Origin of the sequence: Aquimarina amphilecti (genome assembly GCF_900109375.1) — a bacterium.
Taxonomy (GTDB): Bacteria; Bacteroidota; Bacteroidia; order Flavobacteriales; family Flavobacteriaceae; genus Aquimarina; species Aquimarina amphilecti.
This window is the reverse complement of record NZ_FOAB01000003.1, coordinates 148,830-264,172: the sequence shown is the minus strand read 5'-3', so window position 1 is coordinate 264,172 and position 115,343 is coordinate 148,830. Positions and strand designations below refer to the sequence as shown.

The 115,343-nt window shown below is 32.0% G+C and carries 104 protein-coding genes and 1 tRNA gene (1 of these 105 only partly in view); 82 read left to right on the top strand and 23 right to left on the bottom strand.

The genetic code is table 11. The annotated features are described in order from the left end of the window. The 7 genes from metH to BMY33_RS08850 form a co-directional block, all read left to right on the top strand. Window positions 1-1,566: the 3' portion of a methionine synthase gene (gene metH, locus BMY33_RS08880; protein WP_091407637.1), read on the top strand. The gene continues 1,128 nt to the left of window position 1, outside the view; only the last 1,566 of its 2,694 coding nucleotides appear in the window; the start codon falls outside the window, past its left edge; it ends in the stop codon at window positions 1,564-1,566. Between the two features lie 33 nt (window positions 1,567-1,599). Then, window positions 1,600-2,553, top strand: a complete 954-nt coding sequence (metF, locus tag BMY33_RS08875; protein WP_091407635.1) for a methylenetetrahydrofolate reductase [NAD(P)H] — start codon at window positions 1,600-1,602, stop codon at window positions 2,551-2,553. A 51-nt stretch (window positions 2,554-2,604) separates the two neighbouring features. Beyond that, on the top strand, window positions 2,605-3,699 hold the full coding sequence (locus tag BMY33_RS08870) for an acyloxyacyl hydrolase (RefSeq protein ID WP_091407633.1): 1,095 nt from the start codon (window positions 2,605-2,607) through the stop codon (window positions 3,697-3,699). Beyond that, window positions 3,696-4,445 (top strand): head GIN domain-containing protein, encoded by a 750-nt coding sequence (locus tag BMY33_RS08865; protein WP_091407631.1) that lies wholly within the window; start codon window positions 3,696-3,698, stop codon window positions 4,443-4,445. Before BMY33_RS08870 ends, BMY33_RS08865 begins: the two co-directional genes overlap by 4 nt. 313 nt (window positions 4,446-4,758) lie before the next feature. Continuing rightward, the gene (locus BMY33_RS08860; RefSeq protein ID WP_091407630.1) at window positions 4,759-7,434 is read left to right on the top strand and encodes a PAS domain-containing protein; all 2,676 of its coding nucleotides are present in this window, start codon (window positions 4,759-4,761) and stop codon (window positions 7,432-7,434) included. 189 nt (window positions 7,435-7,623) lie between these two features. Then, the gene (locus BMY33_RS08855) at window positions 7,624-9,549 is read left to right on the top strand and encodes a PAS domain-containing sensor histidine kinase (protein ID WP_170837045.1); all 1,926 of its coding nucleotides are present in this window, start codon (window positions 7,624-7,626) and stop codon (window positions 9,547-9,549) included. After that, entirely contained in the window at window positions 9,536-9,943 is a 408-nt protein-coding gene (locus BMY33_RS08850; RefSeq protein ID WP_091407627.1) for a response regulator, read from the top strand. Before BMY33_RS08855 ends, BMY33_RS08850 begins: the two co-directional genes overlap by 14 nt. Window positions 9,944-9,955: 12 nt before the next feature. On the opposite strand, the gene gldA is transcribed toward BMY33_RS08850, so the two are convergent. Further along, a complete protein-coding gene (gene gldA, locus BMY33_RS08845) occupies window positions 9,956-10,849 on the bottom strand; it encodes a gliding motility-associated ABC transporter ATP-binding subunit GldA (protein WP_091407625.1) in 894 nt (297 codons plus the stop codon). Between the two features lie 320 nt (window positions 10,850-11,169). Between gldA and BMY33_RS08840 the strand changes: the two genes are divergently transcribed. Further along, window positions 11,170-12,486: a glycoside hydrolase family 1 protein gene (locus BMY33_RS08840; RefSeq protein ID WP_091407623.1), complete on the top strand. Its 1,317-nt coding sequence runs from the start codon at window positions 11,170-11,172 to the stop codon at window positions 12,484-12,486. Here the strand turns inward: BMY33_RS08840 and BMY33_RS08835 are convergent. Continuing rightward, the gene (locus BMY33_RS08835; protein WP_091407622.1) at window positions 12,483-12,944 is read right to left on the bottom strand and encodes an Lrp/AsnC family transcriptional regulator; all 462 of its coding nucleotides are present in this window, start codon (window positions 12,942-12,944) and stop codon (window positions 12,483-12,485) included. The genes BMY33_RS08840 and BMY33_RS08835 overlap by 4 nt on opposite strands. A 184-nt stretch (window positions 12,945-13,128) precedes the next feature. Between BMY33_RS08835 and BMY33_RS08830 the strand changes: the two genes are divergently transcribed. The 23 genes from BMY33_RS08830 to dnaG all read left to right on the top strand — a co-directional run bounded on the left by BMY33_RS08830 (window position 13,129) and on the right by dnaG (window position 41,907). Further along, a complete protein-coding gene (locus tag BMY33_RS08830; RefSeq protein WP_091407619.1) occupies window positions 13,129-14,103 on the top strand; it encodes an NAD-dependent epimerase/dehydratase family protein in 975 nt (324 codons plus the stop codon). A 65-nt stretch (window positions 14,104-14,168) separates the two neighbouring features. Next, entirely contained in the window at window positions 14,169-15,356 is a 1,188-nt protein-coding gene (gene kbl, locus BMY33_RS08825; protein ID WP_091407618.1) for a glycine C-acetyltransferase, read from the top strand. A gap of 348 nt (window positions 15,357-15,704) precedes the next feature. Then, window positions 15,705-16,535, top strand: a complete 831-nt coding sequence (locus BMY33_RS08820; RefSeq protein ID WP_091407616.1) for a prephenate dehydratase — start codon at window positions 15,705-15,707, stop codon at window positions 16,533-16,535. Beyond that, window positions 16,532-17,689, top strand: a complete 1,158-nt coding sequence (locus tag BMY33_RS08815) for a pyridoxal phosphate-dependent aminotransferase (protein WP_091407615.1) — start codon at window positions 16,532-16,534, stop codon at window positions 17,687-17,689. Before BMY33_RS08820 ends, BMY33_RS08815 begins: the two co-directional genes overlap by 4 nt. After that, a complete protein-coding gene (locus tag BMY33_RS08810; protein ID WP_091407613.1) occupies window positions 17,686-18,534 on the top strand; it encodes a prephenate dehydrogenase in 849 nt (282 codons plus the stop codon). Before BMY33_RS08815 ends, BMY33_RS08810 begins: the two co-directional genes overlap by 4 nt. Before the next feature lie 46 nt (window positions 18,535-18,580). After that, entirely contained in the window at window positions 18,581-19,663 is a 1,083-nt protein-coding gene (locus BMY33_RS08805) for a bifunctional 3-deoxy-7-phosphoheptulonate synthase/chorismate mutase type II (RefSeq protein ID WP_091407612.1), read from the top strand. A 50-nt stretch (window positions 19,664-19,713) separates the two neighbouring features. Then, window positions 19,714-20,664 (top strand): ribosome small subunit-dependent GTPase A, encoded by a 951-nt coding sequence (gene rsgA, locus BMY33_RS08800; protein ID WP_091407610.1) that lies wholly within the window; start codon window positions 19,714-19,716, stop codon window positions 20,662-20,664. Between the two features lie 48 nt (window positions 20,665-20,712). Beyond that, the gene (dtd, locus tag BMY33_RS08795) at window positions 20,713-21,165 is read left to right on the top strand and encodes a D-aminoacyl-tRNA deacylase (RefSeq protein ID WP_091407608.1); all 453 of its coding nucleotides are present in this window, start codon (window positions 20,713-20,715) and stop codon (window positions 21,163-21,165) included. A gap of 28 nt (window positions 21,166-21,193) precedes the next feature. Next, window positions 21,194-23,110 carry a DUF3857 domain-containing protein gene (locus tag BMY33_RS08790; RefSeq protein ID WP_091407606.1) on the top strand — a complete coding sequence of 639 codons (1,917 nt, stop codon included), beginning with the start codon at window positions 21,194-21,196 and terminating at the stop codon, window positions 23,108-23,110. Between the two features lie 20 nt (window positions 23,111-23,130). Next, window positions 23,131-25,155: a DUF3857 domain-containing protein gene (locus tag BMY33_RS08785; RefSeq protein WP_091407604.1), complete on the top strand. Its 2,025-nt coding sequence runs from the start codon at window positions 23,131-23,133 to the stop codon at window positions 25,153-25,155. Window positions 25,156-25,158: 3 nt separating this feature from the next. Next, the gene (locus BMY33_RS08780) at window positions 25,159-25,485 is read left to right on the top strand and encodes a nucleotide pyrophosphohydrolase (RefSeq protein ID WP_091407602.1); all 327 of its coding nucleotides are present in this window, start codon (window positions 25,159-25,161) and stop codon (window positions 25,483-25,485) included. Beyond that, on the top strand, window positions 25,485-25,739 hold the full coding sequence (locus BMY33_RS08775) for a hypothetical protein (protein ID WP_091407600.1): 255 nt from the start codon (window positions 25,485-25,487) through the stop codon (window positions 25,737-25,739). Before BMY33_RS08780 ends, BMY33_RS08775 begins: the two co-directional genes overlap by 1 nt. Before the next feature lies 1 nt (window position 25,740). Beyond that, window positions 25,741-26,961, top strand: coding sequence for a 3-phosphoshikimate 1-carboxyvinyltransferase (locus BMY33_RS08770; RefSeq protein ID WP_091407599.1), 1,221 nt, complete (start codon window positions 25,741-25,743; stop codon window positions 26,959-26,961). A gap of 79 nt (window positions 26,962-27,040) precedes the next feature. Next, window positions 27,041-28,090, top strand: a complete 1,050-nt coding sequence (gene queA / locus BMY33_RS08765; RefSeq protein ID WP_091407597.1) for a tRNA preQ1(34) S-adenosylmethionine ribosyltransferase-isomerase QueA — start codon at window positions 27,041-27,043, stop codon at window positions 28,088-28,090. Between the two features lie 360 nt (window positions 28,091-28,450). Next, window positions 28,451-29,422, top strand: coding sequence for a chalcone isomerase family protein (locus BMY33_RS08760; protein WP_091407596.1), 972 nt, complete (start codon window positions 28,451-28,453; stop codon window positions 29,420-29,422). An 81-nt stretch (window positions 29,423-29,503) separates the two neighbouring features. After that, window positions 29,504-30,544 (top strand): dual-specificity RNA methyltransferase RlmN, encoded by a 1,041-nt coding sequence (rlmN, locus tag BMY33_RS08755; protein ID WP_091407594.1) that lies wholly within the window; start codon window positions 29,504-29,506, stop codon window positions 30,542-30,544. Window positions 30,545-30,644: 100 nt separating this feature from the next. Then, window positions 30,645-31,622: a polyprenyl synthetase family protein gene (locus tag BMY33_RS08750; RefSeq protein WP_091407593.1), complete on the top strand. Its 978-nt coding sequence runs from the start codon at window positions 30,645-30,647 to the stop codon at window positions 31,620-31,622. Window positions 31,623-31,811: 189 nt separating this feature from the next. Beyond that, on the top strand, window positions 31,812-33,386 hold the full coding sequence (locus BMY33_RS08745) for a S41 family peptidase (protein WP_091407591.1): 1,575 nt from the start codon (window positions 31,812-31,814) through the stop codon (window positions 33,384-33,386). Between the two features lie 82 nt (window positions 33,387-33,468). After that, window positions 33,469-34,038 (top strand): RNA polymerase sigma factor, encoded by a 570-nt coding sequence (locus tag BMY33_RS08740; protein ID WP_091407590.1) that lies wholly within the window; start codon window positions 33,469-33,471, stop codon window positions 34,036-34,038. Continuing rightward, window positions 34,019-34,849: a hypothetical protein gene (locus BMY33_RS08735; RefSeq protein WP_091407588.1), complete on the top strand. Its 831-nt coding sequence runs from the start codon at window positions 34,019-34,021 to the stop codon at window positions 34,847-34,849. Before BMY33_RS08740 ends, BMY33_RS08735 begins: the two co-directional genes overlap by 20 nt. A gap of 75 nt (window positions 34,850-34,924) precedes the next feature. Continuing rightward, window positions 34,925-35,992, top strand: a complete 1,068-nt coding sequence (locus BMY33_RS08730) for a hypothetical protein (RefSeq protein WP_091407587.1) — start codon at window positions 34,925-34,927, stop codon at window positions 35,990-35,992. Between the two features lie 527 nt (window positions 35,993-36,519). Further along, complete coding sequence (locus BMY33_RS08725; RefSeq protein ID WP_139195616.1) at window positions 36,520-39,810, top strand: fibronectin type III domain-containing protein; 3,291 nt, start codon at window positions 36,520-36,522, stop codon at window positions 39,808-39,810. Window positions 39,811-39,945: 135 nt separating this feature from the next. Then, the gene (dnaG, locus tag BMY33_RS08720) at window positions 39,946-41,907 is read left to right on the top strand and encodes a DNA primase (RefSeq protein ID WP_091407584.1); all 1,962 of its coding nucleotides are present in this window, start codon (window positions 39,946-39,948) and stop codon (window positions 41,905-41,907) included. On the opposite strand, the gene BMY33_RS08715 is transcribed toward dnaG, so the two are convergent. Beyond that, window positions 41,904-42,536, bottom strand: a complete 633-nt coding sequence (locus BMY33_RS08715) for a response regulator (protein ID WP_091407582.1) — start codon at window positions 42,534-42,536, stop codon at window positions 41,904-41,906. The two genes, dnaG and BMY33_RS08715, sit on opposite strands and share 4 nt — an antisense overlap. A gap of 144 nt (window positions 42,537-42,680) precedes the next feature. Further along, entirely contained in the window at window positions 42,681-43,469 is a 789-nt protein-coding gene (gene nadE / locus BMY33_RS08710) for an NAD(+) synthase (RefSeq protein ID WP_091407581.1), read from the bottom strand. 162 nt (window positions 43,470-43,631) lie between these two features. Here nadE and gldB point away from each other — a divergent pair, with 162 nt between their 5' ends. The 3 genes from gldB (at window position 43,632) to BMY33_RS08695 (ending at window position 45,373) form a co-directional block, all read left to right on the top strand. Then, window positions 43,632-44,600, top strand: a complete 969-nt coding sequence (gene gldB / locus BMY33_RS08705; protein ID WP_091407579.1) for a gliding motility lipoprotein GldB — start codon at window positions 43,632-43,634, stop codon at window positions 44,598-44,600. Continuing rightward, window positions 44,600-44,938 (top strand): gliding motility protein GldC, encoded by a 339-nt coding sequence (gene gldC, locus BMY33_RS08700; protein ID WP_091407577.1) that lies wholly within the window; start codon window positions 44,600-44,602, stop codon window positions 44,936-44,938. Before gldB ends, gldC begins: the two co-directional genes overlap by 1 nt. 69 nt (window positions 44,939-45,007) lie before the next feature. Further along, the gene (locus BMY33_RS08695) at window positions 45,008-45,373 is read left to right on the top strand and encodes a GTPase (RefSeq protein WP_170837044.1); all 366 of its coding nucleotides are present in this window, start codon (window positions 45,008-45,010) and stop codon (window positions 45,371-45,373) included. Between the two features lies 1 nt (window position 45,374). Here the strand turns inward: BMY33_RS08695 and yihA are convergent, their stop codons facing one another. Both yihA and BMY33_RS08685 read right to left on the bottom strand, forming a co-directional pair. After that, window positions 45,375-45,980, bottom strand: coding sequence for a ribosome biogenesis GTP-binding protein YihA/YsxC (yihA, locus tag BMY33_RS08690; RefSeq protein ID WP_091407576.1), 606 nt, complete (start codon window positions 45,978-45,980; stop codon window positions 45,375-45,377). A gap of 13 nt (window positions 45,981-45,993) precedes the next feature. Continuing rightward, window positions 45,994-46,758: an alpha/beta fold hydrolase gene (locus BMY33_RS08685; RefSeq protein ID WP_027393111.1), complete on the bottom strand. Its 765-nt coding sequence runs from the start codon at window positions 46,756-46,758 to the stop codon at window positions 45,994-45,996. 304 nt (window positions 46,759-47,062) lie between these two features. Between BMY33_RS08685 and mraZ the strand changes: the two genes are divergently transcribed. The 32 genes from mraZ (at window position 47,063) to BMY33_RS08525 (ending at window position 86,657) form a co-directional block, all read left to right on the top strand. Continuing rightward, entirely contained in the window at window positions 47,063-47,533 is a 471-nt protein-coding gene (gene mraZ, locus BMY33_RS08680) for a division/cell wall cluster transcriptional repressor MraZ (RefSeq protein WP_091408171.1), read from the top strand. Then, window positions 47,520-48,416, top strand: coding sequence for a 16S rRNA (cytosine(1402)-N(4))-methyltransferase RsmH (rsmH, locus tag BMY33_RS08675; protein WP_091407575.1), 897 nt, complete (start codon window positions 47,520-47,522; stop codon window positions 48,414-48,416). Before mraZ ends, rsmH begins: the two co-directional genes overlap by 14 nt. Next, window positions 48,413-48,724, top strand: coding sequence for an FtsL-like putative cell division protein (locus BMY33_RS08670; protein WP_091407573.1), 312 nt, complete (start codon window positions 48,413-48,415; stop codon window positions 48,722-48,724). Before rsmH ends, BMY33_RS08670 begins: the two co-directional genes overlap by 4 nt. Before the next feature lie 60 nt (window positions 48,725-48,784). Then, window positions 48,785-50,725 (top strand): penicillin-binding protein, encoded by a 1,941-nt coding sequence (locus BMY33_RS08665; RefSeq protein ID WP_091407572.1) that lies wholly within the window; start codon window positions 48,785-48,787, stop codon window positions 50,723-50,725. Then, the gene (locus BMY33_RS08660; protein ID WP_091407570.1) at window positions 50,722-52,185 is read left to right on the top strand and encodes a UDP-N-acetylmuramoyl-L-alanyl-D-glutamate--2,6-diaminopimelate ligase; all 1,464 of its coding nucleotides are present in this window, start codon (window positions 50,722-50,724) and stop codon (window positions 52,183-52,185) included. The genes BMY33_RS08665 and BMY33_RS08660 overlap by 4 nt, the downstream gene beginning before the upstream one ends. Before the next feature lie 54 nt (window positions 52,186-52,239). Further along, entirely contained in the window at window positions 52,240-53,475 is a 1,236-nt protein-coding gene (gene mraY / locus BMY33_RS08655) for a phospho-N-acetylmuramoyl-pentapeptide-transferase (protein WP_091407569.1), read from the top strand. Window position 53,476: 1 nt separating this feature from the next. Further along, the gene (gene murD, locus BMY33_RS08650) at window positions 53,477-54,811 is read left to right on the top strand and encodes a UDP-N-acetylmuramoyl-L-alanine--D-glutamate ligase (protein WP_091407567.1); all 1,335 of its coding nucleotides are present in this window, start codon (window positions 53,477-53,479) and stop codon (window positions 54,809-54,811) included. 17 nt (window positions 54,812-54,828) lie between these two features. After that, entirely contained in the window at window positions 54,829-56,049 is a 1,221-nt protein-coding gene (locus tag BMY33_RS08645; protein ID WP_091407566.1) for an FtsW/RodA/SpoVE family cell cycle protein, read from the top strand. Then, a complete protein-coding gene (gene murG, locus BMY33_RS08640) occupies window positions 56,046-57,164 on the top strand; it encodes an undecaprenyldiphospho-muramoylpentapeptide beta-N-acetylglucosaminyltransferase (RefSeq protein WP_091407564.1) in 1,119 nt (372 codons plus the stop codon). Before BMY33_RS08645 ends, murG begins: the two co-directional genes overlap by 4 nt. Continuing rightward, window positions 57,161-58,510: a UDP-N-acetylmuramate--L-alanine ligase gene (gene murC, locus BMY33_RS08635; RefSeq protein ID WP_091407562.1), complete on the top strand. Its 1,350-nt coding sequence runs from the start codon at window positions 57,161-57,163 to the stop codon at window positions 58,508-58,510. The genes murG and murC overlap by 4 nt, the downstream gene beginning before the upstream one ends. After that, window positions 58,507-59,223 carry a cell division protein FtsQ/DivIB gene (locus BMY33_RS08630; protein ID WP_091407560.1) on the top strand — a complete coding sequence of 239 codons (717 nt, stop codon included), beginning with the start codon at window positions 58,507-58,509 and terminating at the stop codon, window positions 59,221-59,223. The genes murC and BMY33_RS08630 overlap by 4 nt, the downstream gene beginning before the upstream one ends. 7 nt (window positions 59,224-59,230) lie before the next feature. Next, complete coding sequence (ftsA, locus tag BMY33_RS08625; RefSeq protein ID WP_091407558.1) at window positions 59,231-60,583, top strand: cell division protein FtsA; 1,353 nt, start codon at window positions 59,231-59,233, stop codon at window positions 60,581-60,583. Window positions 60,584-60,664: 81 nt separating this feature from the next. Beyond that, a complete protein-coding gene (ftsZ, locus tag BMY33_RS08620) occupies window positions 60,665-62,674 on the top strand; it encodes a cell division protein FtsZ (RefSeq protein WP_091407556.1) in 2,010 nt (669 codons plus the stop codon). Between the two features lie 97 nt (window positions 62,675-62,771). Then, window positions 62,772-63,221: a GatB/YqeY domain-containing protein gene (locus BMY33_RS08615; RefSeq protein ID WP_091407554.1), complete on the top strand. Its 450-nt coding sequence runs from the start codon at window positions 62,772-62,774 to the stop codon at window positions 63,219-63,221. A gap of 12 nt (window positions 63,222-63,233) precedes the next feature. Further along, window positions 63,234-63,307, top strand: a tRNA-Arg gene (locus BMY33_RS08610). Window positions 63,308-63,534: 227 nt separating this feature from the next. Beyond that, the gene (locus tag BMY33_RS08605; protein WP_091407553.1) at window positions 63,535-65,274 is read left to right on the top strand and encodes a DUF4397 domain-containing protein; all 1,740 of its coding nucleotides are present in this window, start codon (window positions 63,535-63,537) and stop codon (window positions 65,272-65,274) included. 406 nt (window positions 65,275-65,680) lie between these two features. Further along, entirely contained in the window at window positions 65,681-66,244 is a 564-nt protein-coding gene (locus tag BMY33_RS08600; protein WP_091407551.1) for a hypothetical protein, read from the top strand. 7 nt (window positions 66,245-66,251) lie between these two features. Beyond that, window positions 66,252-66,833 (top strand): acyltransferase, encoded by a 582-nt coding sequence (locus BMY33_RS08595; protein WP_091407549.1) that lies wholly within the window; start codon window positions 66,252-66,254, stop codon window positions 66,831-66,833. Then, complete coding sequence (locus BMY33_RS08590) at window positions 66,830-67,804, top strand: Gfo/Idh/MocA family protein (protein WP_027395894.1); 975 nt, start codon at window positions 66,830-66,832, stop codon at window positions 67,802-67,804. The genes BMY33_RS08595 and BMY33_RS08590 overlap by 4 nt, the downstream gene beginning before the upstream one ends. A 34-nt stretch (window positions 67,805-67,838) precedes the next feature. Next, entirely contained in the window at window positions 67,839-69,284 is a 1,446-nt protein-coding gene (locus tag BMY33_RS08585; protein ID WP_091407548.1) for a lipopolysaccharide biosynthesis protein, read from the top strand. Continuing rightward, window positions 69,281-70,357: a glycosyltransferase gene (locus tag BMY33_RS08580; RefSeq protein WP_091407546.1), complete on the top strand. Its 1,077-nt coding sequence runs from the start codon at window positions 69,281-69,283 to the stop codon at window positions 70,355-70,357. Before BMY33_RS08585 ends, BMY33_RS08580 begins: the two co-directional genes overlap by 4 nt. Continuing rightward, a complete protein-coding gene (locus tag BMY33_RS08575) occupies window positions 70,354-71,763 on the top strand; it encodes a glycosyltransferase family 39 protein (protein ID WP_091407545.1) in 1,410 nt (469 codons plus the stop codon). Before BMY33_RS08580 ends, BMY33_RS08575 begins: the two co-directional genes overlap by 4 nt. A gap of 3 nt (window positions 71,764-71,766) precedes the next feature. Further along, complete coding sequence (locus BMY33_RS08570; protein WP_170837042.1) at window positions 71,767-73,506, top strand: hypothetical protein; 1,740 nt, start codon at window positions 71,767-71,769, stop codon at window positions 73,504-73,506. Then, entirely contained in the window at window positions 73,499-74,521 is a 1,023-nt protein-coding gene (locus BMY33_RS08565; protein WP_091407541.1) for an ATP-grasp domain-containing protein, read from the top strand. Before BMY33_RS08570 ends, BMY33_RS08565 begins: the two co-directional genes overlap by 8 nt. Before the next feature lie 8 nt (window positions 74,522-74,529). Next, complete coding sequence (locus BMY33_RS08560) at window positions 74,530-75,450, top strand: glycosyltransferase family 4 protein (RefSeq protein WP_091407539.1); 921 nt, start codon at window positions 74,530-74,532, stop codon at window positions 75,448-75,450. A gap of 10 nt (window positions 75,451-75,460) precedes the next feature. Continuing rightward, on the top strand, window positions 75,461-76,447 hold the full coding sequence (locus tag BMY33_RS08555) for a lipid II:glycine glycyltransferase FemX (RefSeq protein ID WP_170837041.1): 987 nt from the start codon (window positions 75,461-75,463) through the stop codon (window positions 76,445-76,447). Continuing rightward, window positions 76,448-77,515: a DUF354 domain-containing protein gene (locus tag BMY33_RS08550; RefSeq protein ID WP_091407536.1), complete on the top strand. Its 1,068-nt coding sequence runs from the start codon at window positions 76,448-76,450 to the stop codon at window positions 77,513-77,515. It abuts the gene before it with no gap. After that, a complete protein-coding gene (locus BMY33_RS08545; RefSeq protein ID WP_091407534.1) occupies window positions 77,515-78,264 on the top strand; it encodes a polysaccharide deacetylase family protein in 750 nt (249 codons plus the stop codon). Before BMY33_RS08550 ends, BMY33_RS08545 begins: the two co-directional genes overlap by 1 nt. Before the next feature lie 434 nt (window positions 78,265-78,698). Then, entirely contained in the window at window positions 78,699-79,841 is a 1,143-nt protein-coding gene (locus tag BMY33_RS08540) for a sugar transferase (RefSeq protein ID WP_091407532.1), read from the top strand. Window positions 79,842-79,875: 34 nt separating this feature from the next. After that, the gene (locus BMY33_RS08535) at window positions 79,876-80,655 is read left to right on the top strand and encodes a polysaccharide biosynthesis/export family protein (RefSeq protein WP_091407530.1); all 780 of its coding nucleotides are present in this window, start codon (window positions 79,876-79,878) and stop codon (window positions 80,653-80,655) included. 28 nt (window positions 80,656-80,683) lie between these two features. Continuing rightward, window positions 80,684-83,032 (top strand): GumC family protein, encoded by a 2,349-nt coding sequence (locus BMY33_RS08530; RefSeq protein ID WP_091407529.1) that lies wholly within the window; start codon window positions 80,684-80,686, stop codon window positions 83,030-83,032. Window positions 83,033-83,303: 271 nt separating this feature from the next. Further along, the gene (locus BMY33_RS08525; RefSeq protein WP_091407527.1) at window positions 83,304-86,657 is read left to right on the top strand and encodes a T9SS type A sorting domain-containing protein; all 3,354 of its coding nucleotides are present in this window, start codon (window positions 83,304-83,306) and stop codon (window positions 86,655-86,657) included. A gap of 130 nt (window positions 86,658-86,787) precedes the next feature. Here BMY33_RS08525 and BMY33_RS08520 read toward each other — a convergent pair whose 3' ends face one another. Continuing rightward, on the bottom strand, window positions 86,788-87,078 hold the full coding sequence (locus BMY33_RS08520; RefSeq protein ID WP_091407525.1) for a hypothetical protein: 291 nt from the start codon (window positions 87,076-87,078) through the stop codon (window positions 86,788-86,790). 521 nt (window positions 87,079-87,599) lie between these two features. Between BMY33_RS08520 and BMY33_RS08515 the strand changes: the two genes are divergently transcribed. Further along, window positions 87,600-89,426 carry a Xaa-Pro dipeptidyl-peptidase gene (locus BMY33_RS08515; protein ID WP_091407524.1) on the top strand — a complete coding sequence of 609 codons (1,827 nt, stop codon included), beginning with the start codon at window positions 87,600-87,602 and terminating at the stop codon, window positions 89,424-89,426. Window positions 89,427-89,799: 373 nt separating this feature from the next. Here BMY33_RS08515 and BMY33_RS08510 read toward each other — a convergent pair whose 3' ends face one another. Together BMY33_RS08510 and corA are read right to left on the bottom strand one after the other, a co-directional pair. Continuing rightward, the gene (locus BMY33_RS08510; RefSeq protein WP_091407522.1) at window positions 89,800-90,306 is read right to left on the bottom strand and encodes a mechanosensitive ion channel domain-containing protein; all 507 of its coding nucleotides are present in this window, start codon (window positions 90,304-90,306) and stop codon (window positions 89,800-89,802) included. Window positions 90,307-90,331: 25 nt separating this feature from the next. Further along, the gene (corA, locus tag BMY33_RS08505) at window positions 90,332-91,399 is read right to left on the bottom strand and encodes a magnesium/cobalt transporter CorA (RefSeq protein WP_091407520.1); all 1,068 of its coding nucleotides are present in this window, start codon (window positions 91,397-91,399) and stop codon (window positions 90,332-90,334) included. Window positions 91,400-91,694: 295 nt separating this feature from the next. On the opposite strand from corA, the gene BMY33_RS08500 reads away from it, so the two are divergent. Then, window positions 91,695-92,975 (top strand): FAD-dependent oxidoreductase, encoded by a 1,281-nt coding sequence (locus BMY33_RS08500; RefSeq protein WP_091407519.1) that lies wholly within the window; start codon window positions 91,695-91,697, stop codon window positions 92,973-92,975. Between the two features lies 1 nt (window position 92,976). Here BMY33_RS08500 and BMY33_RS08495 read toward each other — a convergent pair whose 3' ends face one another. From BMY33_RS08495 to BMY33_RS08485, 3 genes are read right to left on the bottom strand one after another with little or no spacing between them, the layout of a single operon-like run. After that, window positions 92,977-93,354: a DUF2237 family protein gene (locus BMY33_RS08495; RefSeq protein ID WP_091407517.1), complete on the bottom strand. Its 378-nt coding sequence runs from the start codon at window positions 93,352-93,354 to the stop codon at window positions 92,977-92,979. 24 nt (window positions 93,355-93,378) lie between these two features. Beyond that, window positions 93,379-93,810 carry a hypothetical protein gene (locus tag BMY33_RS08490; protein WP_091407515.1) on the bottom strand — a complete coding sequence of 144 codons (432 nt, stop codon included), beginning with the start codon at window positions 93,808-93,810 and terminating at the stop codon, window positions 93,379-93,381. Window positions 93,811-93,841: 31 nt separating this feature from the next. Then, complete coding sequence (locus BMY33_RS08485; RefSeq protein WP_091407514.1) at window positions 93,842-94,021, bottom strand: hypothetical protein; 180 nt, start codon at window positions 94,019-94,021, stop codon at window positions 93,842-93,844. Between the two features lie 189 nt (window positions 94,022-94,210). Between BMY33_RS08485 and BMY33_RS08480 the strand changes: the two genes are divergently transcribed. The 8 genes from BMY33_RS08480 (at window position 94,211) to BMY33_RS08445 (ending at window position 101,417) form a co-directional block, all read left to right on the top strand. After that, window positions 94,211-95,047 carry a universal stress protein gene (locus BMY33_RS08480; protein WP_091407512.1) on the top strand — a complete coding sequence of 279 codons (837 nt, stop codon included), beginning with the start codon at window positions 94,211-94,213 and terminating at the stop codon, window positions 95,045-95,047. Between the two features lie 20 nt (window positions 95,048-95,067). Further along, window positions 95,068-96,489: a cardiolipin synthase gene (gene cls, locus BMY33_RS08475; RefSeq protein WP_091407510.1), complete on the top strand. Its 1,422-nt coding sequence runs from the start codon at window positions 95,068-95,070 to the stop codon at window positions 96,487-96,489. 11 nt (window positions 96,490-96,500) lie between these two features. Next, on the top strand, window positions 96,501-97,277 hold the full coding sequence (locus BMY33_RS08470; RefSeq protein ID WP_091407509.1) for a patatin-like phospholipase family protein: 777 nt from the start codon (window positions 96,501-96,503) through the stop codon (window positions 97,275-97,277). Window positions 97,278-97,288: 11 nt separating this feature from the next. Next, window positions 97,289-97,921 (top strand): Crp/Fnr family transcriptional regulator, encoded by a 633-nt coding sequence (locus BMY33_RS08465; RefSeq protein WP_091407507.1) that lies wholly within the window; start codon window positions 97,289-97,291, stop codon window positions 97,919-97,921. A 63-nt stretch (window positions 97,922-97,984) separates the two neighbouring features. Beyond that, on the top strand, window positions 97,985-98,782 hold the full coding sequence (locus BMY33_RS08460; protein ID WP_091407505.1) for a sulfite exporter TauE/SafE family protein: 798 nt from the start codon (window positions 97,985-97,987) through the stop codon (window positions 98,780-98,782). A gap of 86 nt (window positions 98,783-98,868) precedes the next feature. Beyond that, window positions 98,869-100,281: an MBL fold metallo-hydrolase gene (locus tag BMY33_RS08455; protein ID WP_091407503.1), complete on the top strand. Its 1,413-nt coding sequence runs from the start codon at window positions 98,869-98,871 to the stop codon at window positions 100,279-100,281. Window positions 100,282-100,284: 3 nt separating this feature from the next. Then, the gene (locus tag BMY33_RS08450; RefSeq protein ID WP_091407501.1) at window positions 100,285-100,725 is read left to right on the top strand and encodes a rhodanese-like domain-containing protein; all 441 of its coding nucleotides are present in this window, start codon (window positions 100,285-100,287) and stop codon (window positions 100,723-100,725) included. 92 nt (window positions 100,726-100,817) lie between these two features. Further along, window positions 100,818-101,417 carry a Crp/Fnr family transcriptional regulator gene (locus BMY33_RS08445; protein WP_091408170.1) on the top strand — a complete coding sequence of 200 codons (600 nt, stop codon included), beginning with the start codon at window positions 100,818-100,820 and terminating at the stop codon, window positions 101,415-101,417. Here BMY33_RS08445 and BMY33_RS08440 read toward each other — a convergent pair. Continuing rightward, the gene (locus BMY33_RS08440; protein ID WP_244543000.1) at window positions 101,414-102,016 is read right to left on the bottom strand and encodes a class I SAM-dependent methyltransferase; all 603 of its coding nucleotides are present in this window, start codon (window positions 102,014-102,016) and stop codon (window positions 101,414-101,416) included. The genes BMY33_RS08445 and BMY33_RS08440 overlap by 4 nt on opposite strands. 200 nt (window positions 102,017-102,216) lie before the next feature. On the opposite strand from BMY33_RS08440, the gene BMY33_RS08435 reads away from it, so the two are divergent. The 4 genes from BMY33_RS08435 to BMY33_RS08420 all read left to right on the top strand — a co-directional run bounded on the left by BMY33_RS08435 (window position 102,217) and on the right by BMY33_RS08420 (window position 104,026). After that, complete coding sequence (locus BMY33_RS08435; protein ID WP_091407498.1) at window positions 102,217-102,423, top strand: YgaP family membrane protein; 207 nt, start codon at window positions 102,217-102,219, stop codon at window positions 102,421-102,423. A 79-nt stretch (window positions 102,424-102,502) separates the two neighbouring features. After that, a complete protein-coding gene (locus BMY33_RS08430; protein WP_091407496.1) occupies window positions 102,503-102,958 on the top strand; it encodes a methyltransferase family protein in 456 nt (151 codons plus the stop codon). Between the two features lie 92 nt (window positions 102,959-103,050). After that, window positions 103,051-103,608: a YeeE/YedE family protein gene (locus tag BMY33_RS08425; RefSeq protein WP_091407495.1), complete on the top strand. Its 558-nt coding sequence runs from the start codon at window positions 103,051-103,053 to the stop codon at window positions 103,606-103,608. A gap of 4 nt (window positions 103,609-103,612) precedes the next feature. Continuing rightward, window positions 103,613-104,026 carry a DUF6691 family protein gene (locus BMY33_RS08420; RefSeq protein ID WP_091407493.1) on the top strand — a complete coding sequence of 138 codons (414 nt, stop codon included), beginning with the start codon at window positions 103,613-103,615 and terminating at the stop codon, window positions 104,024-104,026. On the opposite strand, the gene BMY33_RS08415 is transcribed toward BMY33_RS08420, so the two are convergent. From BMY33_RS08415 to BMY33_RS08375, 9 genes are all read right to left on the bottom strand, one after another. Beyond that, entirely contained in the window at window positions 104,027-105,019 is a 993-nt protein-coding gene (locus tag BMY33_RS08415) for a 2-hydroxyacid dehydrogenase (protein ID WP_091407491.1), read from the bottom strand. Continuing rightward, window positions 105,000-105,671 (bottom strand): hypothetical protein, encoded by a 672-nt coding sequence (locus BMY33_RS08410; RefSeq protein ID WP_091407489.1) that lies wholly within the window; start codon window positions 105,669-105,671, stop codon window positions 105,000-105,002. The genes BMY33_RS08415 and BMY33_RS08410 overlap by 20 nt, the downstream gene beginning before the upstream one ends. A 33-nt stretch (window positions 105,672-105,704) precedes the next feature. Continuing rightward, window positions 105,705-106,142 carry a hypothetical protein gene (locus BMY33_RS08405; protein ID WP_091407488.1) on the bottom strand — a complete coding sequence of 146 codons (438 nt, stop codon included), beginning with the start codon at window positions 106,140-106,142 and terminating at the stop codon, window positions 105,705-105,707. 12 nt (window positions 106,143-106,154) lie between these two features. Further along, window positions 106,155-107,006 (bottom strand): universal stress protein, encoded by an 852-nt coding sequence (locus BMY33_RS08400; RefSeq protein WP_091407486.1) that lies wholly within the window; start codon window positions 107,004-107,006, stop codon window positions 106,155-106,157. Window positions 107,007-107,073: 67 nt separating this feature from the next. Next, window positions 107,074-107,922: a universal stress protein gene (locus tag BMY33_RS08395; RefSeq protein WP_091407485.1), complete on the bottom strand. Its 849-nt coding sequence runs from the start codon at window positions 107,920-107,922 to the stop codon at window positions 107,074-107,076. A gap of 129 nt (window positions 107,923-108,051) precedes the next feature. Next, window positions 108,052-108,903: a universal stress protein gene (locus tag BMY33_RS08390; protein ID WP_091407483.1), complete on the bottom strand. Its 852-nt coding sequence runs from the start codon at window positions 108,901-108,903 to the stop codon at window positions 108,052-108,054. A 44-nt stretch (window positions 108,904-108,947) separates the two neighbouring features. Further along, window positions 108,948-109,865: a universal stress protein gene (locus BMY33_RS08385; protein ID WP_091407481.1), complete on the bottom strand. Its 918-nt coding sequence runs from the start codon at window positions 109,863-109,865 to the stop codon at window positions 108,948-108,950. Between the two features lie 12 nt (window positions 109,866-109,877). After that, a complete protein-coding gene (locus BMY33_RS08380; protein ID WP_091407480.1) occupies window positions 109,878-110,726 on the bottom strand; it encodes a universal stress protein in 849 nt (282 codons plus the stop codon). 210 nt (window positions 110,727-110,936) lie between these two features. Then, the gene (locus BMY33_RS08375) at window positions 110,937-111,845 is read right to left on the bottom strand and encodes a universal stress protein (protein ID WP_091407478.1); all 909 of its coding nucleotides are present in this window, start codon (window positions 111,843-111,845) and stop codon (window positions 110,937-110,939) included. A 117-nt stretch (window positions 111,846-111,962) separates the two neighbouring features. Here BMY33_RS08375 and BMY33_RS08370 point away from each other — a divergent pair, with 117 nt between their 5' ends. Both BMY33_RS08370 and pdxH read left to right on the top strand, forming a co-directional pair. Beyond that, window positions 111,963-114,362, top strand: a complete 2,400-nt coding sequence (locus tag BMY33_RS08370) for a heavy metal translocating P-type ATPase (RefSeq protein ID WP_091407476.1) — start codon at window positions 111,963-111,965, stop codon at window positions 114,360-114,362. After that, on the top strand, window positions 114,362-114,970 hold the full coding sequence (gene pdxH / locus BMY33_RS08365; protein ID WP_091407475.1) for a pyridoxamine 5'-phosphate oxidase: 609 nt from the start codon (window positions 114,362-114,364) through the stop codon (window positions 114,968-114,970). The genes BMY33_RS08370 and pdxH overlap by 1 nt, the downstream gene beginning before the upstream one ends. A 63-nt stretch (window positions 114,971-115,033) precedes the next feature. Here pdxH and BMY33_RS23445 read toward each other — a convergent pair whose 3' ends face one another. After that, window positions 115,034-115,183, bottom strand: a complete 150-nt coding sequence (locus BMY33_RS23445) for a hypothetical protein (protein ID WP_155839795.1) — start codon at window positions 115,181-115,183, stop codon at window positions 115,034-115,036. Window positions 115,184-115,343 lie beyond the last annotated feature (160 nt).

Here is a 115,343-nt window from a genome sequence, read left to right as displayed (position 1 = left end):
TCAGGTAAAATGTTTTTGCCTCAAGTAGTTAAATCTGCAAGGGTAATGAAAAAAGCTGTTGCCTATTTATTGCCATATATTGAAGAAGAAAAGAAAAAAAATCCAAACGCTGCAGAAGGAAATGGTTCAAATGGACGTATTCTGATGGCTACAGTCAAGGGAGATGTCCATGATATAGGTAAAAATATTGTCTCCGTAGTATTAGGGTGCAATAATTATGATATTGTGGATATGGGAGTAATGGTCCCTCCAGAAAAAATTATTCAGACTGCTATTGATGAGCAAGTAGATATCATTGGATTAAGTGGTTTGATTACACCATCATTAGATGAAATGGTGTTTTTAGCTAAAGAAATGGAACGTAGAAATTTTAAAGTTCCTTTGTTAATTGGTGGAGCAACAACATCCAAAGCGCATACTGCGGTCAAGATTGATCCACAATATAAGAATGCAGTAGTGCATGTTAATGATGCATCTAGAGCAGTAACTGTTGTTGGAGATTTGCTTAATAAAAGAAGTAATCAAAAATATGTCGGAGATCTGAAGGAAGATTATGAAAAGTTTAGAGAAGGGTTCCTTAAAAGAACAAAACAAAAAGAGTATTTAGCAATTGAAGAAGCTAGAAAGAATAAATATTCGATTGATTGGAATTCATCTGACATAATAGCGCCGAATAAGTTGGGAATTCAGATTATTGAAGATCTTGATTTGCAAAAACTAGAACCTTTTATTGATTGGACACCATTCTTTAGGTCTTGGGATCTACATGGTAAATACCCTGCTATTTTAACCGATGAGGTAGTTGGTGAACAAGCTACTTCTTTGTTTAAGGATGCAAAAGAGCTATTGCAAAAGGTATTTGATGAAAAATTATTGGGAGCAAAAGCAATTTATGGTCTGTTCAAAGCGACTACCATAAATGATGATGACATTGAGATTACTTCGGGTGTTGATACTTTTAAATTTAGAACACTTCGACAACAGCTAAAGAAACATGCTGGCAAACCTAATTTTGCATTAGCAGATTTTATAGCACCAAAAGAATCAAGGATACAGGATTATATGGGGTGTTTTTGTGTAGCCACAGGGTTCGGAACAAAAGAATTGGCAGAAGCTTTTGAAGCAGATCTTGATGATTATAATTCGATTATGATTAAGGCATTGGCAGATCGTTTAGCAGAAGCTTTTGCTGAGTATTTACATGAGAAAGTACGTAAGGAAGATTGGGGATATGCAAGTAAAGAAGAATTAACAAATGAAGAGTTAATTAAGGAATCATACAAAGGAATCAGACCAGCGCCAGGATATCCAGCTTGCCCTGATCATTTGGAAAAACTGACCATTTGGGAGCTGTTGCAAGTAAAGGAAAAAATAGGAGTTGAGCTTACAGAAGGATTGGCAATGTGGCCTGCAGCTTCCGTATCAGGATATTATTTTGCAAACCCTGAAGCAAGATATTTTGGATTAGGTAAAATAAAGGAGGATCAGGTGAAAGATTTTGCTAAGAGAAAGAATATTGATTTCGAATATGCAAAAAAATGGTTGAGTCCCAATATTGCGGATTAAAATAGAAATTACCAACTAAGAACTATAAAATAAATGAAGGTTACAGATCATATAAAAAATGCAAAAGGAAAAACATTATTTTCTTTTGAACTAATACCACCACAAAAAGGTAAAAGCATTCAGGAACTCTATAATAATATTGATCCATTAATGGAATTTAAACCTCCATTTATTGATGTGACGACTTCTAGAGAAGAATTTATTTATATCGATAAAGAAGGACTGTTGGATAAAAAATTAACTCGAATGCGTCCTGGAACTGTTGGAATTTGTGCTTCGATTACACATAAGTATAGTGTGGATACTATTCCGCATGTATTGTGTGGTGGTTTTACAAAAGAAGAAACTGAATATCTCTTGGTCGATTGTCATTATTTGGGAATAGATAATGTTATGGCATTACGTGGAGATGCAATGAAAGAGGAAAAATATTTTAATCCTACAAAAGGTGGTCATTGTTACGCCAATGAGTTGGTAGAACAAATTGTGAATATGAATAATGGTAGGTTTCTTCATGAGGTTATAGAGGGTGATAATCAATCTGATTTTTGTGTTGGAGTTGCGGGGTATCCCGAAAAACATTTGGAAGCTCCTTCTATGGATTCGGACATAAGAAGGTTAAAGGATAAAGTTGATGCAGGTGCAGATTATGTTGTAACGCAAATGTTTTTTGATAATAAGAGATATTTTGATTTTGTGGAAAAGGCAAGAGAAGCGGGTATTAATGTGCCTATTATTCCAGGAATTAAACCAGTTGCTGTAAAAAGACATTTGCAATTACTTCCGCAGGTATTTAAACTGGATATGCCAGATGAACTAGTTAGGGCTGTTGAGAGTTGTAAAACTAATAAGGAAGTACGTGAAGTTGGTATTGAGTTTGCTATACAGCAATCTAAGGAGCTAATGGAATACGGAGTGCCCGTTTTACACTATTATTCAATGGGTAAATCTGATAATATTAGAAAAATAGCCGCGAATGTGTTTTAAAAACTAAATAAGGTTTTGGAAACCTACTGATGCTATCTTACATTTGCCAGAATGGTAAAACGTCTTTGTTTAGTGCTTTTTCTTCTTGGTTATATAGTACAATCTCAGGAAGACAAACGATATTATAGTTTTGATGTCAGTAATTTTTATGGAACAATCCTTAAACATAATCCAGATATCTCTCATTTAATAACGGGACATCCCTCCGGAGTTCTTTTTTCTATAAATCGAAAAACTTTTGGTAATAAAGAGTGGCAACGCTTGTATAATTCTCCGGATTATGGAGTTTCGTTTATTTATCAAAACATGGATAATGAATTTTTAGGAGAAAACTTTGGAGTCTATGCACATTATAATTTTTATTTTTTCAAACGAATTTTAATGCTTAGACTCGGACAAGGATTAGCATATAATACAAATCCTTATAATGAAGATGATAATTTTAGAAATGTAGCATACGGATCTCATTTTATGAGCTCTACGTTTGCAATGTTAAACCTAAAAAAAGAAAATTTAATAGGTGGCCTTGGAGTGCAATTGGGCTTGGGAGTGATTCATTACTCTAATGCTAATTTTAAAGCACCGAATAAAAGTACAAATACATTAGTTTTTAATGCAGGTTTTAATTATGTCTTAGATAATGAATATCCAGATTATGAAGAAAAAGAGAAAGGTGATGTTAAAGGCTCAGAACCGATTAGTTACGGTTTTATGTTCCGCAGTGGTATTAATGAAAGTGATGTTGTAGGATCTGGTCAATATCCTTTTTATACGATTGCAGCATTTGCAGATAAGAGATTTAATAAGAAGAGTAGTGTTCATTTAGGAGCAGAACTGTTTTTTTCAGAAGCTTTAGAAAAGTTTATTGATTTTAGATCTACAGGTAATTTCGAAGATGGAACTAAAGGTGATGAAGATTCAAAGCGAGTTGGGATATTTTTTGGACATGAATTACGAATTAACAAGATATCAATTTTGACACAGTTAGGATATTATATTTATTATCCATATGATTTCGAAGGACAAGTATATAATCGTTTCGGAGCTCGATATTATTTTAATAAAAATATATTCGGATCGATTACCGTAAGATCACATGCTGCTAAGGCCGAAGCTGTAGAATTTTCAATAGGATATAGATTATGAAAAAAGCTATTATAATAATATTAGGCCTATGTATGATCACTTGTGATTCAGAAAATGCCATAGATTGTTTTCAGAGGACTGGTGATATAGTAAGAAAAGAAGTTGAGGTTACGGATTTTAAAAGAATTTTGGTCAATCCAGGTGTTGAGTTAATCCTTAAAGAAGGTCCTGATGTTTTGGTTGTCATAGAGACTGGAGATAATTTGTTGGATGAAGTTTCGGCTATTGTAGAAGGAGATCGTTTGATTTTAAGTAATACTAACGATTGTAATTTTGTTCGAGATTTTAATCAGACTAAAATTTTTGTTACCTCCCCTAATATTACCGAAATCCGCAGCGAAACACAGTTTGATATTTCTTCAGAAGGGGTTTTGACATATCCATCATTAAGGTTATTATCTGAAGATTTTAATGAAGACAATGGAGGAAATATAACAGGTACTTTTACTATGCAAGTAAATATTGAAGAATTAGCTGTTGTGGGAAATAATATAGCCTCATTCTTTATTAGTGGTGAGGTTGTAAATCTATATGTTGGTTTCTTTTCTGGTACTGGAAGATTTGAGGGGGCTGAGCTCGTTGCACAAAATATAGATATTTTCCATCGAGGGACTAATAAGATAATTGTAAACCCTCAACAATTGATCGAAGGTGCAATAAGAAGTACAGGTGATGTGATTTCTATTAATAAGCCTCCGGTCATACAAGTTGATGAATTTTTTACAGGACGACTTATATTTAATTGATTTCTGATTCTTATTCTTACTTCTTTTTGATTTGATTTAGGGATTTTTCCCTTTTTTGTAATTACTGCCCTATTAGCTTTTTTTGAGTTAGTGTTAGTTTTTTTAGTATACGTATTGCTGTTTTTATTGTTTTTAATAAATTGATAATCAATGCTTTATTGTTTTTGAGTAATAGTAAAACATTGATTTTTGCGTGTAAAAAAATTATGGTTAAACCATTGAAAATAAAAGGTTTAATTATCGTAAAAAGTTAATGATATTGCGTAAATTTAAGTACCCCGCTGATCAAACATTTTAATCTTAACAAAATTGTATGGCCTATAGCGAGGAAACTACGTCTAGAGATTTTATTCCCTTAAATGAAAATTATCTAAAAGAAAAGCTTTATCAGCTTGTTAAAAAAGATGAGAAAATCTTTGATTTTATTCAAGATTCGGTCTTGGATGGTCTTTGGTTTTGGGATTTGGAAAATCCTGAAAATGAATGGATGAATAAAAAGTTTCGGACTACGTTAGGGTATGACCCTAAGGAAACATCAGAAAAAGGTTCTTCTTGGCAAGACATTATAAATCAAGATGATTTGAAAAATGCTTTAGATAATCTTGAAAAACATTTACAAAACCCTTCTCATCCTTATGATCAGGTTGTGCGCTATACCCATAAAATGGGCCATACTATTTGGGTTCAATGCAGAGGTTTGGCGATAAGAGATCATAATGGGAAACCGGTTCAAATGATCGGGATGCATACTGATATTACTAAATTAAAAAGAACCGAAGATGAATTACAAAAATTAGTTGAGAAGTACGAAGATGCTCTCGAAGGTCCTAATCTTGGATCTTGGGAATGGAATTTAAGAACAGGAGAAGTTTTGTTTGATGAGAAGTGGGCTAATATTATGGGGTATTCGCTTTCAGAGTTACAACCAGTTTCTCTAGATACTTGGGTGAATTTGATGCATCCATCTGACCATATTAAAACAACTAAAGTGTTGCAAGAGCATTATGAAAAACGTGCGCCATATTATGAATGTGAAATTCGTTTAAAGCATAAAAGCGGAGAATGGATATGGGTTATGGTCAAAGGAAAAATAATTAGTTGGGACCAAGAGGATAATCCAGAATGGTTAGTAGGTTCCCAAGTAGATATTACAGATAATAAGAAAACATTAGAGAAAAATAGGTTGTTTGTTAGCCAGGCTCCAAGTGCAATAGCAATGTTTGATACAAATATGAAGTATTTAGCTGCATCTAGAAGATGGTTTGAGGACTATAATATCGTAGGTCAAAATATAATAGGAAAAACTCAATATGAAGTTTTTCCGGAAATGGAAGAAAAATGGAGTAAATATTATAAAGATTGCCTAGGAGGGAACGTCCTAAGAAAAGACGAGGATTGTCTTAAGGGGAATGAAGGTTGTTTACAATGGATTTCATGGGAACTTAGACCTTGGTATAATAAAGAAGGTAGAATTGCAGGAGTTTTAATGCATACTTCAGATATTTCTAAGCTGAAAAAGGCAGAAGCTATTAATGAAGAGCGCAAGGTGTTTTTGGAAGCTATTTTAGATAGTGTTGATGTAGGAATAGTTTCTTGTGATAAGAATGGTAATTTAACTTTATTAAATAAGACAGCAAAGCGGTGGCATGGTCTTCAAGTAAAACCAGTTTCTCCTTCTGATTTATCTAAGTATTATGGATTATACAAGTCAGATGGTGTGACACCGCTTAAAGAAGAAGAGGTTCCTTTGTTAAGTGTGCTTAGAGGTAATCGAGTGCAAGATGAAGAAATAGTTATTATGTCGAACACAAAAGTTGCTAGAGAAGTTATAACTAACGGCTCACAATTAATAGGAAAAGATGGAGAGGTTAAAGGAGCAGTTGTGGCTATGCACGACGTTACTGATAGAAAAATAACCGAAGAAAAACTTAAGATAAGCGAAGAAGCATTTAGAGGTAATTTTGAAAATGCTGCAATTGGTATGGCTATTATAGGTTTAGATGGAAGATGGGTTGAAGTTAATAATGCAGTTTGTAATATGATCGGATATTCCAAAGAGAAGTTGACAAAAATGACATTTCAGGATATAACCCATCCTGAGGATTTGAAAAAAGATTTAGGGTTACTCAACAAGCTTTTGAAAGGTGAAATTCCCTATTATCACTTAGAAAAAAGATATCTTCATAAAAATGGCCAAGAGGTTTATACATTGTTATCAGTTTCTTTAGTAAAAGACAAAGATCAGAAGCCACTTTATTTCATTTCTCAAATAACGGACACTACACAGAATATAAGTACCAGAAAGAAATTACATAGGGCCTTAGCAAAATTAGAAGATATTTTGGAGTCAAGCACTAGAGTAGCTATTATTGGGACAAACATTTCAGGTGTCATTAATATATTTAATAGAGGAGCAGAAAATTTATTAGGATATTCTAGAGACGAACTTTTGTTAAAAGAAACCCCAGTGGTTATTCATTTAAAAGAAGAAATAAAGGCTGCCGAAATTGAGTTGTCAAGAGAATTAGGGGAATATAAAGAAGGGTTTAAAGTTTTTATTGAATTAGCTAATAAAGAAAAACATTATACGAGAGAGTGGACTTATGTCAAAAAAGATGGAACACAATTTCCTGTACAATTAACTATTACAGCTATTAAGGAAAAAGGGAGTATTGTTGGTTATTTAGGTGTAGCCACTGATATTAGTGATATAAAAAAGGCAGAGAAAGAGCTCAAGTCTATTTTAGAAGTAACAGAGGATCAAAATACGCGTTTAAAAGATTTCGCTCATATAGTATCACATAAGTTACAATTACATTCGGGTAATTTCGAAACACTCATAAAAAGATATTTACAAGAAAACCCTGATGCGAAAGAATCCGAAATCATTAAAATGTTTAAAATTACATCATCTAAACTTTCAGATACTATTAAAGATTTAAATGAAGTAGTTCAGATAAATAATTCGATAGCGACTAATTTAGACTAGCCGTTATTCTGTAATTTTTAATTAAAATAATTCTAAAGATGTGTTTTAAATGTTTTGCAGTGATTATTGGGTTGGAGCCATATTATTATTGAGGTTTATTAACATATTTTTGTGGGGAATTTTCCTTAATTTTAAGTAAATTCCTATCTAAATACCCCCTCTTTCTATTATTATAAAATGAATAAGACAATGAAACTTAAAAAAACAATAGATTTAGATCCAGTTTTGGATGATAGGGAACATTATTTAAAGAAACAATTGTACAGTCTAGTTAAAACAGATAGTTCAATATTTGATTTCTTACAAGTTGGAGCACTTGATGGATTATGGTTTTGGGATCTGTTAGACCCTGAAAATGTATGGATGAACTCTAGTTATTGGACTACATTTGGATATGATCCAGAAAAGATGCCGCATAAAGTAGATTCTTGGCAAGATATTGTGTTTAAGGAAGATCTAAAAAATGTATATGCTAATTTCGCAAGTCATTCAAAAGACCCTAGTTGTCCTTATGATCAAGTGGTTAGGTTTAAACATAAATTAGGTCATACTGTGTGGGTTCGTTGTAGGGGAATGATGTTAAGAGATGAAAAAGGGAAGCCTATTAAAATGTTAGGCGCACACACGGATATTACAGATATTAAAAATAAAGAAGAGGAACTAAGACTTCAGTCAGCTTTCTTTGAACATATTATAGATGGTACAGGTTTAGGAACCTGGCAGTGGAATGTTAAAACAGGTGAAACGATTCTTAATGAACGTTGGGCAGAAATGATTGGATATTCACTTGCTGAGTTAGAACCAATTTCATTAGGTACTTGGTTGGAATATTCTACTAAAGAAGATCAAGATAGATCGAATAAGCTTTTGAAAGATCATTTCAATAAAAAAACTCCTTTTTATGAATGTGAGTTTAGAATGAAACATAAAAACGGTGAGTGGATATGGGTTTTGGATAGAGGAAAAGTAGTAAGCTGGGATCAAGACGGAAATCCCGAATGGATGGTTGGATCACATCAGGAAATAACCAAAAAGAAAAAAGATTTTGAGAGAAATAGACTTTTTATAGAGCAAACACCTAGTGCCATTGCTATGTTCGATAACAAAATGGACTATTTAGCGGCTTCTCAGAAATGGTTTGAGATTTATGAAATTGAAGATAAAGAAATCTTAGGAAAATCATATTATGAAATCTTTTCTAAAATCAGTGAAAGAAGAAAGAAGAATATTGTCAATTGTCTGAAAGGAAAAGTAATAAAGAACTACGAGGAAAAAGTAAAAACGAAAAGCGGTAAATTTAGATGGTTATCATGGGAATTGCGCACTTGGTACTCTAATGATCAAGAAATTGGAGGTTTGATAATTCATGTTTCAGATATTACTACAATTAAAAAAGAAGAAGAATTAAAGTCTTTGTTAAGAGTAGCAGAAGATCAGAATAGAAGATTAAAAAACTTTGCTCATATCGTATCTCATAACTTAAAGTCTCATTCTGGAAATTTTGAAATGTTGTTGGATTTATTCTTACAAGAGAATCCAGAAATAGAAGATAACGAAATTATAAAGCTTTTTAAAACAGCTTCTAGTAATCTTTCTGATACGATTGCTCATCTAAATGAAGTAGTCTTAATAAATACTTCTTTAGATAAAAGTCTGGTATCTATGGAATTGAAAGATGTTATTGACGAAGTGGTAAGAGGTGTTTCTGCAATAGCATTAGAATCCAAGGTAGAAATTAATAACTTAGTTAGTGATGAAATAGATGTATTGGCCATTCCTGCATATTTGGATAGTATACTACTTAACTTTATAACAAATGGGATAAAGTATAGATCAAAGAAAAGAAAGAGTCATATAACTCTTAGTGCTGTCAAAACTAAGAACTATGTAGTATTGTCTATTGAGGATAATGGATTAGGTATAGATTTAACCAAACATCGATCTAAGTTATTTGGGATGTATAAAACCTTTCATTCCAATATTAAGAATTCAAGAGGTATAGGATTGTTTATTACTAAGAATCAGGTAGAAGCAATTGGAGGTAAAATAGAGGTAACTAGTAAAGTTAATCAAGGAACAACTTTTAAAATTTACATGAAATATGAGAAGAATTGATATTGCTTGTGTTATAGATGATGATCCCATTTTTGTTTTTGGGATCAAAAAGGTTATGCAGTTAATTGACTTTTGTGAAGGAATCATGGTTTTTAAAAACGGCCAAGAGGCATTAAATAATTTAGGAGCAATTATTTCTGCAAAAGAAAAATTACCAGATATTATTTTATTGGATTTAAATATGCCAATATTGGATGGATGGCAGTTTTTGGATGAATTTATTAAGATACCTTGCGAAAAAGAAATTCTTATTTATGTTGTTTCTTCATCTGTTGATCCAGAAGATGTTTTAAAAGCGAAGTCCTATGAGGGAGTTAGTGATTATATTGTAAAACCTATATCTGTTTCAAAACTAAAAGAGGTTTTGTACGATTTTGAAAATGCTCTAAACTAAATTTTGAAAGTATTATTTAGTTAATTCTCTAAATAAACTTTCTAAATCTTTATTTTTTCTGGAAAGTTGAAGGATTTTTAATTCGTTATCATGGGCAAAATCAAAAACCGCGGATCTCATATCGGTGGTGGTATCAAATGTAAGTTGATAAATAAAACCGTGAATGTTCTTCACATCTTTGATGTGATCAAATTTCAATAAAAATGCTTCCTCGACTCTATAATCAAATTCAACTTCTATAAGTTGATCCATTTGATCAGTCATTTCGTTTAAATTTTTATCAGCTACTATTTCTCCTTGATCAATAATGATTACTCTATCACACATCGCTTCAACTTCTTGCATGATGTGTGTGGATAGAAAGACTGTTTTTTCTCTTCCAACAGATTTGATGAGTTCTCTTATTTCTACTAATTGATTAGGATCAAGACCTGTTGTTGGTTCATCGAGTATCAAAACTTTTGGATCATGTAATAAAGCACAAGCCAATCCAACACGTTGCCGGTACCCTTTAGATAATTGACTAATTTTTTTATTTGATTCAGGTAGAAGGCCTGTCAATATAATTACTTCTTCTATTCTAGATTTAGGAATTTTATATACTTGTGCATTAAATAATAAATATTCTCTAACATACATTTCTAAATATAACGGATTATGTTCGGGAAGATATCCAACACTTCGCTGTACTTCTATAGATTGTGTCTGTATGTTATAACCATTAACCAACGCTTCTCCTTCTGTAGGATCCAAATAGGTAGTTAAGATTTTCATCATCGTAGATTTTCCTGCACCATTGGGGCCTAAAAACCCAACAATTTCACCTTGATTTACCTTAAAAGAAACTTCTTTTAGGGCGTTTTGATTATCATATATCTTCGTAATATTTGAAACTGAAATTGACATAAATATGTATTATAACTACCTGTTATGTTCAAAAGTACATAAAACGATATTTATTGTGTACACAACCAATAAAAAAATGAAAAACTGATCAATAACATTAAGATAATATTTAAGTAAAACTATGCGTAATGTATTTCTTTAAATTTATAAACTAAAGCTAGTTAATATGTTAATTGATAAATTAAGTAATAGCATAGTGCGTTTTTTTACCAAGTTGGTATGTGGTATGCAGCAAGCTGTTTTTTTTGTGATATTCCTTTTTATTAAGAAGGGTTTGTTCAAACATTAATGATTATTTTCTCATAGTATTCTACTTGTCGATGGATAGTAATACCGATCATCTTGTTTGGGGTGTCACAATTGCCGCGGCTCAAACTGAAGGAGCCCATGACCGAGATGGTAGAGGCCCTTCCATATGGGATACATTTACGAAGAAGTCTCATAAAATTAAAGATAAATCCAATAACCAGATAGCGACAAATTTTTACGATCGTTATAAAGAAGATATTGACCTGTCAATTGATATAGGTCTAAAAATTTTTCGTTTTTCTATTTCATGGTCAAGAGTTTTACCTAAAGGTACGGGGTCAATAAATAAAAAAGGGATAGCATTTTATAACAAGGTAATCGATTATTGCTTAGAAGTTGGTATTGAACCTTGGATTACTACATATCATTGGGATTTACCACAAAATTTACAAGATAAAGGTGGTTGGAGGAATAGAGAAATAATTATTGATTATGAAAATTATATTACACTCCTTAAAGATCATTTTTCGGATCGTGTAAAAAAATGGATACTTCTTAATGAAGCTATTGTTTGTGTTGGAGCAGGTTATTTTTTAGGAATACATGCTCCCGGAAAACGTGGGATTAAAAACTTTAGCGCTAGTATTCATCATATGTTATTAGCTCAAGCCAAAGGTCATAGGATTTTAAAAGAAAGAAAAGGATTAGAAGTAGGAACTGCTGTTAGCTGTACGAAAATTGACTCCTACTCTAATCAAAGAAAAGATCTAAAGGCCGCTAAGAGGATTGATGCATTAATGAATCGTCTATGCATAGAACCATATATTGGTTTAGGATATCCTGAAAAAGAACTACCTCTTGTAAAAAGATTTAAGAAATTTATAAAAGATGGTGATATGGAGGAAATGAAAGTTGATTTTGACTTTTGGGGAATCCAAACGTATGCAAGAGAGGTTGTCAGAAGTGCTTGGTATATTCCTTATTTGGGAAGTGTTTTGGTCACGCCAAAAAAAAGAAAAGTTCCTGTTTCTGTTATGGGATGGGAAACATATCCAGAAGGAGTTCAATATTTTTTAGAAAGATTTTCGAATTATGATCCGAAAAAACCTTTGTGGCTTTCAGAATGTGGAATAGCATTATCAGAAAAAGAAGATGATTCTGAACGAATTGAATATTATAAAAAGATTATTAATGGTATGAACAAGGTTGTTGATAAAGGAATTAATCTAAAAGGAATTTTGCTCTGGACTCTAGTTGATAATTTTGAATGGGCAGAAGGTTATGTTCCAAGGTTCGGAATAGTAAGCATGGATAAAAAGACATTAAATCGAAAAATGAAAAAAACAGCATTCTGGCTCAAAGATTATCTGTCAAGCAATTCAGTTTAGATATAAAACTCAGATGAATGCTTGATTTCTTTTAAAACAAATGTGCTATTTAAAACTCCAATATTTTCAATTTTAGAAAGTTTGGTCTTTACAAAATCGTGATATTCTTCTAAGCTTTTAGTATGAATTTTTAAAACGAAATCTACCTGACCAGCCATATGATAACACTCCTGAACTTCATCTAGATTTTGAATTTGTTCTTCGAATTTTTCAATAAATGCCTCATTGTGATATCTCATTGATACCTGACAAATAGTAGTTATTGATCTATCTATGAGCTTTTTGTCTAAAATTGCTACATATTTTTTTATAAAACCTTGCTTTTCTAGTCTTCTAACTCTTTCATAAACGGGAGAAGGTGTTAAGTTCAAGATAGTAGCAATCTCTTTAGCTGTTTTTTTAGAATCTTTTTGCAAAATTCTAAGGATTGTGATATCGGTTTGATCTAATTGGTCCATTAATGTCGATTAAAAATTACTTCAAAATTGCTAGTCATGTTAGTGATAAAAGTAAATAAAACTTAATAATATTAAATATAAAGGAATAATTACTTAAATATTAATTAAAATCGGATATAAAAGTTGCTATTAGTAATTTAGTAAGTGAATAATGCTTGTTAAGTGTTAAAATTTTAAGAGGGATATGGATACAAAAGTTTTAGTGATTGGAGCAAATGGACAACTTGGTTCTGTTTTGACAAAAGAACTTCAAAAAAAATATACTATAGAAAATGTAATAGCTTCAGACCTTAGACAAAATGAGGAATATAAGGGGATATTCGAGATCATTGATGCTACTAATAAGAATAGGATTCAGGAAGTTGTAGAGAGATACAAGATTACCCAAATTTATCATTTGGCTGCAATTTTATCGGCTAAAGGAGAAGAAACACCTCTGGCTACTTGGGATATTAATATGAAAACTCTGTTTAATGTTCTAGAGGTATCAAGAGAAAATAATATAGATAAAGTATTTTTTCCTAGTTCAATTGCTGTATTTGGGGAAGGAGCACCTTTAGATAATACACCTGATAATGCATACCTTAATCCGGCAACAGTGTATGGTATTAGTAAGGCAGCTGGAGAAAACTGGGCACAATATTATTTTCTAAGATATGGCTTAGATGTTAGATCAATTCGATATCCAGGTGTAATAGGCTATCAATCATTACCTGGAGGCGGAACTACAGATTATGCAGTGGATATATACCACAAAGCGGTATTAGAAGAAGAGTTTGAATGTTTTTTGAAACAAGACACAATGCTTCCTATGATTTTTATGGATGATGCTATAAGAGCTACTATTGAACTAATGGAAGCTCCTAAAGATAGTATTACAGTAAGAACTTCATATAATATAGCTGGAATTAGTTTTTCTCCTGAAGAAGTTGTTTCCGAAATTCGTAAATTATATCCAGATTTTAAAGTAAACTATAAACCTGATTTCAGACAAGAAATAGCTTCTAGATGGCCAAAATCAATTGATGATGCATCTGCTAAAAAAGAATGGGGATGGCAACCTCGTTATGATCTTAAAGATATTACTGAGATAATGATCGAAAAACTTCAGAAGAAGTATAAGAAAGGTTCTAAAAGTAAAGAGCTTTTGATATTTTAGTAGTCTTGTTTAATAGACTTACAATTTGAATTTAATTAGTAAATAATAAAATAAAGAATACCATAATGTTTTCAAATATTAAAGACGATTTACAAAAAGAGCTAGACGAGATTAAATCGGCAGGTTTATATAAATCAGAAAGAATAATAACTACCCCACAAGGAGCGGAAATAGATACTACAAATACAAAACATGTTTTAAATTTTTGTGCAAACAATTATCTAGGGCTTTCATCTCATCCAGATGTTATAAAAGCAGGTAAGGATGCTATTGATTCTCATGGGTATGGATTATCTTCTGTTCGATTTATTTGCGGTACGCAAGATATCCATAAAGAATTAGAACGAAAAACTGCAGAATTTTTAGGAATGGAAGATTGTATTCTATATGCGGCAGCTTTTGATGCTAATGGAGGTGTTTTTGAACCTATCCTTACAGCAGAAGATGCGATTATTTCAGACTCACTTAATCATGCATCTATAATTGATGGGATTCGATTATGTAAAGCAAAACGTTTTAGATATGAGCATAATAATATGGTTGACCTCGAAAAACAATTACAGTCAGCAAAAGGATCTAGAAGGATATTAATTGTAACCGATGGTTCCTTTTCTATGGATGGTACCATTGCACAATTAGATAAAATTTGTGATTTGGCAGATACGTATGAAGCTATGGTAATGATAGATGAATGTCATTCTACAGGTTTTCTGGGAAAAACAGGTCGTGGTACTCATGAGTATCGAAATGTAATGGGTAGAATTGATATTATCACGGGAACCTATGGTAAAGCACTTGGTGGAGCTTCTGGTGGTTTTACAGCTGCAAGAAAAGAAATCGTAGATATGTTAAGACAACGATCTAGACCTTATTTGTTTTCTAATACAGTAGCTCCTTCGATTGTAGGAGCTTCAATTAAAGTGTTGGATTTATTAAGTTCTTCAACTGTTCTAAGAGATAAACTAGAGGAAAATACTAAATATTTTAGATCAGAAATGACTGCAGCAGGGTTTGATATAGTTTCTGGTGATCACCCAATAGTTCCGGTAATGCTATATGAAGCTACATTAGCGCAAGAGTTCGCTGCCAAATTATTAGATGAAGGAATTTATGTTATTGGGTTTTTCTATCCAGTGGTTCCAAAAGGCAAAGCCCGAATTAGAGTGCAATTGTCTGCTGGACATGATCGACAACATCTGGAAAAGGCAGTGAAAGCATTTACTAAAGTAGGTAAAGAGCTGGGAGTAATATAATTACTAACGTTTGTTAGTGTTGTAAAACTTAAAAGATTCTTACTATACGGGTTAGTTTATTTAAAATATTTCATTGATTCTTGTTAGAAATTTGATATTTGATGATAATAGCTTGGAATCAATGAAAAAAACAAAAAAATATTTTGTATGGTAATAGTTTTATCTAATTTAGCAACGTATTAAAGAAACAACAATGAGCAATTTGTTTACTTGGAACCGATTTTATTTTTTCTTCTTTTATTTTAAAAGCAAGATCGGGATCGCTATGTAAATAAATAAGCAAAATTTATAAAATTAGAATCCCGATGAAAAATCGGGATTTTTTTTTGAAATCAAAATTTAAAACGTTTGAGAAAAAAAGTTGCCATACAAGGAATAAAAGGATCGTATCATCATGGGGTTGCCCAAGCATATTTTGGTGATCAAATAGATATTGATGAATGTATGTCTTTTCAGGAACTGGTTCATAGTTTAGAGAAAAAAGAGAGTACTGATGCGGTTATGGCAATAGAGAATTCTATTGCAGGTTCAATTATACCTAATTATGCATATATTGATGAGCACGATTTGACAATATGTGGAGAGTATTTTCAACCAATCCATCATTGTTTGATGGCTTTAAATGGACAGGAAATTTCAGATATAAAAGAGGTGTATTCTCATCCAATGGCTTTGCTCCAATGCAAAGAGTTTTTTAGAGACCAACCACATATTAAATTGGTAGAGGATTCGGATACAGCAGATGTAGCAAAAAGGATTAAAGAACAAGGATTAAAAGGGGTAGCTGCAGTAGCAGGAGAAACTGCAGCGAACATATATCAATTAAATATTTTGGCAAAGGAAATCCAGACAATTAAATCAAATTGTACAAGGTTTTTTATACTCACGACTAGAGAAGATTCTGGAGTGGATAGTAAAGAAATTAACAAGGCATCCTTAAAATTTCTAACAGATCATAAAAGAGGGAGTTTAGCTACTGTTCTCAATGTGATGAGTGATTGTGGGTTGAATCTCACTAAGATTCAATCATTGCCCGTTATTGATATGCCTTGGAAATACTCTTTTTTTGTAGATGTAACGTTTACGAAATATGAGGATTATCAAAAAGCGGTTTCAGTATTAAAAATAATGGCATTAGAACTTAAAATTTTAGGAGAATATAAAAATCAAAACGGATGAGTATTCAAACTGCAAAAAGACTAGAAACAGTTGAAGAGTATTATTTCTCTAAAAAATTAAGAGAAGTAAGAGCTCTTGCAGCTTCAGGAAAACCAATTCTAAATATGGCGATAGGTAGCCCTGATTTAGATCCGCCTAAAGAAGTTGTAGAAGCTATACAAGGAGCTGTCGTTTTAGATGGCGCTCATAAATATCAGAGTTATCAAGGGATTCCTGAATTGAGGAGTGCTATTTCGGATTTTTACAAAATTAAATACAATGTAATTTTAAATCCAGAAAATGAAATTTTGCCTTTAATGGGATCCAAAGAAGGTATTATGCACATTTCATTAGCATATCTTAATGAAGGAGATGAGGTTTTGATTCCTAATCCTGGATATCCGACCTATACATCAGTTACTAATTTGGTTGGTGCCAAGCCTATATACTATGATTTGGTAGCTGGTAATGGATGGGAACCTAATTTTGAAATTTTGTCAAAGAAAGATCTTAGTAAGGTGAAAATTATGTGGGTTAATTATCCTCACATGCCTACTGGAGCTAATGGTAATATTGATTTGTTTAAAAAGTTAATAGATTTTGCAACCGATCATGATATTTTATTGATTAATGATAACCCATATAGTTTTATCCTAAATGATAATCCATTAAGTATTTTGTCGATTCCTGGAGCTAAAAAAGTTGCATTAGAGTTAAATTCATTAAGTAAGACATTTAATATGGCTGGCTGGCGAGTAGGAATGGTTAGTGGAAGCGATGATAAAATAGAAGCTATTCTAAAAGTGAAAAGTAATATGGATAGTGGGATGTTTCAAGGTATTCAAAAAGGAGCTATTGCGGCATTAAATATTTCAGAGAGTTGGTATTCAGAAATGAATACTATATATAATAAAAGAAGAGAACGAATTTGGGAACTAGCATCAATTTTAGGATGTACGTATGATAAAACAGCAACGGGGATGTTTGTCTGGGCGAAACTACCAGAGGGTATTAATGCAGTAGAGTTTATTGATAGTATATTGTATGAAAATAGTGTTTTTATAACTCCAGGTGATATTTTTGGGAGTAATGGAAAAGGATATATTCGTTTTTCGTTGTGTGTAACTAAAAATAATATTAATGAAGCAATCAAAAGATTACAAGTAGAGGCATGAAAGTATTTGTTATAGGTGTTGGATTAATCGGAGGGTCATTTGCTATTGATATCAAAGCAGCTTTTAATGAGGCCGAAATTTATGGTGTTGATAAAAATGAAGAACATCTAGATAAAGCTCTTTCATTAGGGTTTGTAGATAAAAAATCAAGTTTTGAAGAATTAGATAAGGCAGATGTTGTAATCACATCAATCCCTGTAGATATTACTGTAAAGTTGTTACCAGAGATTCTAGATAAGATTAATGATGAATGTTTGGTTTTTGATGTAGGATCTACTAAAAAGAAGTTGTGTAATTCTGTAAATGATCATCCTAAAAGAAGAAATTATTTAGCAGCACACCCTATTGCGGGGACTGAGTTTTCAGGGCCACAAGCGGCTATAGCAAATTTATATCGTGGTAAAACTAATATCATTTGCGAAGTAGAAAAGACGGCTTTTAAACTGCAAGAACGTGGAATGGAAATTTTCACAAGATTAGGGATGAGGATACGATATATGGATCCTGCTTCTCACGATAAACATATCGCATATGTATCACACTTATCACATATTAGCTCTTTTATGCTAGGGAAAACGGTAATTGAAAAAGAAAAAAATGAGCGTGATATTTTTGATATGGCAGGTAGTGGATTTGCATCTACAGTAAGGTTAGCAAAAAGTTCCCCCGAAATGTGGGCCCCTATTTTTAAGCATAATAAAGAAAATGTAGTCGAAACTTTAACTGAATATATAGCGAATCTTACACAGTTTAAAGAGTTGATGGAGGAGGATAACTTTGTAGAAATTTATAAAGAAATGGAAGACACCAATCATATAAAAACAATTTTGAAAGGAATTTCATAAAATAACCACTTAAAAACAGATTATTAATAGAGAATAAAAAATAAAAATGGAGAATAAGAAAGAACTAAGAAACTGGTTAGACGAATATAACCTAAATCACCCATTGGTGATTGGGGGACCTTGTAGCGCAGAAACCGAAGAACAAGTAGTCAAGATAGCACATCAACTTAAAGATTCTGACGCAACAGTACTTCGTGCAGGAATTTGGAAGCCAAGAACTAGACCGGGTAATTTCGAAGGTGTAGGGGCTTTAGGGCTAAAATGGTTGCAACGAGCTAAAGAAGAAACAGGAATGAAAATAGCTACTGAGGTAGCAAACCCACATCACGTAGAATTAGCACTTGAACATGGTGTCGATGTATTATGGATTGGAGCTAGAAGTACAGTTTCTCCTTTTATTGTTCAAGATATTGCTGAAGCTTGTAGAGGTATTGATAATCCAGTATTAATCAAAAATCCAATTAATCCGGATTTATCACTTTGGTTAGGAGCTGTTGAGCGTTTTTATACGTGTGATGTTAAAAACTTAGGTGTGATACACAGAGGATTTTCTACATATGAAAAAACGAAGTACCGTAATATTCCAGAATGGCAAATACCAATTGATTTACAAAATCGTTTTCCGGATTTACCTCTGATTTTAGACCCTTCACATATTGCAGGGAGAAGAGATCTTATTTTTGATCTTTCACAGACCGCTTTGGATCTTAATTTTGATGGTTTAATTGTAGAGACTCATTATGATCCAGATAATGCTTGGAGTGATGCTGCGCAACAGATTACACCAGAAACTTTAGTACAACATATGAAAGATTTAAAAATTCGTAAAGAAATAGGAGTAGATGAGGCATACCAGCGAACTTTAAATGAATTACGAGCAAAAATTGATGTAGCTGATAATCAATTACTAGATGTTTTGTCTAAAAGAATGAAAATTTCTGATGAGATAGGTAAGGCTAAAGCAAAACAGAATGTAGCTATATTACAATCTAAGCGTTGGAATGAAATTTTAGGAAAAATGATTCTTGAAGGAGAAGAAAAGGGGTTAAGTGAAGAGTTTATGTTAAGAATATATAAGGCAATTCATCAAGAATCTATAAATCATCAGAAGAAGGTTGCTAAGTCTTAATTATGTACAATATTCATTAGGTATAGAGATTTATTTGCATCTTTGCGTTTATGACAGGAATAGTATATAAATCTACCGGAAGTTGGTATACCGTTAAAACCGATAACGGCACTGTGTATGAGTGCCGTATAAAAGGTAAATTTAGAATAAAAGGTATAAAAAGTACAAATCCTGTGTCAGTTGGTGACCAAGTGGATTTTAAACTAGAAACTAATAATGATAGAGAAACTGGCGTTATCGAAAACATAAGAGAACGCCGGAATTATATCATCAGAAAATCAGTGAATCTTTCAAAGCAAACCCACATCATTGCTTCAAACATTGATGTGGTTTTTTTATTGATTACACTCAATAATCCACCAACATTTACTGCGTTTATAGATCGTTTTTTGGTTACAGCGGAAGCTTATGATATAAAAGCTGTGCTGCTATTTAATAAAATAGACACATATGATGAAGAAGAACTTCTAGAAATAAAATATCTAGCTGCTTTATACAGAGAGATAGGATATGAGTGTATTGGTATATCTGCAAAAACGGGAAAAAATATAGGCAAGGTTAAGTCCTTAATGGAAGAACAAGTAAGTATGTTTTCCGGACATAGTGGTGTGGGTAAATCTACTTTGGTAAATTTAATAGAACCCAATCTATCTCTTAAAACTGCCGAAATAAGTGGTCAACACCAACAAGGACAACATACAACTACTTTTGCTGAAATGTATGATCTTAGTTTTGGTGCTAAAATTATTGATACGCCAGGTATCAAAGGTTTTGGAATTGTCGATATGGAAAAAGAAGAAGTGGGGGATTATTTCCCTGAATTTTTCGAATTAAAACAACAATGTAAGTTTAATAACTGTTTACATATAAATGAACCTAAATGTGCTGTAAAAGAAGCACTAGATAATGAAGAGATCGCTTGGTCTCGTTATAAAAGTTACTTGCAAATTCTAGAAGGAGAAGAAGAGCATTACCGTAAAAATAATTATGATGAAGAATAAAACTTTATTTTTCAAGGTAACATTTTCTATATAAAAGACACATACATAATGAGAGCTGTAATTCAAAGAGTTTCTGAAGCATCTGTGAAAGTAAAAGAGGACAAAGTTTCAGAGATCAATTTAGGTCTTTTGATTTTACTAGGAGTTGAAGAAGAGGATACTGAGGATGATGTATTATGGTTATCGGGAAAAATAAGCAGGCTAAGGATTTTTAGTGATGAGAATGGTATGATGAATAAAAGTATTCTTGATGTCGATGGAGATGCAATAGTGGTGAGTCAATTTACATTGCACGCTAGCACTAAAAAAGGAAATAGGCCTAGCTTTATTAAGGCTGCAAAACCAGAAAAAGCAATCCCATTGTATGAAGAGTTTATAAAACAACTAGAAAAAAGTTTCGGAAGAAAAGTGGGGACAGGAATTTTTGGTGCTGATATGAAAGTATCGTTGATTAATGACGGTCCAGTAACTATAATTTTTGACACCAAAAATAAAGAATAATTAACCGCACCCTAGAATAAAATTTGATATGCTAAAAAGAATACAACTTGTTTTAGTTGCCCTTTTCCTTTGTGTTTATACAAGAATAAGTGGTCAAGAAGATTTTAGTTTACAGTCAATACTTATAGATTCTTTACTTACTGAGAATGCGAATGCTATAGTAAGGTCAGAAGATATTGTAATACAGATTAATTCTATAAATTCTGTTACAATCAAAACTAAGCGCGTGGTTACAGTACTCAATAAATATGGGAATCGTCACGCAGATTCTTATGAACCATATGATCCTCAGACAAATATAAAAAGAGTACGTGCAACAGTTTTTGATGTTTTGGGGAAAGAAGTTAAAGAGTTTAGAAAAAAAGATTTTAGTGATAGAAGTATGTATGATGGGTTTTCACTAATAGGAGATAATCGATTTATATATTTTGAGTATACTCCTGTTGATTATCCTTATACAATGGTGTATGAAAGTGAAGTAGAAACTAAAAACTCTGCTTTTATTGAACCTTGGTTTCCAATTACCAATTATAATTTAAGTGTTGAGAATGCTTCTTATAAAGTTATTAATTTAAAAAAAATACCATTAAGAACTAAAGAAAAAGCATTTGTAGGGTATCCTATAGAAATTTTGAAAGGAGATCATGAAATATCATACATATTATCTAAGGTTCCTGCGCTAAATAAGGAACATCAAAGTCCTCCTTTTTCAGAGCTAGTGCCTTCTGGAAAAATAACTTTGGGAAATTTTTCTTTAGTAAATATAGAAGGAGTTGCGGATGATTGGAAAACTATGGGAAAATGGCAGTATCAAAATTTAGTTTCTGGAAGAGACGAATTACCGGATGAGGTCATAAAAAAGATGTCAGAATTAGTAGAGGGTGCTGATTCTAAAAAGGAAAAAACTAAACGAATCTATGAGTATGTACAGAATAAGACAAGGTATATCAGCGTCCAATTAGGGATCGGTGGATGGATGCCTATGAAAGCTTCAGATGTAGATAGATTAGGCTATGGAGACTGTAAAGCTCTAACCAATTATACTAAGGCGCTTTTAGAGTCTCAAAATATTCCTTCATTCTATACTATAGTCTATGGAGATTCGAGAAGAAGAGATATAGATGACGATTTTGCTTCTATGCAAGGGAATCATGTGATATTAAATGTCCCCAACGAAGAAGAAGATATTTGGTTAGAATGTACAAGTCAAACTGCACCTTTTAATTTTATTGGTGACTTTACAGATGATAGAAATGTACTTGTCATTAAGCCAGAAGGAGGAGAAATTAAAAGAACAAAAAAATACAAACCAGAAGAAAATACATTACATACCACTGCAACAATTTTCCTGCAAGAAGATGCTTCCATGGTAGCTGAAGTTGTATCAGAATCTAAAGGGTTACAGTATGATTGGAGGTATTTAACCAAACTAAAACCTGTTAAAGATCAAAAACTATATTTTAAGGAATATTGGAGTTATATCAATAATCTGAACGTTCTATCTTTAGATCTTATTGATGATAAAGATCACGTTACTTATCAGGAGAAAGTAAAAGTTAACGCAACAAATTATGCTACAAAAGTAGGGACTAGATTATTAATAACTCCTAATGTTTTTAATAGAGTAATAAGAAAAAAACCTAAATACAAAGACAGAAAAACAGCTTTGGTAATCTCAAGAGGTTATGTGGATTCTGATGAATATATAATAAAGTTACCCGCCGGCTATATAATTAATAAGCTTCCTGAGGGAAAAGTTTTTGAAACTGATTTTGGAGTATACTCTTGCAGTGTTAGTAAAGTAGATCAGTCTACCTTAAAATACATTAGAGAGCTAAGAATAAATGATGGTAGATACCCTAAAGAACAATATGAAGCATATAGACAATTTATGTCTAAAATCCAGAAAGCTGATAAAACAAAAATAGTACTCAAACAACAATAACAACTAATCAATCAATATCAATGGGAAAATTACATAAAGCAATTATAATTGTATTGCTGATGGTATCAGTAAATACAATTGCACAAGAATATAAGTTTGGCAAAGTATCAAAAGCAGAATTAATCGAAAAATCATATCCACTAGATAGTTCAGCAAATGCTGCGGTGTTATATGAAAATAAGAAGGTTTATTATAACTTTAATCAACAAAACGGTTTTCAGCTAATAACAGAAGTGTTTAAGCGTATTAAGCTTTATAATAAAAACGGTTCTGATCATGCAACAGAAGAGATTTTTTTGTATAAATATGGAGGGAATAAAGAGAAAGTGAGTGGTCTTAAAGGGGTTACTTATTCTTATGTAGGAGATAAAATCATAGAAACTAAATTAAAGAAAGACGGTATATTTAAAAATGAATACACAGAAAATAGAGATCAGATAAAATTTACAATGCCATCCCTACAAGACGGGTCTGTAATAGAGTTTAAATATAAAATCACGTCTCCTTTTGTTTACAGTATCGATAGAATTTACTTGCAAAATATAATACCGATAAATAAGCTTGAAGTGCAAATTAAGATGCCGGAATATTTTAATTTCAAGAAACTTACTAGTGGGTATTTACCAATAAATCTTAAGGAGTCAAGTGCTCAAGATGTTATTAATCTGACATCAAAGTCTAGGTCAAGTGGTGTAAGTACGCAAGGCAGAAATACTAAGTACTCCAATAGTAAAGTTGATTATAGAATTAATATAAATACAATTAATTCATCAAATATTCCTGCATTTAAATATGAACCGTATTCTGGGAATATACAGAATTATATATCTTCAATCAATTATGAGTTGTCTTATGTTAAATATCCTAATGAACCTGCGGATTATCGTTCATCAACTTGGGAAGATGTGTCAAAAACTATTTACGAAAATTCAAGTTTTGGAGATGAACTTAAAAGAAATAATTATTATAAAGAAGATATAGATAAGCTAGTTAGTACTGTTAGTAGTGAGTTAGACAAAACTGTAATAATTTATGATTATTTGAAGAAAAAGATGTCTTGGAACAGTAGAAGAGGGGTTTTCACGAATGCAGGAACTAAAAAAGCATATAAAGAGAATACCGGTAGTGTAGCTGAAATAAACTTAATGCTTACTTCTATGCTTGTTTATGCCGGTATTGATGCAAATCCAGTAATCTGTAGTACAAGTGATAAAGTAATTTCATTATTTCCGACGATTGATGGTTTTAATTACGTAATAAGTAGAGTGAAATTGGCAGATGGTAGTCTAATATATTTGGATGCTACTGACAAACACGGCGTGCCAAATGTTTTGCCTGATAGAATCATTAAGGGAATGGGAAGAGTAGTTGCTAAAAACGGTACTTCCCAAATGGTAGATTTTAGACCGGTAAAACCCTCTGTAAAAGCTTATAGAATGCAATGTGAAATAGATGAAGAAGGAGTAGCAAAAGGTAAACTCAGTGTTAGTTACAAAGATTATTTGGCTCATAATTATCGAGTGCTAAACTCAGCAAAAGATGATGCGAGTAAAGCAGAGCGTTTTGAAAAAAAATATGGAATTACCGAATTAGATGAATATACAGTAAAAGGTATTAAGGAGTATGGGAAAGGTGTAAATGAAAAATTTAATTTTACGATAGAAGATCAAATTGAAGCAATAGATGATGAGATATTCTTTTCACCTTTACTATTTTTGAGGGATAAAGAAAATATTTTTAAGTCTGATGACAGGAAATATCCTATTGACTTTGGGTATGGTTTTTCAAATAAATATATGGTGAACATCAAGATACCAGAAGGCTATGAGGTGGTAGAGTGTCCAAAAACGTCAGCATTTAAGTTGCCAGATAATATGGGTAAATTCACGTTTAGATCTAATGTTTCGAATGGAGTAATTCAGATTGTAGTGGATGAAACGGTTACATCTCCCGTGATTCCGGCAAACTATTATCCAACTATTAAGGAGTTCTATAATCAGGTGGTTAAAAAGGAAAATGAACAAGTAGTTCTTAAAAAAATATAAAAAATGAATATTCAAAATGCGCAAAAAGCTGTAGATGATTGGATCAAGAATCATGGAGTAAGATATTTTAATGAACTAACTAATATGGCCCAACTTACTGAAGAAGTAGGAGAAGTGGCTAGGATCATAGCACGTAGATATGGTGAGCAAAGCGAAAAAGAAAGTGATAAAAATAAAGATTTAGGAGAAGAATTAGCAGATGTTATGTTTGTGGTTCTATGCTTAGCTAATCAGACAGGTGTTGATCTTCAGGATGCTTTTGATAAAAAACTAGACATCAAAACAAAAAGAGATCACGATCGTCATCATAATAATGAAAAATTAAAATAATGTTTAGATCAATTGTTTCTTCAAAAAAGTATTGGAGCTCTGTAATTCTTTTAGGGCTTGTGTTTATTGTGTTGTATAGTGTTATTGAACATTTAATGCAGTATGGAGGTTTGGCTTTTGATATTTTTATGGAAGAGAAAATAAATGATGGTCTTTGGGTAAGATATGTTGCTTCCCGTGTCATAGGTGGATTAACTTATGGGATGATTTTGGGGTATTATTTTGAATTAAGAAAACGCAAATCCAATCGATAAAATGAATTTGAAATTAAATCACATTCCGAATATTAAGGATAATGTTCTGCAAATTACGGGGTCTAAAAGTGAGACAAATAGATTATTAATTTTACAATCACTGTATCCAAAGATTGAAATAGAGAACGTATCAAATAGTGATGATTCAGCATTAATGCAAGCTGCATTGAAGAGTACCAATGAGGTAGTGGATATTCATCATGCGGGAACAGCAATGAGGTTTCTTACAGCATATTTTGCTGTAAAAAATGGTAGAGAAACTATTCTAACAGGAAGTAAAAGAATGCAAGAGCGCCCTATAAAAATTCTGGTAGATGCGCTTAGGCAGTTGGGGTGTGAAATTAGCTATGAGAAAGAAGAAGGATATCCACCAATAAAAATAATAGGAAAAAATCCAGAAACAAATAAGGTTTCTTTAGCAGCTAACGTAAGTAGTCAATATATTTCTGCCTTAATGTTGATAGCATCGTCATTGCCAGAAGGACTAGAGATTGTTTTAGAAGGGAAAGTAACTTCAGTACCTTATATTAAGATGACGCTAAGTTTACTTAAAGATGTTGGAATTCAAGGAAGTTTCGAAAATAATGTGATCAACATACATCCTTTAAAAATAACTTTACCTAAACGGGTTGTGGTAGAATCAGATTGGAGTTCCGCTTCTTATTTTTATAGTATTGTTGCTTTGTCCAATAATAAGAGTGTTACATTAGGGAGTTATAAACAAAATAGTTATCAAGGAGATTCAGCTTTGGCTGAGATATACAGGGAACTTGGAGTGGAAACGACTTTTCATGATAATCAAATAACGTTAACTAAAAGTTCTGTTTCCAATGATTTAGATCAATTGGAATTAGATTTATCTAACTCTCCCGACATTGCTCAGACTATCGCCGTTACCTGTTTTGGCCTAGGGAAAGCTTGTTACCTTACAGGGTTACATACTCTAAAGATTAAAGAAACTGATAGATTAGAAGCGCTAAAGGTAGAAATAGAAAAATTAGGAGGTGAGGTTCTAATAACTGAAAATTCACTAAAACTAGCATCGTCTAAATCTATCAATTCAGATATCTCTATAGATACCTATCATGATCATCGTATGGCAATGGCTTTTGCTCCATTGGCGTTGAGGGAAACTTTACTGATTAATGATGCAGATGTGGTATCAAAATCGTATCCTGATTTTTGGAATGATTTAAAGAAATTAGATTTCAAAGTACTGTAAATAAAAATATAAATGGTGATTTACTTGACAACCCCTATGTCGAGATTGTATATTTGCACCTCCAAAAAAACAGACACTAATGAAGTTATCACATTTCAATTTTGACCTTCCTCAAGATTTATTAGCAGAGTATCCTTCAGAAAATAGGGATGAGGCGCGTCTAATGGTTCTTAATAGAAAGGATCAAACAATAGAGCATAAACAATTTAAAGATCTTATAGATTATTTTGAGCCCAATGATGTTATGGTTTTAAATAATACTAAAGTTTTTCCTGCTAGATTGTATGGTAACAAAGAAAAGACTGGAGCTAGAATTGAGGTTTTTTTATTACGTGAATTGAATTCAGAAACACGCCTTTGGGATGTATTGGTTGATCCAGCTCGTAAGATCAGGATAGGTAATAAATTATATTTTGGAGATGACGAAAGTTTAGTTGCAGAGGTTATTGACAATACTACTTCTAGAGGTAGAACGCTTCGTTTTTTATATGATGGGTCTTATGATGAATTTAGACAAAAACTTACAGATTTAGGAGAGACTCCTCTACCTAAATATATAAAAAGAGATGCAGAGCCAGAAGATGAAGAAAGATATCAAACAATTTATGCTAAAAATGAAGGTGCTGTAGCAGCTCCGACAGCTGGTTTGCATTTTTCTAAACATTTAATGAAACGTTTGGAGATAAAAGGAGTAGATTTTGCAGAAATAACACTTCACGTTGGTTTAGGTACATTTAACCCAGTAGAGGTTGAGGATTTATCTAAGCATAAAATGGATAGCGAAGAAGCATATGTTACTGCGCGCGCTACAGATACTATTAATAATGGTATTACTAACAAACAACGAATCTGTGCTGTTGGTACTACAGTTATGAGAGCATTGGAAAGTTCTGTTTCTTCGGATAATACTTTAAATGAATTTAGAGGATGGACAAATAAATTTATTTTTCCTCCTTATGATTTTAGTATAGCTAATAGTATGATTACAAATTTTCATACTCCAAAATCAACATTGTTAATGATGGTTTCAGCTTTTGCAGGTCATGATTTTATTAAAGAAGCTTACGAAGAAGCAGTGAAAGAAAAATATAAGTTTTATTCTTACGGTGATGCAATGCTAATCATCTAAAAGAGACTTGTTTTTATAATATACTAGTAAAAGAGCTCCACTTTATTTAATTTAAAGTGGAGCTTTTGGTTTCTAAATGTGTTTTAAATCCTACATTTTTTAGATAACAGATGTAAAGTGTAGATTTAAATATATGTTGTAGAAATCTTAAAATTAATTAGTTATAATGCTTATTTCATAAAAAATAAGTATTTTGCGGAGCTTTTTGAAAAATTACGGTAAAACCGTAGTATGTAGATAAGCTGGATGTCGATTAATTTGGTTTTTTATCGAAAAAATGAACAGAGCTAATTATTGGTTCTACATTTTTGAAAAATTAGTCGTTTCTTGTGAATACCCTAAGTAATTTAAATTTAACCTATGAATAGAATATTACACATTGTTTTATTTTTTGTGACCTTATTTTCATTTTCTCAAACTAAGGTTGGTAATCTTCACTATAATGATATAGACGTATTTGAAAATACTGAACTAATGCTTAATGGAGCAGGAGAACGAGAAAAACTTTACACTATTGGATTATATCTAGATTTTGAGGTTGATGGAGTCGAAGATGGTCTTATGGTAGCTGATAAAGATGCTACAATGGCACTTACTATCAAAACAATTTCTGATATTTCTAATAATGATTTAAAAGAAATTATTAGAAATGGATTAGAGCGTGCGACTGATGGGAACAGCTATTTGATGGAGGACCAAATAAGAGATTTTATTAAACTTCTTCCAAAGACAATTAATAAGTACGAAATTTTTAAAATCATATATACGAAAGATCAAAAGCTTACTTTATATAAAAATAAAGAAAGACTTGGTGCTGTCACGAATAGCCTTGAGTTTAAGCAAGCTCTTTTTAAGATATGGTTGGGTGAAAATCCAATAGACGGACAGCTTAAAGAAGATTTATTAGGTACATATGATGCTAATCCAATATTAGGACAGTGGAAAGCATATGACAAAAAAACAGGAGTTGCTATTAATATAGTTCAGTTGTATATGATCAAAAATCAGGTTTTTGGTTCTATACAACGTATGTTGCGTCAATCAGAAAGGGATGCAGTATGTTATGAGTGCCAAGGTGACGATAAAAACCAACCAGTAGAAGGGTTGGTTATAATAAAGCACTTAAACAATAAAAGTGGATTTAAATATATTGATGGTAAGTTTACTGATATAAGAACTGGAAAAATATCTGATTGTCAGATTTGGATTGATAAAGATGATGCTGATGTACTTAATGTTAAGTATAGAGGTGGCGGAGGAGTACAGCAATGGAAACGTATTAAATCATCCAAAAAAGATAATAGAGAAGATTTTCGCACGGTAAAATTCTAACTAGATTCCATAGAGATATTTCTTAAATAGTTTATACGTTCTGTTAGAGATCCTGTATCTTTTACATATTTTTGCATTTAAATGAAATCAAAAAAGAAAGATATACGTGCTCTAACTAAAGAGCAGTTGCGAAAATTCTTTGTAGAAAGCGGTGATAAGGCTTTTCGCGGAAATCAAGTATATGAATGGTTGTGGAGTAAAGGTGCTCATAGTTTTGAGAGTATGACCAATATTTCAAAAGCTACAAGACAACTACTCGAAGATAATTTTGTCATTAACCATATTAGAGTGGATCAAATGCAGCGAAGTACTGATGGTACTATTAAAAATGCCGTTAGACTTCATGATGGATTAGTAGTAGAATCTGTTTTAATTCCAACTCCGACTAGAACTACCGCCTGTGTTTCTTCTCAGGTTGGTTGTAGCTTAGATTGTAGATTTTGTGCGACTTCACGTTTAAAAAGAATGCGAAACCTAAATCCAGATGAGATTTATGATCAGGTTGTTGCTATAGATAATGAAAGTCGATTGTATCATAACCGTCCATTGTCAAATATTGTTTTTATGGGAATGGGTGAACCATTGATGAACTACAATAATGTAATTAAAGCAATTGATAAAATTACCTCTTTAGAAGGATTAGGAATGTCTCCTAAAAGAATTACTGTTTCGACATCGGGAGTGCCAAAAATAATTAAGAAAATGGCAGATGATGAAGTTCGATTTAAACTAGCCGTATCATTGCATTCAGCCATAGATGAAGTTAGAACTGGTATTATGCCTTTTAATGAGAATTTTCCACTTACAGATCTAAAAGAGGCTTTGGAATATTGGTATGAGAAAACCAGGAGTAGAATTACTTATGAATATGTTGTTTGGAAAGGGATTAATGATAGAAAAGAAGATATAAATGCGTTATTAAAGTTTTGCTCTTATGTTCCTTGTAAGGTGAATTTAATAGAATACAACCCGATAGACGATGGAGAATTTCAACAAGCTTCTGATTCTGCAATAGAGCAATATATTAGTGCATTGGAGTCTAGAGGTTTTGTTGTAAATGTTAGAAGAAGTAGAGGTAAAGATATCGATGCAGCTTGTGGACAATTGGCAAACAAATCATAGAATATACTTTCCAAGTAAATTATTTATCAAGTGTTTTGACCCTCAATATGGATTATACTATCTTCGCAACTAGTTAGAAAACAAAATAATCTACTCTAGATTGAAAGTTGTTGAGCAAATAAAATTACCTATCATTGATGAGATGGAACTTTTTGAACAAAAGTTTTCTCAATCCATGTACTCCAAAGTTGCTTTACTTAATAGAATTACTCATTACATAGTAAATAGAAAAGGCAAGCAGATGCGCCCAATGTTTGTTTTTCTTGTTGCCAAGATGGTATCTGGGGGAGAAGTAAAAGAAAGAACTTATCGCGGAGCTTCAGTTATCGAATTGATACATACAGCAAGTCTTGTTCATGACGATGTAGTAGATGATTCTAATCGTCGAAGAGGCTTTTTTTCTGTGAATGCACTTTGGAAAAATAAGATAGCAGTTCTTATAGGGGATTATCTGCTTTCGAAAGGTATGTTGGTCTGTATTGATAATGATGATTTTGATCTGTTAAAAATAATTTCTGTAGCTGTTAAAGAGATTGTAGAGGGTGAGTTACTACAAATAGAAAAAGCAAGAAACCTTGATATTACAGAAGAGATTTATTATGAGATAATTAGACAGAAAACAGCAACCTTAATAGCTGCTTGTTGCAGTCTTGGAGCCTGTTCTGTAGAACCAAATTCTGATTCTGTAGAGAAGATGAGGAAATTCGGAGAGCTTATTGGTATGGCATTTCAGATTAAAGATGATTTATTTGATTATGGTGATACAGCAATAGGTAAACCTACAGGTATAGATATTAAGGAACAAAAAATGACATTACCATTAATCTATACATTGAATCACTGTACTAAAGAAAAAAAGAAATGGTTAATTAACTCTGTTAAAAATCATAATAAGAACAAAAAACGAGTGAAAGAAGTCATTGATTTTGTGAAAATCAGTGGAGGATTAGAGTATGCTACAAAAATAATGTACAAGTTTAAAGAAGAAGCATTGATTATCCTTTCTGAATATCCGGAATCCGAATATAAATCGTCATTAGAATTAATGGTTAATTATGTTATTGACCGAAAGAAATAATCTAGGCGAATTTTAAAAACCTTACAGGTAGTAATTACATTGTTTTTTATTGAAAATATAAATAATGGTATTGGTTTTGATGCTAATAGCTAATTATAAACTTTTTTTCGTAGGAAGACAACCTTTTTGTTCTTTTTGGCGTCTTTAAGTAATAGTATTAAGCTTATTTTATTTTAAATAAAAACATCTATGACAAGAAAACTATTTTTATATGCCACAGTCTTATTGCTGTCCAGTTGTGCTTCTGTAGATACATATAACCAACAAATAAGTAAAACTCATAGTCCTGAAGATTTGCGTAACGATGTTGACTATGCATATAAAAAACTCAGAAAACTACACCCAGATATTTATTGGTATATCTCTAAAGAAGAATTAGAAGAAAGAGTAAATAGGTTGAAGAGTGAATTAACGAAGCCATTAACCTCAAAGGAATTTTATAATTCATTTGCTCCTGTTTTCACTAGTATAAAGCAGGGTCACTTGTCAATACATACACCATCTAGAAAACAAACTAAAGAAGAAATAAAAGAAAAAGGTAAAAGATCATCTCCTTTTAAATCTTTGTCATTTCAAACATCGGAGGATAAGCTATTTGTTAGAAAAATCTTTAAAGATAATATTGCAATAATAGAAGGTTCAGAGATTGTAAGGGTTGAAGATGAAAAAGTAAGTGATTTATTAAGTTCTTTTAAAAAATTGCACGCTAGTGATGGTTTTAACAAGACTTTTATACCAGAGTTTGTAGGTAGTCGTTTTGGTTTTTTTTATTCAAACACACATAAACAAAAGGATAGTTTGTTGTTGCATTTAAAATTGAAGGATAGTTTGTATTCTAAATACGTGTATGCAGATTACGATAAAATAAAAACCTCCTCTAAAAAAGATTCTACAGGTGTAAAGGATGAGAAAAAGAGTAAGCTTGATAAGAAAATAGCTAAAGAGGTTCGGAAGAAAACTCGAAAGAAAAACTATAAATACGGTTATAATAAAAAAGCAAAAGATTATAATAGAAATTTTATCTTTTTGGAGTCTGATAGCCTTATTGGTTATATGCATATTAAGAGTTTTACCAATGGAGGTTATAAAGAGTTTTATAAAGAAAGTTTTGCTAAAATTGATTCTGCAAAATGTAAAAATTTAGTGATAGATTTAAGAGGTAATTTAGGAGGACGACTAACAGAGATTGATGATTTATATTCTTATTTAACGGATAAGGAGTATGTATTTATAGAAAAATCCAAAATGACTGGACGCTTAAGTTTTTTATATCCATATTTTCACACAAAATCTTGGCCAACAAAAACTATGGCGACAATTTTTTCTCCAGTATTAGGAGTATATCAGATGTTTAAGGTTAAAAAAGAAAATGGTGAAGCCTACTTTAAGTTTAAACATAGTAAGCTAAGAAAACCCAAGCCTAATGGTTTTGATGGGAAAGTATATGTATTGATAGATGGTGAAAGTTTTTCTGCAAGTAGTATTCTTTCCACACATCTAAAAGCAACCAAACGTGCTACATTTGTTGGAGAAGAAACTGGAGGTGCTTATAATGGAACCGTAGCTGGAATTTATGCAAAAGTGGAGTTACCTAATTCTAGAATTAATATGAGAGTAGGGTTAATGAAAATAAATGCACCTTACTCTATAGAACCAGATGGTTATGGTATTAAACCAGATGTTCCAATAAAAAAGATTTTAAATGATAAAGACGAAGAATTGCAGTGGATTATACAAGATATCGAGATGTCTGATAAAAAATAATAATTTATTTTCATAGCCAGACAACCTTTTTGATTTTAATTGCGTCTATGTAAATAGAAGGTCTTAAATAATTGATTTTACTTTGAAAGTTATTCAGTTCTATAAAAACGAAACACAGCTAATAAAGAAAGCTGCAAATAAGCACAGAGATGCACAGCATCAACTGTATGAGAAGCATTCGCCAAAAATGTTGGGAGTATGTCGTCGTTATGTAAGAGATATTCATCATGCAGAAGAAGTAATGCTTAGTGGTTTTTTGAAAGTGTTTACAAATTTAAAACAATTTAATTTCGAAGGAAGTTTTGAAGGATGGGTTAGGAGAATAATGGTGAATGAATCGATATCATTTTTAAGACGACAAAAAGAGGTGGTTTTTACAGAAGATATAGCGTACTATAATGAAGAGTCCTGGAATAATATAAATATAGAATTAGGAGTAGAGCAGATTCAGGGTCTAATAGATAGTTTGCCAGAAGGGTATAAAATGGTGTTTGTATTATATGCTGTAGAAGGATATAAACATAGCGAGATTGCAAAAATGTTAGGGGTGAGTGAAAGTACTTCAAAATCTCAACTTTTTAAAGCAAGGAAAATGTTACAGCAAAAGTTAAACCAACAAAATAAGATTAGTAATGGCGCCATTAAAATTTGAAGATAGCATAAAGGAGAAGCTGGAGCAGCGTTCAATACGTCCATCTCAGGGATCTTGGGGGAAATTAGAACAAGAATTAGATAGTCAACTTGGTCAAAAAAAAATTAGAAAACACTGGTGGGTTGGGATAGCAGCAAGTTTAGTAGGTTTTTTAGTTATAACAACTTTTATTATCAATTCTGATAATAAAATAGATCCTTCTAATAATCCATTTGTTAATGTTACAGAGGATGATGTTGATCAAAATAAACTAAATAATATAGTAGAGATTGTAGAATCAGAATCAGATGTTGTAGAAAATAAAAAAGAAATTGAAAGTCAGAAAGAGGAAGTTGTTGTTACGGATCTTAGTAAGAAAAAAGCAAAGAAGATAAGAAAACGTGAAAATGTTAATAAAATAATACCAAAGAGTGATTTAATAGTGACTCCTGAAAATGTTTTTAAAGAAAAAATAGATGAGGCTATTACATCACAAATAGATACTATAGATAGTAAGTTAATTGAAGAAAGAAAACCTTTGGATATAACTACTGAGCTTATAGAAAGTAAAGTGTCTAGTTTAGTGGCTCAGGTAAAAGAACTTGAGAAAAATAATAAAAAAGTTACTGATCAAGAAATTGAGGCGCTACTACGAAAAGCTCAAATGGAAATCACTACACAACAAATTTTAGAATCTAATACAGTAAATGCATCAGCTTTGCTTCTAGACGTAGAATCAGAACTAGATGAATCTTTTAAGAATCGTGTTTTTGAAGCGCTTAAAACCGGTTTTGAAAAATTGAAAACTACTGTAGTAGAGAGAGATAATTAATAAACATTCATCAATCAATTCTTATGGACTCCCTCTCATAAGTGAGAGGGAGGAGTAAGTAGAAATCAAATTTTTATGAGAACAATAATAATGTATGTCGTGTTAACGACCATGTCGCTTAGTGTTCATTTTTTAAGTGCACAGGATGTAAATAATTCGGATGAAATTGAATTATTAAAACAAGAAAAACAAAAAATAGTAATATCAGAAAAAGAGAGTTTAAAGAAAGAAGTAGAAGCTATTAACGAACGATTGGTAAAAGGAGAGTTAACCGCAGTAGAAGCTCAAAAATTAAAAGAGACTGTAGCTCAAAAACATGCGCTAAATATCGAGAATAGATTGGTAATTATTGATAATCAAATAGCACTATTAGAACGAAACGATAGTAATTACTTAAATGATAAAACCAAATTGTCTATTGGTTTAGGAGCAAAAGATATAGATGATGGAGATATATTGTTTGGTATTAATCTAAAAAATGGAAAGAAGACTAAAGTACGATATGATAAGCGTACATATTCGGATTTAGTAGTGGCTTTTGGATTAAATAATGCAATCGTAGATGGGCAATCATTAGATGATTCTGACTATAAAATAGCAGGTAGTAGGTTTTTTGAAATAGGGTTAGCTTGGAAGACAAGGGTTTTTAAAAATTCAAACTTCATGAGAGTTAAATACGGTATTTCTTATCAATCTAATGGATTAAAACCTACAGATAATAGATATTTTGTACAAAACGGTGATCAAACAAATCTAGAAGAATTTAGAGTAGAATTGGACAAATCTAAATTTAGAATGGATAATATAGTAGTACCTGTGCATTTAGAGTTTGGAGCTTCTAAGAGAGTAGAAACAGAAGAAAAACTAAGATTCGAAACATATGGGAAATTTAGAATTGGATTAGGAGGATATGTAGGTACGAATATTAGTACACGTCAAAAATTAAAATATAAGGAAGATGGAGATAGAATTAAAGATAAAATCAAAAGAGACTATAATACCAGTGATTTAATATATGGGTTAAGCACCTATATTGGCTTTGGTGATATGTCTATATATGTCAAGTATGATTTGTCACCTATTTTCAAAAATGCGGCAGTTGATCAGAACAATGTGTCGTTAGGGTTGCGTTTTGACCTTTAAGAATAACCATAATCGGTAAGGTTCTCTATTTGATTTTTTGTTTTTAAATTTAAACAAGAGTTAATTTAGTTATAATTTATTTTTTAAGTGTTAACCCGTTTTTGCGGGAAAAGAGTTGTGTGTAAACGCAACTCTTTTTTGTTTCTTTCTAAAAGAGTATTGGATTTTGTCTAGATTCTGTAAGGTGTCAAGAATACTCTATTAAAATACTATGAATAGTAGAGTTGTTTTATTTATGTTAAATAATAAACAAAAAAGAGTTAACTGTTAAATAAGTAAACAGGGATATATACCTTAAAAGTATTACGGTTTTAAAGTAACTATTTGATTGTAAGTATTTTATGACATGTATTTTTTTTTATTCTTAATCTAAATAGTATATATTTAGAACCCCTTTTGATAGTCAAATTATAAAGGTTTTTTTAATAGTCCAGTCAGGCTTGTATTTGCCCAAGTACAAGTTTTTGAAATACTACTTATGCTAAAAATTGGTGTATAACTATGTAACTGTTAACCAAATTTTAGATATGAAAACACAATTCTATTACGTAGCATTTTTTATGCTTTTCAGTTTTGGTATGCTTGCCCAAGTAGGACCAAAAGGCCCCTCAACAATTAGTAAGGCTGCTTATGTGCGAAACATTCCAGCGCTTTCTAAGATGGATAATATAATATCCGCAAAAAATCAGGGTCATGTTGCCCCAGAAAAGAGAAAAGGTCAAAATATGTATGTTCCTGGTAAAGGGATACCTGCATATGGCCAAGGAGATCCTCTCTTACAGATTCAAAAGAATAATCAAACCAGAATGGCTGTTAGTACAGAAGTAGCTTCCTTCGATGCGCACGTAGGTACTGTATTAAATGACGCCACTGGTGCGATAGGCCCTAATCATTATGTGTATGCATTTAATTCAGGGTTTGGTATTCTTGATAGATCAGGTAATGTTCTATTACCAGAAGCTTCTTTGGGAACGATATTTCCTGGTGAAACTTTAGGAGATCCAATCGTTGTATATGATAACTATGCGGATCGATTTATCATTATGGAGTTTAGTAATACTCCTAATGGTATTTTAATTGCGGTAGGACAAGGTCCAGATCCAGTAAATGATGGATGGTTTACTTATAGATTTAATACTGGATCGTTTCCAGATTATGAGAAATTATCTATATGGAGTGATGGATATTATATCACAGCAAACAAAGATCAGGGTAGTGCAAGTACTAGTGATGTGGTATTTGCTGTAGAAAGAGATAAAATGCTTGTAGGTGATCCTAACGCAGGATTTTTAGGTTTTCCACTACCAGGAGTTTCAACTAATGGATTTTATAGTCCAGGTGGTTCCAATTCTACAGGTCCTAATTTACCACCTGTTGGAACTGGACATTCAATACTATACTTACAAGATGATAGTTGGACAGGAGTTTCACAAGATCATATCAAGGTGTGGACTACGGATGTAGATTGGGTTAATCCAGGAAACTCTACAATATCTCAACCTCAAGAAATCGACACTACACCTTTTGATAGTGTTTTTGATGGTGGATCTTTCCAGAATTTAGATGAACCAGGAAACGGTCCTGATATTGATGCGTTACAAGCAACAATGATGTATATGACTAATTATCGACGTTTTGGTACACATAATTCAATTGTATTAAATTTTGTAGTTGATTTAGATGGAACAGATAGTCTTGCAGGTATTCGTTGGTATGAGTTAAGACAAACTGGAGATGGACAGCCATGGACTATCTTTCAAGAAGGTACATACGTTCAGCCAGATGGATTAAGTGCTTTTTGCGGTAGTATAGCGCAAGATGGACAAGGTAATATCGGTTTAGCATATACCGTAGTGAGCAGTAGTGTTTTTACCTCATTAAGATATACAGGAAGGTTGTCAAGTGATCCTTCTGGAACAATGACTTTAGCAGAGCAAGTTTCTGCAGATGGTGATGCTCAAAATAATAGAGGTGACGGCCGTTATGGAGATTACGGACAAATGACTATTGACCCATTAGATGACATGACGTTTTGGCATATTAGTGAATATATGAAAGGTCCTGCTCCTAATGTAAGAAGAAGTCACGTAGTAGCATTTAATCTACAATCAGATACACCTGATACAGAAGCACCTACTGTACCAACAAATTTAGTAGCATCTAATACTACTGATGTTTCGACAACAATTAGCTGGGATGCTTCTACAGATAATGTAGGAGTTACTGCATATGATGTGTTTCAGGATGGAGTTTTAGTAACTACGGTAGCTACGGCCTCTGCAGATATAACTGGATTGACCCCATCTACTTCGTATGACTTTACTGTTGTGGCAAAAGATGCTGCAGGAAATGAATCAGCAGCTAGTGCAGCGCTATCAGTAACTACAGGAGCTCCTGATACAGAGGCTCCAACTGCTCCAGCGAATCTTACTGCTTCTAATACTACTGCAGGTCAGACTACACTTAGTTGGGATGCTTCTACAGATAATGTAGGTGTAGCAGAATATGATGTATTGCAAGATGGTGTAGTAGTAGCTACAGTTTCTGATACTACTGTAGTGGTTACAGGGTTATCCGCTGAAACTACATATGAATTTACAGTTATAGCAAAAGATGCCGCAGGAAATGAATCTGTAGCAAGTGATGCAACAAGCGTAACAACTCCAGCAGCATCAGGTTGTTTAGGTGGTGTGTTACCTCCGTATGCAGAAAGCTTTGAGGCTGGTCTTGGAGACTGGACACAAGATTCAGGTGATGATCTTGATTGGACTGTTGATGCTGATGGAACACCATCAAATAGAACAGGTCCTTCTAGTGCCGTGGATGGATCTAATTATATATTTGTAGAAGCTTCAGGTAGTGGTACAGGATTCCCTAATAAGCAAGCAGTTCTGACGTCTCCTTGTTTTGATCTTACAGGAGCTACTTCGGCTTCCTTCTCATTCCAGTACCATATGTTTGGTGCAAATGACTTTGGATCTCTTAGTGTGGATGCAAGTAATGATGAAGGTGTAACATGGACAAGTATATGGACAAGAAGTGGAAACCAAGGTAATTCTTGGCAAACTGCAAGCATTGATTTAGCTGATTATGTAGGTACAGGAGTGCAATTAAGGTTTAATAGAGTAACAGGTGGTACGTGGAGAGCTGATGCAGCTATAGATAATGTACAAGTGACTGCTGATGGTGGAACAGGCGGTGGAGATTGTGTTTCTGGCGATGTTACCTTAAGTATTACTTTTGATAATTATCCACAGGAAACGTCTTGGACACTAACAGATTCGGAAGGAAGTGTAGTTGCTTCTGAAAGTTATTCTACGGCCAATTCTGATGGATCTACTGTTACTGAAACTATTTCAGATTTAGGAAATGGTACGTACACATTTACAATTTCTGATTCATTTGGTGATGGAATCTGTTGTGGATTTGGTAATGGTTCTTATACATTATCTAGTGATGCAGGAGCTATTGTAAGCGGCGGAGAATTTGGAGCTTCTGAAGCTACTGATTTCTGTGTAGAAGGATCTGGAGCGAGATTAGATACGTATCCGCTAAGTGGTCTTCGTTCAGAGGATGCAGATGCTTTTAAAGTTTATCCTGTTCCGGCTACAGGAACTCTTAATGTAGCTGTGGGTAACAGATCTATTGATAACGTAAAGATTTTCTCTATGTACGGTCAATTGGTGAAAGAAATTCCGAACCAAGGAACTCAAAAACAAATCGACATAAGTAATCTAGCGTCTGGAACATATTTTATTCGTTTTGTTTCTAATAAAGAAGAATTAGAGATAACTAGAAAGTTTGTTGTCGCTGAATAAAACTTTTGAAATTATAATTTAGCCACAAGGAGGCTGTCTTTTTTAAGGCAGCCTTTTTGTTTATATAATTAGTGAGGACCGAATCTATTAATTATCTTATTTTTGTTGCTTAGATAATGTTATGTTTTTTACTTAATGATTCATAAATCAACCATAGATACTGTATTTGAAACTGCTCGATTAGAGGAGGTAATAGGTGATTTTGTCCAGCTTAAAAAATCAGGTAGTAATTTTAAAGGATTAAGTCCTTTTAGCGAAGAACGAACGCCGTCTTTTATGGTGTCTCCTGTAAAGCAAATATGGAAAGATTTTTCTAGTGGAAAAGGAGGTAATGTAGTTGCGTTTCTTATGGAACATGAGCATTTTACCTATCCAGAGGCGATAAAATATCTTGCTAAAAAATATAATATAGAAATAGAAGAAACAGAGCAAACTGATGAACAGAAAGAGCAAGCTAATGAACGAGAGAGTATGTATCTGGTTAGTGAATTTGCAAATACTTTCTTTCAAAATATCTTACATAAATCGGAACAAGGTAAAGCAATAGGGTTATCTTATTTCAAAGAAAGAGGATTTACTACAGAAACCATACAAAAATTTGGATTAGGATATTCTCCTGATACTTGGGATGCTTTCACTTCTGAAGCGATAAAAAAAGGATATAAACTTGAATTTTTAGAAAAAACAGGACTTACAATAGTAAAAGAAGAAAAGCAATTTGATCGTTTTAAAGGAAGAGTGATGTTTCCTATTCAATCGATGTCTGGTCGGGTATTAGGTTTTGGAGGAAGAATTTTGACCAATGAAAAAAAAGCTGCGAAATACTTAAATTCTCCTGAAAGTGATATTTATCATAAGAGTAAAGTTCTTTATGGTATCTACCACGCAAAACAATCCATAGCAAAAGAGGATAATTGTTTTTTAGTTGAAGGATATACAGATGTGATTCAGTTTCATCAAACAGGAGTTAAAAATGTAGTTTCTTCATCAGGTACCGCCCTTACGTCGGATCAAATTAGATTAATAAATAGACTTACTAAAAATATTACTGTTTTATTTGATGGTGACGCTGCGGGTATGCGAGCATCTATTAGAGGAATAGATTTGATTCTGGAACAAGGAATGAATGTAAAAGTTTGTAGTTTTCCGGATGGAGAAGACCCTGATAGTTTTGCAAAACAAAATACAATAGAAGAGTTGACAGCGTATTTGGAAGAAAATGCGCAGGACTTCATTAGGTTTAAAGCATCATTACTTCAAGAAGAATCTAAAACAGATCCAATAAAGAAAGCTGAATTAGTTAGGGATATGGTAGCTAGTATCGCCAAAATCCCAGATGTTATTAAACGCGAAATTTATGTGCAGGAGTGTTCTCGTATTATGGATATTTCTGAAGATGTACTATTTGATACGTTAGCCCAAATCAGAAACGTTGATGTCAAAGATCAGCGGAAACAACAAAAACAAGGAGAAAAGCCTTTGGAGGTTGTTAAGCAACAGGTCCAACAACAACCAAAGATTAACGAGCAAAACGGTTTAGAGAAAAAAATTATTGAAATTTTGTTGTTGTATGGAACTCATGAAGAAGAATTTGAGGATTTGGTAATGAAAGAAAATGATGAAGGAGAATTGTTCTTAGAGCCTGAATTGTACACAACGAAAGTCTTTGAGAAAATATACTTAGATCTTCAAGATGATGAAATTGAGTTTACTCAAAATACTTTCAAAGAAGTTTATAAAATATTAATAGATCAATTAAACCAGCAAGAGGATTTTAAGATTGAACACTTTATTAATCAAATACCGCCAGAAGTAGCATATGAAATTACAGAGATAATGATGGACGAAGAACGTCATGCGCTCCATAGATGGTCTGATATGGAAATTCATGTAAAGAAAAAAGAACACTCTGTTTCGCAATATGTATCGGATACGATTCTCAATTTGCGGAGATACTTAATTAATGAAAAAATAAATGAGCTTTCACAAGAAGTGAAAGCTCAAAATTTTGAAAACAATCTCAATATTTTAGAAGATATAAGAGACTATCAGACGTTAAAAAAATTACTATATAGAAAACTCAATAGAGTAATCTAGTTAATATGTAATAATCTAGATTGATGGATTAAATCGGCTAAGTTATCTACTTTAAGTTTTTTTAACAATCTTGTCTTATAAGTGCTTACAGTTTTTTCATTTATAGATAAAGTGCTAGCAATATCTTTATTCCGCTTTCCAGAGGATAGTAGATTTAAAACTTCTATTTCTCTAGAGGAAAGTTTCTTGTATTTAACAACCATGTTATTTTCGTTGGTGTTCCCATTCGCCAACTGCTGAGTTAGATTGTCATTAAGATAAATACCACCACGCGCAACACGTTCGATGGCTTTTTTAAGCGTTTTTGTAGCTACAGTTTTAGATAAATATGCAGAAGCACCTGCTTTAATTGCACTAAGTGCATACATTTCTTCAGGATGAGAGCTGAAAATTATAACTTTAATTCCTGTAAATTCTTTTTTTATGGTCCGCAAGGCCATAATGCCGTTGATCTGTGGCAAGTCTAATTCCATGATTAATATATCTGGAGTATTAGATTTCAAAATATCATACATTTCGTTTCCATTACTTACTTTTCCGATGATTTCAAAATCTTCAGAGTTTCTAAGCAAAGAAACGATCCCTTTTCTAGTAATAGGATGATGATCTGCGATTAGTACGTTTGTCATTCTTGTTTACAATTGATAAATGTTAATTTTTAATTTAAAGGGTTAACATCTCTAGGGGTAATTCTGATATTTGTTTTCCATGCAAAATTAATAAGAACTACCAGTCGTAAACTTTTTTTTATGAACTTATCGATAAAGCGTTTGTTAAATCAGATTAACGGGTATGTCACACACAGGAATCGGTACCATTTTATGCTGGTTTACCGTATTTAGACGAGAATAAATTTTGAAAACTTCTTGTTCTCGGTCAGAAAAATCATCACTTTTCTTACCTAAATCCTTCATTTTCATAGCCCATTCCAGTTCGTCGTAACTTGCTCCAATCTGATCTTCATCACTTCTACTATCTCCAAATAATCCGTCAGTTGGAGTAGCAGTCTGTATCGATTCAGGTACTTCCAGTACCTTTGCTAATTCATAAACTTGGCTCTTTAATAAATCTGCTATTGGACTTATATCAACGCCACCATCACCATATTTAGTATAAAAGCCTACGCCAAAATCTTCAACTTTATTTCCAGTACCTGCAACTAAGTAGTTATTTAGGCCTGCTAAATAATATAATGTTGTCATTCTTAGTCTAGCTCTGGTGTTAGCTAAAGATAGGTTTAAGCGAGTTTCAGAGTCACTTTTTGGAACAGTCTTTTTAAATCCTTCAAAAACTGGTGTAAGATCAACATGAGTATCAGATACTTTGCTAAAACGTTCTTTTAATTTAGAAATATGCTCCTGTGCACGATTTACTTGACTTTGGGCTTGATGTATAGGCATTTCCACACATAATACATTAAGGCCAGTTTTGGCGCATAAAGAAGAGGTAACTGCACTGTCAATCCCACCACTTATTCCTACAACGAAACCGTTAATATTTGCATTTGTAGCATAATCTTTAAGCCAATTTACAATATGGTCAATTACTTTTTCGGTTTGCATATTTATTTTTTTTAATTTTTTACTTAGACTAAAATATCTTTAATGTACTTCGATTACTTAAAACCTAATTTGATAATAGTACATTTGCGGTTATAAAATTAATAAAAAAAGCCAGCGTTAAAGAGTAAGAGTAATTATTTATATAGATATTATAATATTTGAATGAAGTATAGTAAATTTTTAAAAATAGTAGTGATTTTTTGCATTATATATTCTTGTGCTAAGGAAAACAAAATAGAAAAAGAAGTAGCAGCAATTCCTGTGGAAATTGGGATTGAACGTTTTGATCGTGTTTTTGCTGACGTAACACCTGAAAATTTAGCTGATGTAAAGACCCAATATCCTTTTTTGTTTCCTGGGCAGTATAGCGATAGTATTTGGATACAAAAGACAAGAGATACACTACAGTTAGAAATTAATCAAGAAGTAGAAAAAAAATTCAGCAATTTTTCCAATGAGAAAGAGGAGCTGAAATCTCTATTGCAACATATAAAATATTATTTTCCAGAAGTTACGGTTCCTAGGGTGATAACGGTTACTTCTAATGTGGATTATCAACGTAAAGTAATATTGTCAGATAACTTGTTGATTATCTCTCTTGATACTTATTTAGGATCAGATCACCATTTTTATGCAGGTATACAGGCTTATTTGAAAGATCGTTTCGTAAGAAGTCAGATTTTACCTGACGTAGCTACAATCTATGCAAGACAGTTGGTGGAATTTCCTAGAAGCAGAACTTTTTTGGCAAATATGATATATTATGGAAAAGAGATGTATTTAAAAGATTTATTTCTTCCGGAGTTTCCGAATAGTGAGAAAATGGCCTATAAAGATGATCAGTTTGCGTGGATAGAAGCAAATGAAGAGGAAATTTGGAGATACTTTATCGATCGACAATTATTGTATAGTACTGAAGCAGATCTTCTCCCTAGGTTTTTATATCCTGGACCTTTTTCTAAATTTTATTTAGAGGAAATTGATCAAGAAGCACCAGATAGAGTAGGACAGTATATCGGTTGGAAGATTGTTAGTGCATATATGAAAAATAACAATGTATCTTTGCGTCAATTATTATTAACAGACGCTGAAACAATTTTTAACGCTTCAAAATATAAACCTTCAAGATAATGGCAAATACTCATAAATCGGAAATTAAAATTGAAATAGAACTAGATGAGAATAAGGTTCCTGAAAAGTTGAATTGGACTGCGAAAGACGGAGGGATTGAAAATGAAGAAACGAAGGCAATGTTGTTGTCTGTTTGGGATAATAAGAGTAAAGAAAGTCTTCGTATTGATTTATGGACAAAGGATATGCCTGTTGATGAAATGAAAGTGTTTTTTCATCAGACGCTGGTGTCTATGAGTGAAACTTTTAATAGAGCGACGCAAGATGAGAAAATGACTGCTACAATGAAAGATTTTTGTGATTATTTCGCAGAGAAGTTAGAGCTTAAACAAAAGTAATTTGTTGATATATAACTGTAGGTGGCATGTGTGGCTTAATCCATTGGGGTTATAAGTAAAAGGGTAAGGTTGGAAAAGGTGATTCTATTTGTTTATAATGCGAATTCGGAGAATTGGAGTAAATATTTGGATTTTGCTCATAAGATAATAAGTCCGTCTACCTATTCTTGTGGTCTTTGTAGTTTGACTCATGGAAATTTTTCGGAAAAGAAAATATGGAAAACTTTTCGAGAGACTGTATCAAGTAAGATGGTGTTTTTGTATAAAGATGAATTCTTGGGTAAGTATAAAGATGAACAGTACCAAGAATTTATATTCCCAATTGTTTTAGAGCAGAAAAAGAATAAACTAGATCCTTTGATTGAGTCCGAAGAATTAAAATCGATACAGTCGGTAGAGAATTTAATAGAAAATTTAAAAGCTAAGCTAAGCTAATTTAAGAATTGGCCATCTTTTGATTGATTTCTTCTATGTAGTTTAGTACTTCATCTTTGCCAAATCCAGATGAAGAAGATGTTATAAAGTAATTAGGCATTTCTTCCCAATATTTTAGCATTTCATTCTTATAGGCTTCAATTTGGTTTGGCAATTTAGTTTTTGTAAGCTTATCAGCTTTAGTGAAAATTATCGAAAAAGGAATTTGATTTTCTCCTAACCATTGCATAAACTCTAAATCAATTTTTTGCGGCTCATGTCTTGAGTCTACTAATACAAAAGCAGATACTAGTTGAGTTCTTTTAGAAAAATACGCAGTAATGAATTTTTGAAATACTTTTTTAGATGATTTGGATACCCTGGCATAGCCGTATCCTGGTAAATCAACTAAAAACCAGTTTTTATTGATTATAAAATGATTTATTAATTGAGTTTTTCCTGGCCTACCAGAAGTTTTAGCTAAACTTTTGCGACTGGTAAGCATATTGATTAAAGAAGATTTACCAACGTTGGATCTTCCTATAAATGCATATTCCGGCAAATTGTTTTTAGGACATTTTGCTACATCGCTGTTGCTCATCACAAATTCAGCACTGCTAATCTTCATGAGTTTTTGTTGATTAGAAATTACGTTCTTTTAACCAAGAGTGTAATAGTGTATTAAATTCTTCAGGGTGCTCCATCATAGCAGCGTGGCCACATTTGTCAATCCAATACAGGTCAGAGTCTGGTAATAGTCTATTGAAATCATCTGCAACTTCTGGAGGAGTAACATTGTCATTCTTACCCCAGATAATACATGTTGGCGTCTTCATGTTAGGAAGATCTTTAGCCATATTATGTCTTATTGCACTTTTTGCAATAGCCAGTGTTCTGATTAGTTTATTTCTGTCATTGACTGTAGCGTACACTTCATCAACGATTTCTTTAGTGGCGATAGCTGGATCGTAAAAAACATTTTCAGCTTTGGCTTTGATGTATTCGTAGTCACCACGTTTAGGATAGCTTTCGCCCATGGCGCTTTCATATAAACCTGAACTTCCAGTAATAACTAGAGCTTTAACTTTTTCAGGGAACATTTTGGTGCATAATAGTCCAATATGTCCTCCAAGAGAATTTCCTAGAAGTATTACTTCTTTGTATCCAAGTTGATCGATAAAATCTTTGAGGTATTTTGCAAATGTACCAACACTGGTTTTTATCAACGGCATTTCATACAAAGGAAGTTCTGGTATCAGTACTTTGTATCCATTTTCTGGAAAATAATTACTTACACCATCAAAGTTACTTAACCCGCCCATAAGTCCATGTAAAATAACTATTGGCGTGCCTTCCCCGAGTTCTAGGTAACTAAATTTTCCGTCTTTTTTTAATTCGTGCTTCATTAACAGTTCTTACAAGAATTAAAAGCAAATATAGCATTTTCATAATTAGTTTGAAGATTTTTTATCAATAGTGCGATATGATTTTTTTAGATTTTTTTAATCCATCATTTTTTTTGATCCTGAATACGTCAAAACCAAGATTTTATACCCAAAATAATATTCTGTTGATAAACAAAATATTAAAGTTTATCAATGCTTCCTCGACTCATTTTTGACGACAACTTATTAACAATGTGGTAGATTGTGGTAAAAAGTGGTAAATTTTTCAATATATTTGACTAATTATAGAAGTAAGAGATTAAAAGTGGTAAACCTTATAGGCACATATGAATGTAAAGCAGACGCAAAGGGGCGTCTGATGATGCCTGCAGCGTTCAAAAAACAACTTTTGCCTGTTTTACAAGGAGGATTTGTTTTGAAAAGAGCTGTTTTTCAGCCTTGCTTGGAATTGTATCCAATGGAAGAATGGAATCTTTTGATGCAAAAGATGAATAAGTTAAATCGCTTTAAAAAGAAAAATAACGATTTCATCCGAAGGTTTACAGCAGGCGTTAAAGTTGTTGAGATTGATTCAACAGGACGCCTTTTAATACCAAAGGATTTAGTCAGTTTTGCTGGAATCACTAAGGAGCTAGTGCTATCATCTGCTGTTAATATTATTGAGATATGGGACAAAACTCAATACGAAAAGGTAATAGATGATACTGCTGTTGATTTTGCTGATCTGGCGGAAGAAGTAATGGGATTAGATGATGAAACAGATGGAATATCATAACCCGGTTTTGCTAAAAGAAACCGTTGATGGTCTTGCAATAAAACCAGATGGTGTTTATGTAGATGTAACTTTTGGAGGAGGTGGGCATTCTAAAGAAATACTGAAAAGACTTGGAGCAAATGGTAAGTTATACGCTTTTGATCAGGATAAAGATGCTTTGTTAAATGCTATTGATGATGACAGGTTTGTTTTGATTAATGAGAATTTCAGATTTATCAAGCGTTTTCTTCGTTTTTATGGAGTTAGAAAGGTAGATGGAGTTTTGGGTGATTTTGGAGTTTCGTCTCATCAGTTTGATGTTGCAGAAAGAGGATTTTCTACCCGATTCGAAGCGGATTTGGATATGCGTATGAATCAAGAAGGAGAATTGTCAGCCTATCATGTGGTTAATGAGTATGATGAATCGGATTTAAGAAGAATGTTTTTGCAATATGGAGAGTTGAGAAATGCTCCTAAACTAGCTAGAGCGATTGTTAATTCTAGGAATGATAAACCAATTAAAACTAGTGCAGAGCTAAAAGAGATTCTGAAACCTTTTATGGTTAAACATAAGGAACATAAAATTCTAGCACAGATATATCAGGCTATTAGGATCGAAGTAAATCAGGAAATAGAAGTTCTTAAGGAATTTCTATTGCAAACGCAGGATGTGCTTGATGTTGGAGGGAGAATAAGTTTGATATCATACCATTCTTTAGAAGATAGATTGGTGAAGAGATTTATTAGGAGTGGATTGTTCGAGGGAGAGCCTGAAAAAGATTTATACGGTAATGTGTCGGTTCCTTTTAAAAAAGTTGGAGGGTTGATCGTTCCGAGTGATGAAGAAATTAAAATAAATAATAGAGCACGAAGTGCTAAACTAAGAATAGCAGAAAAGATTTGAAGCAAACAGTATACGATATATTGAAAGGGAAGTTTCTTATTGCAGACGATGCGATGAAGAATTGGCGTATGCTACTCTTTTTATCGTTTTTGGCAATTATTATGATTGCTAGTTCGCATAATGCAGAAAGTAAAGTACACGAGATTGCAAGACTTAATAATGAAGTTCGAGAATTAAGAACACAATTCGTAGATGGAAGAACAGAGTTGATGCAGTTGAAAATGGAATCTTCGGTAATTGAGAAAATGACAAGAAAAGGGATAAAAAGACCAACGAAACCCCCACAAAAAATAATAGTAAAAGAGTAAGTTGTTTTGGCAGTAAAGGATAAGAACATATTAAATAGGTTGTACTTCATTTCGGGGTGTATGTTCATCTTCGCAATTTTGGTTTTGGTAAAGCTTGTTAAAACACAATTTGTAGAAGGGGACATGTATCGTGCTAAAGCAGAAGAACGTGTTTTTAGAACGTTCGATATACCTGCTAATCGAGGTAACTTATATGATAGTAAAGGTAATTTGTTAGCTACATCAGTCCCTAAATATGATATTAGGTTTGATGCAGTAACGGTTACGGATAAGGATTTTAGAGAAAATATTAAGGAGTTGTCTAATGCATTAGCAAAAGAGTTTGGGAAATCTTCAGAACACTATGATAACAAATTAAGAAGAGCAAGAGATAATAAGAATAGGTATTTTTTAATTAAAAGAAATTTAGGGTATTCACAATATATAAGAGTAAAGAGTTTTCCTCTTTTTAAATATGGGTCCAATAGAGGTGGACTTATTGTAGAACAGCGTACCATTCGAGAACATCCTATCGGGAAAATAGCAGAAAGAACTGTGGGTTATGAGAGGCAAGATGCGCAAGGGTATTATACCAGAGTTGGTTTAGAAGGTGCTTATGGGCCATTCTTAAGAGGTAAAGAAGGGAAGCGTAAAAAACAAAAAATAGCAAAAAATCAATGGAAACCTATTGGTGATGCAAATGAAGTGGAACCTCAGGATGGGTATGATGTGATTTCGACGATAGATGTCAATGTTCAGGATATTACGCACCATGCTTTATTGGCGCAATTGGAGAGATTTGAAGCAGAGCACGGAACTGTAGTTGTCATGGAGACAAGAACAGGAGAGATAAAAGCAATCTCTAATCTAGGGCGAACGAAATCTGGGAAATATTACGAAAAGTTGAACTACGCTGTTGGAGAATCTCATGAACCAGGATCTACTTTTAAGTTGATGGCAATGGTTGCTGCTTTAGAGGATAAAGTTATTGATTCTAGCTACATAGTAGATACAGAAAATGGTCGTGTTAAGTTTTATGATAGAGTTGTAAAAGATTCTAAATGGGGCGGATATGGAAAGATATCTGCAGCTAAGGCATTTGAATTGTCCTCGAATACAGCGTTTGCTAAGATTATTGATGAGAATTATAAAAATAATCCGAAGAAGTTTGTTAATCGGTTAATGAATATGGGGCTGCATAAAACATTAGGGCTGTCTATTAAAGGAGAGGGTAAGCCAAAGATTCCTTATCCAGGTGATAAAGATTGGTACGGGACTACTTTGCCTTGGATGGCTCATGGATATGGAGTGGCAGTCACACCTTTGCAAACATTAGCTTTTTATAATGCTATAGCTAATGATGGAGAAATGGTGAAACCTAGGTTTATTAAAGAAGTAAAAGCTTGGGATAAAACCAAAGAAAGATTTGATAAAGAGGTTATTAATTCTGCAATATGCTCTAAGGAAACTGCAAAAATAGTTCAAGAAATGATGAAGAATGTTGTGGTGAGAGGAACGGCTGATAATATACATACCGAGAGTTTTCAGATTGCTGGAAAAACAGGTACCTGTTGGGGTAATTACGGAAAAGATAAAGAAAGAGAGTATATATCTTCTTTCGCAGGATATTTTCCTGCAGATGATCCTAGGTATTCCTGTATTGTTGTTATTCATAAGCCTAATAAGGAAAAAGGATATTATGGTAATATAGTCGCAGCACCTGTATTCAAAACGATTGCACTAAAAGTATATAATGATATACCCGTAATAGATGAGGTTTCTGCCGATATAGTAGAAAGTAAAGAGATATCTGAAAGTTATGAGGAGTACTTTCAGAAAGCAAGAAAATATAAAACCATAATGCCAGATTTAAAAGGAATGCCAGCTATGGATGTTATTTCTCTGTTAGAAAATATGGGGTTGAAAGTAGAAGTAAAAGGTTCTGGTAAAGTGAAGAGTCAGTCTATTGAGCCAGGTGCTAAAGTGAAAACAAATCAAACTATTAGGATAGAATTATCGTGATCGAGTTAAAAGATATATTATATAAAGTACCTATGAATGCTGTCGTTGGAAATACAACAACAAGTATAAATAAGGTGGAATTTGATTCCAGAAAAATCGAACAAGATGATGTTTTTGTTGCGATCAAAGGGACTATTGTCGATGGTCATGATTATGTAGAAAAGGCAATTAATCAAGGTGCGATTGCTATCATTTGCGAAACAATGCCAGAGTTTTTAGTTGATGGTTTGGTGTATGTGCAGGTAGAAGATGCGCAAAAAGCACTCGCTATAATTGCTGCTAATTATTATGGATCTCCTTCAGGAAATTTAAAACTTGTTGGGATAACAGGTACGAATGGAAAAACAACAATCGCAACATTATTATATCAACTTTTCAGAAAAGCTGGTTATAAAGTCGGTTTGCTCTCTACGGTAAAAATATTAGTAGATGATATAGAATATAAGGCTACACATACTACTCCTGATTCTTTGACAATAAATAAATATTTAAAAGAAATGAATGATACTGGAGTTGAGTATTGTTTTATGGAAGTGAGTTCTCACGGAATTGACCAAAAACGAACATCTGGATTGGTGTTTGAAGGAGGGGTTTTTACAAATCTTTCGCATGATCATCTCGATTATCATAACACTTTTAAGGAGTATAGAGATGTAAAAAAAGTGTTTTTTGATGAACTAGGTGGTAAAGCTTTTGCCTTGACTAATAAGGATGATAAAAATGGAAGCTTTATGCTTCAGAATACAAAAGCAAAACAATATACATATGCTCTTAAGTCTTATGCTGATTTTAGAGGGCAAATCTTAGAGAATAGCTTAGGAGGTTTATTGTTAAAAATAAATGATAATGATGTTTGGACAAGGTTAATAGGGAGTTTTAATGCATATAATCTTCTAGCAATTTTTGGAACAGCAGAATTATTGGGGTTAGAAACACTGGAGATTTTACAATTGTTAAGTGATCTGGAAAGTGTGAGCGGGAGATTTCAATATTTAATTTCTAATAAAAAAATTACTGCTATAGTGGATTACGCTCATACTCCTGATGCGCTTAAGAATGTCTTGGAGACGATTAATGATATCCGAACCAATAATGAAACTCTGATTACTGTAGTAGGTTGTGGAGGTGATAGAGATAAGGCTAAGAGACCTGTGATGGGTAATATAGCTACGACATTAAGTAATAAGGTCGTTTTCACTAGTGATAATCCAAGAACCGAAAACCCTGAACAGATTATTGAAGATATCGAAAAAGGAGTTGAGCCACAGAATTATAAGAAGATAATATCTATTACTGATAGAAAACAAGCGATAAGAACAGCATGTCAGTTTGCAGAAGAGAATGATATTATTTTGATAGCTGGCAAGGGTCATGAAACCTATCAGGAAACAAATGGAGAACGGATAGATTTTAATGATTTCGAAATAGTAAAAGAAGAACTAAAAAAAATAGGAAAATAAATAAATCCTTTCCATTAGATTCTATAGAGTCTATTGTGAAAGGTGAAGATACATATGTTATATTATTTATTTCAATATTTAGAAAATGAGTACCAGTTTCCTGGAGCGTCTTTATTTCAGTTTATCACATTTAGAGCTGCTATGGCGATTATTTTATCGCTATTGATCTCTACTATATATGGTAAACGTATCATTAATTTTCTGAGAAAAAAGCAAATGGGCGAAAGTATCAGAGAGTTAGGTTTAGAAGGACAAGCAGAAAAAGCAGGTACGCCAACAATGGGTGGGATAATAATAATTTTAGCTACGCTTGTTCCTGCTTTACTTTTTGCTAAACTAGATAATATATATATCATCCTTTTAATTATAACTACTCTATGGATGGGAGTTATTGGTTTTACAGATGATTATTTAAAAATTAAAAAGAAAGATAAGGAAGGTTTAGCTGGTAAGTTTAAGGTTATTGGTCAGGTAGGTCTTGGTCTTCTTATAGGTTGTACAATGTACTTTCATGATGATATTACGATTAAAGAAGAAAAAATTGGAGCCGATATAGAACAAGTGGTGTCGGCAGAAGGTGAAGAGCAATCTGATTTTAATCCTGCAATAAAATCTACAAAAACAACCTTGCCATTTATTAAGAATAATGAATTTGATTATTCAAGTTTAATTACTTGGATTAATCCTGATTTGGGTAAGTATGCTTGGTTGGTTTTTATACCTATCGTAATTATTATCGTCACAGCCGTTTCTAATGGGGCTAATTTAACTGATGGGATTGATGGATTGGCTGCAGGATCATCTGCTATCATTGTGCTAACCTTGGCATTGTTTGCCTGGGTGTCTGGTAATATTGTTTTCTCAGATTACTTAAATGTAATGTACATACCAAACTCTGGTGAAATGACTATTTATATCGCCGCATTTGCAGGAGCATTGGTAGGTTTTTTATGGTATAATACATATCCAGCGCAAGTATTTATGGGGGATACCGGTAGTTTAACAATAGGAGGGATAATAGCTGTGATTGCAATTGCAATTAGAAAAGAATTTTTAATCCCAATTGTATGTGGAATCTTTTTTATTGAAATAGTTTCTGTAATGCTTCAAGTAAGTTGGTTTAAATATACTAGGAAAAAATACGGAGAAGGAAGAAGAATATTTCTGATGTCACCATTACATCATCATTATCAGAAAAAAGGAATTCATGAAAGTAAAATTGTAGCTAGGTTTTGGATCATCGGAATCTTTCTAGCAATTATTGCAGTGATTACTTTAAAAGTTAGATAGAGTGAAGAAACTGGTAGTATTAGGGGCAGGGGAAAGTGGTGTTGGAACAGCGATTCTAGGTAAGAAAAAAGGTTTTGAAGTATTCGTTTCTGATAAAGGAACGATCACAGATCATTATAAAAACGTTCTTATAAATTTTGAAATTGAATGGGAAGAGCAGAAGCATACAGAAGATAAAATTCTAAATGCGGATGTAGTCATGAAAAGTCCAGGAATTCCGGATAAAGTAGAGTTGGTTAAAAAACTATATCGAAATGGAATTCCGGTGATCTCAGAAATAGAATTTGCTTCTGAGTTTACGTCGGCAAAAGTTGTTGGTATAACTGGGAGTAATGGAAAAACCACTACTACGATGCTTACACATCATGTGCTTAAGAATGGCGGTATTGATGTAAACATGGCAGGAAATATAGGGGATAGTTTTGCTAAGCAAGTGGTTGAAAATGATACTCCATATTATGTGCTAGAATTAAGTAGTTTTCAGCTTGATGGAATTGTCAAGTTTGCACCACATATTGCAGTGTTGACTAATATAACGCCTGATCATTTGGATCGATATGAGTATAAGTTTGAAAATTATATCGCTTCAAAATTTAGGATTACACTGAATCAAACAGAGAGGGATTATTTTATTTATGATGGAGATGATGAAATAATCAAAAAGTATATAGAAGAACATCCTATTCGTTCAAGATTATTACCCTTTTCATTAACAAGAAAAGTAGAAAATGGAGCGTATTTGGAAGGAGAAAAAATAACAATAACAATAGACAACAACGAATTAACTATGCCAACAAAAGATTTAGCATTAAAAGGAAATCACAATGTGAAAAATGCTATGGCTGCTGCCACAGTATCGCAATTATTGAAAATAAGGAAGACTACAATACGAGAATGTCTTGAAAATTTTCACGGAGTAGAACATCGGTTAGAAAATGTATTGAAAATTAATAATGTTCAATATGTTAATGATTCTAAAGCTACAAATGTTAATGCTACTTTTTATGCATTGGATGCTATGAAATCAGCTACGGTTTGGATCGTTGGCGGGGTTGATAAAGGAAATGATTATACAGAATTATATCCTTTGGTTAACGAAAAAGTAAAAGCAATTATCTGTCTTGGGGTGGATAATTCTAAAATAATTAATGCTTTCGGTAATTGTGTAGACAATATAGTAGAGACTCAATCTATGAAAGAAGCCGTAAATATGGCTTATAAAATTGCTGAGCGTAACGAAAATGTACTGTTGTCCCCTGCTTGTGCAAGTTTCGATCTTTTTAAAAACTATGAAGAACGTGGTAGACAGTTTAAAGAAGCAGTTAGAGAATTATAAAATAATAGGAATATAAAGTGACAAAAGTTTTAAGAAATATAAAAGGAGATAAGGTAATATGGGCGATTGTTGCTCTATTAGCGTTGTTTTCATTTCTACCTGTATATAGTGCTAGTAGTAACTTGGCATATTTATATGGGGATGGAAATACTTTTGTGTTTTTGGTAAAGCATTTTGCGCATTTACTTTTAGGATTTGGAATTATGTATTGGGTTCATAAGATCCCATATCATTATTTTAAGGGGCTTTCAATTATTATGTTGCCTGTAGTAGTAGTCTTGTTGTTGTTTACTATGGCACAGAATAATACCATCGGAGGTGCAAATGCGAGTAGGTGGATTCGTTTGCCATTCGTAGGGGTTACTTTTCAGACTTCAACTTTGGCGGCGGTTGTTTTGATGGCTTATGTAGCGAGGTATTTGTCCAAAATAAGAGATAGAAAAATAACATTTAAAGAATCTTTAATACCTCTTTGGTTGCCTGTCTTTATCATTTTGATGTTGATATTACCAGCTAACTTTTCTACTGCAGCTATTATTTTTTCTATGGTAATCATGCTAGTTTTTTTAGGAGGTTATCCAATAAAACATATTGTAGTAGTATTGGGTACTGGTTTGTTAGCATTAACATTTTTTATCCTTACAGCAAAGGCATTTCCGGATGCTTTTCCAAATAGAGTTGATACTTGGGTTAGTAGGGCAGAAAATTTTTTTAACGATAAAGATACACCAGAAGATTATCAGATAGAGCGCGCAAAAATAGCTATTGCAAGAGGTGGAGTAATAGGTCAAGGTCCAGGGAAAAGTGTGCAAAGAAACTTTTTACCTCAATCTTCTTCAGATTTTATTTATGCTATTATTATTGAAGAATGGGGATTGGTAGGAGGAGTTTTTCTAATGTTTCTTTATTTAATGTTGTTGTTTAGGTTGGTCATTGTTGCGCATAAAAGTTTGGATGTATTTGGAAAACTACTAGTAATTGGCGTAGGTCTACCTATAGTCTTTCAAGCATTAATTAATATGGCTGTTGCTGTAGAGTTATTTCCTGTTACAGGTCAGACACTTCCTTTGGTCAGTAGTGGTGGGACATCAATTTGGATGACTTGTATGGCAATTGGTATGGTATTAAGTATAAGTAGTAGAAATATAACAGAAGAAGAATCTACTTCTGATAATGTAAATGATAATTTAGATACAAAAGAACAAAACCCATTAGAGGTATTGAGCGAAGCAATATGAAACAACAACCAAGAATCATATTATCAGGTGGAGGAACAGGAGGGCATATTTATCCTGCAATTTCTATAGCTAATGAATTAAAGGCTAGATATCCTGAGGCAGCTATATTATTTGTAGGAGCTAAAGATCGTATGGAAATGCAAAAGGTTCCAGAAGCAGGTTATGATATAGAGGGTTTATGGATCAGTGGTATCCAACGTAAATTGTCATTAAGCAATTTGTTGTTTCCTTTTAAGTTATTGAGTAGCCTTTGGAAATCAAAAAAGATCATTAAAAAATTTGCCCCCGATGTAGTAATTGGTACAGGTGGATTCGCGAGTGGTCCTTTGTTGAAAAAGGCAAATTCAGCAAGAATTCCGACAGTACTTCAGGAACAAAATTCTTATCCAGGGATTACAAATAAATGGTTAGCAAAAGGAGCTGATAAAATATGTGTTGCTTATGATAATATGGAGCGCTTTTTTCCTAAAGATAAAATTATAAAAACAGGTAACCCTGTTCGGCAAGATTTACTAGAGATCAATAGTAAGAGAGAAGATGCTATTACTAAATATAACTTGGACCCTGAAAAGAAAACAATCCTAGTGATCGGAGGAAGTCTTGGGGCTAGAAGGGTAAATCAACTAATAGAGAAAGAATTAGACTTTTTTAAGAAAAAGGAAGTTCAAGTGCTTTGGCAGTGTGGGAAGCTATATTACGATGAGTATAGAAAGCATGATAATATAAAAGATATTCAGGTTCATCAATTCTTGAATACAATGGACTTTGCATATGCAGCTGCTGATGTTGTTGTTTCTAGAGCAGGGGCTAGTTCTGTTTCAGAATTATGTATTGTAGCAAAACCGACATTGTTTATCCCGTCTCCAAATGTAGCAGAAGATCATCAAACTAAAAATGCCGATGCGATTGTAAGTAAAAATGGAGCTAAGATGTTAAAGGAGAATGAGCTGGATGAGAAGTTTCAGAAAACAATTTCTCAGTTATTATCGTCGGAAGCTATGCAAATTAAATTGACACATGCAATAAAGAAAATGGCATTACCGAATGCGACAAAAGATATAGTTGATGAGATAGAACTATTAATTAGAAAAGATAATGTTGAGGTTAAAAAATGAATAAAGAACTAAAAGATATAAAGAATATATATTTTGTTGGTATCGGTGGTATCGGTATGAGTGCTCTTGCTCGTTATTTTAAGTTTTTAGGTAAAAATGTTGGTGGTTATGACAAAACATCAACACAAATAACATCAGATTTAGAAGATTTAGGGGTTTCTATTCATTTTGAAGATAATGTGCAAACAATTCCAGAATCTTTTTTAAATGCAAATGAAACATTGGTAGTGTACACTCCTGCTATTCCAGTTACTCATTCAGAATTAAATTATCTAAAGGATAATAAATTTGTAGTTAAAAAGAGAGCAGAAATTTTAGGGATTATTACGCAAGGAGTATATACGCTAGCTGTGGCAGGAACTCATGGAAAAACTACAACTACAGCTATTTTAGCGCATTTGTTAAAAGAGAGCGGAGCAAAAGTTACTGCTTTTCTAGGAGGGATAAGTGAAAACTACAATTCGAATCTAATTCTTGAAGGAAATGATGTTGTAGTGGTAGAAGCTGACGAATTTGATAGATCATTTTTGCAGTTATACCCTGATATAGTTTCGATTACTTCGATGGATGCGGATCATCTTGATATTTATAAAAAAGCAAATGCATTAGAAGAGTCGTTTGTTGAATTCTCTTCTAGAGCAAAGGATCATCTTTTAGTCTGTAATGGATTGCCATTATCTGGGAGCACCTTTGGTGTAGAAGATGAAGCTGATTATTGTGCTTATAACGTAAGGATTGATAATGGGACGTATATTTTTGATTTAAAAACACCAACTCAAGTTATTAAGGATTTGCATTTAAACCTGCCAGGTAAACATAACTTGTTAAATGCTATCACGGCCTTTGCTATGGCAATGCTTTACGGCTCCCCGACCGCTGCCTTAGCAAAGGCTTTATTTTCTTTTAAAGGAGTTCAAAGGCGCTTTAGTTACCAAATAAAATCTGAAGACCTGGTATTTGTTGATGATTATGCACATCATCCTACAGAAATTAATGCTTTACATCAGGCTATAAGAGAAATGCATCCGGGGAAAAAGGTTTTGGCAATTTTTCAACCTCATTTGTTTACTAGAACTAAAGATTTTGGATCAGAATTTGCTGAAAGTTTAGGTCAATTTGATCAATTGTTGTTATTAGATATATATCCTGCAAGAGAATTGCCAATAGAAGGAATAACTTCAGAGTGGTTGTTAGAAATGATAGATCTCGAAGATAAAAAAATAGTAACAAAGAGTCGTTTAATAGATGAGATTCTAAAAAGTAATGCTCAGGTTATAACGACTATTGGAGCTGGTGATATAGGAGAAGAAGTTGATAATATAAAAGAAGCATTGTTAACTGTATGAAGAAAGTTTTGACATACACAAAATTTATCGGTCTTATAGGATTGATTATATTTCTTTTTGCTTTTACAGGGAATCGAAATGAGAAAAGAAAGATAAAAGAAGTAGAAATAGAATTCGTTGAAGAACAGAATCTTTACATAAATGAATTGACGGTTAATAAATTGTTAATACAAAATCAGGTTGGGGTGACGGATGTAGGTAAAGAAATTTTAGTTTTGAATATTGTAGAGAAGGGGCTGGATACACACAAAATGATCGAGGATTCAGATGTGTATCTCACTGTAAACGGACAACTTAAGGCGAGAATTAAACAGCGTACACCAGTCGCTAGGGTAAACGCGGTTGTTCCTTTTTATGTTGATGTTACGGGTAATACGATGCCATTGTCGGATAATTATTCAGCTCATGTTCCTCTAGTAAACAATGTTTCAGAACGAGAAGTTTCGGAAGTTTTTCCATTATTACGAAAAATTCAAGAAGATGAGTTTTTAAAAAAGCACATAATAAGTGTTTATCGAAACGTAAACGGACATTATGAATTAGGATTACGCGTTTATGGTTTTGAAGTGGTTTTTGGTAAAATCGAGTTTTTAGATAGTAAGGTTAGAAATTTCAAAGCTTTTTATCAAAAAGCTTTGAAAGATAAAAGCTTAGAAAAATATAAGAAAGTTAGTTTACAGTTTAGGAATCAAGTTGTGTGTACAATAAAATGATACCAATATGGCAAGAGAAGAAAATGAAATAGCGGTAGGATTAGATATAGGAACAACTAAGATTGTTGCTATGGTGGGGAGATATAATGAGTATGGAAAGATGGAGGTTTTGGGTGTTGGTAAATCCAAGAGTCTTGGTGTACACCGTGGTGTAGTGAATAATATTACACAAACAATACAATCAATACAGCAAGCAGTTCAGGAAGCAGAAAGTGTTTCTGAAGTAAAAATTAGTGAAGTAACAGTAGGAATAGCTGGTCAACACATAAGAAGTTTACAGCATAGTGATTATATCACACGTCCCAATGCAGATGCGGTTATTGATGAGGATGATATTGATACACTTTGTAATCAAGTACATAAACTTGTGATGTTACCTGGTGAAGAAATATTACATGTGTTGCCACAGGAATACAAAGTTGATGGTCAAGCTGAAATAAAGGAGCCTGTGGGAATGTATGGTGGACGTTTAGAAGCTAATTTCCACGTGGTAGTTGGTCAGGTAACTTCTATTCGTAATATCGGAAGATGTGTTAAAAGTTCTGGATTAGAATTGTCAGACGTTACATTAGAACCTTTAGCTTCTGCGAATGCAGTATTAAGTCAGGAAGAAAAAGAGGCAGGAGTAGCTTTAATCGATATTGGAGGAGGAACGACAGATCTTGCAATTTTCAAAGATGGAATTATTCGCCATACGGCAGTTATACCATTTGGAGGAAATGTAATAACTGAAGATATAAAAGAAGGTTGTTCTATAATAGAAAAACAGGCTGAATTACTTAAAATTAAATTTGGATCTGCTTGGCCTGGAGAAAATAAGGATAATGAAATTGTTTCTATTCCTGGGCTAAGAGGAAGGGAACCAAAAGAGATTACATTAAAAAACTTATCTAAGATTATTCATGCACGGGTGGTAGAGATCATAGAGCAGGTTTTCTTAGAAATAAAAAATTATGGTCACGAGTCTCCAAAGAAAAAGTTGATTGCGGGAATCGTGTTAACAGGTGGAGGATCTCAATTAAAGCATTTAAAACAGCTAGTAGAATATATTACAGGTATGGATACTCGAATAGGATATCCAAATGAGCATTTAGCAGGTAATAGTGATCCAGAAACCACAAGTCCAATGTATGCTACAGCAGTTGGTTTAGTAATGGATAGTCTTGTGCATATTAGCAAACGAGAGAAAGCAGCGACAAAAGAGGCTTTGGTGCAAGAGGAATCAAAAGAAGAAACGACAACTATCGAAGGAGAAGGTATTGAAGAAGAGGAAAAACAAGTTGTAGATAATAGACCAAGAAAAAACATTCTAGAGAAATGGACAGAAAAGTTCAAAGAGTTTTTAGATAATGCAGAATAGACGGAAAAATTATATAGTTCAGTTTTGAACGTAAAAAAATATTAAAAAAACAAAAGTAAGAGAACAAGAAAATTAGCAATTATGAGTGACAACGAGGAGTTCGAAAACATTTCTTTTGATTTACCCAAGAATCAATCAAATGTAATTAAAGTTATTGGAGTTGGAGGAGGTGGTAGTAATGCCATTAATCATATGTTCCAGCAGGGGATCAAAGGAGTTGATTTCGTTATTTGTAATACAGATGCGCAAGCATTAGAAAATAGTCCTATTCCAAATAAGATACAGTTGGGAGTGTCTCTTACAGAAGGTTTAGGAGCTGGTGCCAACCCAGAAGTGGGTGAGCAATCAGCTGTAGAGAGTTACGAAGAGATAAAGCGAATGTTGGATACCAATACCAAAATGATTTTTATCACTGCAGGTATGGGAGGAGGAACTGGAACAGGAGCAGCACCTATTATTGCCAAAATGGCAAGAGAGTTAGATATTCTAACGGTAGGGATTGTTACTATTCCATTTCAGTTCGAAGGAAAAATGCGTAATGAGCAAGCGCAATTAGGAGTAGAAAAACTTCGTGCGCATGTAGATTCTTTGGTTGTTATTAATAATAATAAACTAAGAGAAGTATATGGTAACTTAGGTTTTAAAGCAGGTTTCTCTAAAGCAGATGAAGTTTTAGCTACAGCATCTAGAGGGATAGCAGAAGTAATAACACATCATTATACTCAGAATATTGATTTACGTGATGCAAAAACAGTACTTAGTAATAGTGGTACAGCAATAATGGGGTCCGCTAATGCCTCTGGTGCTAAACGTGCTCACGATGCTATTGTAAAAGCATTAGACTCGCCGTTACTTAATGATAATAAAATCACGGGAGCTAAAAATGTGTTATTATTAATTGTTTCTGGAAAAGAAGAAATTACTATTGATGAAATTGGAGAAATCAATGATCATATTCAGCAAGAAGCTGGTCATGGTGCCAATATCATTATGGGGGTTGGAGAAGATGAGTCACTAGAAGATGCAATTTCTGTAACTGTAATTGCTACTGGTTTTGATGTTGAGCAACAAGATGAAATTGTTAATACAGAAACAAAAAGAATAATTCACACATTAGAAGAAGAACAGAGAGCAACAACTCAGGATTTAACACCTAAATCAACTTCTAAAACTACTCCTGAAATAACTCCAACACCTCCAAAAGAAGTAGTCAAGGAAGAGCCAATAATTATTAAGCATGAGTTGGTAGAAGAAGAGGAAGAAGATATTAATGAATCTTTACTATTACCTACTACTGAGTTTTTGAAGAATATAGAGGTGATAGAGCATGAAGAAGTAAGTCCTTTTTCTGTAGAAAATGATTTTGTAATAATCAATGCTCAGGATATTATTAATCAAATTGAGGTCAATGATGCTAATGAAATAGCAGAGCAAGAAAAGATAAAAGAAGAAGAGGATCAATTTACTTTGGCATTTGATATGCCTGTAAGCGGAAATGAAGAGCAAAATATCGAAACGGTTGATGCTACTCCTGCTGTTCCTGTGTCTCCTGTTGTGAAACAAGAAGAAGAGGAAAAGCCAATAATTTTTGATCTTACAGATGATATTTTAGAAGTAGAGGTAAATGAACCTATAGAAGTAGTTCCAGTGGACGAAACCGTATCAGGAGGAGTTCGTAAGTATAGTCTTGAAGAGTATATGGAAGAAGAGAAAAGACTTACTGATGCTAAACCTGAATCAGAAGTAATGGAACAGGATAAAGAGGTAGTTTTTGAGAAGAAGACTTTAGCTCCAACTCCAGAAGAAGAACCTTCTGAAAATGCCGATCCTGTAGATCAACCAATTTCAGAAACTCTAAAAGCTAGAGCCGCAGAACGTAGAGCTAAAATGAAGGAGTTTAATTATAAGTTTAGGAATAATGCATCTAATATTGATGATATTGAGAAAGAACCTGCTTATAAACGTGCTGGATTAGATGTAGATTCTAAGCCTGGGTCATCTGAATTGTCTAGAACTTCATTAGGTACAGATAGCAATGATGATATTCAATTACGGAAAAATAATTCTTTTTTACATGATAATGTAGACTAAGAATTACCAAAATAGTTCTTAAGATAAACCGATAATCTAAAATGGATTATCGGTTTATTTTTTATCTTCGCAATCCAAAAGATTAAAACCACTAGTTATGAGTTTACAGGCGAAAGTAATGACTGCCATGAAAGAAGCAATGAAAGCTAAAGATACTAATGCTTTAACATCATTGCGTGCTATTAAATCTGCTATTTTATTAGCTCAAACAGAAAGTGGAGCTAAAGAAGAATTAAGCGAAGATCAGGAGTTGAAATTACTGCAAAAATTAGTGAAACAACGTAAGGATAGTGCTGTTATTTTTACTGAACAAGGAAGGGATGATCTAGCACAACCAGAAATTGATCAAGCTAAGGTAATTGAACAATTTTTACCTGAGCAAATGAGTGAAGAAGAAATAGAAAAGGTAATTGTAGATATTATTGCTAAAACTGGTGCAGAAGGAATGAAAGATATGGGGAAAGTAATGGGAATGGCGTCAGGACAATTAACTGGTAAAGCAGATGGGAAAACAATCTCTACCATTGTAAAAGCTAAATTATCTTAAGATTTTTTAATAGGCCCAGTGGCGCAACTGAATAGCGCATCAGATTTCGGCTCTGAGGGTTGGGGGTTTGAATCCCTCCTGGGTCACTCAAAAAGACAAGCATTTAGCTTGTCTTTTTTTTATTTTATAATATTAGCTTGATCCTGTTTTTCTGATAAATACGCTACTGGTAAACTCCAAAGAGGTTTGCTAAAATTTGGTTTTTTATAACATTTCATTGGTAAAATTTTATTAAATGTTCGAATGTTTAAGGTTCTTAAATATCTTAAATTGAATGTGTTAAATAAATTATTACACATTAATCGTCATAGCCATGAAAAAATCAACTTACCTATTTATGTTTGTTTTCCTGTTAATAGGAAATTACACAATCGCTCAGACAGCAAGAGTTCAGGTGATACATAATTCACCAGATTTGGCAGCCGCCACGGTAGATATTTATGTAAATGGAAGTATCCCAGATGCTTCTTTGGATAACATAATGTTTCGAACAGCTTCTCCATTTTTAACCGTTCCAACAGATACGGCATTAACAATTGATATTACTGCTCCTGATGCAGTGGATAATAGTACTCCTATTTTTACCAAACAACTAAACCTAGCAGATGGATTTACATATATTTTGGTTGCTGATGGTATAGTAAGTGACACAGGATATGAACCTAATATTCCTTTTGATGTTTTTAGTTATGCTTTTGGACAAGAATCTGGATTAAATGGAGCTTCTAATACGGATATTGTTTTGCATCACGGAGGAGTGGATGCTCCAACAGAGATTGATATTATTGATGGAGCGGCAGCGCCGGGAGCACCAGCAATTTTTAATAGTGCTGATTATGGAACTTTTGTTGGAAGAGATAATTCTGAAACTACTAATGGAAGATATAAATCATTGCCTTCTATTGATTATGTTATAAAGGTTACTGATGAAGCTACTGTAGAAACTATAGAAGCTTATGATGCCACGTTAACCGATTTAGAAGGGGTTAATTTAGCTGGTGATGCAGTTGTACTTGTTGCTAGTGGATTTTTAGATCCTACGGTAAATAGTGATGGAGCTGATTTTGGATTATTCGTGTTTAGTGCACTTGGAGGAGGTGGCGTTGGATTAGAAATTCCTGCAGTTCCTAAGGCTTCAGTTCAGTTGATTCATAATAGTCCGGATGCTGGCCCAGTAGATGTTTATGTAGAAAATGTATTGACATTTGAGGATGTGAATTTTAGAGTAGCGAGCCCTTTTTTCGAAACGTTTGCAAAAATTAACCTCAAAATTGATGTTAGACCTGCTAATGCTGCTGCTACTTCTATTCCAGTTTTATCGGAAATAGTAACTCTAGATGAAAATAACGATTATATTATTGTGGTAGATGGTTTAGTTAGTGGTTCTGGCGCTAGTGCATTGAATTACGAAATATATGATTTAGCAAGACAAGCAGCTAATGATAATACTAAAGTAGATGTTTTAGTACATCACGGATCACCAGATACTCCATCAGTAGATATTTTCGAAACAGCAATTACAAATGGAGCGGAATTAGTTGATGATATTTCATATACCGATTTTGACGGATACCAAACATTAGATCCTACAGCTTATGTTTTGGAGGTAAGAGAAGAAGGAACAACCAATGTGCTTAATGAAAGTAATGCGGATATATCAGGATTTATTGGGCAATCTATAACAATTATAGCAAGTGGTTTGCTTACACCTTCATCGGGAAATGAAGATCAAGCGCTAGAGTTATATGTGTTTACTTCTAGTGGAGGTGCAGGTATTGGATTAGGAAATACACTTTCTGTAGATGAATTTAATGAAAGTAATACACGAATTTGGCCGAACCCTGTATTATCCGAAGTAAATATTCAAATTCCTTTTTTATATAATAAAGGAACTGTTCAAATTTTTGATATTATAGGAAAACAAATGACTTCAGAGAATTTAGAGAAGAATACAGTGAATACAGTTGATGTTTCTCAACTTGGAACAGGGATATATATTCTTCAATTAAATATTGATGGCAAAAACCTTACTACTAAAATTGAAATTAGATAGAATTTTTTAACATATTAATTTTAAAAGCATTTATAGAGAAAACAGGTCGCCTTTTGGTAACCTGTTTTTTTATAAAATGAAGTTTGTAATTCTAGTTTTGTTTTACAGTTAACGAAAATTTTGCGTTTTGATCGATAATAAGCACTTTTTAAAATACGCAATAGAAGTATTAAGATTGAAAATTGTAAAATTCGTGATATATAGGAAAAATTGTGATTAAAAATAACCAGATGATGATTGTCTATTTAGGTTGTAATAATTGCTATAAACTTATCAGAGTAATGAAAAATATGTGTATTCCAAAGCTGTAAAATGTTATGGAGGTATACGAATAAATGTTCTCTTTACGTTATGATTAATAAAATGTATGATGAAAGTTGTTAGCATATGCTTATGTCTTTTTTTTATGTTTACGACGATAGATGTTAACTCACAAGCATATCTTGATGATGATAATCCTTGGATTCTTGGATTTGGATTAAATGTGATTTATGATTCTGGAGAAGGAATTAATGGAGTTTTTGATGTTAAAGACAACTATAATTATAGTAATCCATTTAGAATTGTCATAGAGAAAAGATTTAAGAATGATTATGGTTTTGAAGTTGCTGGATCTTTTAATAGATTTTTGGAAGGTAAAAATGTAAATGGAAGTATAGCAAGAGAGGATACCAATTTTTTTGGAATAGAAGGAATGTTTAAATATTACCTAACAAATCTATATCTTAATAAGTATAGAGCAATGTATGAAGGGTATATGAGTTCTGGCGTTGGCGTTGGATTTTATGATGGCGAAATGGCAACAACGGCTAATGTTGGTATAGGTATTAATTACTATATTACTGAGAGTTTACGTCTTAATGGACAGGTTACTGGAAATTTTTCAGTGGATAATAGTAAAGTAGGAAGTAATTATATTCAATATAACCTTGGTTTTATTATAAGACTTAAGGATGATGATTTTAACTAAATAATAAATGGACCAAGAATATTTTGTGCATAAATCATCTTACGTGGATGATAACTGTAGCATTGGTAAAGGAACCAAAATATGGCATTTTTCTCATATAATGTCTTCAAGTCAAATTGGAGAAAATTGTAATATAGGACAAAATGTAGTGATATCTCCAGAAGTGATTATTGGCAATAATGTAAAAATTCAGAATAATGTATCAGTATATACAGGAGTGATCTGTGATGATGATGTTTTTCTGGGGCCTTCTTGCGTATTTACCAATGTGATTAACCCAAGAAGTGCAGTCAATAGGAGAGGGCAATATACTAAAACTCATATCGGTAAAGGTGCTTCTGTTGGAGCGAATGCTACCATTGTATGCGGCCATGATATAGGAGCATATGCTTTTATAGGCGCAGGTGCTGTAGTAACAAAAACTATTAAATCATATGCTCTAGTAGTTGGTAATCCAGCAAAACAAATAGGTTGGATGAGTGAATATGGACATCGATTAAATTTTGATACCAATGGATGGTCTGTTTGCCCAGAAAGTAACGAAACATATAAATTAGAAAATAAAACTGTCTCAAAACAAAAAAAATGAACAAAAACTTTGCTATTGTAGGGGTAGGAGGATATATCGCACCCCGTCATTTGAAAGCTATTAAGGATACCAATAATAATTTAATCGCAGCCTTAGATAAATTCGACAGTGTTGGAATTATGGATAGTTATTTTCCGGAAGCTCATTTTTTTGTGGAGTTCGAAAGGTTTGATAGGCATATAGAGAAAATAAAAAGGAGGAAAAATATAGCATTAGATTATGTTAGTATCTGTACTCCTAATTACCTTCATGATTCTCATATAAGGATGGCATTACGAAGAGGAGCACATGCTATTTGTGAAAAACCAATAGTTATAAATCCTTGGAATGTGGATCAGCTGATAGAGATTGAAAACGAATCAGAACATAATGTATATTCGATTTTGCAGCTTAGAATTCATGAAAGTATTATTGCTTTAAAAAAGAAAGTTGATCAAGGACCAAAAGATAAAATATATGATATTGACTTAACATATCTAACTTCTAGAGGAAATTGGTATTATACTTCTTGGAAAGGGGATGTTTCTAAATCTGGAGGAATAGCAACAAATATAGGAGTGCATTTTTATGACATGTTATCATGGATATTTGGTAAAGTAACTAAAAATGTGGTTCATAAACTTACCGACGATACGGCTGCAGGATATTTAGAATTTGAGAAAGCAAGAGTACGATGGTTTTTATCTATTGATTACAATAATATTCCTGAAAAGGTTAAAAAAGAGGGGAAAAGAACTTACCGATCAATTACCGTAAATGGAGAAGAAATTGAATTTAGTGGAGGATTTACTGAATTGCATACAAATAGTTACAAATCAATCCTAAATGGCAATGGTTATGGACTAAAAGATGCAAGACAATCTATAGAAATTGTTCACGATATCCGAAATGCTTCTATTTCCGAATTAAAGAATGATTATCATCCTTTTCTAAAGTCTACTAAGGATGGACTTTTAAAAAGTAATGTTTAATCTCATAGATTAAACATTTAAATTATTTGGATAAGTGACCAGCCTCAAGAAAAAAGCTGTTGGCGGAGTAATCTGGAGTGGCGTAGATAAATCATCAACGATGTTGATACAATTTGTTTTTGGAATTGTATTAGCCCGTTTATTATTGCCTGAAGATTATGGACTTATAGGAATGATCACTATTTTTATAACCGTATCTCAGGCTATTGTAGAAAGTGGTTTCAGTAGAGCTCTGATCCAAAAAAAAGAAGCAAATCAGATAGATTATTCTACAACCTTCTTTTTTAATTTTTTGATAAGTATCTGTATTTATGGAATACTTTATATAGTAGCTCCTTTTATTGCTGGGTTTTATGAAGAGCCTTTGTTGATAGATCTTATTAAAGTAGTTGGCCTTAATGTAATTGTTTCATCTTTTGCGATCATTCAGAGAACTATTTTGATTAAAAAAATCAATTTTAAGGCACAAGCTATTGTAAATATTACTTCTGGCTTAATCGGTGCTTTTGTTGGGATTGGTTGTGCACTCTCAGGCTTAGGAGTATGGTCATTGGTGTTGCAATATTTATCTAGAAATTTTGCTACCTCAGTCTTGTTTTGGATTTTTAATGATTGGAGACCATCCTTTATATTTAGTATAAACGCATTAAAAAAACTATTTAATTTTGGATCAAAAATTTTAGCATCTACATTATTATATGCTGCTTTTCAAAATATATATTTAGTAGTAATCGGTAAAATATACAAATCTGAAGAATTAGGGTATTATACCCGAGCTACTCTTTTTAAGCAAATTCCCGCAACATTAGTAACAACGATCATGCAAAATGTTACATTTCCTATATTGGTAGATGTTATAGAAGATGATGAACGTGTTAGGAAAATCATGAAAAGAAGTGTTCGGTTAACTTCCTTTCTTCTTTTTCCTATGATAACTATTTTAATAGCTTTTGCAAATCCACTAGTACTAGTGTTATTAACAGAAAAATGGTTGCCAACAGTTGTTTTACTTCAAATTTTGGCAATTGGAGTTATATTTTTTCCTATCAATGCGATCAACTCTAATTTTATTAATGCAAAAGGGCGTTCTGATTTATTCTTAAAATTAGAAATTATTAATAATATCCTCATTGTAATAACATTGGGTATCACCTATAGTTTTGGGATAGAAATAATCGCCGTGGGATATGTCATAGTATCATTTATAGGCTTTTTTACATATGCTTATTATAGTGGAAAATATATTGGTTATTCTGGTTTCAAACAAATAATAGATATGTTACAATATGCCTTTGTTAGTATATTTTTAACTGCAGGGAGCTATTTTCTGTGGAGTTTTATAGAGGATCAATTACTATATCTTGTATTAGGAATATGTACTGTAGGAATTGGATATATAGTCTGCGCGCATCTTTTGAAATTTGAGGAATATGAAGAAATAAAATCTATTATCCGAAAGAAAATAGGAAAAGCATCTTGAGAGTTATACATATCATATCAACTTTAAATTTAGGTGGTGCTGAGAATTTTGTGGTTCAATTCGCTAACCAACAATCTGAGACTGATGAAATAATAGTCGTTGTACTTAGGCAATCAGATGCATATCATAATTATATTTCTAAAATTAACGCTAGAATAAAGTTGATTCAGCTTGATTGGAAAAAGAAGTATAGCGGTATTCAATTTATTGAATTAGATCGGATTTTAAAAATAGAACAACCCGATATAATTCATGTCCATTTACACAATCCGCTATATTATGTATACGGATTATCATTCATAAGAAAGAAGTATAAGTATGTGCATACCATGCATAATAGTTTTACTATTTGGAAACCAGTTATGAGGTTGTGCAATAGGTTACGATTTTTAAATAACAGTGTATTACACATTTGTGTGTCAAGATCAATTTATGAAGAATTAAAACTGAATTTTCCTAAATTAAAAACTACATATGTAGAAAACGGAATACAAAGGTATCAACCACTAAGAAGTCAGCAGCAGGTTAAAGATTATTGGAATCAAAGTTTGAAATGTAAGGAAACGGATTTTAGATTTTTAATGATAGCTAATAATTCTCCATTTAAAAATGTTTCATTACTGATTGATGCCTGTAAGATTTTACAAATGAAGTACTCCCAAATCAAGTGTTTAATTGTAGGTAACGTAAGCGAAGAGAAAAGAATATCTGAAAACATTTTTTTCTCTGGAGTACAGAATGATGCTGCTGATTTTATAACACAAGCAGATGCTTTATGTGTGGTTTCTACAGAAGAGGGAATGCCAATTGTTGCTTTAGAAGCCTTATCCTTGGGAGTTCCGGTAATTTCTACTCCTGCAGGAGGAATGAAGGATGTAGTTAATCATGGATATAATGGATTTATTACAAAGGATTTTACAATAGAATCATTTTGTAACAATGTTTTAACCTTTTTACGGTTATCAGAAGAGGAAAGAAAGTTGTTGAAATTAAATGCGAAAGATTCTTTTTCAAAGAAATATTCGATTAATCAAGTTCATCAATCTTACTTAAAAGCTTATAAAGTGCTATGATCTGGAATAAAACATACTCAAGTATTGCAATACTATTTTCAATAGTAGTATTGTTATTCCACATATTGTTGTTTTCGGAGTATACGATGCCATTATTAATTCTATTAGGAGGATTAGGAACTATATTTCTGTTTTTTGTAGCCTTATATCAATATGCAAAGTGTTGGGAATTTACAAAACAATTCAAAAAGAAACTATTTTTACATAGTGTCGTATATAGAACATTGGCGGTAATTGCGATGTATGTGCTTACGATGTCTTTTGATGCGGATAGTCTACCTTTTGAAATTGGTGCGATTGATTCTGTAAATTACCATATTTCGGGAGAATTGGTAGAGCAAGCACTTGAAAAGGGAATTAGCATTCAGAATGAACTATCAGGGTTTTGGAAAGGAGCTTCGGATTATGGTTTCTCAGTTATTATTGGTTTTCTATATTATATTTTTGGTGCGTATCCTTTGGTCGTTAAAATCTTTAATATTCTTGTAGGGAGTTTGATAGCAATAAGGATTTATCAAATTACGCAGTATGTTTTTGATGAAAAACGAGCCAGATTATCTGGAATTCTAGTGATGCTAATGCCGCCTCTGTTGTGGTTTAGTAGTATGGTGCTAAAAGAAACCTTTTTGATGTTTATTATTGTCAATGTTGGATATTTGATAATAAAACTAGTACACAATGCTAGGTTTAAGTGGCTTATTTTAGCACTTATTGTATTTCAGGTAGCAATTACGTTATATTTTAGAACGGTAATGGCTCCTTTATTGTTGATATGTATTTTACTGCAGATCATATTTCTAAAAACTAGAAAAAAGAATTATCGTATATTATCTATATGTGTTTCTGTTTTAATGGTCTATGGCAGCTATATTGTTGTGGAACAATTAGGGATGAAGGAAAGTGTTGATACTATTATTGCCGCTAGCCAAAATCAATTTGATAACGAACTGTCATATGCGGCACAATCGAGAGGTATTAGTTATACTAAAGCGATTGTAGCACCTTTATTAATTGCCGGAGCAATTGTTACCCCATTTCCATCCTTATTAAATTTTGAAGAAGCTCAATTAGGAATCTATGCGCATTTTTTTAATGAGATCATACGAAACAGTTTGTACTTTTTTGTTTTTGTTGGACTTTTTAGGATTGTAAAACATAGAAATAAAGGGTCTGTTTTTATATCCAGCTTTTCCATAGGATATATTTTAATTCTAGCAATTTCTGGAATTTCATTTCAAGATAGATTTCAGGTATTGGCATTACCATTTTTAATCATTTTCATGGCAGACGGGATTTTTACAAATTATCTAAAAAAAATGATGCATTGGAAACTATACTTATGCTTCATTTTCCTAGCTATTTTAATGTGGAACTTATTTAAACTTTCTAACAGAGGACTCTTATAAATGATGGATCATTTTATCATATCAAAATCAAAAGATAAATTGCCTAAGGAGCATCAACTAAAATTAACTGATGCTTGGTATCTAAATATTGATGGAGAAAAGTATGAAGAATATCTTGAAGGAGATGTTAGAATACTAGTTTTTGGAGATTATATAGGGACTAAAGAGCAATTGTTTACAATAGATGTTAATCAAATTCCTAAATTGAAAGGTAATTTTTATGCTATTGTAATAGAAGAAAATCACCTGAAAATATATAGCAGTTTTCTAAATGTTCTACCTCTTTATCATACCTCAGATTTTGAATATATATCCTCTTCAATAGAATATATCCGTAAAAAATCAGATAAGAAATTCGAAATGGACAAAAAGTTCATTTTAGAGAGTTTGTTGTTTAATTATGGATTCTTTAATAGAACACTTTATAAAGGAATAGAGCTAGCACCTTGTCATTGTTTTTTAGAATTAACTAAAGAAAAAAGTACGATTAAAAAACATTTCGATACGGTTTCTCTTTTTACTAAAGAACCTTATAAAGGATCAAAAACTGCGGATAAAATAAGTGCATTATTCATAGAAACTGCTAAAGAGTATTTTCCGAAAGATACTTTTGATATTGCTTTCACTAGTGGTTTTGATGGTCGAACATTAGTAAGTTGCGCTACACATTTTGATAAAAAATTCAATACTTTTTCTTTTGGAAAACTAGAAAATGAGGACGTAGCAATACCGAAAGAGAATGCTAAGGATATTAATATACCTTATCAATATTTTGACTTAGGGGGCAAGGAGTATATTAAAAAACATTACATAGAAAATGCAAATGAATATAATAGTTTATACCCTAGTGGTAACGGATTGATTTATTCACATTTTTTGTATAGTACTAAAGAAATAGCCAAAAAATCTAAATATCTTATTTCGGGAGTCGTAGGAAGTGAATTGTTCAGGGCATTACATTTAACCGGAGCTGTAACTTCACAAGCTTTGGTGGATATTTTCACTAGTACTACTGCAGATGAAATTAGAGATCGAATATTAAAAGCAAAGCCTTTATTGATTATTAATAGAGAAGATTTTGCCGAAGAATTAGAGGAATTAATAGAAGAATTAATTAACTATAAAGAATCAATCCCGAAGGACCTTACACCAAACCAACAATTCTACACGTTTGTGTTTGAAGAGATTTTTAGGAAGTTTTTTGGGCAGTGGATTTATATCCAGATGAGCTATATCAAGGTAAGAACTCCTTTTTTGGATTATACCTTCATAAAAGAACTTCTAAAAACACAATACGCAGGTGCTAACAACGATTTTTTTACAGAAAACCCTTTGAAAAGGATGAAGGGTCAGTACATATATGCGGACATTATTAAAAAAACCAATACTCAAATTTATCATCAAAAAACAGGAAAGGGATATCGTCCAAAAGATGTAAGAGAACCTTTTGGTTTATTCAATATTTTGTTCCCATTTATTAAAAAGCGATTAAAAAGAAAAGTTAAACAAACGAACCTGGATAACCTTGGAATTATTTCAGGAACCTTAGCGCAACATAATAACTTTAAAAATCTAATCCAAGAAACAGAATGGATAGATCAAAAATATATACTCAATATTTTAGATAGACTCTCCCCTTATACAAATGAAAAAGAAAGAGATACTTTATTGATGACTATATCTCTTATAAGTGCGCTAAAACAAAAATCTAATCAATCAAATAAATATTTGCTTAATGAATAAAATTATAGCACTTACCGATTATAAAGAAAAATTTGGATCCAAGCACTTTGATACTCCTTACCGCAGTGGTATGGATAAAAATAAATTATCAAGTTATTTTAAAGCTTCAGGCTATGAGGTAATTTTTAAATGCTTTAATGAGGTATCTGTTCAGGATGAAGATCTCAAAAATATACCTGTAATCTATACTTCTTCAGAAGATATAGGATATCGCTATAAATCATATATAGAAGATGTGGTGTTTGCACTGGAACTTGTAGGAACCAAAGTACTTCCGGAATATAAGCACCTTAGAGCTAATAATAACAAGGTGTTTATGGAGTTAATGCGCGAAGTCTGTGATATGCGGCCTCCATTAAAATCAAGAATTTTTGGTTCTATGTCAGATCTTGAAAAATCGATAGAAGAACTTTCTTTTCCATGTGTCTTTAAAGAATCAGAAGGAGCATCAGGTAGAGGAGTAGCCCTCGTAAAAAGCAAGCAAGAATTAATTGCTAAAGTAAAAGCAAGTAGTCAAAAACGGAACTATTTAGAAGATGCCAAAGATTATGGTAGGACTTTAAAACATAAAGGGTATATCAAAGAATCCATTTATCGTGATAAGTTTATTGTGCAAGATTTTATTCCTAACCTTAAAAACGATTGGAAAGTATATGTTTTTGGAGATAGACTATATACTTTTAAAAGACCGATACTAAAGGGAAGAGGTATTAAAGCAAGTGGTGGAGGATATGATAATTATTTATATGACTTAGATGCTGAGGCACCAGAAGGAATGTTTGATGTGGCACTCGATGTTTTCCGAAAATTAAATGTACCACACCTTTCTATTGATATAGCATATGATGGAAAACAATTTTATATCATAGAGTTTCAATCTCTGTACTTTGGAACGGCAGGCATACCATACTCAAAAGGGTATTTTTCTAACAAAGGAGGGCGATGGGATTTTGTGGAAGAAAAATTAGAAATCGAAAAAGTATATGTTGATAGTATCATATCCTTTTTGAAGTAGTAAACAAAATGAATATACTTTTTGTAAGTAGCGGAAATTCTAAAAACGGTATTTCTTCATTGACTAAAAATCAAGGAGAATCTATTAAGGAATTAGGCCATCAGGTAACTTTTTTTACTATTAAAGGGAAAGGAGTTATAGGGTATTTTAAAAACATTTTTACGTTAAATAGTTTTCTAAAAAATAAACATTTTGATGTAGTACACGCACATTACTCGTTAAGTGCTATTGTTGCATCCTTAGCTGGTGCAAAACCCTTGATTGTTTCATTAATGGGGAGTGACGTAAAGGCATCAGCAATATTAAAATATGTAATCAAATTTTTTAATTGGTTATTTTGGAAGCAGGTTATTGTAAAATCTCAGGACATGAAAGATGATTCAGGATTAAAGAAAGCCAATGTTATTCCTAATGGAGTAAACTTTAAAAAGTTTAAGCAGATCCCTAGATCAGAAGCAATAATAGAAACAGGTTGGGATTCTAAAAAGAAGCATATTTTATTTGCTGCGAACCCTCATAGACCTGAGAAAAATTTTGCATTGGCGGAGAAAGCTTTTTCCTTAATAGAAAATGATGAAGTAACATTACAAAAACTAGTGGATATTCCTAATGAGAAAATGCCATTTTATTTTAATGCGTCTGATGTTATTTTATTAACCAGTCTTTGGGAGGGATCACCAAATGTGATTAAAGAAGCAATGGCTTGCAATTGTAAAATCGTGGCTGTTAATGTAGGGGATATAGAACAAGTTATTTCATCCACTAAAGGCTGTTTTGTAACAAAATTTGATCCCAATGAAATTTCAGAAAAAATAAAAGAAGCCCTCTATTTAGAGGATAAAACCAAAGGAAGAGCGAATATTAATTATTTAGATTCGGAACTAATTGCACATCAATTAGTTGATGTTTATAAAAATGCTCAAGCTTAAGAAACTAAACATGATACAATCCAATATAGATAATATATCAGAAAAACAGTGGACAGAATTGTCTAAATGTAATACGGCCAATTTTTTTCAATCTAAAGTAGCACTTCATTTTTTTGAATCTGTAGGAACTGAAGTTTTTACTTTTGCTTTAGAAAAAGACAAGGAAATTGTAGTTTTTCTTTCGGGAATTATTCAAAAAGAAAAGGGTGTGAAAGCTGGCCTTACCAGTCGCGCGATTATTTATGGCGGCCCAATAATATCAGAAAATGCAGAAGAGAAGAATGTTTTAGAAGTATTGGCATATACTGTAAGTTATCTTAAAAAGAAAGCAATATATGTAGAGATGAGAAATTTAAATGATTATGGAGATTATAAAGAAGTGTTCAAAAAAGCAGGTTTTGAGTATGTGCCACATCTTAATTTTCATCTAGACTGTGAGGATGAGGCTGTTATGCGTAAACGAATGAGCAGTAGTAAACTAAGACAAGTTAAAAAGAGTTTAAAACAAGGAGCGGAGATAAAGGAAGCTCAAGATCAAAAGGAAATAGAAGCATACTATGCGATTCTTGAGAATTTATATAAGACCAAAGTTAAAACTCCATTACCTAATTTGGATTATTTTATTAGAATGTGGAAAGATAAGGTTGCTAAGTTTTTTTTGGTAATATATAAAGAAGAAGTACTTGGTGGAATTGTATGTCCCGTTTTGGATAACAAAGTTATTTATGAATGGTTTGTCTGCGGTAAAGATGGAGCTTATAAAAATATATACCCTAGTATATTAGCTACTTGGGCAGCGATGGATTACGCTGTTAAAAATGATATCCCTCGGTTTGATTTTATGGGAGCAGGAAAACCCGATCAGGATTATGGTGTAAGAGAGTTCAAATCTAAATTCGGTGGCGAACAGGTTGAACACGGTAGATTTCTTAATGTCACACAACCATTATTATATAAAGTAGGAAAAACAGCTGTCAAAATTTTAAAAAGTATTTAAATGCGTATACTTATCGATATAGGTCACCCAGGTCATGTGCATTTGTTTAAGAACTTTGCTAAAGAAATGCAGAAAAAAGGGCATACTTTCTTATTTACATGTAGACAAAAAGAGTTCGAAATAGAACTGATGAAAGCAGAAGGTTTTGAATTTGTCTCATTTGGTAAAAAATATAATTCGACAGCCGGAAAAATGTTTGGATTATTAAAGTTTGATTTCCTGACGGTTATACAAGGGATCAAATTTAAACCAGATTTGTTTATGAGTCATGGATCACCTTATGCAGCTCATGCCGCAGCAATATTGAGAAAACCTCATATATCGCTAGAGGATACAGGGAATATGGAACAAGTTAAATTGTATTTACCGTTTACAAAAAGTGTTTTAACTTCTACAGCTTTTCATAAAGATCTGGGGGATAAGCAAATCGAATATGCAGGATATCACGAGCTGGCATATTTACATCCAAATTATTTCACTTCAGATGTTAAAGTTTATGACACTTTGGGTATACCAGAACAAGCTCCTTACGTTGTTTTACGATTTGTGTCTTGGAATGCAAGCCATGATGTTAATCAGTCTGGATTGACTATGACAGAGAAAAGAGAGTTACTTCAACATTTAAATGAAAAATATAAAGTTTTTATTTCTTCAGAAGGTCAGTTACCTGATGAGTTTAAACAATATCAAATAAAAATACCTCCAGAAAAAATGCATGATGTATTGGCTTTTGCAGAGATGTTCATTGGAGAAGGTGCTACGATGGCATCAGAAAGTGCAATTTTAGGTACTCCTGCAATATATATAAATAGTATTATGGCAGGTACTATTGATGAGCAGGTAGATTATGGATTGCTTTTTAATTTTCAGAAAGGAGAAGGAGTTATGGAGAAAATTAAAGAATTAGAAAAAACTTCTAATCTTCAAGAGGTTTTTGGAAAAAAGAGAGAACAACTTTTAAAAGATAAAATAGATGTCACTGCATTTTTAATATGGTTTGTGGAAAATTTTCCTCAAAGCCACCAGACTATGAAAAACGACCCAAAATATTACCATAATTTTAGCTAATGGATTTTACCGTAAAAAAGTATAAGGACTTATTACAGTCATTAATTAATCAAGACTATTCATTTCAGACATTCGAAGAATTCATAAACAAGCCTAATAAAAGAGCTATTGTATTGAGACATGATGTTGATTTATTACCTCAAAACTCTTTAGAATTCGCAAAAATACAAGCCGATAAAGGGGTGAAAGGAACATATTATTTTAGAGCGGTTCCTCAAAGTTGGGATGAAGATATTATCAAACAAATAGCTTCGTTAGGACATGAAATAGGGTATCACTATGAATGCTTAACAACCTGTAATGGAGATCTGAAAAAAGGGATAGAAGATTTTGGTAAAAACTTAAAGGCACTTCGTGAATTGGCTACAGTAACGACAATCTGTATGCACGGTAGTCCAATGTCCAAGTATGACTCTAAGGATCTTTGGAAAACTTACAATTATAAAGATTTTGAGATTATTGCAGAGCCTTATTTCGATGTAGATTTTGAACAAGTTTATTACATCACAGATACAGGTCGTCGTTGGGATGGTCATGCGGTTAGTGTCAGAGATAAGGTGCAAACATCATTTAATAGAACTTTTCATACAACGTCAGAAATTATAGAAGCTTCCGATTCGTTGCCTGATCAATTAATGTTTACATTCCATCCCCAACGATGGAGTGATAACAAGATGTTGTGGACTAAAGAACTTGTATTACAAAATATGAAAAACCTTGTAAAAAAGTATTTTTTTGTAAGTAAATAAAAACAGAGCTATAAGGTTTTTGTAGTTACATGAGCTTTTTAAGAATCATAAATATGTTGTAGTAAAAATTGCATTTAAGCAGTTATTATTTCGTTTTATCGAAAAACTAATCAAATTTTTCAGGTAAATTATTAAGTAAGTTAGAAACATTTTTAATTTGATTTTATAAATTTAAAATGATAGTTCATCTAGTCTTGGATAACTTGATTTTTGGTTTTATGTGTACAAGTTGTGTGTTTAATACATCTAAAAGTTTTGTAATTAGATTTATACAGGTTGCTTGAAATTAATATAATATTATTTAAATAAAACCGTTGATACGTAGTATAAGGTTTGATAATTAATTATTTACATAGTTCTCAAAATACTATTGTTTTTAATAATTATTGTTCTTTATATGGGTCAATCACACTTAACTAAAGGCTCACACAAAAATGATTACCAAATTTGCCCCATTTATCGATTCACAAATCGAAAAGTTATTGAGTTCTGAAGATTTAGAGGATGTTTTTGCTATCTCTGATCAAGATTGGGATGTCAGTATCAAAGAGTTAATTATTAAAGAAGTTGGAGAGGAAATCTTTGATTTTGTCTCTGAGTACGCTACATATAAACCCAATGACGTTCATATTATCTCAACAAGAACGAGATTTAATATAGAAAAAATAACAAAAGATAGATACCGAACAATTGTTAACCTTAAGAGAGTTAATGATTTTAGAAGAATTAATAAATACTTTCAATCGGTTAACTCTAAACTACCGAAAGGAGGGGTTTTTATAAATAAAGTAGAAACTCACGCGGTTCGGAAAAATAGAATTCTAAAAAAACTCCCGAAACCTCTAAATTATATATACTATTTAGGAGATGTTGCTCTTACTAGAGTGATTCCTAAATTGAAATGGACAAAGGGATTGTATTTTCATATTACTAAAGGAAAAGGGAGAGTTCTGACAAAAGCTGAAACCTTTGGACGTTTATATTCTTGTGGATTCGAAATTTTAGAAGAAAGAACAATTAATAATGAGCTTTATTTTGTAGCTAGAAAAATAAAGGAGCCTATTTTCGATCATGATCCAACATATGGTCCATTGATAAAATTAAATAGATTAGGCGAAAAAGGAAAAACAATAAAGGTCTATAAATTTAGAACGATGTATCCTTTTTCTGAATATTTGCAGGAATATGTGTTCGAAAAAAATAATCTAAAGGAAGGCGGAAAAATCAAAAATGATTTTAGAATATCTCATGAAGGAAAAATAATGAGAAAATATTGGATTGATGAACTTCCGATGATTATTAATTTAATTAAAAATGAAATGAAACTAATTGGAGTAAGACCTTTAAGTAATCATTACTTTAGCTTATATCCTAAAGAACTTCAAGAAAAAAGAACAAAAGTGAAACCAGGTTTACTTCCTCCGTTTTATGCGGATATGCCAAAAACTTTGGATGAGATTGTAGCTTCAGAGACAAAATATCTGGATGCTTATGAAAAAGCTCCGATAAAAACAGATATCAATTATCTAATTAGAATCATGAAAAATATACTTCTACGCGGCAAAAGAAGTTGTTAACTTAATCTACATTTATTCTGTTAAACATTTATACATGATTATTAAAACTTTGAAAAATTTTCCTTTTTTCGTATTGATTATATCGCTGCTAGTTTCTTGCGCTTCCCGTAAAGATGTAGTTTATTTTAAAGATATAAAAGATGCTCAACAGAAGGAGATTAAAATAGAGTACAATACTACTTTTCAAGCGGATGATTTACTAGCGATAACAGTTTCTTCTTCGGACATGCAAGGACTAGAGCCTTTTAATTTGCCTGCAGTTTCTTTTAACGCTATCCCTGGTAGTGCTGTTGGACAACAAAAACAACTTACTTATTTGTTAAGAAAAGATGGTACCATTGATTTTCCAGTTCTGGGAAAGGTTTCATTGGCAGGATTGTCATTAATAGAAGCTACAGAATTACTGAAAACAAAATTATCTTCCTATATTAAGACTCCCATTGTACATATAGAATTAGTTAATTTTAAAGTAACTGTTTTAGGAGAGGTGAATAATCCTGGCACCTACACTATTCCTAACGAACGTATTAGTATTATAGAAGCTTTAGGCTTGGCTGGGGATCTTACTATTACAGGAGTAAGAAATGATATTTTAGTAATTAGGGAACAAGAAGGAGTGTATAAATACTATAGGGTAGATATTACTTCTGATCAAATTTTTAATTCTCCAGTTTTTTATTTAAAACAAAACGATGCAATATATGTGACGCCTAATAAAGCACAGATAAAGTCATCATCTTACAATAAGAATACTCCAATTTGGATATCTGTCGCATCTGTACTAGTATCTTTAGGAATATTATTAACACGTTAATTCTGTGGGGACTAAGCAAAATACAAACATGGATTACGAATATCAACAAGAATCAAGTAATCTTACTTTAAAAGATCATATAAGTAAATATCTGAGATTTTGGAAACTGTTTCTTGTATCAGGTATTTTGTTCATCATATTAGCGTTTCTGTATCTAAAATATACATCGGTTCAATATAAGGTAACAGCAACTATTTTGATCAAAGGAGAAAAAACAGGAATGTTATCTGAACTCTCCGCTTTTGAAGATTTAAATATTGTAGAGACAAATAATAAAGAGGTAGAAAATGAAATAGAGATTCTAAAATCTCGACCATTGTTTGAGAATGTAATAAGGAAACTTAATGCGCATCATCAATATTTTACCAAGACAAAGTTTTCGAAAAGATTAGTAGAATTATATGAGAATAAACCTTTTGAAGCCAAGTTTATAAAGGATTCATTGCTACAGGATATATCGGCCGATTTTACAATTACAATTCATTCGAAAAATTCATTTACAATTAAAGAAGAAGAAAAAGATTTTATTAAAGAAGGAGTTTTTGGCGAAGTAATATCAACAAGAATAGGTAATGTTATTCTCGTTCCAGATAATAATTTTATAGAACTTTTTCTAGACAATGAAATTTATCTTTCTGTACAACCAATAATGGATGTGGTAGAAGAGTATAAATCAAAAGTGAGTATCGGTTTGGTTAATAAAGATGCAAATGTGATCTCTTTGAACATAAATACTACTACTAGAGTGAAGGCTAAAGATCTATTAAATGGATTGATAGAAGAATATAATCTTGATGCTATCAGGGACAAAAACTTGATTTATGAAAATACAGCAAGTTTTATTAAAGAACGACTTACTATTATCAATTCAGAATTATCGGATATAGAACAAGGAGTAGAAGTTTTTAAAACTTCTAATAGTCTAACGAATGTAACCTCTGAAGCGGAATTGTTTTTAGAAAATTCATCCGAAAATAAAAAAGAAGTTCTAGAAACCAGTACTCAAATTGGACTCGTTAACTTTATGAACGATTACTTAAAAAAGAATAGTGAAGGATTATTGCCAGCAAATCTTGGTTTTTCTGATGGTTCTATCTCAGGTACAATTACTCTATATAATGAAATTGCTCTTAGAAGGGATGAGGTACTTAATGGGACTACCCTAAAAAATCCTATTGTTGTTAGCCTAAATGAGAAACTTGAAAACCTCAAATTAAGTTTAAAACAGAGTCTAAATAATCAGAAGACTTCTTTAAAAATTAAATTAAGAAATTTAGAGCGACAAGATGCGGTGATGAATTCTAAAATCAATTCTTTACCTAGACAAGAAAGAGAGTTAAGAGATATCGTTAGACAACAAGAAATTAAGGAAACACTATATCTTTATTTATTACAGAAAAGAGAAGAAACTGCAATTTCACTTGCTGCTACCGTTGCTAATGCAAAAATAATAGAAAGAGCTTATAGCTCTAAATTCCCGGTTAAACCTAAAAAACGTATTGTTTTTCTAGTAACTATACTACTATCCTTTTTGCTGCCCTCAATAGTGATTTTTTTCTATGATCTTTTGGATGTAAAAGTTAAAGGAAAAAAAGAAGTTCAGAAACTTATTGATATACCGATAGTTGCTGAAATACCAGGTACAGATACTAAGGAACAATTTCTTATTTCTAGAGATAATCGCTCTATAGTGGCTGAGTCATTTAGAATTTTTGAGAGTAATCTAAAGTTTTTACTTTCTGAAAATGCAGATAAAGGTAAAACTATTTTGGTAACATCTTCTGCTACAGGAGAAGGTAAAACGTTTATTTCTACAAACCTTGCCATTGCTTTAGCTGACCCAGATAAGAAAGTGGCTTTGTTAGGATTAGATCTTAGATCACCTAAAATCTTAGAGTATCTTAATTTAGAAGATTCTGTGGGAGTGACTAACTATATAAGAGATGAAAAACTTGTTTTAGAGGATATCATTATTGGCTTAGACAATGTTCCAAATATGGATGTAATAAATTCTGGAATTATTCCTCCTAATCCAATTGAGTTGTTAAAAAGTAAACGTTTCCAAAAATTAATTATAGCATTAAAAACTCAGTATGATTATGTTGTTATTGATACACCGCCAGTGAGTTTAGTTGCCGATGCATTATTGTTCACGGATTATGTAGATCTATGCATTTATGTAGTAAGATCAGGTTTTACAGATAAGAGACTTTTATCCGTAGCAGATAGCCTTTATCAAAATAAACGTTTTTCTAGTATGACTGTTTTAATTAACGATGTCGAGACACATAGTAAAAATTATTATGGATATACATATGGTGATGGTGTAATAGAGAAAAAACCGTGGTGGAAGAAGAGAATTATGAATAATAAATAAAGTAAAGAGTTTTTATAACTTTTAATCATGTAACCTTGATTGAAGTTGTGCTTTAAGTTTATCCGTTGATTATCAGTTAAATGAATAGAATGATTTTTGAGTAAAATACAATTTTATCCTACATTTTTAATAGTGCTTTGCTTTTTATAGATATAATATTGTGTTTTAACGTTTTTCGTTATTATTTCTTTAGCTAGATCGTAAATTAAAATTTAAATATTATTAATTTATGGTTACATAAATCACTTAATTAATTCTAAAATATAAAATTATGGCTCCGAAGATTACTCAACCTTTTTTTCTAGAGAATAGAAAGAAGAAACAATATCACTTGGATATTTTTAGAGAAAAAGCATTCATGTTAAAATCTGTTATGATGCTAATAGGTTTCTTTTTGATATCTTCAATTAGTGCACAGAACATTGAAAATAGAACTTCTTGTACGATTTCTGTAGATGCAGGAACTGATCAGGTTGTTTGTGACGGACAGATGGTAACCTTAACAGCTACTTCTGTTAATCAGAAAGAGTGTACTTCGTGTGTTGGATATAAGATAAAGAATACGAAATTTTGTGATAGACAAGAAAACAAATATGTGGTTTGGCTATCTGATGATAATGGTGATGTTAAATACCTCTCTAATGTAGATTTAGAATGGAGAGAACTAGGAAATGAAGAGGCTACGCTTAAGGGTATGGTAACAGATGGTCGCGATAATTATATTGTGGATGTTATTTTTACAAATGGAACTAAAACAGCCCCAGAAGGTAGCCCAAAAGAGCATTGGTGTAATCAAGAAAACTCTTCAGATTGGGAATATTATAAAGAATTTTCTGGAACTATTGTTAAAGAAGATAACAGTTGGTCAATTAATCTTTCTAGAAGAGGACCAGCATTTCAATTAGGAGAAGGTGCTAATATTACAGAAAAGAAGAAAGGAAGATTAGGAGGTTCTGGGTGGTTTGATACTAATGATAGCGTATATAAGATAGGAGATTTCAATATAAATATTGGACCGTGTAATTCATCAGAGACAACGGACGAAGTAAATTATCTTTGGTCTAATGGAGAAACTACACCATCAATTACTGTTTCAGAAAGTGGTACATATACTGTTTCTGTTGAAGATTGTAAAGGATGTAATGCGATGGATTCCGTTGAAGTTGTAATCGAGGAATTTGTAATAGATGCAGGAGAAGATCAAACAATTGTAGAGGGTAATTCTGTGACTTTAGATCCAATATCTGATCCTGAAATCGATCGTCGAGAATGGTCTGTAGATGGAGTTATATTTTACACTACAGTTTCTCCAAGCAGATCCCCAACAGTATCTCCTGAACAAACAACTACATATACAGTTCGTGCCTTTAAAGGAGAGTGCGTTTATGAAGATACAGTAACAATTACAGTAGAACCTTGTAACTTCTCGATAGATTTAGGAGATGATAGAACAATCTGTAATAACGAGCCTATTACTATTACACCGATTATTTCAGGAAATGATGCAGGAGCTTGTACTACTTTTGATGTAGAGAATACTAATTTCTGTAGTGGTATCAATACATATCTTGTAAGTCTGGGTAATCAGCAGAATAGAGTGTATTTGGTTAACGAAAATGTACAGTGGGAAGAAGTTGATGATACTACAGCTAGAATGGAAGGAATTGCGGTAAATAGTCAAGATGCAAATGATACTTATCAAATTTCTGTGGTATTTACACAGAAAACAACAATTCCACCAGCAGAAAGTCCTAGACTACATGGTTGTTCTTCTGATGTAAATGCAGATGGTTGGGAATATTATCCAGAATTTAATGGAACGATTACATCATTAACAACCAATGATATTATTAATGTGTCAAGAAGAGGACCTTCTTTTCAAGTTGGAAAAGGCGCTAATGATACAGAGTTAGTATCCGGAAGAGCAGGAGGTTCAGGTTGGTTCATCACAGATGAAGATTTATATGAGATAGGAGACTTTAATTTTAACTTAGGGAACTGTGTTGTAAATGGATCCATGATTTATGAATGGTCTACAGGAGAAAATACTGCTAGTATTCAAATTAGTGAAGCTGGAGAATATACAGTGACAGTTACAAATGAAGATGGTTGTATGGCAACAGATTCAATTAATGTTATTAGTAATGAAGTGGCTATTGAAGCTGGAGAAGATCAAACTATTTTAGAAGGAGATTCGGTAACATTGATACCTGTATCGGGAGCAGATCTAGTGCAATGGTCTATTGATGGAAATGTATTTTTCTCCACAGGTTCTCCATCAGCATCACCTACTGTTTCTCCAACCGAGACTACTACTTATACGGTTCAAGCTAGGTTTGGAGAATGTATTGCAGAGGATGTAGTAATAATTACTGTTCTGTCTTGTGATGATATTGTGATTGATGCAGGAAATGATAGAACGATTCAAGAAGGTGAATCAGTTCGATTAAATGCTATTTCTGATGTTGAGTATAGAGAATGGTCTGTAGATGGAACTGTTTTCTTTACGACAGTTTCTCCATCACAAGCTCCAATAGTATCACCAACAGAAACCACAACATATGTTGTTACCACAACGATAGGTGATTGTACAATAATTGATACAATTACAATAGTTGTGGAAGCATGTGATTTATCTGTAGATCTAGGAGATGATATTACACTATGTTCTGGAGAAGATATAGATATTATTCCGGTAGTGACGAGTACTATTTCTGAAGGAGATATACTGAATACAACTATTTGTACAGGTGATCCTCAGAATTATATATTATGGTTATATAACGGACAGGTCAATAGATATTTTTCAAATATTGATTTAGAATGGACTGAACTTGATAATGGTACAGCAATCTTAGAAGGAACAATTCTAGATTATACAGTAACAAACGAAGTATTCAATTTTGAAGCTACTTTTTCAGATAGAACTATAGTAGCTACAGAAGGTAGCCCTAAACCAAGTATTTGTAATGAAATTAACAGTGAAGGTTGGGAATATTACACAACTATTTCAGGAGTAATATCTGCTATGGATGGATCTTGGTCTACAACGTTTACACGAAGAGGACCTGCATTTCAGATTGGAATAGGAGCGAATAGTACAGAAATTGAATCTGGTGCTAATGGTGCCTCTGGGTGGATACAAACAACAGATAGTGAGTATACTATAGGAGATATTGATATAGTGTTTTCTAATGGAGAAGTGACATATGAATGGTCGACAGAAGAAACAACTTCCACTATTAGTGTATCTCCCACAGAAACTACTACATATTCTGTAACTATCACAGATGAAAATGGATGTCAGGCTACTGATGAAGTTCTGGTTACGGTAGAGGCCTGCGATAATATTGTAGACAATAGTATTAAAGTATATCCGACTATAGTAGATGAAAATAATAATCAGTTAACTATTGAATTATACTCAGAATTAGATCAGAATGTGAATATAGAGCTTTATAATATAAATGGTGTGAGGCAGAATATGAGTAATCAAAGTCTCGATAAAGGCGATAATATGATATACTATAGTATTAATCAAAACAATTCTATACCAACCGGTATTTACTTGCTGAGAATAATTGGAAAAGGTGTTAACGAAACCTGTAGAATAGTGAAAAGATAAATTGAATAGTTTTATATTCTAGAAACAATTAACCCAGAATCTTTATTAAAAATTAAGGTTCTGGGTTATTTGTTTAATTATTATATGATATAGAAAATATTGTATTTTTCTTTTTTAGTAAAAGACAATTTTATAGATCAATTTTTTTTGCTTCTGGAACTGTTTTTTCTGATTTAGAAGAACCTATTATTTCATTATTCATACGAACTTCATCGTTATGTAAGACTTTTTCAAAACATGGGCTTTCAATAGGTTTTCTTCGAAGTATTTTTTCTCGTATAAAATCCCATAATAAAATATAAACAATAGATAATACGCCTATTACAAATGTAAAGAACCCCAGAAATAAACGAAATATGAAACCTGCAACCTGGTTCATCATTTTTTGTGGATAAGAAATTTCTAATTTAGATACTACCATAATAACCTCATAAACTTTAAAATTCTAATAGGGGTTGTTAATGAATTTTAACCTTAAGCTTATTATGTTATTCAAAAAAGTTGATTGTGTTAGATCAAAGGTACATTTTTTTGGTTTAAACACCTAAAAAAAACAAAAGAGTTATTTTTGTAGGATAAACTTAATTAATAGAGCTAGTTATGAAGATAAATCAGAATTCTCTATTTGTAATATATAAAGTATCAAAATTTTAGTTTGGAGTCTTCATAGAATACTCTAAACAAGTACATTAATTTATAAAGCAATATTTCGAGAGGTGTATTTATACTATCAGATTAAATATAAATGTAAAGAGTATATTAAACGTTTTATAGATTGAGTTTTCTTTAAAGTTTCCACTGTTCTCTTAAAATAATGTAAAGTTTTTTGTTTTCTCTTTCGGAAATAAAAAAAAATCATATTTGTATTCTATATTTGTTTGACACAGTGAATAGACTATCGTTTTTTGACTACTGGATGATATTTTATAAATTATTATAACAATGACTCACAAAATCACCATACACTTTTTAGTATTATTTATATTTTCAATTAGTTCAATAAACGCTCAGGAAAATACTGTTCCAGTATTTGAGAATGGCGAAGCGCAAATAGTAGAAGCTTTTAATACACCTGATAAATGGATTCGTAATGATCTATGGGTGCCTACAGAATTTGATACGGATGGAGATGGGGTACTAGATAGAATGCATGTTTCTGTGACTCGTCCTTTTCAGACGGAAACAGAAGGATTAAAGTTGCCGATTATTTATGTCTCTAGTCCTTATTTTGCGGGTGTTGCTGCCGACATAGATGGATTGTTTTGGGATGTACATCATGAATTAGGGGAACAACCAAAACCAAGAACACATACAGAAGTAGTGCGTAGAGGTAAAAGGCCTATCATTTCTAACTCACATATAAAAAAATGGGTTCCTAGGGGATATATTGTGGTGCATTCATCTTCTCCTGGTACGGGATTATCACAAGGCGCTCCAACTGTGGGCGGTGATAATGAATCGTTAGCTCCAAAAGCAGTAATTGACTGGTTATGTGGTCGTATTGATGGATATACAGATCCAGTGGGAACTAAGGTAGTTAAGGCCTACTGGTCTACAGGAAAAGTAGGTATGACAGGAACTTCTTATAACGGAACGATTCCATTAGCGGCTGCAACTACAGGAGTTAAAGGTTTAGAAGCTATCATTCCTATTGCACCAAATACTTCATATTATCATTATTATAGATCCAACGGTTTAGTAAGATCTCCGGGCGGATATTTAGGAGAGGATATAGATGTACTATATGATTTTATTCATAGTGGAGATGAGTCCAAACGTCCTTATAATAATAAAACAGTACGCGATACTGAGATGAAAAATGGAATGGATAGAATTACTGGTGATTATAACGATTTCTGGGCGGGCCGAGATTATCTAAACGATATGAAACCTATGAAAGCCGCGTTGTTGATGTCTCATGGCTTTAATGATTGGAACGTAATGCCAGAACATAGTTATAGGATATATAAGAAAGCTAAGGAAATGGGTATTCCTTCTCAGATTTATTACCATCAAAATGGTCATGGAGGTCCTCCACCAATTACAATGATGAATAGATGGTTTACAAGATACTTACATGGAGTAGAAAATGATGTAGAAAAAGATCCTCGTGCTTGGATTGTTAGAGAAAATGATACTCGCGATAATCCAATTGCTTATAAAGAATATCCTAATCCAGATGCATCGGATGTGATCCTTTTTCCTAATATTGGAGGATTAGAGTCGGGGATTTTAAGTATTACTAAACCTATTAAACAAGGATCGGAAACATTAATTGATGATTATACTTTTTCAGGTGATTCGTTAGCGATATTAAAAGAATCTAACCATCGTTTGCTATATTCAACTCCGGTACTAACAGAAGATATTCACATATCAGGAATTGCCAAAGTAACTGTAAAACTTGCTAGTAGCAAACCTGCAGCTAATTTTTCGGTTTGGTTAGTCTCTTTACCTTGGGAAAAGAATGCAAAAAAAATCACGGATAATATAATTACTCGTGGTTGGGCTGATCCACAAAATTATAAATCATTAACAGAAAGCGAACCGCTAAAACCAGGTTCGTTCTATGAAATGTCTTTTGATTTACAACCAGATGATCAGATAATTAAAAAAGGTGAACAAATTGGAGTTATGATTTTTTCTAGCGATAATAAGTTTACATTATTACCAAAACCAGGAACTGAACTTACTATTGATCTGGATAAAACGTCTATTGTAATTCCTATAGTAGGAGGTAAAAAGGCATTTGAAAAGGCAACAAAATAGGAATAGATATTATTTTATGAACTGTTTTAATACCTTTTTGCATTATTGAACAATTTAGGATTGTTATATTTCATCTAATACCTACTACATTTATAACATAAAGTAAGAGACTTACGGTTAGAATTTTAAGAAAAATCCTCAAAGGCACAGTTTGTAAATTCCGGACTATACAGACTGACTTGCCATAATTAATACACCTTCATCTATTGGTTACAGTCATTCTCTGAGGATTGTTTATAAAATAAATGATAAAGTTCTTAAACTATGTACTCAAATAGATTTTAATAGTGCTCAATAAGATTTTAAATATTTATAGTATTTTCTTGAAGTATCTAAATAATAAGCTTATAAGGTTAAATAGTATGCGACTTTACTAATTAAGTTCTTTTTTCTCAAGTATTTCAATTCCTTTCTGCATTACTAGTGAGTTCGGGATTGTTATATTTCTGCCATCATCTGTTTTCATAAATAGATAAAAACCAGTAATATCCATAATCTCTCCGGTCCAATCAAAATCTTTATCAAGAATGCGGATCCGATCACCTATTCTTACAGGATGATTAAAAAATAAAATAACACTGGCAGTCAAGCTGGATAGTAGCGACCACTGAGCAAAAAAACCTACTCCCAAAACAGCCAATACAGACGAAATAAATACTGCAAATTGTTTATGATCAACCCCCCAAATAATAGCAAGTATGGATATAGCGATTACATAAATTAAAAGATGACTTAACTTAAATATAATTTTTCTGCGATTAGCCTCAATGGATCGAATAAAACCAAATCTTTGTATCGCTTTTTTACTTAATAATATTAGTATGATCATTACGAAAACTAGTATTATAGTAAGCAAAATTTCTGTTTGATACTTTACCATGATTATTGATTTTTTTGATAATATTTTAAAGCCATTTTTTTCTTTTGAAGAAATAAATAAGACCTACAAAAATAAAAATCATTACTCCCCATAGCACAAAATAACCATATTTAAACTGAAGTTCAGGAATATTTTCGAAATTCATTCCATATATACCAGCAATAAAAGTAAGCGGAATAAAAATGGTTGCGATAATGGTTAGTACTTTCATTACTTCATTCATTTTATTGCTAATAGTTGTCATGTACATATCCATTAACCCCCAAATCATATCTCGGTAAATTTCAATATTTTCAGACACCTGAATGATATGATCATATAAATCCCGAAGGTATAATCGTATTTTTTTTGAGATTAATTTATGTTCACTTTTTTCTATTCTATTAACTACCTCTCTTAGTGGAAATACTGCTCTTCTAATCTTAAGAATCTCTTTTTTAAGCCCTTGTATTTGATATGTGATATTGTCGTTTTGTTTATTTTCAAAAAGATCATCTTCTAATTCTTCTATTTTATCACCCATCACTTCGATTAGGTTGAAATAATTATCCACTATAGCGTCCATTAAGGCATAAAGAAGGTAATCAGATCCCATGCTACGAATTCTTCCTTTGTTATTGCGAATACGATTCCTAATAGAATCAAAAACATCTCCATCGGATTCTTGAAAGGAAATGACAAATCCATTTCCTAAAACGAAACTAATATGTTCTATAGAAAGTTCCCCATTTTCATTAAAATAAAGCATTTTTAGAACTACAAAAAGATAATCATCATATTCATCTATCTTAGGCCTTTGTTGAGTGTTTACGATATCTTCAAGGATTAAAGGATGTAGATTACAATGATTCCCTAATTTTTCAATTGTTTCTATATGATTAAGACCATTAATGTTAATCCAGGTAATCGGTTTGGAGTCAATAAAGGAATATGCTTCTTCGATGTTTTTTAATTCCTTTTCATCATAAGATTCTTTATTATAGTTGAATACTTCAATAAACAAATCACTGGTACTTTTTTTACCAACGTATACCACAGATCCAGGAACTAGTCCTGGTGTATGTCCATAAAATGTTTGTTTGGCGTTCCCCATATGCTAATTCTTAAATTAAATAATAAAAGGTATTATAATTTTTTATCCCTTACAAGGAATTGAAATAACGAATATAAACTGTTTTTTAGGATATGCTAAAACAAGTATTATGGTTAATACATAATACTTGTTTTGATTGAAATTAAATTTTATTTTGTTTAATCTTTTTTATTTATTTTTAAACAAAAATTAACAAAACACTTTGATTTTATTATCTAACCGATTGTATCTTTAGTAACTAAAATGGTTTTAGGATAGTTGGAATTAGATGAAATTTAATAGAAGAACGTAATAAATGAATAAGAAAGACTATACAATTCATATCATTGGAGCGGGAGTAAGCGGTTTAATTGCTGCTCAAGTTTTAGAAAACTATGGATATGCACCAACGATTATAGAAGCTACGGATCGAGCAGGTGGTCGTGTTAAAACGGATATTATTGACGGATATCAATTAGATCATGGTTTTCAAGTATTGCTTACAGCATATCCTGCGGTCCAAAAATATTTGGATCTAGAAAAACTATTATTACAAAAGTTTTTGCCAGGTGCATCTATTTTTATTGATGGCAAACTCAAAACGATTGGAGACCCGCTTCGTAATATATCGCTTCTATTTCCAACTTTATTTTCTAATATAGGCAGTTTTTCTGACAAGTTAAAAGTACTACGACTCAATAAGATGTTGAAAAACTTATCGGTATCGGATATTTTTGACCAAAGTGAAATCAGCACTTTGGCATATTTAAAGAAGTATGGTTTCTCTGAAGAAATGATAAACTCTTTTTTTAAACCTTTCTTTAGTGGGATTTTTTTAGAACCTTATCTGCAAACATCTAGTCGGATGTTTTTATTTGTTTATAAAATGTTTGGAGAAGGTTTTGCAGCATTACCAAAAGATGGTGTTGAATCCATTGTAAATCAGTTAGTTTCAAAATTAAATAATACAACGTTTCGATATAATACTCCTGTCAAGCAAGTTATTGATGGAAATATACTATTAGAGAATGAAGAAAAGTTAGATAGTAATTTTACTATAGTTACTGCGAATGCACATCAGTTAATAACTAATCTTAGTAATCAGGAGATTGCTTGGAAGTCTTGTGATACATTATATTTTGAGGTTGATTATAGAGTGATAGATAAGCCTTTAATTGGTCTAATTGCAGATGATAGTAGTTTGGTAAATAATATTTTTTATCATACTAGTTTAAAAACTTCTGTAGCTCCTAATAAAGAACTTTTGTCGGTTACTATTGTTAAAGATCATACTTTTAAAGAAAAAGAGCTAATAGAAAAAGTAATTGAAGAGCTACAAGTATTTTGTGGTATTACTGGATGCAGATTTATAAAACACTACCCTATTAAAGAGGCGCTGCCTAAATTACAGAACTTGCAGTATGAGTTGTCTGAAACAGAAACGAAATTAACGAGTACTATTTTTTTAGCAGGAGATCAGTTGCTTAATGGATCGTTAAATGCCGCTATGATATCTGGGGAGCGAGCTGCTTTAGGAATTATCAAAGCTTTGGAAGATGGTTTAATTATAGAACAATTGACATCAGAATTCAGTTAACCTATGAGTTTTTATTCTCATATCGATGTTCTAACAAAATCTCTAAATCGGTATATTCTAAGGCTCTTTTTTGAGAACTTTCTAATACGACGGGAGGAGCCTTACCAGCTTTGTTAGCTTGTAGCCATCTAGAAATACATAAACACCATTTATCTCCGGGTTGTAAACCTGGAAAATTCCAATGTGGTATTGGTGTAGACAGATCATTTCCTTGTTGTTTGGTATATTCTAAAAAATCTAGAGTTACTACGGCACATATCACGTGAGTACCTGTATCTTCTGACATAGTTCTACAAAACCCATCTCTGAAATATCCTGTTACTGGTTGATAGCAGCATGGCTCTAACTTAGTACCAAGTACATTTAATTCGTGTATCATTCTTTAATTGTAAAATTTAACTCTTTAGATAGAATCAACATGTGGAAACCGTTGATCATATTCAACTTTTAATCGCATTAATTTTTTGAAGAAAGAAGCATTTTCTTGATGTGTACGATTATTTCTAAAATGAACGAATTTTCCTTGTGCATGAATACTTATTCCATTCGTATTATAAAGGTAAAACTGATAATAAGGTATTGCCCAAGTGAAATTTTGCAATCCTTTATTGATAGCTATTAGAATACCATTTGGTCGTAGTTCTATACTACCATAATTAACATCAGATATACTATTAATAACCTTTTTTAGATTAGGGCTAACATCTTCAATAATCATGCGTTTCGATCCAATGCCCTTAAGTTTAATTGCATTTAATATAGAAAATGGTTTTCCTACCAAATCATTAATGAGGGCTTTGTTTTTTTTATTTCTATATGTGGTTTCTAAAAGCATACTTAATTAATTTTCTGTGCATTAAAAACAATCATACTGTAGGTACGCCTTTAAGACGTTTTTCTATTTTTCTTTTCTTCGCGGTAATTAGTTTCATAATATCCATAAGATTAGACTCTTGTGTCTTTTTATAGATTTCATTAATAGCCAGAACTAGAGATTTAGCCTCTCTGGATGCTGCTACCCGATCACTAGTAGTCATATTACTCATCTTTCTGCTCTCGAACACTAGAGTTTTTTAATAAGTTCCATATTTTCTTTTTTATAAAGATATAAAATGTTTGATATTTTTTAGAAATGTTTAAACAAAATTAACAAATGGGTTGTTTTTTTATGCTGATAAATATCATAGTTCTTAATAGGTATCTAGGCTATTTTTATCATATAAAATCTTTTTAAAATGAAAAATATCCTGCTTCCTACCGACTTTTCAGAAAATTCAAGAAATGCTATTAATTATGCAATGCGTTTTTTTGAAAATGAGCTTTGTACTTTTTATATCTTAAATGTTCAAAAAGCTTCTCTTTATATGACAGATGATCTTATGGCTGCACCTATGAATACCTCGGTTCATCAATCTGTGATTAATACATCTAAAGAAAAACTTAATGAGTTAACAAAATACCTCCAAAAGGAAACTACAAATCAGAAATATTCTTTTAAAGGAATTACGGATTATGATGTTTTTACTGATGCGATTAAACAGGCAGTAAAATCTAAAAAAATTGATTTGGTTATTATGGGATCAAATGGAGCCACTGGGGCCAGAGAAGTGGTTTTTGGAAGTAACACACTGAATGTAATTCGTAAGGTAGATTGCCCTGTTCTTGTGATTCCTCAAGGATATGTTTTTGAAAATTTAAAAACAGTGTTGTATACAATTGATGATAATGATCATTTTAATACGGAAGGTATGGATCCTCTAGTAGATACTGTGACAAAGTATAAGTCCTCCTTAAGAATCCTTAAAATAAAAGAAGATGATACTGTAACTATTGCAGAATTTGATGATAAGAAACAGTTAAAAGATTTTTTTAAGAATATTAATCATACCTTTCATTCAATTACCAATGTTCCTAGTGCATTAGCAATTGATAGTTTTGTTCAAATAATGAATATCGATATGAATGCTATGTTTATTCAAAAGGAAACATTTATTGAACGATTTTTCTATGGCTCTGAGACTTCAAAAATCAGTTATAGAACCAGAGTTCCTTTACTCATTATGAAGAATTGATGTTTTAATAAAAAAAATAAATGGTATATTTTACTTTTCTTATCATATATTTTTTAGCAGGCTTAGTTATTGTTATTAGACTGATACTTTATGGTATGCGTCCTACCAAAACGTTAGCTTGGATACTTGTGATTTTTACAATCCCTGTGGGAGGGATGTTGTTTTATTTGTTACTTGGCAGAAATCGAAGGAAAAACAAGTTATTTCAATTAAAAAGAACGGATGAGATTAATACATATTTAGAAAAAGCTGAAAGTTATTATCGACCGGTACAGGAAAATGAATATCAGGAGCATCAAAAACTAATAGAACTTATTACGAAGAATTGTGGTTTCTCACCAAGTGCAGGAAATGAATTGAAACTTCTTAAAAACGGTAATGCTACTTTTCGAGCAATATTCGAAAGTTTAAAAAAAGCGGAGCATTTTATCCATTTACAATATTATATTTTCGAGAATGGAATATTGGCCGAAGGGCTTTTTGAGCTTTTTGAAAAGAAAGTAAAAGAAGGTGTTCAGATACGCATTTTATATGATGGTATCGGAAGTTTATCACTAAGTAAAAAATATATCAAAAAACTTGAGGACATAGGTGTTGAGATATATGGGTTTTTGCCAATCAAATTTGGTAAATTTCTTTCATCATTGAACTACCGTAATCATCGAAAAATTATTGTAATTGATAATAAAATAGCGTTTACAGGTGGTATCAATGTTTCTGATAAATATGTTACAGGAGATTCTGATTTGGGAATGTGGAACGATATGCATTTGCAATTAGAAGGACCAATAATACATAGTTTACAGGCTATTTTTGTGATGGATTGGTATCTAGTAAGTAATAACGAAAATATTTTAAATACATCTTTTTTTACAAGTTATAAAGGAATAGGAACTATGACTGCTCAGACGGTACATAGTGGTCCAGATGAGGATTTTTCTTCTACTCAGCAAATGTACTTTTCTTTAATAAATGAAGCTAAAAAATATGTATATATAGCAAATCCATATATCATTCCTGGAGAGGCTATATTAGAAGCATTAAAAGTAGCTGCGTTGAGCGGGGTAGAAGTGAGATTATTACTTTCTGAGGTGTCCGATAACATAATTGTTAGATGGTGTGTGCGATCTTATTTCGAAGGATTGATGGAAGCCGGTGTTAAAATATACTTATTTTCTAATGGTTTTTTACATAGTAAAACAATTGTTGCTGATGATACCGTTTCTTCAGTAGGTACTACTAATCTAGATATTAGAAGTTTTGAACAAAATTACGAGGTAAATGTGGTGATATATGATGATAGTTTTGCTATGGAATTGAAAAATGATTTTTTAAGTGATTGTAAACAAAGTGTTCAGCTGAACTATAGTACTTTTGTAGATAGACCTTGGGTAGAAAAACTAAAAGAAGGAGCAGCTAAAATTTTTAGCCCAGTTCTTTAAAATATAAAAAGATGGAAACTTTAAAAAATGTTGGTCTTGTCCTTTCTGGCGGAGGGTTTAAAGGTGTAGCGCATATAGGAGCAATAAAAGCAATAGAAGAAGCTGGTTTGTTTCCGAATTATGTTTCTGGGACCAGTGCAGGAGCAATTGTAGGTTCGTTATATGCTGCTGGACATTCTATAGAAAAGATTAAGAGTTTTTTTAGTAAAACACCGCTGTTTAAATTAAATAGGTTTACCAGAAAAAAGGCAGGGTTTTTAGATTCAGAAAAATTTTACGATGATTTAATCAATTATTTTAATGAAAACTCTTTCGAAAGTCTGGAGAAAAAACTTTTTGTAACTGCTACTAATCTTCTGGCAGGAACAGTGACGGTTTTTAATGAGGGAGAGTTGATTAAGCCTATATTGGCTTCAGCTGCTTTTCCGGGTGTGTTTTCTCCGATACAGATTGGAGATCAATTATATTCTGATGGAGGAATTTTGGATAATTTTCCGATCACGCCGATAAAAAAACAATGTGATATGATCATAGGAATTGATGTTACTCCTATCCGAAAACCTAAACTCACAGATTTTAGACATGCATATAACGTGATGCAACGAGCATATTATTTAAGGGCTATGCCCAATTCAGAAACAAAATTTGATGAATGTGATTTGGTGATTCAACCAAAGAAACTTACCAATCATGGGCTCTTTAGTAGTGGAAATTTAGATCAAATTTTTGAGTTAGGTTATCAGGAAGCCAAACAACAATTAGAACAATATTTTGAAAACCAAAAATAGAATAAATCAGAATGATTGAAGAACTGAATAATAATTATGGTCATTTTTTTGAGAAAGAGCTTTTAGAAGAAATTAGTAAGGTTTCTGTAACTAAAGAAGTACTCGAGGGTGATATACTTATTAAGCCCGGTAGTTACATTAAGTCAATGCCTTTGATTATTAATGGAGCAATCAAAATATTAAGAGAAGATCAGGAAGGTGATGAGTTGTTACTTTATTTTTTGGAAAAAGGAGATACTTGTGCAATGACACTTTCCTGTTGTATGGGACATCATAAAAGCGAAATAAAAGCAATTGCGGAGATGGATTCTAAGCTTATCATGATTCCAATAAAAAAAATGGAAGAGTGGACCACAAAATATAGTTCATGGAGAAGTTTTGTTTTCGAAAGTTATCATAAAAGATTGATGGAAGCAATTGAGACAATAGATAGTATTGCTTTTCTTAATATGGACGAACGATTACTAAAATATCTTAAAGATAAAATCAAAGTAAATAGTGATACTATCGTACATAATACGCATCAGGAAATTGCTTATGATTTGCATACTTCTAGAGTTGTGATTTCTAGATTGTTGAAAAAATTAGAGGTGGATGGTAGAATAGAATTAAATAGAAATAGTATAAAAGTCATAAGTCTATAATAGTGTGTAACTAATGTTACTGTGACTAATATAAGCCAAAACTATTTTTGTCAAAAAAAATTGATGGAAATAGCAGAAGTTCTTGGATATTTTGGCGCATTGATAATTGGAGTAGTGCTAGGTTTAATTGGAGGAGGAGGTTCCATACTTACAGTACCGATTTTTGTTTATTTAATGCATATTAATCCTGTGACCGCTACTGCGTACTCATTATTTGTTGTAGGGTCTTCGGCATTAATAGGAGCTTTTAAGAATCTGAGAAAAGGCCTTGTTAGTTTACGTACTGCAATAGTATTTTCAATTCCGGCTTTTATAGCAGTGTATGGTACAAGAAAGTTTTTGGTTCCTGCGATACCAGACAATCTTTTTTCTGTAGCAGAGTTTATGATTACTAAAAATATAGGAATCATGGTGTTTTTTGCAATGATTATGTTATTGGCTTCGGTTTCTATGATAAAAAATAGAAAAGCTACATTACAGAAAAAGGAGGAAGTTTTATATAATTATCCTTTAATTATAATAGAAGGTTTCATAGTGGGTGTATTAACCGGAATCGTTGGAGCAGGAGGAGGGTTTTTAATAATACCGGCATTGGTCTTATTTGCAAAATTGCCAATGAAAAAAGCAGTGGCTACATCACTATTAATTATTGCAATCAAATCGTTGATTGGGTTTGTGGGCGATGTAGAAAATTTAGATATAGATTGGATTTTCCTAATTTCCTTTACCGGAATTTCTATCCTAGGTATTTTTCTAGGGATGTATGTATCCAATTTTATTGAAGGAAAAAAATTAGAAAAAGGTTTTGGTTGGTTCGTTTTAATAATGGGAATTTATATACTTATAAAAGAACTGACTTAACGAAAAGCTAGATTGTTTTATCTGTAACAATTGTTACTATAAAATGACAATCTGAGTAGTATTTTTAAAAATAAAAAATAGAACAAATGAAGATAGAACAAATATATACTGGGTGTCTAGCACAAGGAGCATACTATATTGAAAGTGAAGGTGAAGTTGCAATTATAGATCCGTTAAGAGAAGTAAAGCCTTATATAGAAAGAGCTAAAAATGACAAAGCAATAATTAAATATGTTTTTGAGACACATTTTCATGCGGATTTTGTGAGCGGACATGTAACACTCGCTAAAGAAACAGGTGCGAAGATCATTTATGGACCAAATGCGAATCCTTCTTTTGAAGCTATTATTGCTAGTGACGAACAAGAGTTTAAATTAGGAAATATAACTATTATAGCACTACATACTCCAGGCCACACGATGGAAAGTACTACATATTTATTACGGGATAAAAACGGTAAAGATCATGCCATTTTTAGTGGAGATACTTTATTTCTTGGAGATGTTGGACGTCCGGATTTGGCTCAGAAAGCTGCTCACCTTACGCAAGAAGAATTGGCAGAAACGTTATTTGAAAGTTTACGAAATAAGATTATGCCATTAAATGATGATATAATTGTATACCCAGCACATGGAGCAGGTTCCGCTTGTGGTAAAAATATGATGAAAGAAACGGTTGATACTTTAGGTAATCAGAAGAAAGTGAATTATGCATTGCGAGCAGATATGACTAAAGAAGAATTTGTAAACGAAGTTACTGAAGGATTGTTACCTCCACCAAAGTATTTCCCTTTAAATGTTAAACTTAACAAAGAAGGATATGAAGATATAGATGAGGTATTAGAAAGAGGAATAAGACCATTGTCTCCAGAAGATTTCGAGATGTTGGCTAATGAAACCGGTGCGATTGTATTAGATGTTAGACATCAAAACGAATATGTAAAAGCTCATATCCCAAGATCTATATTTATTGGAATAGATGGTAGTTTTGCTCCTTGGGTAGGTACTTTGATAGCAGATGTGCAGCAGCCAATTTTATTAGTAGCACCAATAGGTAGAGAAGAGGAAACGATTACTCGATTATCTCGTGTAGGTTTTGATGGTACTTTAGGATATTTAGAAGGAGGAGTTGAAGCTTGGAAAGAAGCTAAAAAAGAAGTTGATACAATATCATCAATATCAGCGATGCAGCTTAAAAACATTATGAAAACAGAAGAAGTACATGTTTTTGATGTAAGAAAAGAGAGTGAATTTGCTGCCGAACACTTGGAGAATGCAAAAAATTCGCCATTAGATTTTATCAATGATTATATGCATTATTTTGTAGAGGATAAAATGGCTTATATACATTGTGCAGGAGGATATCGATCTGTTATTGCTGCTTCCATCTTAAAGAGTAGAGGTATTCATAATCTTATAGATGTTGCTGGTGGTTTTGCTGCTATTAAGGAAACTGGTTTAGAAACGACAGATTACGTATGTCCAACCACCTTAAAATAATTCATGAAAGATGTAGTAAGATTTGAAATAATATCTTTAAAATATTATATAACTTTTTTATTAATTTTAGGAAACATCTTTTTTGGTTTTTCTCAGGATTATTTTAGAAATTCTTCTACTAAACAAATCAATTCAATAAAGATTGTTGGTGTCAATGTAATTGGAAAAAAAGTAATTGGTAAGAATGTGCAATTTGTTGACATACGTACTGCAGAGGAGTACAAGAATGGTTATATAGATGATGCAATAAATATAAGTATTGCGAATAGAGAAAAATTTGTTTCAGAATTTCAAAAACTAAATAAAAAAAAACCAGTATATATTTATTGCTATTCTGGTTGGAGAAGTCATCGCGCTGCTAAATTATTAGTTAAACTAGGTTTTAATGAAGTATATGATTTTAAGGGTGGTTATAAAGCTTGGAGTTCATATTCAGAAAAATGATATAATATAGAATCAATTATTGATTAAATTAGTAAAAAATAAAACCGTTGATTTCTGAAGTTTTAGACACTTATTTTCCAAAATTGACTACAATGCCAGATTTAAAGAAAGAGCTTGTAGCAATTAGTAGTATTCATAAATTTGAGGCTGGCACGGTTATACTTAGACAAGGCGCGTATATTAAAGTCATCCCACTATTGATATCGGGTTTAGCAAAAGTATTTAAAGAAGAACCGATTAATGGAAACGAGGTTTTATTGTATTATATACAGCCAGGAGAAAGTTGTGTAATGTCAGTTACTACTTTAATTCGTAATCAAGAAAGTCAGGTAAAAGCGGTGATTGAAGAAGACTCTGAAGTGGTAGTCATACCAGCAGATAAAGCACTAGTAATCGCAAAAAAGTATCCGAAATGGAATGAATTTATTTATGATCTTTTTAACCTTAAGTTCGAAGAATTATTAGATGTTATAGAAATATTGACATTTTCTAATAAGGATAAGCGATTATTAGAGTATTTAAAAAAAGAAGCCAAGTTAAAAGGGCGAAATGTTCTTAATACGACGCATCAACATATTGCGCATGATCTAGGGTCTTCTAGAGAAGTAATATCTAGATTACTTAAAAAATTAGAGCAAGAAGGTCATATATTTTTAAAACAAGGTGAGATAGAACTGATTGATCTAACTTAAACCTTCTGAAGTACTAGCGTAGACATAGATCTTAGATCATGTACGTTAGTGGATTTTAAGGGTTCTAAAAATGATAGCCCATGATTTTGCATGATAGAAGAGAGCAACTCTTGTGTTAGCAAGAATCGATCAGATTCATCTCCTAATCTGTATACACCCTGATGTATATGAGATATCTTATCTTTTACTCCAATATCAGAAGTCATTCTTATAAATAAAGTTCCTGATGGTTTTAAGACACGTATAAGCTCTGAAAACATGGAATTGAAGTGATCTGTACTAGAAGCAAAGTGTAGTACTGCACTGCAAATAATATGATCAAAAAAATCATTTTCATATTTTAATTTATCTAAGGAAGATACACTAAACTTGTCGCTCCAGTTGGGGTATATACTTTTGATGAATGCTATTTGCTCAATTTCTCGATCCACAGCATAGATGTCGAACTTATTTTCATAAAACCAATGTATATTTCTGCCACTTCCGCATCCTGCATCTAAGATCTTATCATTTTGGGAATATCTATCTTTTAGTATTTGGTCTAATAAGTAGATGTCGATATTACCTAGTCTTGATCTTAAATTTTGAATGGTCATCATAAAATTTATGTAGTTGTAACATTTGTCACAGTTTTTATTCTTCTTCTAAGATAAATTTGTTCATCAATAACCCAAAATATTGAAGATGAAAATGCGTAAGGAGATGAAATTTTTAATAGTCTGTTTATTATGTATAAGCATTACTACAATAATAGTTCTTCTTATTGAATTTTTTAAAACTTAATTTTATATTATATACTATGAAAAAGAACATGGGAAATGCAGATCGCATTTTGAGATTGATTGTCGCTATTACAATTGCGCTACTTTATTATTTTAACATTATACACGGTACCGTTGCATATGTTTTATTGGGATTAGCAGGAATATTTGCTGTAACTGGTTTTGTTAGTTTTTGCCCTTTATACTCACTGGTAGGTTTAAATACCTGTAAAGTAAAGAACTAAACTTAATTAATGATGTTGCTTATAAACCTGTCATTTAGATGATGACAGGTTTTTAGATACGAATCTATTTTTTTAAATTATGAAATTAGAAAACAATGATTTTCTTTTCGTTTTAGTACAGTTTATACTGTTTTTTGTGTACGTAATTGATGTAAAAATAGTAAGTATTGGTTGGTTGCCATTTATAAATCGAATAGGTTTATTTACGTTTGTATTGGGTGTTTTGATTGTATTCATTTCTTTATTACAGTTAAATAAAAATCTATCACCTTTTCCTACTCCTAAATTAAATTCAAAATTAGTTAAAACTGGTCTATATAAATTTATAAGACATCCTATATATGCAGGAATATTATGTGTTGTATTTGGATACGGACTTTATATAGGTTCCTTTTTTAAATTAATTATAGCTACCACTATTTATATGCTTTTTTATTTCAAAACTAAATACGAAGAAGAAAAGTTACAAGAATTTTTTGAGGAATATAAAGTATACAAAGCGACTACAGGTCGTTTCTTTCCAAGAATATTTTGATTTATTATTTCAAAAGCACTCTTGTGTAACTTAGGTTACTGATTCTAACTAAAAAATGTAAGTTATTGCACTAAAATATAATTTGTAAAAGAATGAATTGGTTATATGAACCATGGCCTTGGTATGTGTCAGGACCATTGATATCATTGGTAATGTTTTTGTTGCTTATGATGGGTAAAAAATTTGGGGTATCATCCAATCTAAGAACAATGTGTGCTATTTGCGGAGCAGGTAAAACAGCTGATTTTTTTAAATTTGATTGGAAATCTCAACGATGGAATCTTGTGGTAGTTTTTGGGATAGTTATAGGTGGTTTTATTGCAGAAAATTACTTGTCTTTTGATACTAAAGTAAATCTGAATGCTAATGTAGTAAAAGATCTTCAAGCAAAAGGTTTTGCGGATGCTGGAGAAAGTTACATACCAAGTATGTTATTTTCTGATCAGGTTCTAATGACTCCAAAAACAATAATTATTCTTGTGATTGGTGGAATATTAGTGGGTTTTGGTGCTCGCTATGCAGGAGGTTGTACATCTGGTCATGCGATTTCGGGTTTAAGTAATTTACAAATACCATCACTTATTGCTGTTGTTGGTTTCTTTATTGGTGGTTTGGTGATGATTCATTTAATTTTTCCTTTATTATTTTAAGCATATGCGTACAGTTGTATATTTAGTAATTGGTGTTTTTTTTGGAATTGTTTTGTTTAAATCAGAAGCTGCTTCGTGGTTTAGAATTTATGAAATGTTTCAATTTGGATCGTTTCATATGTATGGTATCATAGGATCCGCTGTAGGACTTGGTATTGTTATCGTTCAATTTATTAAAAGATATAAAGTGAGATCTTTTTTTGGAGATAAAATAGTTATTCTATCAAAAGAAAAAAGTTTTTATCGTTATATGATAGGAGGGATTATTTTTGGTCTAGGTTGGGCGTTAGCTGGAGCTTGTCCAGGACCAATGTTCGTTTTGTTAGGTGCAGGGTATTTACCAATTGTAATAGTGATCATAGCTTCCATCTTAGGGACATTTTTGTATGGGTTATTTAGAGATAAGTTACCTCATTAATTAGGGTATAAGTTCATTTTTAGAAACCATGTTTTGTTGCCAACAATTGATGTTATAAAAAGTAGTTTCTGCAATGTTGGTTAATGCTTCGGTTGTTGCAAATGCTTGATGCGGAGTTATTAAAACATTGGGTAAATCTATTAATTGTTTTAATAATGAGTCATCTGGTTTGTCTTTAGAATGATCATAGAAAAATAAATCATGTTCATATTCATATACATCGGATCCGTATGCAGCAATTCTATTCCATTGTAAGGCTTCTATGAGTTCTAAAGTATTTACAACAGCCCCTCTAGAAATATTTATGATATATACCTCTCTTTTCATTAGATGTATAAGATCTGCATTAATCATATAATGAGTTTTTGAGTTAAGAGGCATGCTTAACATAATAATGTCAGATTGTTGACATAAATTCTCTAATGATACATATTGAATATTGTTTGTTTTGGCAAAATCGATATCCTCATAAATATCAGTTGCAATTACATTACAACCAAATCCTCTTAATATTTTTCCAATTACTTTTCCAATTCTACCAGTTCCTATAATACCAACGGTTTTATTATTGAGATCAAACCCAATTAAATTACTAAGGGAAAAATTGTAATCATTGAATTGTTGATTTGATATAATTAGTTTACGATTTAACGCTAATAATAGTGCCATTGCGTGCTCTGCAATTGCGTGAGGTGAATAATCTGGAGTATTAGCAACTTTAAAACCTAATTCTTGCGCAATTTTTAGATGTATGTTATCATAACCGGCAGATCGTAAAGTAATATATTTGACTCCAAATTCTTTTAATAACCGTAGTGTTTTTGAAGAAGCATCATCTGCAGAAAAAATAGAGACTGCATCAAAACCTAGAGCCATCATAGCCGTTTTAGAAGTAAGTCTTTCTGGGATGTATTTTATCTGATGAATATCTTTGTTTGCTTTTTCAAGAAAAGGTATTTCAAAATCTTTAGCACTATAGATCAATATTTTCATCGGTAATTTCTTCTTCAATAATTAATAATTTCTGTCCTTTTAATGCCCAAATCAACACTTTTACGTAATCACCAACAGCCTTTTTTACGTTTTCAGGCTCAGTAATGTCAATGGATCCTTTCCAAATTAATTCTCTTTCTTTATCGGGACATATACAATACAAAGATGTTTCTACGTGATAGATTTCATACTCTTCATAGTAATCATCTTCATAGTAAATGTCTTGGTTTTTATAGTAATCATCTTTAAAATTTCTGAAATCTTTATCCATATTTCGATAAGCCTGAACTACGGTTACTCTATCTTCTACAGCTAATACTTTGGATAATAAAATAGCATCAAAACCTGCTTCCAAAAGTTTACCTTCCATAGTCATTAGATCTTCTTCTGTTTTTGGAGAGTCGGTAAATGATTTTTCGAAGAAGTCAAGGCTTTTTTCTGATGTGACTCCATTTTTTTTGAGTGCTGCAGTGAGCTTCTTTTCGAATACTTTTCTTCCATCAATATCAGAGGTCATTCCTATTACCAATACTTTGTTAGCCTCAAAACTTTCAATATCAGGGTTTTTCCAAACTTCTATGAGTTCACTGGATGAGCAACTGATTAAAATTATAGTTATGATTGTTAAGAATAGTTTATTTAGTGTATTCATAGGTCTTATATTTAAGTGAAAAGACACGAGTTATTAGAATTCCTTAATCGCTTTATAATTTGATTTACTTTTTTTGAAATAATCTCTTATTAAAGCTTTCGTTTGGTTTTCAGTTAAACTATCAGATTTAATAACTGCGTTTACTTTTTTGCTGAGATCATTATAATTTTCATCTAGTTCTTTTTTGAATTTTTCACCAGCTTCAGCAGGCCCATAAATCACAATACTATCAGAATCCTTAATAATAGGAATGATCTTTTTAAAATAAGATTTGAATTGATGTTTTTCGCGTTCTAAGAATTTACTATCCTGAACAACATCTTGAGGTCCGCCTTTCATTTTAGTTCCAGAACCTCCATGAATTCGATAATCTTCTATTTCTGAAAAAATTGTAGTCATTTCTTCGTTGTTTTCTTTTACGTTGATGATATAAGCTTTTTCCTTATCCATCCATATTCCTATGTTTTTCATAATCAATTTGGTTTAATTTTTAATATCGTGTAATGCTAATACTGGTACTTTGGAATAGTATCCTAAATTTTTGACCATAGGTCTAGAAAATATACTTCCAAAGAAAGAATGTTTTCTGTTTATAAAAGTAATCAGATCACTATTTCTACTTTCTACAAAAGCACTGAGTCCTCCTTTTACATCTACATTATGTAGGGTATGAAATGTATGGGGTATATGTTCAAAATATTCTTTTAGTAAATTTTGATTATTTACTTGTTCTTCATCCAAAATATCTTCTTCAGAAATGTGTAAAAAACGAATGGCTGCGTTACTGATTTTTGCAATTTCAATTAGATATTGTAATTCTCTACGCTTAACTTGTGTTTTGTAATCTGTAGGGAATACGATTTCTTTTGGTTCTTTATAGATTGTATTTTCAGGAATTGTCATCACTGGACAGTTTCTTATTTTCTCCATAACCAGAATGGCATTACTGCCGTATATAATATCACTTGCGTTTGTAGATCCTTTAGTTCCCATGATGATCATTTCGATATCTTGTTTATCTACAATATCTTTGATGCTTTCTAGTAAACTATTGAATTGAGAAATCATAATAAACTTGTGATTTGTGGATTCATCTCTAAAAGAAAGGCGTTGTAATATTCTTCCTAATCCTTTTTCTGATTTTTCCTTAGCTTCGTCATACATCTTTTCTCCAGGTTCTGGAATCATCATACTTTCTAAAGCATAGCCAGTAGCATTAAATACATTAAGAATATAAAAATCACACTCTTCATTTTTATATAATTCAATTGCATAACTTATAGCGTTCCAAGCATTTTTAGAAAAATCCGTTGGTAATAAAATTTTCTTTTTCATTAGATAGATTTTTAAAGATTAATGAGATAAATATATAATGGGTCATAGTTAAATACTATGACAATTATCAGGTAGCATCAGGAATTACCAAAAAAGGTATGGATGGATGAAATCCTATTTTTTTAATTACTGGTTCATGTGTTATGGTTTCTATTAAACTATGTTTATAATTAACCATTACGACCAAACTGATATTGAATTCATCTATAAAATTATTGATTAACACAGCTTTTTGCTCAGTTTTTGAACCCCAATGAAGACTGTGTGTGAAATCGTTAAGAAGTTTCTTTAATAAGTTATAATTATACTCTTGTATATCATCTAATTTTTTGTCTTCGTTGATGTGAAAAATGTGTATGTTGGAACCAAATAAAGACGCCACATCCAGTAACGGTTTTATTTCTTCTTCTAGATAAAATCGTTTAAAATCAGTAGGAAATGCAATTTCTGCAGGTTTATTGAAATTAAACTCATTAGGAACAATTAGAACAGGACAATGTTTTATTTTTTGAACTACTTTTACAGTATTACTTCCCATAAAAAGAGAGGCAGCACCAGTAACTCCTTTTGTACCCATAACGACCAAATCAATATCCTTATTTTTGATAGTTTTGTTAATTGTTTCCGTTAAATCTTTTGATATAGAGATAGTTTCGAAGGTATGTTTAAGACCTTCTGAATCTCTAACGATTGAATGGTATGTTGTTGCTAAAGCGTCAACGGATGTAGCACTTAGTCTTTGATATGTTGCATCTCCTTTGCTTGTATCAATTCTACCAGTAAGCACTGGTGTATTGACTTCGAAAGTATTAAGAATATAAAATTGACATGGTTGATTTTGAAATAATCTTGTAGCATAAAAAAGAGCACTATATGCGTTGTCTGAAAAATCGGTGGGAACAAGTATTCTTTTCATTGTTTTTTTGTTTTGTTTATTTACTATAAAAGTATTTTTTAAACATTATGAATACTATGATAATTCTCATATTTGAAATAAAATAACAATACGTTTTTGGAGATAATTATTAATTGATTACCTCTATAATTAGATATGATCTGCGGGTATTACTAGGAAAGGAATTTTGGTATGGAATGTCATTTTTTTGATAACAGCTTCTCTGGTTAGACGTTCAATAAAACTATGCTTATATGTAATCATTGCTAATAGATCTATTTCTTGTTCATCTATAAAAGATTGAATTCCAATTTCTACATTAGAAGAATCTGGTATCATGTGAAAATTAAATTTCACATTCCTAAAAAAATCCTCTAGAGTGGTAGTGTTATAATGTTGTACTGTATTTAGTTTTGATCCATTGTAAACACGAACCATTTTTACAGTAGCATTGTAGTGTTTGGCTAAATCAATAATTGGATTAATTTCTGACTTATAATAAATCCTTTCGAAGTTTGTAGCAAATGCTATGTTCTTAATTGGCTTAAAAATTACATCTTCAGGAATTATAAGAATAGGGGGGTTAAATTCACTTTCTAAAACTCTTTTTATAGTACTTCCTAAAAACAGTTGTTTTGAATTTGAAACTTTTTTGGAGCCCATAAGAATCAAGTCAAATTTGTATTGCGCAGTCATTTGTCTTAAAACTTTGGTTAATGAACCAGGTTTAGAAACTGTTTGAAATGTATGATTTTTAAATAGTTTGGTGTTTTGTATATCTTCTAGAGTTTTTTTTAATCGATCTTCTGACACTATCTTGATGGATGTATAGAAATGACCGACTCTTTGAGAGCTCACTGTTGTAACTAATTGGGTAGAATTTAGGTCATAAGTATTAAGAATATAAAGCTCACAAGGAATGTTCTTGTATAATTCAAGGACATATACAAGAGCATTCCAGGCTTTATCAGAAAAATCTGTTGTTACTAATATTTTTTTCATCTTTCTATAAGGTATTCTTATTTACCTAACTATTCTGACTTTTGTTATGCGATTATATCTTCGTTCTCTTTTTCTTTTCTATTTATGTCGATGTGCTCACTTTTTTTATTTGATCCTATTCTTTTTTCTGAAGGGATTACTAAAAATGGGATGTTAGTATGATGTGCTATTTGATTAATAACAGGTTTAAACAAAAGGTTTTCAAAAAAAGAATGTTTATTATGTACCATAACAAGCATATTTATGATATTCATTTTTTGGAAATCTTCAATCGCTTCTATAACATCCATGCCATCTGCAATATGAAAAATATGAGCATTGTTTTTAAAATAGTTATCCACGAAATCTTTTATCTTTTCCTGATCTTTATCTAATGGGATACCATAATATGCATTAAGTAGATGTAGCCTTGATGTATGATTATCACAGATGTTTTTTATAAACGGAAGGTATTTATTGGTTGAGCTAAGGTTATAATCTGTCGGGAATAAGATCTCTTTTGGTTCTTCAAAATCGAAACCGGAAGGAACCGCCAAAACAGGACATTTTACATTTTTTATGGTGTACATTGTATGAGTTCCTATAAATATTTCTTTGGCACCTGTAGTTCCTTTAGTACCCATTACGATCAAATCTATATCATAACGCTCTACTGTATCTTTAATCTCATTAACTAACATATTAAAGGCAGAAATTCTTTCAAAACTATGTTTTGAGTTATTGAACTCTTCTTTTATTTTAGTCTCTATAAGTTCGATCTCTTTTTCTGAATTCATCCTTGCGATCTCCTCTAATCCATATGGCATTGGATTTTCTATGAGATATCCTACATTATAAGATACTGGTGTAAAGGTGTGAAGAAAGTAAAATGTACATTTTTCATTTCTAAAAAATTGCATTGCATATCGAATTGCGTTATATGCATTGTCAGAAAAATCGGTTGGTAATAGAATCCGTTTCATAATTCTCGTAGTTTAATTTCGTTGTAAATTTTGCATAGTTAGAAATGGTATTTTTATGTGTAATCCAATCTGATCTATGGTGGATTGGTGTAATACACATTCCAGATATGAATGTCTGGAGTTTACCATCACTAACATGTTGATTTCATTTTTTTCAATGAATTGATTCGTAACCTTGGTAATATCTTTTTCATTTGCAGTGTGAAAGAATATTTCTGCATCTGGCAAACACTCTTGAATAAAGACTTTATTATCTTCTTGTCGAATAGAAAGTTTTTCATATTTCGATACGTGTAAAAAATTAATAGAAGACCTAAAGCTTTTAGTCAATGTACTGAGTAATTTTAATTCTCTTCTTTTATAAGGCAACATATAATCTGTAGGAAAAAGAATGTTTTTTGGTTGTTGATACTTACAATTTTCTGGTATTACTAATACAGGAGATTTTACATATTTAAGTACTTGTAAGGTATTGCTCCCAAATGTGATGTTACGATCATCTGTTTTACCTTTGGTGCCCATAATAAGGATATCGATATTTTCTCGATCTACAAGATCGTTAGCTTCATCCACAAGTGTTCCAAAAATTGATGAGATTTTATATTCATGCCTAGGGTTTGGAGAAATCGTATTCAGTGTAGATAGTATTTTTTCTAACTCGGTATCAGAGTTTTTATGTGTCTGTTCTTTTAGTTTTTTTAAAGTTTTTCGAGAAATTAGTTCATTGTTATCATAAACTTCATCTGCATAGGCGTGAAATATCAAAAATTCACTCTTTTCATATTTGAATAACTCTGTTGCATATTGAATTGCATTCATTGCATTTTCTGAAAAATCTGTGGGAATTAATATTTTTCTCATTATCCTAACTATTATTAATTGTCATCTCAAAACTAGAGAAGAATAGGTTTAGAAACTATGACTTTTATCAGCTACTTACTTTTAAGAAATCAATTATCATGCTTAAGAATTAATATGCTTTGGTTGTTCCTTAATAAAAAGTATGAAGATCTAAACAGCGAAGTTGATTGTTATACTTCTATTATTATTTAAGAATAGTTTGGTAAACTATTATATTCCTTCAAGTTTAGAATGACTTTTTATCGTCTTAGAAAGAGCAGAACTCATCCCTAGTTCAGGAATTACTAATAAAGGTATTTGTGTATGGAACGCCATATTTTTAATTACGGGTTCTCTAGTTAGTTTATCTATAAAACTATGAGGGTAATTTAGCATAGCCAGTAGGTATATATCAAGCTCCTCAGCAAAAACTTTTATTGATTTTGAAATTGACTCACTTTGTGTTAATGTATGTTGGAAATAAGTAATGTCTTTAAAGTATTTTTGGAGCATCCCTAAATTAAATTTTTGCTCTTCTGTTAATACGCCTTTTTGCTTTTGTATGTAAATAATTCTAATAGTCGCTCTAAAAGATTTTGCTAATTCTACTATCGGTTGAAGTTCCTCTTTACTATAAAAATGAGTGAAATCTGTAGCAAATGTAATCTCTGATGGTTTTGATATAAAGGTAAAGTTTTCAGGAACAGCTATAACAGGACATTTTTTAATAGTGTTAATAACACGAACAGTATTACTACCCATAAAAACTCCCTTTGCTCCGGATGCGCCTTTTGTTCCCATAACGATGAGGTCTATTTTTTTAGATTTCACGAACTCTTCCATTACTTCAACTAGAGTTCCAAACGCTGCTATGGTTTTAAACTGATGTTTTTCGTTTATAGTAGTGTGTTCAATAGTTTTTTTTAGATGTTCTAGATTGGTTACCGCATTCGTTTTTATAGTGTTTTCGACATTTCTTTTGTAAGGCACATCAGAAATATGTACTAATTCATAAATGATCTTAGTATAAGCATTTAATAGAAAGAAGGTACAGTTTTCATCTTTAAAGAGTTCTGTAGCATAATCAATTGCATTCCAAGAATTGTCCGAAAAATCAGTTGGTAGTAAAATCCGTTTCATCATCAGTAGTTTTAAAGTGATATGCCAAAACTAAATCCTCGCTAGAGCTAAAACTATGATTTTTATCATATTATTTAGTTGTTGTCTTTTTCATTTTTGTAACAAATAAAATTAGGGATGATAGAATCTACGTGTTACCATTGTGGAAATGATTGTGATGCATCGGCAATTACCTTTGATCAAAAAACATTCTGCTGCAATGGGTGTAAAACTGTATATGATATTTTTTCTAGTAATGATTTAGATTGTTACTATGATTTACAATCTGCTCCTGGCAGTATTCCTAAGGAAATTGAAAAAAAATATGATTATTTAGATACTTTATCTATTGCAGAAAAGTTGATTGAGTTTAGTGATGATACTATAGGTATTAGTACGTTATATATTCCACAGATACACTGTAGTTCTTGTATTTGGATATTAGAAAATCTGCATAAGTTAGATGCTTCAATTATTAATTCTCAGGTTAATTTTCCTAAGAAAACGGTTCGAATTACTTTTAATAAAGAAGAAACATCGCTCAAAAAAGTTGTTTTATTACTTAATTCAATTGGTTATGAACCTTATATAAGTCTAGATGATTATTCTGACGGTCAAAAACACAATGATAGAAGTTTAATATACAAATTAGGAATAGCTGGATTTGCCTTTGGGAATGTTATGTTTTTGTCTTTTCCAGAATATTTCGAGGTATCCGAATACTGGTTAGAACAGTATAAATATGTATTTCGATGGTTAATGTTTGTTTTTTCGTTACCTGTAGTTTTCTATGCAACTCAGGATTATTTTGTTTCTGCATATAAGGGAATGAAATCTAAAATATTGAATATAGATATACCTATTGCATTAGGAATTACGGTACTTTTTTTAAGAAGTACTTCTGAAATTATATTTGATTGGGGAACTGGTTTTTTTGATAGCCTTACTGGGTTAGTGTTCTTCTTGCTATTAGGTAAGTTTTTTCAACAGAAAACGTATTCTTTTCTGTCTTTTGAAAGAGATTATAAATCTTATTTCCCAATCGCCATTACCCGGTTGAAATCTAATGAAAACAAAAAAGCGTGTACAGAAGAAAGTATTCAGGTATATGAGATCAAAGAAGGTGATCGATTGCTCATACGGAATGGAGAATTAATACCAGTAGACGCTGTTCTTATTAAAGGTACAGCGAGAATTGATTATAGTTTTGTTACCGGAGAAAGCGAATCGGTGACTAAACTATCAGGAGATAAGCTGTTTGCAGGTGGAAAGCAATTATATGGAGCTATAGAAATTGAAGCGATTAAAACTGTAGAACAAAGTTATCTTACCCGTTTATGGAGTAATGATGTGTTTAAAAAAGATAAATCTACGTCTTTTACTAATTTGACAGATGCGATAAGTAAATATTTTACGGTTGTTATTTTGAGTATAGCAATAATTGCTACTACCTTTTGGTTGTTTGTTGATGTTACCAAAGCTATTAATGTCTTTACAGCCGTTTTGATCATTGCTTGCCCTTGTGCATTAGCATTGGCTAGACCTTTTGCTTTGGGTAATACGCTACGGATTTTTGGGAGAAATAAATTCTATCTAAAGAATGCAGATGTAATTGAACAGTTAGCCCAAACGAATAGTATAATATTTGATAAAACTGGAACCATTACAACGAATAGCGAAAGTGAGATAGAATACCAAGGAATGGAGTTGACTCCTGATGAAGAATCTCTACTCAAAAATACATTAAGAGCTTCTAATCATCCGTTGAGTAGAGCTTTATACAATATTTTAGATGAACAAGATATATATACCTTGGATGAATATCAAGAACATATTGGTAAAGGAATTGAGGCCAAATTCATAGAACGTACCATAAAAGTTGGATCTTCTAGTTTCGTAGGAAATGATGAATTTTTGGAAATACAAAATACGAATGTGCATATAAGTGCTAATGATATCTATAAAGGGAGATATGTTTTCCGTAATCAATACAGAAAAAATATCAAGTATGTCTTTAATACTTTGAATAAAGCATATGAATTATCTATTCTATCAGGTGATAACGAAGGAGAAAAAAAATACTTGGAACAATTACTTCCTGTAAGTACTACGATGCTATTTAACCAAAAGCCAGATGACAAACTTAATTATATCAAGTCGTTACAAGAGTTAACAAAGAAAGTAATTATGATTGGTGATGGTTTGAATGATGCTGGAGCTTTAGCTCAAAGTAATGTAGGTATTGCTATATCAGAAAATGTAAATGTATTTTCTCCTGCTTGTGATGCTATTTTAGATGCTTCTCGATTTGATAAAATTCCGCAGTATCTTATGATTGCTAAAAAGACAATTAGCATTGTTAAGTCGAGTTTTCTGTTATCATTTTTGTATAATGCTATAGGTTTATATTTCGCTGTTACCGGACAATTATCGCCTATTATTGCAGCTATATTAATGCCTTTAAGTTCTATTTCTGTAGTTGTTTTTGTAACCATTTTAACCAATTGGAGCGGAAGAGAAATAAATGCAGAAGAATAATGGATATACCTTATGATCATAATCCAATAGAGCATTTCCAGAAATGGTTTTATGAGGTAGATAAAATAGATTCAGAAAATGAAACTAATGCCATGTTTTTATCTACAATGGGGTTAGACGGTTTCCCTAAAAGTAGAATTGTATTACTAAAACGTTTTACATGGGAAGGGTTCATGTTCTTCTCAAATTATAACAGTGAAAAAGGGAAAGCTATCGCAAATGACAATAAAGTTTCTTTACTGTTTAATTGGGTGAACTCTAAACGCCAAATATTAATTTTAGGCAGGGCAGAGAAGCTTCCGAGGAATATGTCAGAAGGATATTTCGAATCTCGTCCAGAAGGCAGTAAGTTAAGTGCTTGGGTATCTGACCAAAGTGAAATAATCAATTCTCGAAACGTATTAGAAGAGCGTTTGAAAAAATATGAAATTCAATTTCAGAATAAAGAAATTCCTAAACCTGATCATTGGGGAGGTTATATTGTTAAACCGTTTTGTTTAGAATTTACGAAACAAAATTTGCGAACAGGAATTACCTGTATTGTCAGGTATAAAATTAAAGTTGATCATAGTTGGCGGAAAGAAATAAAGTATCGAAAAGAAGTGTAATTTGATATAGGTGTAAAAATAAAGCTGAATTTTGGAGTTTATGTCAAAATTCAGCTTTTTGTATTATCGTTCAACTTGATAGGTGTATCTTTTATTTCCGGTAATAATATTTCCTTCATAATCGTAGAATTGCGTTATATAATTTACGAACCTGCTATATTGCGGAGTACCACTGTTTCGTGATATGTTTCGAATGTTTTGTAAAGTTCTCATGATGATTAGTTTTTTGATTGATGAATAATTAAATTGTTTAATTACCTATAACGTCTTTTAGCGTTCCAGATGTTTCCATTTGTTTTACTTAATTTTTTAGTGATTTGATTGTTGTCTAAAGTTCTCATAATTTTTGTTTTTTGATTGATTTGATGATTGA

Bases quoted from the DNA above. Each gene is read 5' to 3' on its own strand.
- metF (WP_091407635.1), top strand. From the start codon at position 1,600: ATGAAGGTTACAGATCATATAAAAAATGCAAAAGGAAAAACATTATTT.
- BMY33_RS08870 (WP_091407633.1), top strand. From the start codon at position 2,605: ATGGTAAAACGTCTTTGTTTAGTGCTTTTTCTTCTTGGTTATATAGTA.
- BMY33_RS08865 (WP_091407631.1), top strand. From the start codon at position 3,696: ATGAAAAAAGCTATTATAATAATATTAGGCCTATGTATGATCACTTGT.
- BMY33_RS08860 (WP_091407630.1), top strand. From the start codon at position 4,759: ATGGCCTATAGCGAGGAAACTACGTCTAGAGATTTTATTCCCTTAAAT.
- BMY33_RS08855 (WP_170837045.1), top strand. From the start codon at position 7,624: ATGAAACTTAAAAAAACAATAGATTTAGATCCAGTTTTGGATGATAGG.
- BMY33_RS08850 (WP_091407627.1), top strand. From the start codon at position 9,536: ATGAGAAGAATTGATATTGCTTGTGTTATAGATGATGATCCCATTTTT.
- gldA (WP_091407625.1), bottom strand. From the start codon at position 10,849: ATGTCAATTTCAGTTTCAAATATTACGAAGATATATGATAATCAAAAC.
- BMY33_RS08840 (WP_091407623.1), top strand. From the start codon at position 11,170: ATGGATAGTAATACCGATCATCTTGTTTGGGGTGTCACAATTGCCGCG.
- BMY33_RS08835 (WP_091407622.1), bottom strand. From the start codon at position 12,944: ATGGACCAATTAGATCAAACCGATATCACAATCCTTAGAATTTTGCAA.
- BMY33_RS08830 (WP_091407619.1), top strand. From the start codon at position 13,129: ATGGATACAAAAGTTTTAGTGATTGGAGCAAATGGACAACTTGGTTCT.
- kbl (WP_091407618.1), top strand. From the start codon at position 14,169: ATGTTTTCAAATATTAAAGACGATTTACAAAAAGAGCTAGACGAGATT.
- BMY33_RS08815 (WP_091407615.1), top strand. From the start codon at position 16,532: ATGAGTATTCAAACTGCAAAAAGACTAGAAACAGTTGAAGAGTATTAT.
- BMY33_RS08810 (WP_091407613.1), top strand. From the start codon at position 17,686: ATGAAAGTATTTGTTATAGGTGTTGGATTAATCGGAGGGTCATTTGCT.
- BMY33_RS08805 (WP_091407612.1), top strand. From the start codon at position 18,581: ATGGAGAATAAGAAAGAACTAAGAAACTGGTTAGACGAATATAACCTA.
- rsgA (WP_091407610.1), top strand. From the start codon at position 19,714: ATGACAGGAATAGTATATAAATCTACCGGAAGTTGGTATACCGTTAAA.
- dtd (WP_091407608.1), top strand. From the start codon at position 20,713: ATGAGAGCTGTAATTCAAAGAGTTTCTGAAGCATCTGTGAAAGTAAAA.
- BMY33_RS08790 (WP_091407606.1), top strand. From the start codon at position 21,194: ATGCTAAAAAGAATACAACTTGTTTTAGTTGCCCTTTTCCTTTGTGTT.
- BMY33_RS08785 (WP_091407604.1), top strand. From the start codon at position 23,131: ATGGGAAAATTACATAAAGCAATTATAATTGTATTGCTGATGGTATCA.
- BMY33_RS08780 (WP_091407602.1), top strand. From the start codon at position 25,159: ATGAATATTCAAAATGCGCAAAAAGCTGTAGATGATTGGATCAAGAAT.
- BMY33_RS08775 (WP_091407600.1), top strand. From the start codon at position 25,485: ATGTTTAGATCAATTGTTTCTTCAAAAAAGTATTGGAGCTCTGTAATT.
- BMY33_RS08770 (WP_091407599.1), top strand. From the start codon at position 25,741: ATGAATTTGAAATTAAATCACATTCCGAATATTAAGGATAATGTTCTG.
- queA (WP_091407597.1), top strand. From the start codon at position 27,041: ATGAAGTTATCACATTTCAATTTTGACCTTCCTCAAGATTTATTAGCA.
- BMY33_RS08760 (WP_091407596.1), top strand. From the start codon at position 28,451: ATGAATAGAATATTACACATTGTTTTATTTTTTGTGACCTTATTTTCA.
- rlmN (WP_091407594.1), top strand. From the start codon at position 29,504: ATGAAATCAAAAAAGAAAGATATACGTGCTCTAACTAAAGAGCAGTTG.
- BMY33_RS08745 (WP_091407591.1), top strand. From the start codon at position 31,812: ATGACAAGAAAACTATTTTTATATGCCACAGTCTTATTGCTGTCCAGT.
- BMY33_RS08735 (WP_091407588.1), top strand. From the start codon at position 34,019: ATGGCGCCATTAAAATTTGAAGATAGCATAAAGGAGAAGCTGGAGCAG.
- BMY33_RS08730 (WP_091407587.1), top strand. From the start codon at position 34,925: ATGAGAACAATAATAATGTATGTCGTGTTAACGACCATGTCGCTTAGT.
- BMY33_RS08725 (WP_139195616.1), top strand. From the start codon at position 36,520: ATGAAAACACAATTCTATTACGTAGCATTTTTTATGCTTTTCAGTTTT.
- dnaG (WP_091407584.1), top strand. From the start codon at position 39,946: ATGATTCATAAATCAACCATAGATACTGTATTTGAAACTGCTCGATTA.
- BMY33_RS08715 (WP_091407582.1), bottom strand. From the start codon at position 42,536: ATGACAAACGTACTAATCGCAGATCATCATCCTATTACTAGAAAAGGG.
- nadE (WP_091407581.1), bottom strand. From the start codon at position 43,469: ATGCAAACCGAAAAAGTAATTGACCATATTGTAAATTGGCTTAAAGAT.
- gldB (WP_091407579.1), top strand. From the start codon at position 43,632: ATGAAGTATAGTAAATTTTTAAAAATAGTAGTGATTTTTTGCATTATA.
- gldC (WP_091407577.1), top strand. From the start codon at position 44,600: ATGGCAAATACTCATAAATCGGAAATTAAAATTGAAATAGAACTAGAT.
- yihA (WP_091407576.1), bottom strand. From the start codon at position 45,980: ATGAAGATTAGCAGTGCTGAATTTGTGATGAGCAACAGCGATGTAGCA.
- BMY33_RS08685 (WP_027393111.1), bottom strand. From the start codon at position 46,758: ATGAAGCACGAATTAAAAAAAGACGGAAAATTTAGTTACCTAGAACTC.
- rsmH (WP_091407575.1), top strand. From the start codon at position 47,520: ATGGAATATCATAACCCGGTTTTGCTAAAAGAAACCGTTGATGGTCTT.
- BMY33_RS08665 (WP_091407572.1), top strand. From the start codon at position 48,785: ATGTTCATCTTCGCAATTTTGGTTTTGGTAAAGCTTGTTAAAACACAA.
- mraY (WP_091407569.1), top strand. From the start codon at position 52,240: ATGTTATATTATTTATTTCAATATTTAGAAAATGAGTACCAGTTTCCT.
- murG (WP_091407564.1), top strand. From the start codon at position 56,046: ATGAAACAACAACCAAGAATCATATTATCAGGTGGAGGAACAGGAGGG.
- murC (WP_091407562.1), top strand. From the start codon at position 57,161: ATGAATAAAGAACTAAAAGATATAAAGAATATATATTTTGTTGGTATC.
- BMY33_RS08630 (WP_091407560.1), top strand. From the start codon at position 58,507: ATGAAGAAAGTTTTGACATACACAAAATTTATCGGTCTTATAGGATTG.
- ftsA (WP_091407558.1), top strand. From the start codon at position 59,231: ATGGCAAGAGAAGAAAATGAAATAGCGGTAGGATTAGATATAGGAACA.
- ftsZ (WP_091407556.1), top strand. From the start codon at position 60,665: ATGAGTGACAACGAGGAGTTCGAAAACATTTCTTTTGATTTACCCAAG.
- BMY33_RS08615 (WP_091407554.1), top strand. From the start codon at position 62,772: ATGAGTTTACAGGCGAAAGTAATGACTGCCATGAAAGAAGCAATGAAA.
- BMY33_RS08605 (WP_091407553.1), top strand. From the start codon at position 63,535: ATGAAAAAATCAACTTACCTATTTATGTTTGTTTTCCTGTTAATAGGA.
- BMY33_RS08600 (WP_091407551.1), top strand. From the start codon at position 65,681: ATGTTTACGACGATAGATGTTAACTCACAAGCATATCTTGATGATGAT.
- BMY33_RS08595 (WP_091407549.1), top strand. From the start codon at position 66,252: ATGGACCAAGAATATTTTGTGCATAAATCATCTTACGTGGATGATAAC.
- BMY33_RS08590 (WP_027395894.1), top strand. From the start codon at position 66,830: ATGAACAAAAACTTTGCTATTGTAGGGGTAGGAGGATATATCGCACCC.
- BMY33_RS08575 (WP_091407545.1), top strand. From the start codon at position 70,354: ATGATCTGGAATAAAACATACTCAAGTATTGCAATACTATTTTCAATA.
- BMY33_RS08570 (WP_170837042.1), top strand. From the start codon at position 71,767: ATGGATCATTTTATCATATCAAAATCAAAAGATAAATTGCCTAAGGAG.
- BMY33_RS08565 (WP_091407541.1), top strand. From the start codon at position 73,499: ATGAATAAAATTATAGCACTTACCGATTATAAAGAAAAATTTGGATCC.
- BMY33_RS08560 (WP_091407539.1), top strand. From the start codon at position 74,530: ATGAATATACTTTTTGTAAGTAGCGGAAATTCTAAAAACGGTATTTCT.
- BMY33_RS08555 (WP_170837041.1), top strand. From the start codon at position 75,461: ATGATACAATCCAATATAGATAATATATCAGAAAAACAGTGGACAGAA.
- BMY33_RS08550 (WP_091407536.1), top strand. From the start codon at position 76,448: ATGCGTATACTTATCGATATAGGTCACCCAGGTCATGTGCATTTGTTT.
- BMY33_RS08545 (WP_091407534.1), top strand. From the start codon at position 77,515: ATGGATTTTACCGTAAAAAAGTATAAGGACTTATTACAGTCATTAATT.
- BMY33_RS08540 (WP_091407532.1), top strand. From the start codon at position 78,699: ATGATTACCAAATTTGCCCCATTTATCGATTCACAAATCGAAAAGTTA.
- BMY33_RS08535 (WP_091407530.1), top strand. From the start codon at position 79,876: ATGATTATTAAAACTTTGAAAAATTTTCCTTTTTTCGTATTGATTATA.
- BMY33_RS08530 (WP_091407529.1), top strand. From the start codon at position 80,684: ATGGATTACGAATATCAACAAGAATCAAGTAATCTTACTTTAAAAGAT.
- BMY33_RS08525 (WP_091407527.1), top strand. From the start codon at position 83,304: ATGGCTCCGAAGATTACTCAACCTTTTTTTCTAGAGAATAGAAAGAAG.
- BMY33_RS08520 (WP_091407525.1), bottom strand. From the start codon at position 87,078: ATGGTAGTATCTAAATTAGAAATTTCTTATCCACAAAAAATGATGAAC.
- BMY33_RS08515 (WP_091407524.1), top strand. From the start codon at position 87,600: ATGACTCACAAAATCACCATACACTTTTTAGTATTATTTATATTTTCA.
- BMY33_RS08510 (WP_091407522.1), bottom strand. From the start codon at position 90,306: ATGGTAAAGTATCAAACAGAAATTTTGCTTACTATAATACTAGTTTTC.
- corA (WP_091407520.1), bottom strand. From the start codon at position 91,399: ATGGGGAACGCCAAACAAACATTTTATGGACATACACCAGGACTAGTT.
- BMY33_RS08500 (WP_091407519.1), top strand. From the start codon at position 91,695: ATGAATAAGAAAGACTATACAATTCATATCATTGGAGCGGGAGTAAGC.
- BMY33_RS08495 (WP_091407517.1), bottom strand. From the start codon at position 93,354: ATGATACACGAATTAAATGTACTTGGTACTAAGTTAGAGCCATGCTGC.
- BMY33_RS08490 (WP_091407515.1), bottom strand. From the start codon at position 93,810: ATGCTTTTAGAAACCACATATAGAAATAAAAAAAACAAAGCCCTCATT.
- BMY33_RS08485 (WP_091407514.1), bottom strand. From the start codon at position 94,021: ATGAGTAATATGACTACTAGTGATCGGGTAGCAGCATCCAGAGAGGCT.
- BMY33_RS08480 (WP_091407512.1), top strand. From the start codon at position 94,211: ATGAAAAATATCCTGCTTCCTACCGACTTTTCAGAAAATTCAAGAAAT.
- cls (WP_091407510.1), top strand. From the start codon at position 95,068: ATGGTATATTTTACTTTTCTTATCATATATTTTTTAGCAGGCTTAGTT.
- BMY33_RS08470 (WP_091407509.1), top strand. From the start codon at position 96,501: ATGGAAACTTTAAAAAATGTTGGTCTTGTCCTTTCTGGCGGAGGGTTT.
- BMY33_RS08465 (WP_091407507.1), top strand. From the start codon at position 97,289: ATGATTGAAGAACTGAATAATAATTATGGTCATTTTTTTGAGAAAGAG.
- BMY33_RS08460 (WP_091407505.1), top strand. From the start codon at position 97,985: ATGGAAATAGCAGAAGTTCTTGGATATTTTGGCGCATTGATAATTGGA.
- BMY33_RS08455 (WP_091407503.1), top strand. From the start codon at position 98,869: ATGAAGATAGAACAAATATATACTGGGTGTCTAGCACAAGGAGCATAC.
- BMY33_RS08450 (WP_091407501.1), top strand. From the start codon at position 100,285: ATGAAAGATGTAGTAAGATTTGAAATAATATCTTTAAAATATTATATA.
- BMY33_RS08445 (WP_091408170.1), top strand. From the start codon at position 100,818: ATGCCAGATTTAAAGAAAGAGCTTGTAGCAATTAGTAGTATTCATAAA.
- BMY33_RS08440 (WP_244543000.1), bottom strand. From the start codon at position 102,016: ATGATGACCATTCAAAATTTAAGATCAAGACTAGGTAATATCGACATC.
- BMY33_RS08435 (WP_091407498.1), top strand. From the start codon at position 102,217: ATGAAAAAGAACATGGGAAATGCAGATCGCATTTTGAGATTGATTGTC.
- BMY33_RS08430 (WP_091407496.1), top strand. From the start codon at position 102,503: ATGAAATTAGAAAACAATGATTTTCTTTTCGTTTTAGTACAGTTTATA.
- BMY33_RS08425 (WP_091407495.1), top strand. From the start codon at position 103,051: ATGAATTGGTTATATGAACCATGGCCTTGGTATGTGTCAGGACCATTG.
- BMY33_RS08420 (WP_091407493.1), top strand. From the start codon at position 103,613: ATGCGTACAGTTGTATATTTAGTAATTGGTGTTTTTTTTGGAATTGTT.
- BMY33_RS08415 (WP_091407491.1), bottom strand. From the start codon at position 105,019: ATGAAAATATTGATCTATAGTGCTAAAGATTTTGAAATACCTTTTCTT.
- BMY33_RS08410 (WP_091407489.1), bottom strand. From the start codon at position 105,671: ATGAATACACTAAATAAACTATTCTTAACAATCATAACTATAATTTTA.
- BMY33_RS08405 (WP_091407488.1), bottom strand. From the start codon at position 106,142: ATGAAAAACATAGGAATATGGATGGATAAGGAAAAAGCTTATATCATC.
- BMY33_RS08400 (WP_091407486.1), bottom strand. From the start codon at position 107,006: ATGAAAAAGAAAATTTTATTACCAACGGATTTTTCTAAAAATGCTTGG.
- BMY33_RS08395 (WP_091407485.1), bottom strand. From the start codon at position 107,922: ATGAAAAGAATACTTGTTCCCACCGATTTTTCAGACAACGCATATAGT.
- BMY33_RS08390 (WP_091407483.1), bottom strand. From the start codon at position 108,903: ATGAAAAAAATATTAGTAACAACAGATTTTTCTGATAAAGCCTGGAAT.
- BMY33_RS08385 (WP_091407481.1), bottom strand. From the start codon at position 109,865: ATGAAACGGATTCTATTACCAACCGATTTTTCTGACAATGCATATAAC.
- BMY33_RS08380 (WP_091407480.1), bottom strand. From the start codon at position 110,726: ATGAGAAAAATATTAATTCCCACAGATTTTTCAGAAAATGCAATGAAT.
- BMY33_RS08375 (WP_091407478.1), bottom strand. From the start codon at position 111,845: ATGAAACGGATTTTACTACCAACTGATTTTTCGGACAATTCTTGGAAT.
- BMY33_RS08370 (WP_091407476.1), top strand. From the start codon at position 111,963: ATGATAGAATCTACGTGTTACCATTGTGGAAATGATTGTGATGCATCG.
- pdxH (WP_091407475.1), top strand. From the start codon at position 114,362: ATGGATATACCTTATGATCATAATCCAATAGAGCATTTCCAGAAATGG.
- BMY33_RS23445 (WP_155839795.1), bottom strand. From the start codon at position 115,183: ATGAGAACTTTACAAAACATTCGAAACATATCACGAAACAGTGGTACT.